This window comes from Leeuwenhoekiella sp. NPDC079379 (assembly GCF_044542075.1).
In the GTDB taxonomy this organism is placed as follows: Bacteria; Bacteroidota; Bacteroidia; order Flavobacteriales; family Flavobacteriaceae; genus Leeuwenhoekiella.
In genome coordinates this window covers 1-115,343 of record NZ_JBITTU010000005.1, presented here as the reverse complement: position 1 = coordinate 115,343, position 115,343 = coordinate 1, and the positions used below count along the sequence as shown (strand labels likewise).

Annotated in this window: 99 protein-coding genes, 3 tRNA genes and 2 pseudogenes (1 of these 104 running past the window's edge); 51 read left to right on the top strand and 53 right to left on the bottom strand. The window is 35.6% G+C overall.

Features of this window, described 5'->3' with window-relative positions; genetic code table 11:
- Positions 1-247 carry the end of an FMN-binding negative transcriptional regulator gene (locus ACIGAM_RS10680; RefSeq protein ID WP_396511445.1) on the top strand. It extends 389 nt beyond the left edge of the window, so only the last 247 of its 636 coding nucleotides appear in the window; its start codon lies off the left edge, out of view; its stop codon occupies positions 245-247.
- Positions 248-518: 271 nt separating this feature from the next.
- Entirely contained in the window at positions 519-1,430 is a 912-nt protein-coding gene (locus ACIGAM_RS10675; protein ID WP_396511444.1) for a sensor histidine kinase, read from the top strand.
- A 31-nt stretch (positions 1,431-1,461) separates the two neighbouring features.
- Here the strand turns inward: ACIGAM_RS10675 and murC are convergent, their stop codons facing one another.
- The 5 genes from murC to ACIGAM_RS10650 all read right to left on the bottom strand — a co-directional run bounded on the left by murC (position 1,462) and on the right by ACIGAM_RS10650 (position 6,718).
- Entirely contained in the window at positions 1,462-2,814 is a 1,353-nt protein-coding gene (murC, locus tag ACIGAM_RS10670) for a UDP-N-acetylmuramate--L-alanine ligase (RefSeq protein WP_396511443.1), read from the bottom strand.
- Between the two features lie 74 nt (positions 2,815-2,888).
- On the bottom strand, positions 2,889-3,857 hold the full coding sequence (locus tag ACIGAM_RS10665) for a tetratricopeptide repeat protein (protein ID WP_396511442.1): 969 nt from the start codon (positions 3,855-3,857) through the stop codon (positions 2,889-2,891).
- Positions 3,858-3,933: 76 nt separating this feature from the next.
- Positions 3,934-4,458, bottom strand: coding sequence for a DUF4136 domain-containing protein (locus ACIGAM_RS10660; RefSeq protein WP_396511441.1), 525 nt, complete (start codon positions 4,456-4,458; stop codon positions 3,934-3,936).
- Positions 4,459-4,535: 77 nt separating this feature from the next.
- On the bottom strand, positions 4,536-5,546 hold the full coding sequence (gene obgE / locus ACIGAM_RS10655) for a GTPase ObgE (protein ID WP_396511440.1): 1,011 nt from the start codon (positions 5,544-5,546) through the stop codon (positions 4,536-4,538).
- Positions 5,547-5,611: 65 nt separating this feature from the next.
- Positions 5,612-6,718 (bottom strand): adenylate kinase, encoded by a 1,107-nt coding sequence (locus ACIGAM_RS10650; RefSeq protein ID WP_396511439.1) that lies wholly within the window; start codon positions 6,716-6,718, stop codon positions 5,612-5,614.
- A 209-nt stretch (positions 6,719-6,927) separates the two neighbouring features.
- Between ACIGAM_RS10650 and ACIGAM_RS10645 the strand changes: the two genes are divergently transcribed.
- The 4 genes from ACIGAM_RS10645 (at position 6,928) to ACIGAM_RS10630 (ending at position 11,139) form a co-directional block, all read left to right on the top strand.
- Positions 6,928-8,088: a 5-(carboxyamino)imidazole ribonucleotide synthase gene (locus tag ACIGAM_RS10645; protein ID WP_396511438.1), complete on the top strand. Its 1,161-nt coding sequence runs from the start codon at positions 6,928-6,930 to the stop codon at positions 8,086-8,088.
- 15 nt (positions 8,089-8,103) lie between these two features.
- Positions 8,104-8,583, top strand: a complete 480-nt coding sequence (gene purE, locus ACIGAM_RS10640; protein ID WP_396511437.1) for a 5-(carboxyamino)imidazole ribonucleotide mutase — start codon at positions 8,104-8,106, stop codon at positions 8,581-8,583.
- A 215-nt stretch (positions 8,584-8,798) separates the two neighbouring features.
- A complete protein-coding gene (locus ACIGAM_RS10635) occupies positions 8,799-10,829 on the top strand; it encodes a M3 family metallopeptidase (RefSeq protein WP_396511436.1) in 2,031 nt (676 codons plus the stop codon).
- Between the two features lie 7 nt (positions 10,830-10,836).
- Entirely contained in the window at positions 10,837-11,139 is a 303-nt protein-coding gene (locus ACIGAM_RS10630) for a TIGR04104 family putative zinc finger protein (RefSeq protein WP_396511435.1), read from the top strand.
- A gap of 67 nt (positions 11,140-11,206) precedes the next feature.
- Here ACIGAM_RS10630 and ACIGAM_RS10625 read toward each other — a convergent pair whose 3' ends face one another.
- Positions 11,207-12,433: a glycosyltransferase family 4 protein gene (locus tag ACIGAM_RS10625; RefSeq protein ID WP_396511434.1), complete on the bottom strand. Its 1,227-nt coding sequence runs from the start codon at positions 12,431-12,433 to the stop codon at positions 11,207-11,209.
- 80 nt (positions 12,434-12,513) lie between these two features.
- On the opposite strand from ACIGAM_RS10625, the gene ACIGAM_RS10620 reads away from it, so the two are divergent.
- The 5 genes from ACIGAM_RS10620 to ACIGAM_RS10600 all read left to right on the top strand — a co-directional run bounded on the left by ACIGAM_RS10620 (position 12,514) and on the right by ACIGAM_RS10600 (position 15,351).
- Positions 12,514-13,017, top strand: a complete 504-nt coding sequence (locus ACIGAM_RS10620; RefSeq protein WP_396511433.1) for a GbsR/MarR family transcriptional regulator — start codon at positions 12,514-12,516, stop codon at positions 13,015-13,017.
- Positions 13,018-13,078: 61 nt separating this feature from the next.
- Positions 13,079-13,459 (top strand): DoxX-like family protein, encoded by a 381-nt coding sequence (locus tag ACIGAM_RS10615; RefSeq protein ID WP_396511432.1) that lies wholly within the window; start codon positions 13,079-13,081, stop codon positions 13,457-13,459.
- Between the two features lie 4 nt (positions 13,460-13,463).
- Positions 13,464-14,204: a DUF2071 domain-containing protein gene (locus tag ACIGAM_RS10610; RefSeq protein ID WP_396511431.1), complete on the top strand. Its 741-nt coding sequence runs from the start codon at positions 13,464-13,466 to the stop codon at positions 14,202-14,204.
- Positions 14,195-14,947 carry a class I SAM-dependent methyltransferase gene (locus tag ACIGAM_RS10605; protein WP_396511430.1) on the top strand — a complete coding sequence of 251 codons (753 nt, stop codon included), beginning with the start codon at positions 14,195-14,197 and terminating at the stop codon, positions 14,945-14,947. Before ACIGAM_RS10610 ends, ACIGAM_RS10605 begins: the two co-directional genes overlap by 10 nt.
- Before the next feature lie 8 nt (positions 14,948-14,955).
- Positions 14,956-15,351, top strand: coding sequence for a hypothetical protein (locus tag ACIGAM_RS10600; protein ID WP_396511429.1), 396 nt, complete (start codon positions 14,956-14,958; stop codon positions 15,349-15,351).
- A 53-nt stretch (positions 15,352-15,404) separates the two neighbouring features.
- Here ACIGAM_RS10600 and gcvP read toward each other — a convergent pair whose 3' ends face one another.
- On the bottom strand, positions 15,405-18,257 hold the full coding sequence (gcvP, locus tag ACIGAM_RS10595; RefSeq protein WP_396511428.1) for an aminomethyl-transferring glycine dehydrogenase: 2,853 nt from the start codon (positions 18,255-18,257) through the stop codon (positions 15,405-15,407).
- A gap of 123 nt (positions 18,258-18,380) precedes the next feature.
- Here gcvP and ACIGAM_RS10590 point away from each other — a divergent pair, with 123 nt between their 5' ends.
- On the top strand, positions 18,381-19,196 hold the full coding sequence (locus tag ACIGAM_RS10590) for a hypothetical protein (protein WP_396511427.1): 816 nt from the start codon (positions 18,381-18,383) through the stop codon (positions 19,194-19,196).
- Here ACIGAM_RS10590 and ACIGAM_RS10585 read toward each other — a convergent pair.
- Entirely contained in the window at positions 19,173-19,340 is a 168-nt protein-coding gene (locus ACIGAM_RS10585) for a hypothetical protein (protein WP_396511426.1), read from the bottom strand. The genes ACIGAM_RS10590 and ACIGAM_RS10585 overlap by 24 nt on opposite strands.
- A gap of 90 nt (positions 19,341-19,430) precedes the next feature.
- Positions 19,431-19,982 carry a sigma-70 family RNA polymerase sigma factor gene (locus tag ACIGAM_RS10580; protein ID WP_396511425.1) on the bottom strand — a complete coding sequence of 184 codons (552 nt, stop codon included), beginning with the start codon at positions 19,980-19,982 and terminating at the stop codon, positions 19,431-19,433.
- Between the two features lie 207 nt (positions 19,983-20,189).
- On the opposite strand from ACIGAM_RS10580, the gene ACIGAM_RS10575 reads away from it, so the two are divergent.
- Together ACIGAM_RS10575 and ACIGAM_RS10570 are read left to right on the top strand one after the other, a co-directional pair.
- Complete coding sequence (locus ACIGAM_RS10575) at positions 20,190-20,711, top strand: methyltransferase (protein WP_396511424.1); 522 nt, start codon at positions 20,190-20,192, stop codon at positions 20,709-20,711.
- Entirely contained in the window at positions 20,708-21,556 is an 849-nt protein-coding gene (locus ACIGAM_RS10570) for a glycosyltransferase (RefSeq protein WP_396511423.1), read from the top strand. Before ACIGAM_RS10575 ends, ACIGAM_RS10570 begins: the two co-directional genes overlap by 4 nt.
- Here ACIGAM_RS10570 and pafA read toward each other — a convergent pair.
- Positions 21,548-23,191, bottom strand: coding sequence for an alkaline phosphatase PafA (gene pafA, locus ACIGAM_RS10565; RefSeq protein ID WP_396511422.1), 1,644 nt, complete (start codon positions 23,189-23,191; stop codon positions 21,548-21,550). The two genes, ACIGAM_RS10570 and pafA, sit on opposite strands and share 9 nt — an antisense overlap.
- Before the next feature lie 113 nt (positions 23,192-23,304).
- On the opposite strand from pafA, the gene ACIGAM_RS10560 reads away from it, so the two are divergent.
- On the top strand, positions 23,305-24,042 hold the full coding sequence (locus ACIGAM_RS10560) for an MlaE family ABC transporter permease (protein WP_396511421.1): 738 nt from the start codon (positions 23,305-23,307) through the stop codon (positions 24,040-24,042).
- On the top strand, positions 24,042-24,818 hold the full coding sequence (locus tag ACIGAM_RS10555) for an ABC transporter ATP-binding protein (RefSeq protein ID WP_396511420.1): 777 nt from the start codon (positions 24,042-24,044) through the stop codon (positions 24,816-24,818). The genes ACIGAM_RS10560 and ACIGAM_RS10555 overlap by 1 nt, the downstream gene beginning before the upstream one ends.
- 44 nt (positions 24,819-24,862) lie before the next feature.
- On the opposite strand, the gene ACIGAM_RS10550 is transcribed toward ACIGAM_RS10555, so the two are convergent.
- The 10 genes from ACIGAM_RS10550 to porU all read right to left on the bottom strand — a co-directional run bounded on the left by ACIGAM_RS10550 (position 24,863) and on the right by porU (position 38,301).
- Positions 24,863-26,296 carry a DUF389 domain-containing protein gene (locus ACIGAM_RS10550; protein ID WP_396511419.1) on the bottom strand — a complete coding sequence of 478 codons (1,434 nt, stop codon included), beginning with the start codon at positions 26,294-26,296 and terminating at the stop codon, positions 24,863-24,865.
- A 6-nt stretch (positions 26,297-26,302) separates the two neighbouring features.
- On the bottom strand, positions 26,303-27,391 hold the full coding sequence (locus ACIGAM_RS10545; protein ID WP_396511418.1) for a mannose-1-phosphate guanylyltransferase: 1,089 nt from the start codon (positions 27,389-27,391) through the stop codon (positions 26,303-26,305).
- A gap of 6 nt (positions 27,392-27,397) precedes the next feature.
- Positions 27,398-27,994, bottom strand: a complete 597-nt coding sequence (locus tag ACIGAM_RS10540; protein WP_396511417.1) for a SprT-like domain-containing protein — start codon at positions 27,992-27,994, stop codon at positions 27,398-27,400.
- Between the two features lie 3 nt (positions 27,995-27,997).
- On the bottom strand, positions 27,998-28,678 hold the full coding sequence (locus ACIGAM_RS10535; protein WP_396511416.1) for an SDR family NAD(P)-dependent oxidoreductase: 681 nt from the start codon (positions 28,676-28,678) through the stop codon (positions 27,998-28,000).
- 1 nt (position 28,679) lies between these two features.
- A complete protein-coding gene (locus ACIGAM_RS10530) occupies positions 28,680-29,720 on the bottom strand; it encodes a M28 family metallopeptidase (protein WP_396511415.1) in 1,041 nt (346 codons plus the stop codon).
- Between the two features lie 75 nt (positions 29,721-29,795).
- Positions 29,796-31,499 (bottom strand): pyruvate dehydrogenase complex dihydrolipoamide acetyltransferase, encoded by a 1,704-nt coding sequence (locus ACIGAM_RS10525; RefSeq protein ID WP_396511414.1) that lies wholly within the window; start codon positions 31,497-31,499, stop codon positions 29,796-29,798.
- Between the two features lie 4 nt (positions 31,500-31,503).
- The gene (gene pdhA, locus ACIGAM_RS10520; RefSeq protein ID WP_396511413.1) at positions 31,504-32,505 is read right to left on the bottom strand and encodes a pyruvate dehydrogenase (acetyl-transferring) E1 component subunit alpha; all 1,002 of its coding nucleotides are present in this window, start codon (positions 32,503-32,505) and stop codon (positions 31,504-31,506) included.
- Between the two features lie 163 nt (positions 32,506-32,668).
- Positions 32,669-33,151: a cytidine deaminase gene (gene cdd / locus ACIGAM_RS10515; RefSeq protein WP_396511412.1), complete on the bottom strand. Its 483-nt coding sequence runs from the start codon at positions 33,149-33,151 to the stop codon at positions 32,669-32,671.
- A gap of 74 nt (positions 33,152-33,225) precedes the next feature.
- Positions 33,226-34,383 carry a type IX secretion system outer membrane channel protein PorV gene (porV, locus tag ACIGAM_RS10510; RefSeq protein ID WP_396511411.1) on the bottom strand — a complete coding sequence of 386 codons (1,158 nt, stop codon included), beginning with the start codon at positions 34,381-34,383 and terminating at the stop codon, positions 33,226-33,228.
- A gap of 36 nt (positions 34,384-34,419) precedes the next feature.
- On the bottom strand, positions 34,420-38,301 hold the full coding sequence (porU, locus tag ACIGAM_RS10505; protein ID WP_396511410.1) for a type IX secretion system sortase PorU: 3,882 nt from the start codon (positions 38,299-38,301) through the stop codon (positions 34,420-34,422).
- 213 nt (positions 38,302-38,514) lie between these two features.
- Between porU and gldJ the strand changes: the two genes are divergently transcribed.
- Both gldJ and murF read left to right on the top strand, forming a co-directional pair.
- Entirely contained in the window at positions 38,515-40,212 is a 1,698-nt protein-coding gene (gldJ, locus tag ACIGAM_RS10500; protein ID WP_396511409.1) for a gliding motility lipoprotein GldJ, read from the top strand.
- Positions 40,213-40,294: 82 nt separating this feature from the next.
- Entirely contained in the window at positions 40,295-41,587 is a 1,293-nt protein-coding gene (gene murF / locus ACIGAM_RS10495; protein WP_396511408.1) for a UDP-N-acetylmuramoyl-tripeptide--D-alanyl-D-alanine ligase, read from the top strand.
- A 61-nt stretch (positions 41,588-41,648) separates the two neighbouring features.
- Here the strand turns inward: murF and ACIGAM_RS10490 are convergent.
- Positions 41,649-41,723: transfer RNA gene (locus ACIGAM_RS10490), tRNA-Val, on the bottom strand.
- 305 nt (positions 41,724-42,028) lie between these two features.
- On the opposite strand from ACIGAM_RS10490, the gene ACIGAM_RS10485 reads away from it, so the two are divergent.
- The 4 genes and pseudogenes from ACIGAM_RS10485 (at position 42,029) to ACIGAM_RS10470 (ending at position 44,547) form a co-directional block, all read left to right on the top strand.
- Complete coding sequence (locus ACIGAM_RS10485) at positions 42,029-42,841, top strand: sugar phosphate isomerase/epimerase family protein (protein ID WP_396511640.1); 813 nt, start codon at positions 42,029-42,031, stop codon at positions 42,839-42,841.
- A 165-nt stretch (positions 42,842-43,006) separates the two neighbouring features.
- Positions 43,007-43,662, top strand: a pseudogene (locus ACIGAM_RS10480) (response regulator transcription factor); the annotation flags it as partial.
- On the top strand, positions 43,649-43,927 hold the full coding sequence (locus ACIGAM_RS10475) for a hypothetical protein (RefSeq protein WP_396511643.1): 279 nt from the start codon (positions 43,649-43,651) through the stop codon (positions 43,925-43,927). The pseudogene ACIGAM_RS10480 and the gene ACIGAM_RS10475, both read left to right, overlap by 14 nt.
- Before the next feature lie 23 nt (positions 43,928-43,950).
- Positions 43,951-44,547, top strand: a complete 597-nt coding sequence (locus ACIGAM_RS10470) for a hydrolase (protein ID WP_396511407.1) — start codon at positions 43,951-43,953, stop codon at positions 44,545-44,547.
- Between the two features lie 115 nt (positions 44,548-44,662).
- Here ACIGAM_RS10470 and ACIGAM_RS10465 read toward each other — a convergent pair.
- Positions 44,663-44,735: transfer RNA gene (locus ACIGAM_RS10465), tRNA-Met, on the bottom strand.
- A gap of 128 nt (positions 44,736-44,863) precedes the next feature.
- Between ACIGAM_RS10465 and ACIGAM_RS10460 the strand changes: the two genes are divergently transcribed.
- Positions 44,864-46,426, top strand: a complete 1,563-nt coding sequence (locus ACIGAM_RS10460) for a hypothetical protein (protein ID WP_396511406.1) — start codon at positions 44,864-44,866, stop codon at positions 46,424-46,426.
- Here the strand turns inward: ACIGAM_RS10460 and ACIGAM_RS10455 are convergent.
- From ACIGAM_RS10455 to ACIGAM_RS10430, 6 genes are all read right to left on the bottom strand, one after another.
- A complete protein-coding gene (locus ACIGAM_RS10455; protein ID WP_396511405.1) occupies positions 46,423-46,779 on the bottom strand; it encodes an STAS/SEC14 domain-containing protein in 357 nt (118 codons plus the stop codon). The two genes, ACIGAM_RS10460 and ACIGAM_RS10455, sit on opposite strands and share 4 nt — an antisense overlap.
- A gap of 202 nt (positions 46,780-46,981) precedes the next feature.
- Positions 46,982-47,164 (bottom strand): CPXCG motif-containing cysteine-rich protein, encoded by a 183-nt coding sequence (locus tag ACIGAM_RS10450; protein ID WP_028376413.1) that lies wholly within the window; start codon positions 47,162-47,164, stop codon positions 46,982-46,984.
- Positions 47,164-48,501 (bottom strand): TolC family protein, encoded by a 1,338-nt coding sequence (locus ACIGAM_RS10445; protein WP_396511404.1) that lies wholly within the window; start codon positions 48,499-48,501, stop codon positions 47,164-47,166. Before ACIGAM_RS10445 ends, ACIGAM_RS10450 begins: the two co-directional genes overlap by 1 nt.
- A complete protein-coding gene (locus ACIGAM_RS10440) occupies positions 48,488-51,685 on the bottom strand; it encodes an efflux RND transporter permease subunit (protein WP_396511403.1) in 3,198 nt (1,065 codons plus the stop codon). The genes ACIGAM_RS10445 and ACIGAM_RS10440 overlap by 14 nt, the downstream gene beginning before the upstream one ends.
- Before the next feature lie 5 nt (positions 51,686-51,690).
- The gene (locus tag ACIGAM_RS10435; RefSeq protein WP_396511402.1) at positions 51,691-52,827 is read right to left on the bottom strand and encodes an efflux RND transporter periplasmic adaptor subunit; all 1,137 of its coding nucleotides are present in this window, start codon (positions 52,825-52,827) and stop codon (positions 51,691-51,693) included.
- 85 nt (positions 52,828-52,912) lie between these two features.
- Positions 52,913-54,820 carry an ABC-F family ATP-binding cassette domain-containing protein gene (locus tag ACIGAM_RS10430; RefSeq protein ID WP_396511401.1) on the bottom strand — a complete coding sequence of 636 codons (1,908 nt, stop codon included), beginning with the start codon at positions 54,818-54,820 and terminating at the stop codon, positions 52,913-52,915.
- Positions 54,821-54,938: 118 nt separating this feature from the next.
- Between ACIGAM_RS10430 and ACIGAM_RS10425 the strand changes: the two genes are divergently transcribed.
- Entirely contained in the window at positions 54,939-55,343 is a 405-nt protein-coding gene (locus ACIGAM_RS10425; protein ID WP_396511400.1) for a DUF983 domain-containing protein, read from the top strand.
- Here ACIGAM_RS10425 and ACIGAM_RS10420 read toward each other — a convergent pair.
- From ACIGAM_RS10420 to topA, 8 genes are all read right to left on the bottom strand, one after another.
- Complete coding sequence (locus ACIGAM_RS10420) at positions 55,330-55,653, bottom strand: NAD(P)/FAD-dependent oxidoreductase (protein ID WP_396511639.1); 324 nt, start codon at positions 55,651-55,653, stop codon at positions 55,330-55,332. The two genes, ACIGAM_RS10425 and ACIGAM_RS10420, sit on opposite strands and share 14 nt — an antisense overlap.
- A gap of 6 nt (positions 55,654-55,659) precedes the next feature.
- The gene (locus ACIGAM_RS10415; RefSeq protein WP_396511399.1) at positions 55,660-56,403 is read right to left on the bottom strand and encodes a hypothetical protein; all 744 of its coding nucleotides are present in this window, start codon (positions 56,401-56,403) and stop codon (positions 55,660-55,662) included.
- Positions 56,404-56,455: 52 nt separating this feature from the next.
- Positions 56,456-57,343, bottom strand: a complete 888-nt coding sequence (gene gldN / locus ACIGAM_RS10410) for a gliding motility protein GldN (RefSeq protein WP_396511398.1) — start codon at positions 57,341-57,343, stop codon at positions 56,456-56,458.
- A 12-nt stretch (positions 57,344-57,355) separates the two neighbouring features.
- A complete protein-coding gene (gldM, locus tag ACIGAM_RS10405; RefSeq protein ID WP_396511397.1) occupies positions 57,356-58,888 on the bottom strand; it encodes a gliding motility protein GldM in 1,533 nt (510 codons plus the stop codon).
- 46 nt (positions 58,889-58,934) lie between these two features.
- The gene (gldL, locus tag ACIGAM_RS10400; RefSeq protein ID WP_396511396.1) at positions 58,935-59,570 is read right to left on the bottom strand and encodes a gliding motility protein GldL; all 636 of its coding nucleotides are present in this window, start codon (positions 59,568-59,570) and stop codon (positions 58,935-58,937) included.
- A gap of 67 nt (positions 59,571-59,637) precedes the next feature.
- Complete coding sequence (gene gldK, locus ACIGAM_RS10395; RefSeq protein WP_396511395.1) at positions 59,638-61,011, bottom strand: gliding motility lipoprotein GldK; 1,374 nt, start codon at positions 61,009-61,011, stop codon at positions 59,638-59,640.
- A gap of 106 nt (positions 61,012-61,117) precedes the next feature.
- Positions 61,118-62,284 (bottom strand): formimidoylglutamase, encoded by a 1,167-nt coding sequence (locus tag ACIGAM_RS10390; RefSeq protein WP_396511394.1) that lies wholly within the window; start codon positions 62,282-62,284, stop codon positions 61,118-61,120.
- Complete coding sequence (topA, locus tag ACIGAM_RS10385) at positions 62,285-64,834, bottom strand: type I DNA topoisomerase (RefSeq protein ID WP_396511393.1); 2,550 nt, start codon at positions 64,832-64,834, stop codon at positions 62,285-62,287. It lies immediately after the preceding gene.
- Positions 64,835-65,108: 274 nt separating this feature from the next.
- Here topA and miaB point away from each other — a divergent pair, with 274 nt between their 5' ends.
- The 7 genes from miaB (at position 65,109) to groL (ending at position 71,831) form a co-directional block, all read left to right on the top strand.
- Positions 65,109-66,554: a tRNA (N6-isopentenyl adenosine(37)-C2)-methylthiotransferase MiaB gene (gene miaB, locus ACIGAM_RS10380; RefSeq protein WP_396511392.1), complete on the top strand. Its 1,446-nt coding sequence runs from the start codon at positions 65,109-65,111 to the stop codon at positions 66,552-66,554.
- 10 nt (positions 66,555-66,564) lie between these two features.
- Complete coding sequence (locus tag ACIGAM_RS10375; protein WP_396511391.1) at positions 66,565-67,818, top strand: sigma-54 interaction domain-containing protein; 1,254 nt, start codon at positions 66,565-66,567, stop codon at positions 67,816-67,818.
- A gap of 21 nt (positions 67,819-67,839) precedes the next feature.
- Entirely contained in the window at positions 67,840-68,358 is a 519-nt protein-coding gene (locus ACIGAM_RS10370; protein ID WP_396511390.1) for an LptE family protein, read from the top strand.
- On the top strand, positions 68,359-69,294 hold the full coding sequence (locus ACIGAM_RS10365) for a hypothetical protein (RefSeq protein WP_396511389.1): 936 nt from the start codon (positions 68,359-68,361) through the stop codon (positions 69,292-69,294). It begins immediately after the preceding gene.
- A 52-nt stretch (positions 69,295-69,346) separates the two neighbouring features.
- A complete protein-coding gene (secG, locus tag ACIGAM_RS10360) occupies positions 69,347-69,694 on the top strand; it encodes a preprotein translocase subunit SecG (protein ID WP_396511388.1) in 348 nt (115 codons plus the stop codon).
- A gap of 145 nt (positions 69,695-69,839) precedes the next feature.
- On the top strand, positions 69,840-70,115 hold the full coding sequence (gene groES / locus ACIGAM_RS10355) for a co-chaperone GroES (RefSeq protein ID WP_028376431.1): 276 nt from the start codon (positions 69,840-69,842) through the stop codon (positions 70,113-70,115).
- Positions 70,116-70,193: 78 nt separating this feature from the next.
- Complete coding sequence (gene groL / locus ACIGAM_RS10350; RefSeq protein WP_396511387.1) at positions 70,194-71,831, top strand: chaperonin GroEL; 1,638 nt, start codon at positions 70,194-70,196, stop codon at positions 71,829-71,831.
- Between the two features lie 80 nt (positions 71,832-71,911).
- Here the strand turns inward: groL and ACIGAM_RS10345 are convergent, their stop codons facing one another.
- From ACIGAM_RS10345 to xrtF, 3 genes are read right to left on the bottom strand one after another with little or no spacing between them, the layout of a single operon-like run.
- On the bottom strand, positions 71,912-72,451 hold the full coding sequence (locus ACIGAM_RS10345) for a DUF3347 domain-containing protein (RefSeq protein ID WP_396511386.1): 540 nt from the start codon (positions 72,449-72,451) through the stop codon (positions 71,912-71,914).
- Positions 72,452-72,488: 37 nt separating this feature from the next.
- Positions 72,489-72,899: an exosortase F system-associated membrane protein gene (locus tag ACIGAM_RS10340; RefSeq protein ID WP_396511638.1), complete on the bottom strand. Its 411-nt coding sequence runs from the start codon at positions 72,897-72,899 to the stop codon at positions 72,489-72,491.
- A gap of 20 nt (positions 72,900-72,919) precedes the next feature.
- Entirely contained in the window at positions 72,920-73,462 is a 543-nt protein-coding gene (gene xrtF, locus ACIGAM_RS10335) for an exosortase family protein XrtF (RefSeq protein WP_396511385.1), read from the bottom strand.
- Positions 73,463-73,501: 39 nt separating this feature from the next.
- Between xrtF and ACIGAM_RS10330 the strand changes: the two genes are divergently transcribed.
- On the top strand, positions 73,502-73,963 hold the full coding sequence (locus tag ACIGAM_RS10330) for a GAF domain-containing protein (protein ID WP_396511384.1): 462 nt from the start codon (positions 73,502-73,504) through the stop codon (positions 73,961-73,963).
- A 76-nt stretch (positions 73,964-74,039) separates the two neighbouring features.
- Here ACIGAM_RS10330 and ACIGAM_RS10325 read toward each other — a convergent pair whose 3' ends face one another.
- Positions 74,040-75,293 (bottom strand): ABC transporter permease, encoded by a 1,254-nt coding sequence (locus ACIGAM_RS10325; RefSeq protein ID WP_396511383.1) that lies wholly within the window; start codon positions 75,291-75,293, stop codon positions 74,040-74,042.
- A 138-nt stretch (positions 75,294-75,431) separates the two neighbouring features.
- Between ACIGAM_RS10325 and purH the strand changes: the two genes are divergently transcribed.
- From purH to rodA, 6 genes are all read left to right on the top strand, one after another.
- On the top strand, positions 75,432-76,958 hold the full coding sequence (gene purH, locus ACIGAM_RS10320) for a bifunctional phosphoribosylaminoimidazolecarboxamide formyltransferase/IMP cyclohydrolase (protein ID WP_396511382.1): 1,527 nt from the start codon (positions 75,432-75,434) through the stop codon (positions 76,956-76,958).
- 69 nt (positions 76,959-77,027) lie between these two features.
- A complete protein-coding gene (locus ACIGAM_RS10315) occupies positions 77,028-78,056 on the top strand; it encodes a rod shape-determining protein (RefSeq protein WP_028376438.1) in 1,029 nt (342 codons plus the stop codon).
- Between the two features lie 15 nt (positions 78,057-78,071).
- Positions 78,072-78,896, top strand: coding sequence for a rod shape-determining protein MreC (gene mreC, locus ACIGAM_RS10310; RefSeq protein ID WP_396511381.1), 825 nt, complete (start codon positions 78,072-78,074; stop codon positions 78,894-78,896).
- Positions 78,886-79,392 carry a rod shape-determining protein MreD gene (locus ACIGAM_RS10305; RefSeq protein WP_396511380.1) on the top strand — a complete coding sequence of 169 codons (507 nt, stop codon included), beginning with the start codon at positions 78,886-78,888 and terminating at the stop codon, positions 79,390-79,392. Before mreC ends, ACIGAM_RS10305 begins: the two co-directional genes overlap by 11 nt.
- Positions 79,389-81,302, top strand: coding sequence for a penicillin-binding protein 2 (gene mrdA / locus ACIGAM_RS10300; RefSeq protein ID WP_396511379.1), 1,914 nt, complete (start codon positions 79,389-79,391; stop codon positions 81,300-81,302). Before ACIGAM_RS10305 ends, mrdA begins: the two co-directional genes overlap by 4 nt.
- Positions 81,302-82,564 carry a rod shape-determining protein RodA gene (rodA, locus tag ACIGAM_RS10295; RefSeq protein ID WP_396511378.1) on the top strand — a complete coding sequence of 421 codons (1,263 nt, stop codon included), beginning with the start codon at positions 81,302-81,304 and terminating at the stop codon, positions 82,562-82,564. Before mrdA ends, rodA begins: the two co-directional genes overlap by 1 nt.
- 9 nt (positions 82,565-82,573) lie before the next feature.
- Here the strand turns inward: rodA and ACIGAM_RS10290 are convergent, their stop codons facing one another.
- The 3 genes from ACIGAM_RS10290 to ACIGAM_RS10280 are packed head-to-tail and all read right to left on the bottom strand — an operon-like array spanning position 82,574 to position 86,650.
- Positions 82,574-83,380, bottom strand: coding sequence for a DNA/RNA non-specific endonuclease (locus ACIGAM_RS10290; protein ID WP_396511377.1), 807 nt, complete (start codon positions 83,378-83,380; stop codon positions 82,574-82,576).
- A 6-nt stretch (positions 83,381-83,386) separates the two neighbouring features.
- Entirely contained in the window at positions 83,387-84,505 is a 1,119-nt protein-coding gene (locus ACIGAM_RS10285) for an ABC transporter permease (protein ID WP_396511376.1), read from the bottom strand.
- A 3-nt stretch (positions 84,506-84,508) separates the two neighbouring features.
- The gene (locus ACIGAM_RS10280) at positions 84,509-86,650 is read right to left on the bottom strand and encodes a carboxy terminal-processing peptidase (protein ID WP_396511375.1); all 2,142 of its coding nucleotides are present in this window, start codon (positions 86,648-86,650) and stop codon (positions 84,509-84,511) included.
- A gap of 132 nt (positions 86,651-86,782) precedes the next feature.
- Here ACIGAM_RS10280 and surE point away from each other — a divergent pair, with 132 nt between their 5' ends.
- The 4 genes from surE (at position 86,783) to ACIGAM_RS10260 (ending at position 91,393) form a co-directional block, all read left to right on the top strand.
- Positions 86,783-87,565, top strand: a complete 783-nt coding sequence (surE, locus tag ACIGAM_RS10275) for a 5'/3'-nucleotidase SurE (protein WP_396511374.1) — start codon at positions 86,783-86,785, stop codon at positions 87,563-87,565.
- A 36-nt stretch (positions 87,566-87,601) separates the two neighbouring features.
- Positions 87,602-88,714 carry a lipid-A-disaccharide synthase gene (lpxB, locus tag ACIGAM_RS10270; RefSeq protein ID WP_396511373.1) on the top strand — a complete coding sequence of 371 codons (1,113 nt, stop codon included), beginning with the start codon at positions 87,602-87,604 and terminating at the stop codon, positions 88,712-88,714.
- A gap of 5 nt (positions 88,715-88,719) precedes the next feature.
- Positions 88,720-89,301 carry a C40 family peptidase gene (locus ACIGAM_RS10265; RefSeq protein WP_396511372.1) on the top strand — a complete coding sequence of 194 codons (582 nt, stop codon included), beginning with the start codon at positions 88,720-88,722 and terminating at the stop codon, positions 89,299-89,301.
- A 61-nt stretch (positions 89,302-89,362) separates the two neighbouring features.
- Entirely contained in the window at positions 89,363-91,393 is a 2,031-nt protein-coding gene (locus ACIGAM_RS10260; RefSeq protein ID WP_396511371.1) for a ComEC/Rec2 family competence protein, read from the top strand.
- Positions 91,394-91,401: 8 nt separating this feature from the next.
- On the opposite strand, the gene ACIGAM_RS10255 is transcribed toward ACIGAM_RS10260, so the two are convergent.
- From ACIGAM_RS10255 to ACIGAM_RS10240, 4 genes are read right to left on the bottom strand one after another with little or no spacing between them, the layout of a single operon-like run.
- Complete coding sequence (locus tag ACIGAM_RS10255) at positions 91,402-91,950, bottom strand: thioredoxin family protein (protein ID WP_396511370.1); 549 nt, start codon at positions 91,948-91,950, stop codon at positions 91,402-91,404.
- Positions 91,951-91,989: 39 nt separating this feature from the next.
- Positions 91,990-93,732, bottom strand: a complete 1,743-nt coding sequence (locus ACIGAM_RS10250) for a peptide MFS transporter (RefSeq protein WP_396511369.1) — start codon at positions 93,730-93,732, stop codon at positions 91,990-91,992.
- 16 nt (positions 93,733-93,748) lie between these two features.
- Positions 93,749-95,314 carry a peptide MFS transporter gene (locus tag ACIGAM_RS10245; protein WP_396511368.1) on the bottom strand — a complete coding sequence of 522 codons (1,566 nt, stop codon included), beginning with the start codon at positions 95,312-95,314 and terminating at the stop codon, positions 93,749-93,751.
- A gap of 9 nt (positions 95,315-95,323) precedes the next feature.
- Positions 95,324-97,495, bottom strand: a complete 2,172-nt coding sequence (locus ACIGAM_RS10240; RefSeq protein ID WP_396511367.1) for a S9 family peptidase — start codon at positions 97,493-97,495, stop codon at positions 95,324-95,326.
- A 238-nt stretch (positions 97,496-97,733) separates the two neighbouring features.
- On the opposite strand from ACIGAM_RS10240, the gene ACIGAM_RS10235 reads away from it, so the two are divergent.
- The 3 genes from ACIGAM_RS10235 to ACIGAM_RS10225 are packed head-to-tail and all read left to right on the top strand — an operon-like array spanning position 97,734 to position 101,061.
- Complete coding sequence (locus tag ACIGAM_RS10235; RefSeq protein WP_396511366.1) at positions 97,734-99,050, top strand: hydroxymethylglutaryl-CoA reductase, degradative; 1,317 nt, start codon at positions 97,734-97,736, stop codon at positions 99,048-99,050.
- Positions 99,051-99,056: 6 nt separating this feature from the next.
- Complete coding sequence (locus ACIGAM_RS10230; RefSeq protein ID WP_396511365.1) at positions 99,057-100,145, top strand: serine hydrolase domain-containing protein; 1,089 nt, start codon at positions 99,057-99,059, stop codon at positions 100,143-100,145.
- 1 nt (position 100,146) lies between these two features.
- Positions 100,147-101,061 (top strand): GYDIA family GHMP kinase, encoded by a 915-nt coding sequence (locus ACIGAM_RS10225; protein WP_396511364.1) that lies wholly within the window; start codon positions 100,147-100,149, stop codon positions 101,059-101,061.
- A 73-nt stretch (positions 101,062-101,134) separates the two neighbouring features.
- Here the strand turns inward: ACIGAM_RS10225 and ACIGAM_RS10220 are convergent, their stop codons facing one another.
- The 6 genes from ACIGAM_RS10220 to ACIGAM_RS10195 all read right to left on the bottom strand — a co-directional run bounded on the left by ACIGAM_RS10220 (position 101,135) and on the right by ACIGAM_RS10195 (position 108,821).
- Positions 101,135-103,255 carry a peptidylprolyl isomerase gene (locus ACIGAM_RS10220; protein WP_396511363.1) on the bottom strand — a complete coding sequence of 707 codons (2,121 nt, stop codon included), beginning with the start codon at positions 103,253-103,255 and terminating at the stop codon, positions 101,135-101,137.
- Between the two features lie 97 nt (positions 103,256-103,352).
- A complete protein-coding gene (locus ACIGAM_RS10215) occupies positions 103,353-104,639 on the bottom strand; it encodes a hemolysin family protein (protein ID WP_396511362.1) in 1,287 nt (428 codons plus the stop codon).
- Between the two features lie 197 nt (positions 104,640-104,836).
- Complete coding sequence (gene lptC / locus ACIGAM_RS10210) at positions 104,837-105,427, bottom strand: LPS export ABC transporter periplasmic protein LptC (protein WP_396511361.1); 591 nt, start codon at positions 105,425-105,427, stop codon at positions 104,837-104,839.
- Positions 105,428-106,804, bottom strand: coding sequence for a tetratricopeptide repeat protein (locus ACIGAM_RS10205; RefSeq protein WP_396511360.1), 1,377 nt, complete (start codon positions 106,802-106,804; stop codon positions 105,428-105,430).
- Between the two features lie 29 nt (positions 106,805-106,833).
- Positions 106,834-108,090, bottom strand: a complete 1,257-nt coding sequence (locus ACIGAM_RS10200; protein WP_396511359.1) for a hypothetical protein — start codon at positions 108,088-108,090, stop codon at positions 106,834-106,836.
- Positions 108,090-108,821 carry a type III pantothenate kinase gene (locus ACIGAM_RS10195; protein ID WP_396511358.1) on the bottom strand — a complete coding sequence of 244 codons (732 nt, stop codon included), beginning with the start codon at positions 108,819-108,821 and terminating at the stop codon, positions 108,090-108,092. Before ACIGAM_RS10195 ends, ACIGAM_RS10200 begins: the two co-directional genes overlap by 1 nt.
- A 145-nt stretch (positions 108,822-108,966) precedes the next feature.
- Here ACIGAM_RS10195 and ACIGAM_RS10190 point away from each other — a divergent pair.
- From ACIGAM_RS10190 to ACIGAM_RS10165, 6 genes and pseudogenes are all read left to right on the top strand, one after another.
- Positions 108,967-109,039: transfer RNA gene (locus ACIGAM_RS10190), tRNA-Phe, on the top strand.
- A 310-nt stretch (positions 109,040-109,349) separates the two neighbouring features.
- Positions 109,350-109,538, top strand: a complete 189-nt coding sequence (locus tag ACIGAM_RS10185; protein ID WP_396511637.1) for a malate:quinone oxidoreductase — start codon at positions 109,350-109,352, stop codon at positions 109,536-109,538.
- Positions 109,539-109,679: 141 nt separating this feature from the next.
- Positions 109,680-109,856 (top strand): annotated as a pseudogene (locus ACIGAM_RS10180) (malate:quinone oxidoreductase); the annotation flags it as partial.
- Between the two features lie 34 nt (positions 109,857-109,890).
- The gene (locus tag ACIGAM_RS10175; RefSeq protein WP_396511357.1) at positions 109,891-110,742 is read left to right on the top strand and encodes an EcsC family protein; all 852 of its coding nucleotides are present in this window, start codon (positions 109,891-109,893) and stop codon (positions 110,740-110,742) included.
- Positions 110,743-110,848: 106 nt separating this feature from the next.
- Positions 110,849-112,069, top strand: a complete 1,221-nt coding sequence (dinB, locus tag ACIGAM_RS10170) for a DNA polymerase IV (RefSeq protein WP_396511356.1) — start codon at positions 110,849-110,851, stop codon at positions 112,067-112,069.
- A gap of 32 nt (positions 112,070-112,101) precedes the next feature.
- Positions 112,102-115,134 carry a DNA polymerase III subunit alpha gene (locus ACIGAM_RS10165; protein WP_396511355.1) on the top strand — a complete coding sequence of 1,011 codons (3,033 nt, stop codon included), beginning with the start codon at positions 112,102-112,104 and terminating at the stop codon, positions 115,132-115,134.
- Positions 115,135-115,343: the final 209 nt, after the last annotated feature.

The following is a 115,343-nucleotide window of genomic DNA, read 5'->3' as shown; positions in this document are numbered from 1 at the left end:
TGAAGGAGATCAACAACAATTTACCTTAAATAAGGATGATTCAAGAATGGAAGCCTTTGTAAACTATGTCACGGGTTTTGAAATAGAAATAACAAGTTGGGAAGGAAAATTTAAACTTTCGCAAGACAAATTAAAAAAAGATCAAGAGAAAGCAAAGTCTGCCTTAAAAAGTAATTACTCTGCCATTATGAATGATTATGTTGATTTAATATATAAAAAGCATATTACAAAATCCTCACTTAAATAGATTAAATCATTGCAGACAAAAATCGCACTTTATCGGCAATTCTAGCCTTTTAGAGTATTATCCTAGTGTTAAAATGAAAATAAGCTTAAGAAAATAAAACTGATAAATGATTTCGCTAACCGCTTATCGATAGTAAAACGCAATTCAACTTTAGTAAGTAACAACTAGACTAACTGTATATTATTTCCTACAAGTTATTAATATTTTTACATCAGAAATGAGATCTACTAATTCTCAGAAAATAAGAATTTTAATGCGAAAACTGGGAATTATGCGAATATCTAAAGAAAGTTTATACAATCCTTTTTTTTTAGTTTTTACCTCAGTTTTCTTATCTACACTCACATTTACATTAGTCTTCTCATATACAGCCTGGGAGGACTTTTGGATAGGTTTTTGGATGAGCGCTATTATACCTTTTATAGTTTCTTGCCCAATAGCGATCATAATGGATCGCTATTTTAAACGACTTGACCTTCAAAAGCAAAAATTAGAAAAGTTAGATTCTACTAATAAAAAACTGTTTGCGCTAATCTCGCACGATGTACGCACGCCATTAAATAATCTTAAAACTGTTATAGATCTTTTTAATAATGACAATATAAGTATCGAAGAAAGTAAATCACTATTAAAAGATCTCTCTGGCAGATTAGATAATGTTACCCTATTTCTTGACGGATTATTAGACTGGTCAAAAAAACAAACCCAAGACAAACAGATTGAGAAAACACCGTTTCAAACTGCAGATTTAATAAAGTCTATATTAAAATTAATGCAACCTCAGGCTCTGGATAAAAATATTGAGATTGTAACTCAAAACATAAATGCTAAAATTTATGCAGATATTGATAGTTACGCATTTGTACTTAGAAATCTAATTCACAATGCAATAAAATTTACAGCCTTAAATGGGGTTATCACTATAAACACCTATGAAGAAGATAATTTTGTTTATACCACTATTAAAGATACCGGTATAGGAATCACACCGAGTGTGATGGATAAAATTATAAATGGTGAAAACTGGTTCTCAACTCCGGGAACTTTTAATGAATTGGGTTCAGGCTTTGGTATAAAAACCTGTATGTTTTATTTAGAAAAAAACAAAGGATCATTAAGCATCCAAAGTGAAGTAGGTGCTGGTAGCACACTTACTTTTAAACTTCCCAAAGCAAGAGATTAATTACATTTTAGACAACTAAAAATCAGTATTTCTAAAGCAATTCTTGAATTTTATCAAAGTCTAAACCTCCATAATTACCACTACTCATTAAAAGTAACACACTATCGTTAAATTTTGAATTAATAAGAAAATCGTTAAATGCTTTGGCATCTGTAAATATGGTTAAATCATCCCGCTCAAATGCATTAGCAATTTGTTCTTTACTAATAATTTCTAATTTTTTTATAGCGACCGCCTCGGGAGAATAAAAAACTACAGCATCTTCGGCAGCATCTAAAGCTCCTTTATAACCTTTAATAAATTCTGCATTTAAGCTACTATATGTATGTAGTTCTAAACAAGCAACTAAGCGCTTATCAGGAAATTGATTCTTAACCGCTTCTGTAGTTGCTCTAACTTTTGAGGGTGAATGTGCAAAATCTTTAAAAGCAATATTGGTAGCAGTTTCACCTATTTTTTCTAAACGTTTTGCGGCACCTTCAAAACTGGTTATCGCTTCATAAAAATCATCTTCATCAACACCCATATGTTGACAGATCCATTTTGCGCCGGCAAGATTATTTAAGTTATGTTTCCCAAATACCGAAATAGGCATTGGCCCTTCAGGAGTTTCTAAAAGTGTCTCTCCGTTTTCTATAGTATATTCTGGTGTTGAATAAGGGTGTTTACGCGTAGGTGCTTCAGCGGCTTCAGCTATTCGCTTTACCTCAACATCTTCTTCATTATAGACAAGAATACCTCCTCGTGAGATTGACTCAGCAAAAATGGCAAACTGCTCTACATAATTCTCATACGTAGGAAATACGTTAACATGGTCCCAGGCAATACCACTAATCAATGCAATATTAGGCTTGTATAAATGAAATTTTGATCTTCGATCTATAGGGGATGATAAATACTCATCTCCTTCAAGAAGAATAAAATCATTCTCCTCGGTTAGGTGCACCATGGTTTCAAAACCGGGTAACTGTGCTCCCACCATAAAATCTACCTCTTTGTTCTGATAATGTAAAACGTGCAAAATCATAGCGGTTATGGTAGTCTTTCCATGCGAACCACCAATAACTACACGAGTTTTTTCTTTTGATTGCTCGTATAAAAATTCTGGATAGCTGTATATTTTTAATCCGTCTGCCTGTGCTTTGACTAATTCAGGATTATCTGCTTTTGCATGCATCCCTAAAATTACGGCATCTAAATCTGATGTGATTTTCTCTGGAAACCAACCCAATTCAATAGGAAGTAAGTTGTATTTGGCTAAACGTGTTTTAGAGGGTTCAAAGATGGCGTCATCACTACCAGTAATTGTATATCCTTTATGATGAAGGGCTAGGGCTAGATTATGCATTGCACTACCACCTATTGCTATAAAATGTACTTTCATAATTGCCTTTATAATGTACCTGCAAGTTAAGAAATCAGAAGTTCCTCACTCTAAATAAGTTTGAGATTCTAAAATTACATCTCAAGTATTTTTTTCTTCTCGTCTCTTGCTTTATCAAAATCTGGTAGATCTGCCAGACACAAATTTATATAATGCAGTGCACGAGTCTTATCCCCCTGGTTTTTATAAATCTGAGCCATTCTATATTGCGCCCAACCCACAGGAACACCATCTTTATAGGAGTAGTTTGCAATGTATTGCTTAAGACTTGCCAGGCCTAAAACAGGCTCGAGATTAAATTCTGCAGCAATTTTACCTATCTGGTAATTAATTTGATTACGCTTGTGAATTTTAAAACTTGTTGTAGCTGCATCTATAGCTTTTTGTGGCTCATTATCCTTTTCATAAAGGGCAATTAGCTTAGCGTAAGTAGTTGGAGAACCACCCACCTTAATTGCATTTTTGTAAAGTTGCTCAGCTTCCTTTAAGTTATTTTGATTTTCTTCTACATAACCTAAAGCAAGGTAACCGTCTACAGGAGATATCTTCTGAAGTTCTAAAGCATAATCACGTGCTTTACTAGTGCTACCTCCTATAATACCCGGTAATTGCAGATACAATTCTACTAGAGCCCAGCGCGTTTCAATATGTTTAGGATCTAACTCTGCAGCCTTATTAAAATGCTCCTTAATATCATCTATATAGGTTAACGCTCTAATTCGACTTATACTTAATGCTTTCATTCCTAAAGCACCACCATATTTAAAGTGGTAATTAGCACTAGAAGGTTGCTCCTTAACTAATTCTTCATAATACCCCAGAGCTGTATCCCACTTCTTATCATAAGAAGCGATATCACCTAAATACTCACGTGTGAGTTTGTCTTTAGGATGTTTTTTTAAATAGGATGATAAAAGAGGCTTGGCTTTCTCAAATTTTTCAGCTTTATAATAGTTTTCAGCCATCACAAATTCGCTACTTTGAGAATAACTGGAAAATGAAAATTTAAGTATAAAAATAAAAAGTACTAAACAAATGCGCATACCTGGTTGTTTTGACCAAAGCTAAACAAAAAGCAGACCAGATTTTGAAATTGCAAAATAATTACGAACTACTTTTTTATTTCTCCGGTGGAAAATTTTTAAATATTTTCTGACTCACTTTTGTGTAATAAGAGACCCGATCTTGAGGATTTGTATTAAGCACTATATTACTATCACTCACCGCTTGCCAGATCAGCATATCTTGTTTACTATCTACTAGGTCTACAGTTATGGTCTGATGGTCTTTGCTACCACCTAAAGGAATACCTGCTCCAATGCTCAAACCCCCACCATAGCTACCACCTCCTACACCCACTCCTACTGAATTTTGAGAGTTTTCACGGTATTGATCAGAAATAATATTTATTAATAAATCTGGAGTTTCAGATTTAACAAAGCCTTTTTGTTGCATCACTATATCTATTGCATCAATGAGGCGGTTTGCATCTAACTGACTCAAACCTGTTTGCATATCTGGGAGGAAATTATAGGTTTTGTATTCTGAAAAATTTATTTGCTCATCGTAATCATAGTTAACTTGAGTAGAGCCACAAGAAATTATAAAAAACGAAACCACTAAAACTAAAAAATACTTCATCATTCTGCTTTTCTTTAAAAATAAGCAAAACGATGAAGTATATTAGTCAAGAAAATCCTAAAAAGAGAAACTCGATTTAGTTACTTAGTTTCAGGTTTATTAAGCATTGCCCAAAGCTTATCTTTTAACTCAACAAGTCCCTGCTGCGCTACTGAAGATATAAATAGATATTCTACCGGTAGACTTTTATCAAGTTCGTTCTTTAATTCAGATTTAAGCTCTGCATCAAGCATATCACACTTAGTAATCGCTATCAACTTGTCTTTATCTAAAAGTTCTGGATTGTATTTCTCTAATTCGTTTAATAAAATCTCATACTGCTCGCCTACATCAGGAGCATCTGCAGGTATCATAAAAAGCAATGTAGAATTACGTTCTATATGCCTTAAAAAACGATATCCCAGCCCTTTGCCTTCTGCAGCACCTTCTATAATACCAGGTATATCTGCAATTACAAAAGTCTGAAAATCGCGATACTGCACAATTCCTAGATTCGGTTTTAGCGTAGTAAATTCATAGTTGGCTATTTTAGGCTTCGCCGCAGTAATTACTGAAAGCAAAGTAGATTTACCTGCATTCGGAAATCCTACAAGACCTACATCTGCAAGTACTTTAAGCTCTAAAGTAACGTTTACCTCTACGCCATCCATACCGGGTTGTGCGTAGCGTGGAGTTTGGTTTGTTGCAGTTTTAAAATGGGCGTTTCCTAGACCACCCATACCTCCTTTAGCGATGATGAATTCTTCATCTGCTTCGGTAAGTTCTTTGAGTATTTCCTGCGTTTCAGTATCTCGTACTACAGTACCCAGAGGCACCTCGATGTACATGTCTTCACCATCTGCACCGGTACTGGTTTGCTTACTACCATTAGAACCGTGACCGGCTCTGGTATGCCTTTTAAATTTTAAATGTAATAATGTCCACAAATTAGGATTTGTGCGCAAGATTACATGGCCTCCACGACCACCATCACCACCATCAGGACCTCCTTTTGTAACAAATTTTTCACGGCGTAAATGAGCCGAGCCGCCACCACCTTTACCAGATGTCACGTGCATCTTTACATAGTCAACAAAATTTCCTTCGGTCATAAATAGTTAAAAGTTTAAATAAAAAACGAGAGCTGTAAGCAACTCTCAATTTTGACATTTTTAATTTATAATGCGTCTATAGTTTTACTTAAACGCTCTGTAATCTCAGGTACATTTCCTACCCCGTCTACTCCAAAATATTTATCCTGCTTCTGGTAGTATTCTTTTAAGATAGCAGTCTCCCCATAGTATACTTTTATACGATTGCGTATAACGCTCTCATCTGCATCATCTTTTCTACCGCTGGTTTTACCACGCTCTAAAAGACGCTGTACTAAGATCTCATCATCTACTTCTAAAGCAATCATAGCAGAAACTTCGGTATCCTTTTCTTTTAAAAGCAGATCTAATGCTTGAGCCTGAGCAGTAGTTCTGGGAAAACCGTCAAAGATAAAACCATTTGCATCTGCATTTTTATCAACTTCGGCACTCAGCATATCTATAGTAACCGTATCTGGTACTAGTTGCCCTTTATCCATAAAAGACTTTGCAAGCATACCCAGCTCTGTCGCATTTTTAATATTATATCTAAAAACATCTCCTGTCGAAATATGAATCAGGTTATATTTTTCTTTTAGAAAAGAGGCTTGTGTTCCCTTCCCGGCACCAGGAGGGCCAAACAATACCAAATTTGTCATTTTTGTGGTTTTAAGTTTATAAATAGCATTGAGGTTACGCCCCAAACCGTTATAATCAAGGCCATAGCCCACTATAAAATCGTTAGGAATCTCAAGCCCTACATAATGTATTTTGTATTCTTTTGTGTAAGCTTCAGGCTTGAAAAACAAGCTTGCAAAACGGTAATTTTTAACGCCACCACTCACCATCATCTCAGTAAGCTTCGCTATAGTGTTACCACTATCTACGATGTCTTCAATGATAATCACCTCACGATCTTCAAGATCTGCATCAATTGGGATATGAGTCATAACCTGGCCGGTACTCGAAGTACCATCATAAGAACTCAATTTCAAAAATTCAATCTCACAATTACCGTTGAATCTGCTCAACAACTCTGTGGCAAATTTAAAAGCACCATTAAGCACAACAAGAAACAAAGGCTCTTTGCCTTCATAATCGTGGTTAATTCTAGCTGCTACTTTATCAATTGCTTTTAGAAGTTCATCTTCTGAAATAAACTCGTTAAAATGGAGACCGCGTAGTTTGATCATGGTTAGTTTGGCAGTGGTTTAAACTAAACGGCAAAGATACATATTGTTAGTTAATATAAACCTGTAGATAACTCATTAACAAAAGAGGTCTTTAAATTAAGAATAAGCGGTTTTCATACTGAAGGTTTTAAGAACTTAACTTCTGCATTCTTCCTCTAAAAACTTACTTTTACAATCACTAATTTTAGACGCTAAAAGACATCCTTTTAATGAACTCTTATTTCTCTTCAGATTTTAAACTTGCTATTTTAGGTGGCGGTCAATTAGGCAAAATGCTGCTCTATGAGACGCGTAAATTTGATATACAGACTGCCGTTTTAGACCCCAGCAATGAAGCTCCTTCCCGTATCGCAGCAAACTATTTTGAACAGGGAAATCTTATGGATTTTGATACGGTTTATAACTTCGGAAAAAAGGCCGATGTGGTAACTTTTGAGATCGAAGCTGTAAATATTGAAGCTCTAGAAAAACTTCAATCTGAAGGAATCACCGTTTACCCTAGCCCGCAGACGTTGCGAAAAATTCAGGATAAAGGGATTCAAAAAGACTTTTATACAGAAAAAAATATACCTACAGCACCTTATAAACGATATCCTAATTTAGAAGCTTTAAAACTTGCCATTACCGCGCGTCAAACCAGTTTACCTTTTGTATGGAAAAGTACGCAAGGCGGTTATGATGGTAAAGGTGTACAGGTAGTGCGGTCTATTGATGATCTTACTAAGCTTATTGATGTGCCCTGTATTGCTGAAGAAATGATTGCTTTCAAAAATGAGCTGGCGGTAATTGTAGTGCGCAATCCTAATGGGGAAGTAAGATCTTATCCTGTTGTAGAAATGGAGTTTCACCCAGAAGCTAATCAGGTTGAATATGTGATTTGTCCTGCTCGTATTGATGAAGCTGTAGCTCAGAAAGCACGAGATATTGCTACTAAAGTTTCCAAGGCATTTGAACACGTAGGTTTACTTGCTGTAGAATTATTTCAAACTCAGGATGACCAGATCATTGTAAATGAAGTAGCGCCCAGACCCCACAACAGTGGTCACTACAGTATAGAAGGTAGCTATACCAATCAATTTGAGCAACACCTGCGTGCTATTTTAAATCTCCCATTAGGAGAGACCGAAAGCAAAACGGGCGCCGTTATGGTTAACCTTGTAGGAGAAGAAGGCTATACCGGTGATGTTTTTTATGATAAGATGGAAAACATTTTGACTTTAAAAGGTGTAACACCACACATTTATGGAAAACGGCAAACCAGACCTTTTAGAAAAATGGGGCACGTTACTATCGTAAATAGCGATCTAAGTGAAGCCCGTAAAATTGCTGAAGAAGTTAAAAAAACGATCAAAGTCATCACAAAAATATAAGCTAAAACACATCTTATGGTAGGAATTATAATGGGAAGTACCAGCGATATGCCGGTAATGCAAGCAGCTATAGATATACTTAAACAGTTTAATATAGATACAGAAGTTGACATTGTTTCTGCTCATCGTACTCCAGACAAGTTATTTGATTATGGTAAAAATGCTCACGAGCGCGGTATACAAGTAATCATTGCAGGAGCCGGTGGCGCTGCTCATTTACCGGGTATGATTGCATCCCTATCACCACTGCCAGTTATAGGTGTACCCGTAAAATCACGTAATTCTATAGATGGGTGGGATTCTGTTCTTTCCATTTTACAAATGCCTGGTGGCGTACCGGTAGCTACTGTAGCTCTTGACGGAGCACAGAATGCAGGAATTTTAGCCGCTCAAATCTTAGGCGCTTCTAATGAATCAATACGTAATAAAATTCTTCAGTATAAGGATGAGCTGAAGCAGAAGGTTATAGATGGGGCTGCAGAAGTTAAGAAATAAAAAAGAGCCGTTAAAAAACGGCTCCTATAGAAATGCTTCGGTAAATTAAAAGTTATTTATTAACCATTCTAAATATTATTAATCAAAACCAGCTACAGATCTATGTTAATGTCTTCATTTTGAATTAACAAATTTAAATAAAATACACTATAAATTCGTTAAAATAATTACAATACTAGACAAAATACTTATTTCTTAAAAAAAATCATTGAAAATTGAAAAATTCAGAAAATATACTACATAAAACTTTTGATATAACTCCCTTTGATCGTATTCAAGATTCTGATTATCAAAAAGCTATAGAGTTCGCCATAGAAGAAGCACGTTTAGAGATTGATCAAATTACTAATTCTACGGAGCCACCCACATTTACAAACACAATCGCTGCATTAGATTATGCGGGTTATAAATTAGACCGGGTAAGCAGTGTTTTTTTTAATATCAATAGTGCAGAAACTAATGATACAATTCAGAAAATAGCGCAGGAAGTTTCCCCGCTACTATCTGAATTCTCAAATGATATTACACTTAACGAGACACTATTTAAACGTGTAAAACAAGTTTTTGATACACGTGAAACTTTAGAGCTCACACGAGAAGAACAGGTTTTATTAGAAAAAAAATACAAAGGTTTTGCACGTAATGGAGCGAATTTACCAGAAGAAAAAAAAGCGCGCCTTCGGGAAATTGACACTAAACTTTCTAAACTTGCTTTAACCTTTGGAGAGAATATTCTTGCCGAGACTAACAAGCACGAACTTCACATTACCAACGAAGCTGATCTTGCGGGATTACCCGAAAGCACAAAAGAAGCTGCTGCACAAACAGCTGAAGAAAAAGATAAAAAAGGATGGGTTTTCACACTTGAATATCCCAGTTACATACCTTTTATGAAGTATGCCGAAAATAGAGAATTGCGTAAAGAAATGGCAATCGCATTTGGTGCAAAAGGTTTTCATAATGATGATTTAGACAATCAGGATAACGTACTTGATATTGTAAACTTGCGTCACGAGCGCGCTAATCTTTTAGGTTATAAAACCCATGCCCATTTTGTTCTTGAAGAACGTATGGCAAAAAGCCCAGAAAATGTAACACGTTTTCTTGAAGATTTGCTAGAAAAGGCAAAACCGGCTGCAGATCTTGAGTTTAAACAACTTGAGAATTTTGCTAAAGAACGTGATGGGATAGACCAATTACAAAAGTGGGATAGTGCTTTCTATTCTGAAAAATTAAAGCAACAACTTTTTGAGCTTGATGACGAACTTCTAAAACCTTATTTCAAATTAGAGAACGTTATTGAAGGTGTCTTTACTATAGCCAATAAATTATACAACTTAAGATTTGTCGAAGTTTTTGACATTCCTACCTACCATAAAGACGTAAAAACGTATCAGGTATTTGACGAGAAAGATAACTTTATTGCGTTGTTTTATTCAGATTTTCATCCTAGAGCAGGAAAACGTGGCGGCGCGTGGATGACTCAGTTTAAAGGACAGTTTATAAAAGACGGTATTAATGAACGCCCACATGTATCTAATGTATGCAACTTCACAAAACCTACCGCTTCAAAACCATCTTTACTCACTTTTAATGAGGTAACGACGTTATTCCACGAGTTTGGTCACGGTCTTCACGGTATGCTAGCCAATACAACCTATCCTAGCTTGTCTGGCCCTTCCGTATTTTGGGATTTTGTAGAACTACCCAGCCAGATTTTAGAAAACTGGTGTTATGAACCGGAAGCATTAGCGCTTTTTGCTAAACACTATGAAACCGGCGAGACCATACCCATGGTTTTAATTGATAAAATTAAGAATGCAGCAAACTTTCAGGAAGGGATGCAAACTTTACGTCAATTGAGTTTTGGTATTCTTGATATGTCGTGGCATGGCGCAGACCCAAGCGGAATAACCAGCGTAAAAGCACACGAAGATGCTGCTTTCGAAAACACCAAGCTATACCCAGATGTTGCCGAAAATTGTATGAGTGTCGCATTCTCTCACATCTTTCAAGGCGGTTACTCCAGTGGTTATTATTCCTATAAATGGGCAGAAGTTCTCGACGCAGATGCATTTGCTTATTTTCAAGAAAATGGTATATTTAATAAAGAAGTAGCTCAAAAATTTAAAGATCACGTACTCTCACAAGGTGGTACCGAAGATCCTATGGTTTTATATAAACGTTTCCGCGGAAAAGAACCGAATCCTGAAGCTTTACTAAAAAGAGCGGGATTAATAAACTAAATCACAAATGGCAAATTGCCCTAACTGCAAGTCTAAATTATCAACTCTAAAAGTTTTAAAAAGCTTTTGGAGTTTAAGAAGATATCCACCATTTAGCTGCCCTATTTGCGAAACTGAATTAAATCACACTACTTCTAACCGAATGTTAGGAGGTCTAGTAGTTGGGATTGCAATATTTGTCTCAATGAATTACACAAGTAATCGTGATTTTGCTATTAATAAAACATTGGTTACAATTCTACTCATGCTTTGTATAGCATTATTACTATCTGTTGTAGCAGTACAGTTCTTTAAAATTGAAAAATACTGATTAAAATGAGAAAGCTTATTGGTTTAAAAAAATAGATCAATAAGCTTTTTTTTTAGTTTAGGCCTATCTACCTATTCTTCTCCTCGATCCATTTACTCATAAACTTAGAAGCCTGTAGCGATTGATGCCAAAGCATAGCTCCTGTAAAATTTGCCAGACGGTGGTGTTCTAAATTCAGCTTTAATTCATTTAATCGGTCTGTAAATTGTGCTTGCCAGTGATTGGCTAGAAAACGCTTATTTATAATTTCAATCCCATTAGATTGAGCTTGTTGCCATTTATCTTTATTTACATATAATTCAATTGCTGCTTTCGAAAAAATCTTAGGATCATTAGTTATACTTCCGGCAAAGGGCAAATCTCCGTGCATCCCTTCAGCCCCCACTGTGCTAGTTATAGCAGGAGTTCCGCATTGCATAGCTTCTAATAATTTCCCTTTTAACCCTGCTCCAGTTAATAACGGCGCCAGTAATACGCGCGCATTTTCAATAACTTCAAAAGCACTTTCGGCTCTACCTAAAACATAAAAATTCTCTTTAGGATTATGCAATTGCGTATGTTTTTCGGCAGGATACGAACCATAAACACGCATTTGAGCATCAGGTAGCTCTTTACAAATCAAAGGCCAGATTTCCGTTTTTAATTGGCGCACCGAAAGCCAATTAGGTTCGTGTCTAAAATTACCTATCGTAACAAAATGAGCACGATCTTCATAACTCTTCAAAGACTTGCTAATAGCTTCACTTATTTTATCTACCATAAATGGCAGATAAAACAACTGTTGTTTAGGCACTTTAAAAAAGTTTTGTAAAAGCTGCATTTCTACTTCAGAGATTATTAAAGACAAATCGCAACGATATATACTTGCTATTTCCCGTTTAGCAAAATCAGTAGTCAAAAATTGCTCTGAGAATACTTCACCGGCCTTTAAAGCCGCTTCTCTACCTTTTCGCAGTCCGTGTAGGTCTATGGTCTCTAAAACCCGAACAGCATTGGGACACTGTTCTTTTACACGCCAACCAAATTGCTCCTCAATGACAAATTTGTCAAAAAGAACCAGAGCGGGATCAAGGTCTTTTATATAGTCATCAAAAGAAGTATCATTTAACTGTATCACCTGAGTAATTACCTGCTGATCTTCAAGATTCTCGGCGAAAGCAGTTTTACCCGCTGCACAGGCAAAATGTATTTCATAATTCTGCGTTTTCAATGCTGTTAATAACTGAAGAATGCGCGCTCCTGCAGCAGAAGAAACCGGTTCTGGCCAAACATTGCCTATAATTAATGCTCTCATTCTGCAAATATACTTTTAGCTATTCAATAAATAAGTTTCATTTATTATTGAAACTTTAAAAAATATAATTATATTTGAGTATGGAATTTAAAGAAGCCAAAGATCAATTTTTACAAACCTGGGGAGCACTGGGTTCTCAATGGGGAATTAATAAAACGATGGCGCAGATACATGCCCTTTTAATGATATCGCCAGATTCGCTATCTATGGAGGATATTATGGAAGAATTACAGATTTCCCGCGGAAATGCTAGTATGAATTTACGTGGCCTTATAGATTGGGGAATTGTTTATAAAGAATATAAGCCTGGTGAGCGACGTGAATATTTTGTTGCTGATCAGGACGTAGATTCATTAGCCCGAAAAATTGCTATTGAGCGTAGCAAACGTGAAGTGAAACCAGCGCTAAGAGTACTTGCAGGAGTTAAAAACTTTGATGACGATAACAGTAAAGAAGCACAAAAGTTTAAGATGAAGACTCAAGAATTGCACGACTTTGTTGAAAAGGCTGATACAATGCTTGAAAAAATAATAAATCAAAAAGAAAATTGGATCACCAAAACAATAATGAAGCTTATGACCTAAGCTTTTTTATTTAGATGGTAGTTTCAGTATTTTCTGAAAGTTTAAGAACCTAATTTCGATCGTGGTAAAAAATAAATTACAATATCTTGTCTTAAATTATCTTATAGTTGTTGTTTGGTTTGTAAATGGTTTAGTCTGTAAAGTCCTAAACCTAGTTCCTAGACATCAAGAAATAGTAGGTGAAATTCTGGGAAATAAATATGCTCCCCAATTGACTGTTTTAATAGGTTTTTCTGAAATTATAATGTCTATTTGGATTTTATCTCGTCATAAACAGCAATTAAATGCATGGTTACAAATAGGAATAATTTTATTAATGAATTGTATTGAGTTTATCTGTGTTCCTAATTTATTAATGTGGGGTAGATTTAATATTGTATTTGCTCTACTATTCTGTGGATTGATATACTACACAAACTTTTTCCTTAAAAAACAATTATAGGGATATGGCTATCACTTTAAAAAATCATCCTTTTGCAGTTGAAGCATTCTTTCAAAATTCAACTGTACTAACATTTGCTGTAGCTAAAGAAGAATTAGCACCACTAATACCTCCTTGTTTAGAGTTAGACACTTTTGATGACAAATGGGGTTTTGTAGCTGTCGCAATGGTCAATACAAAAAACTTACGTCCTAAAGGATTACCCAAATTTATGGGAAATGATTTCTTTTTAATCGGCTACCGCATATTTGTGCGCTATACAGATCAAAGAGGTAAAAGGCTTCGCGGTTTGTATATTATAAAATCTGAAACTAATAAAAAGCTGATGCAGTTGATGGGCAACTTATTCACGCATTACAACTATTCCTCAACAGATATCAAACATCAAACAACTACTAAAGGCATTGAGATAAAATCTATAAAATCTGATTTTAACCTTCGTATTGTCACAACTAAGAATACCGAAATTACGCTTCCTGATAGTTCTCCTTTCACTAATTGGAAAGAAGCGCGACGATTTGCAGGTCCCTTGCCATATACTTTTACTTACAATACTGAAACGAAAGAGGTTTTAATAATCGAAGGGGTACGGCAGAACTGGAAACCCAAAGCTGTTGAAGTTTTAGATTATAGGTTCTCGTTTATAAACTCTTTAAAGTTTGAAGAAATACATCTTGCAAATGCTTTTTCTATTACTAATGTTCCTTATTACTGGAAAAAAGGAAAAATTGAATTATGGAATTAAAACGCGGCAAATTTCAAGGAGTACTTAATATATTAAGTTTCAACAGGCATTTTTATATCATTGGTATATCTATACTCTTAGTATTCGGCCTTAGTCTTTATATAATTAACTGGAACATCACGATATTTTGGATTGTAATCATTGCATTTATATATGGTTTAATAGCCCCACTAATTGTTTCAGCTTATGTGTATGACTTCTCGGGATATTACAAGATGTCGTGGTTAAATAACTTAAAACTGAACTCATCAAAAATTACGCAGATCGTAAATATTAATGCTGGCTTTGATGAAACTAGCTTTATTCTGAACAAAAAATTTGAGACAGCTCAAATACGTGTTTTTGACTTTTATGATAGTAGAAGACATACAGAGCCAGCAATCGTGAGGGCTCGTAAGGTGAGCTCGGTATTTCCTAATACACAACAAATAAATTCACGACAAATCCCTATGAATAATAAATCTGCAGATATAATATTTTTACTTTCTGCCTTGCATGAAATAAGATCAAACTCAGAAAAAATAGATTTTTTAAAAGAGTGTAAAAGGATTCTTAAACCAGAAGGACATTTAATTATTGTAGAACACTTAAGAGATTTACCTAATTTGCTAGCCTTCTCATTCGGTTTTACACATTTCTTTTCTAAAAAAAACTGGCTAGATGTTTTAAAAAAAGCTCGTTTTGTTGAAACAAGAGAATCTAAATTCACACCATTTATGTCAATTTTTGTAAGCAAAATATGATAATTTATATGCAAACTCAACTACAAATTATTGGTTTTATTTTAATTGTATTAGCATTAGTACATATTGCATTCCCAAAATATTTTGACTGGCAAAATGGTTTGAAATCACTTTCGCTTATTAATAAGCAAATCTTTCAAGTGCATACATTCTTTATTGCATTTACCGTTTTTTTAATGGGACTGCTCTGCATAACTTCTGCAGAACAATTAATTACAACATCTTTGGGCAAGACAATTTCTTTAGGATTGGGTATATTTTGGTCTGTACGATTGCTTTTTCAATTTTTTGTTTATTCTCCAAAACTTTGGAAAGGCAAGACATTTGAAACAAGCGTTCATATTGTATTTACACTACTGTGGATCTACCTCAGCACATTATTTCTATTTATTTATTTTCAATAAAAAACCCATCTGTAGAATACAGATGGGTTTAAATTTTTAGAAATGCAATTCACCTACGCTTCTTCCATATACTCTTCTATAGGAGCACATGTACATATTAAGTTACGATCACCATAAGCATCATCTACACGACGTACAGTAGGCCAGAATTTATTGTCTGCCACATATTCAAGCGGATACGCTGCCTGCTCTCTTGTGTACGGTAAATCCCAGGAATCTGCTGTAAGCATCATTAGCGTGTGTGGTGCGTTTTTAAGCACATTGTTCTCGTTTTCTGCAGTTGCAGCGTCAATCTCTTTTCTAATACTCTTCATTGCATCGCAAAAACGATCTAGTTCAGATTTACTTTCACTTTCGGTTGGCTCGATCATCATTGTTCCTGCAACCGGAAACGATACTGTAGGTGCGTGAAAACCATAATCAATAAGACGTTTTGCGATATCTACTACTTCTATACCATTGTCTTTAAATGGGCGACAATCTATTATCATCTCGTGTGCTGCTCTACCCATTTCTCCAGAATACAAAACTTCAAAAGAACCTTTTAAACGTTCTTTAATATAGTTAGCATTTAGAATAGCTGCTTCTGTAGATTCTCTTAGACCGTCTGCACCTAACATTTTTATATAAGCATAGCTAATCAAACATACTAAAGAAGAACCCCAGGGAGCTGCTGAAATAGCTGTTATCGCCTGCTCACCTCCAGTTTTAATTACAGGGTTAGTAGGTAAAAAAGGAACAAGCTGTTTTGCAACACAAATAGGACCTACACCAGGACCACCACCACCGTGAGGTATCGCAAATGTCTTATGTAAATTAAGGTGACAAACATCTGCGCCAATAGCTCCAGGATTAGTTAAACCTACTTGTGCATTCATATTTGCACCATCCATATAAACCTGACCTCCATTTTCATGAATAATACCGGTGATTTCTTGAATAGCGCTCTCATACACTCCGTGGGTAGACGGGTAGGTAACCATTATAGCAGCAAGATTATCTTTATATTTTTCTGCTTTTTCACGTAAATCATCTACGTCAATGTTACCAGATTCATTTGCTTTAGTAACTACAACCTGCATCCCTGCCATTACAGCACTCGCAGGATTTGTACCGTGGGCAGATGATGGTATTAAGCAAATATTACGGTGGCTATCTCCTCTGCTCTCATGATACGCTCTAATAACCATTAGACCTGCATACTCACCCTGTGCACCAGAGTTAGGCTGTAATGAAGTACCTGCAAAACCGGTGATTTCATTTAATTGACTTTCTAATTTAGTAAGAACTTCTTGATATCCCTGTGCCTGTTCTACAGGTACAAAAGGGTGAATCCCTCCCCATCTTGGGTCGCTTAAGGGTAACATTTCTGACGCTGCATTAAGCTTCATCGTACACGATCCCAGAGAAATCATACTGTGATTTAAGGATAAATCTTTACGCTCTAATTTTTTAATGTAGCGCATCAATTCAGTTTCTGAATGGTAGCTATTAAAAACAGGATTAGTCATAAATTCTGTTTTACGACGTAAAGTTTCAGGGAATTCTTCAGCCTCAATTAATTGTTCTAAATGCGTGAATTCTTTACCTAAAGCTTCCGCAAAAACAGCTATAATTTTATTTAAATCTGCAAGGCTTGTTGTTTCATTAATAGATACTGAAACCGTGTCAGCGTCCGGGTAGTAAAAATTGATTTCATTTGCTTCTGCTAAACTTCGAACTGCATTTGCATCTGTTTTCACACGTATGGTATCAAAGTAAGCTGAATTTAATTGATACAATCCTAAATTTTCTAGGGCATCAGCTAAGGTTGTTGTGGTACGGTGAATTTTTGTTGCTATATATTTTAGTCCTTTTGGACCGTGATATACAGTGTACATACCCGCCATTACAGCAAGTAAAACCTGAGCTGTACATATATTTGAAGTTGCCTTATCTCGTTTAATATGTTGTTCACGAGTTTGTAAAGCCATACGTAATGCACGGTTGCCATTACGATCTTTAGTAACCCCTATGATACGCCCGGGAATATTTCTTTTATATTCTTCACGTGTGGCAAAATACGCTGCGTGTGGACCTCCGTAACCCAACGGAATACCAAAACGCTGCGTGGTACCTACCACAACATCTGCTCCTAAATGACCAGGTGATTCTAATAATACCAGACTCATGATGTCTGCAGCTACCGCAATCTTAATATCTGCATCTTTTGCTTTAGCTATAAATCCTGCATAATCGTGTACCTCACCACTTGCAGAAGGATATTGTAATAAAGCTCCGAAAAAGTCTGTCCCAAATTCAAATTCCTGAGGATTACCAACTACTAATTCTACTCCAACAGGAATAGCTCGTGTTTGAAGTACAGAAAGCGTTTGTGGCAAAACTTCTTTATCTACAAAAAACTTGACTACATTATTTTTCTTCTGGTCACGGGTGCGCACCGCGGCTAATAAGGTCATTGCTTCTGCTGCTGCTGTAGACTCATCAAGTAAGGATGCATTTGCCAGCTCCATACCGGTAAGATCTGCAATCATGGTTTGAAAGTTTAGCAACGCTTCTAAACGTCCCTGAGCAATTTCTGCCTGATAGGGAGTGTAAGCAGTGTACCAACCCGGGTTTTCTAAAATATTGCGCTGAATTACCGCCGGTATTTTCGCTTCGTGATACCCTAAGCCTATATAAGTTTTAAACAATTTATTTTTACTTGCAAGCGTATTTATATGAGTTGCGTACTCATATTCGCTCAAAGCAGGTTCTAAGTCTAATGGCTTTTTTAATTTAATACCATCAGGCAAAGTCTCATAAATAAGTTGATCTATAGAATCAACCCCTATCGCCTTTAACATCTCCTCCTTCTCTTCCGGTCTTGATCCTATATGCCTTAAAGCAAAAACATCTGTTCTCATATGCAATTTATGTGTGTTTAGAATTCCGCAAAATTACGATTTCAGTTATGAATAAAAGTCTATCAAACAGTGACTTTTTCAACGACCTCAAGCACTTATTAACAGTTATGCTATATTTGCGAAATGAAGTCGCTAAAAGGCATTTTTGATTTTTACATTAATAGCAGTATTCACGTGGCTTTAGCTGTACTTTGCATAGCCCTAATCACACAACATGAATTGCATCTCGAAAACGAAATAGCATTTAATTATTTTATTTTTTTTGGTACAATTACCGGGTATAATTTTGTCAAATATGCAACCCTCGCAGGACTACATCACCGCAACCTTACAGACAAGCTAAAAATCATTCAGTTATTTTCTTTTTTTTGCTTCGTAGCGCTGCTTGTTATAGCTTCTGGTTTTGAACCTCGATTCTGGATTTCATGTATCCCGCTGGCAGTCTTAACCGTGCTATATGCATTACCCTTTTTACCTCACAAAAAAAATCTAAGGATGGTGCCCACACTCAAAATTTTTATAATTGCAGCTGTTTGGGCTGGTGTTACAGCTTATCTGCCGGTTATCTATATTGATGCCCCCTGGTCCTGGGATATGAGTATTATTATAACCCAACGCTTTCTATTAGTTTTAGCGCTAATTGTACCCTTTGAAATACGCGATGCAAAATACGACTCACCTAATCTAGGGACACTCCCTCAATTAGTAGGCATAAAAAAAACTAAACTTTTTGGTTTAGTTATGATAATTATCGCTGTGGTTTTAGAATTCTTTAAAGATTCACTAAACACTTCAAATAGTATAATTCACTATCTAATCATTGCAATAACAGCAATTGCTATTTTAAGATCTTTAAAAAATCAAAATGAGTACTACTCCTCATTTTTTGTAGAAGGTATTCCTATACTTTGGTTTTTACTCCTGTTGCTTTTTAGCTAATTCTAGCTCCAGCTGCTCCTTTATACGCTCTTTACACTCTTCTGGCATCTTTAAGCATTTAGGATCATTAATAAGCTTTGTAAGTTTTACATTACGCTCAGAATATTCTGAACATTGTTTACAGATCATGTTATGTAAAATCATACTTATCTTTTCAAATAAGGAAGCATCCTTATATTGACCTTTATCACATATGTGACCTGCTTTTTTACAATCTACAAATAATTTCATCTCTTATAACCAGTTTTCTTGTAAGCAACTTGCTAGAGCTGTACGAGCCCTGTGAATGATTACCCATAAATTAGACGGTGTAATATCAAATTCTTTACAAATAGTTTCTGTATCCTGTCCTTCAATTGTTTTTTTTCTGAATATAGTGGCTTGCTTCTCTGGTAATTTATCAATACATGCATAAATGGCAACTCCTAATTCTGTGTTCTCTAAGTCATCTTCTGCCGTTTTATCAAAAGGGTCTGCAACGCGTTCCTCTAACCAATCACCGGCATCTTCATCATTTGCATAATTCATACGCACCTCTGCCTTCCCCTTATTAGAGTTTATTTTGCGATAATGGTCTATAATTTTACGTTTAAGAATTGAGATAAGCCAAGTGCGCTCGCTGGCTTCCCCTTTAAAATTTTTCATAGATTTTAACCCGGCTAAAAAGGTTTCTGAAATTATATCTTCAGCAATCTCTTTATCATTAACCTTTACAATTGTATAATTGTAGAGATAATCAGAATATTTATCAACCCATTTATGGGGATTGAGTTGGTGGTCTGCCATAATTGTTAAATCTGTCGTATCAACACCTTGCAAATCTACACAATTATAGGTTCTGAACTTCTGCGAATTTAAGTTTCCCTAGTAGCTTTTTAACAAGCGAACAAAACTTTTAATCTAAATGCCAGCAAACACCTACTTTTGTATTTGTTTAAAAATTTTGAGAGACATCAAATTTTAATCCACAGCAGTGGGAAAATACTATATTCTGTGTACGAAAAAACTTTTCCGAATAAGCGGTTTGCTAGAACTTCAAAATTCTTGAATGAAGTGCTTCCGGCAGGAAGTTCTATACTTGACTTAGGAGTAGAAAATCCGTTTTCAGAAATTATGAAAACTGAAGGTTTTAATGTTCAAAACACCAGTGGAGAAGATCTTGATACAAATACAAAAGCAGTAATACATACAGATGTTGATGCGGTTACCGCTTTTGAAATTTTTGAACATCTACTAGCCCCTTTTAATGTTTTAAGCGACATAAATGCTACTAAATTAGTAGCCAGTATACCTTTAAAACTATGGTTTTCTCCTGCTTACCAGAGTAAAACCGACAAGTGGGACCGGCATTATCACGAGTTTGAAGACTGGCAGTTTGACTGGCTTCTAGAAAAATCAGGGTGGATCATCAAAAAACGTGAAAAATTTACACATCCCGTCAAGAAAATAGGTTTCAGACCTTTATTACGCCTTTTTACACCTAGATATTATTTGATTTACGCAGAGCGAAAATGAAAATTGTAATCATCATACCTGCATACAACGAGGCAAATCTCATTAACTTAACCCTAGATTCTTTATTAAAGCAGCGTTTTTCTGCCGAAAAGATAATTGTGGTTGATGATGGCAGTACAGACCATACACCTGCTGTCGTTGCTAAATATGCTGCTTTGCATCCTACTATTAAATTAATTCAAAAAAAATCTGAAGCCGCTCATTTGCCCGGGAGCAAGGTTGTTCAAGCCTTTAATTATGGTTTAGAACGCTTAACAACTAACTACGATTTGCTGTGCAAGTTTGATGCAGATTTAATTTTTCCTGAAGATTATTTAGAAACTTTAGTGACACATTTTAAAAGCAGGCCAAATCTTGGTATGTACGGCGGCTTTTGTTACGTAGACAAAAACGGGGTTTGGGAGCTTGAAAATCTTACTAATAAAGATCATATACGTGGCGCTTTAAAGTGCTACCGTAAAGAATGTTTTAAGGCTATAAATGGTTTAAAAACAGCGATGGGTTGGGACACCCTTGATGAATTACTTGCGCAGTACCACGGCTGGGAGGTTGACACTAACGAGCATTTGCAAGTTAAACACCTTAAACCTACCGGATATACCTATTCGGCAAAAGCAAAATATAAACAAGGTGAAGCATTTTATGGTATGCGTTATGGCCTTTTACTTACTCTGGTCGCTTCCGCTAAATTAGCTTTACGAAAAAAGAACTTTCAACTATTCAACGATTATATAAGAGGCTTTTATAAGGCACAAAAAAAACACCTTCCCTACTTAGTTACTCAAGAGGAAGGTGCTTTTATAAGAAATCTTCGGTGGAAGAAGATTAAACAAAAGTTATTTTAAAACTTCTGAAATCACATCACCAGTTACCGCATTAGGAAATTCTATACCTAACAAAGCAGAAATAGTAGCTGCAATATCTGGTATCACCGTTTTTTGTGTGGTCTTACCCTTATTAATACCATTTCCGTAGAAAAGCAAAGGTACGTGTGTATCGTAACTAAACGCAGAGCCGTGAGATGAGCCAGTACCTCCACCACTTAAATAACCGGGATCTAAAACTATAAACACGTCACCACTACGCTTTTGATTAAATCCTTTTTGAACTAAAGAAGCTATACCACTTTCATAAGCCCCTTGTTCCATTTGAGCACGTGTATAAACCTTATCTACTGCATTATATTGCAATGCAAAATGCTTAATATCCTTTTGTAAATTTTCTGCATTAATATTCTCATTTGCCAGCACTTCATAACTAAAGAAAACCTGATAGTTTGATATGTTTTCAATCAAATCATCTCTCCCGTATTTTTGAGCTACAAAAGCGCTCAGTTCTTTATTAAATTCTGAACCTTTGAAGTATCCTGATGGGATTTTTAAACTTGTTAAGTACGCAGGTACGTTTACTGCTGCGTGATCTGCTGTTAAGAAAACAGTATAATTACCCTTCCCTACTTTCTGATCTAAAGCTTTAAAGAGACGTGCCAATTCTAGATCTAATCGTATATAAGTGTCTTGAATTTCTTTAGAATTTACTCCAAAATTATGCCCTACATAATCTGTACAACTGTAACTTACCGCAAGAAAATCTGTATCTGCATCCTTACCTAAATCCTCTCCATCAATTGCTGCAATTGCAAAATCTGTAGTAAGTGAATTTCCGTATGGTGTTGTTTTTAAAATATCATAGCCGCCATTTGTAGCTCCTAATTCTTTTAAATCATAAGGAAAAGTTGCTGTTTCTTTTCCTCTAAATCCACCTTCAAAATCATTAAGATCACTACCACTCTCGATATATTCTTTTATAGGCTTATAGGTGTCCCAAACTTTCATGTATGATTCTGGCTTCTTTTTATTATTGAATTCATTTACCCAATTAGGAAGATTTTCCATATAGTATGTACTCGTAACAAAACGCCCTTCATTTGCACCATAAAACCAGTAAGCTCCATTTGCTGTATGCCCTGCCGGTAGAATAGACCCTCTATCTTTTATAGCAACACCTATTGTTTTTCCGCGCATTTGCGTATGCATTCTGTTTTGATCTGTTACAGTTGTAGTCTTCATACGTCTAGGAGACATTTGTCCTACAGAATTATTTGCAGTTCCTACTGATGCTACAGTGGTATCTTCTGCACAATAGACATCCTTCTTCTCAAACTTATTATACCAGTTGTTAGATATTATACCGTGGTTTTGCGGTGTAGTTCCTGTATAAACTGAAGCGTGACCTGGGCCTGTATAGGTAGGCACATAATTAAAGTGATTATTCTGGCAGTCAAAACCTTCATTTTCTAAACGTTTAAAACCTTCACTACCATAATGCTTATCAAACCGGGTTAAATAATCATAGCGCATTTGATCTACTACGATACCTACAACAAGTTTAGGTTTTTGAGACTCTGCCTGACCAAAACTGTAAACACTCATTATTAGAAAAATACCTAATGAGTATGACTTAAAAAGTGTAAAATTCATCGATTAATTAATTTGTTTCACAAAGCTAAGGCTTTGTTTTATTAATAAGATTAAGTTAATCTTAAATAGGCGTCACACCTATTTTTGCTATTTTTAAGCCTGAATAAAAGAATATGGGATACCTAAAAGAGATTGGTCTTTATTTTATGATGATTAAGGGCGTATTTATAAAGCCCACAAAGACCTCTGTACTACGCAATCTTGTTTTGAAAGAAATAGATGATCTAATCATAGGATCACTAGGTATCGTATGTTTTATCTCCTTTTTTGTGGGTGGTGTAGTTGCTATACAGACTGCTTTGAATATGGATAACCCCATACTACCCAAGTCATTAATAGGATTTGCATCAAGACAATCTATTATTTTAGAATTTGCCCCAACCTTTATTTCTATAATAATGGCTGGTAAGGTAGGTTCTTTTATTACATCGAGCATAGGTACTATGAGAGTAACAGAGCAAATAGATGCTCTGGAGGTTATGGGGATAAATTCTTTAAACTATTTAGTTTTCCCTAAAATTATAGCAATGTTATTTTATCCTTTCGTAATTGCTATCGCAATGTTTCTTGGTATTTTAGGAGGCTACTCTGCAGCAGTATTAGGTGGTTTTTCTACCGGTGATCAATTTATACAAGGGCTTCAAGAAGATTTTATACCGTTTCAACTCGTGTATGCTTTCTTAAAAACTTTTGTCTTTGCATTGTTACTTGCCACCATCCCATCATTTTTTGGATATTATATGAAAGGTGGTGCGCTTGAAGTTGGTAAAGCCAGTACAACCTCATTTGTTTGGACCAGTGTATTTATCATTTTATCTAATTACGTTATCACTCAATTACTTTTAAGCTAATGATCGAAGTTAAAGATTTAAAGAAAGGATTTGGTGGAGATGAATTAGTCTTAAAAGGAATTTCCACAACTTTTGAAAAAGGAAAGACTAACCTGATTATAGGTCAAAGTGGGTCTGGTAAAACTGTTTTTTTGAAATGTTTGTTAGGTCTTTTTAGACCTACGGAAGGTCGTATACTTTATGATGGTGAAGCCTACTCAGAACTTTCTTCAGAAAATCAACGCACGTTGCGTGAGCAAATGGGAATGGTATTTCAAGGTAGTGCGTTGTTTGATTCTATGACGGTAGAAGAAAATATAATGTTTCCGTTGAGAATGTTTACTAAGCAGCGTAAAGCAGAACGATTAGAACGCGCTAATGAAGTTATAAAACGTGTAAATCTTATTGATGCAAATAAAAAATTACCTTCAGAAATCTCAGGAGGTATGCAAAAAAGGGTGGCTATCGCTCGAGCGATAGTTAATAATCCTAAATATTTATTCTGCGATGAGCCTAACTCAGGTTTAGATCCTCGTACGGCTACACTTATTGATAATCTTATACAAGAAATAACTCACGAATATGGCATTACTACGATCATAAATACGCACGATATGAACTCTGTGATGGAAATAGGCGAAAAGATCGTATTTCTACAAAAGGGGCATCTAGCCTGGGAAGGTTCTAAAGACACTATTTTTAAAACAGACAACAAAGATGTAACTGACTTTGTTTACTCTTCAGATCTATTTAAAAAGGTACGTGAGGCTGTATTAAAGGATCAAGCGGGAGAATAATACGCATATTTCCCATTTACTCTCTTTATCTTAGCAAAAATCAATTAATAGCGAGCAATATCTAAAGTATCTAGATTATACTTAATCTTAATCCAGTTTCTTAATTTTATTTCTTCTTTTTTCTTAGTTACTTCATTCAAATTAGAATTCCATTTTACAAAAAATACAGGGATTGTATCTGCCTTTTTAAAATCGGTATTAATTGTATTCGAGAACCCAAAACGCTCAATACTTTCATAGTTTACGTGAACTTCTTCACTTAATCCCTGAAAAGGAATACCTGAAGATCGTAATCGTGCTACTTCGTTCTCAAGTAATTCTATCTGACTATTTTTATCGGTCAATGCTTGCTGATTATTCACATAAAGATCTTCAAGAATTCCAGACCTTACAGCACTAGAAAGTTGTTCTGCCATTTCTGATGATTGATCTGAGCCCTGGTGAATTTTTAAATCTACCTCTTTCAAATTTTCATTTTCACGAAGGCCGTCATACCATTCTGCAATTTTCTGCTTAGGAACTAGAGCACCTATTAAATAAACATCTATACGCTTACTTTTATAATCCTGAGATAATTTTACAACTTCTGCCCCTTCATATTTAATTACTGTTTTTACATACTCATCTGTAGCACTATTAAAAACCTGTGTTTTATACAGATTATAAAACAAGAACATACTAGGAATCATCACAATTAAAGCCACTAACGACGCCATTTGAGCAACAAATCTACGACGCTTGCTATTTGCATATTTAACCATAGGAAATCCTAATAGCTTAGATACTAAAAAGGTAGAAAGAGCAATAAACACGGCATTGATAGAAAATAAGTAAAAGGCTCCTGTATAGTAGGAGGGTTCACCCATTGCAATACCATAACCCACAGTACACAATGGAGGCATTAATGCAGTAGCAATTGCAACACCAAAGATTACGCTTGCCATTGTGCCCTTTTTAGTTTTACCTACAATAAGAGCAAGCCCACCAAATATAGCTACCAGAACATCTAATATGGTAGGATAGGTACGTGCTTCAAGTTCTGGAGTTAATTCAGTAATAGGAGAAATCAAAAAGTAAATAGTTGCGGTAAGTACACTAAGAACTATCATAACCGCTAAGTTGATCAATGATCTTCGTAGTGTCTCAATATCATTAATTGCTAATGAAAGACCTATACCTACGATAGGTCCCATTAAAGGAGATATTAACATCGCTCCTATTACTACAGCAGTACTACTAACATTTAAACCTATAGAGGCAACAAATATTGAAAATATAAGAATCCACGCGTTATGCCCTTTAAAGGAAATATCTTTCTTTACAGCTTCAATAGTTGAATCTCTATCTGTATCGTCACGTATATCTAATAATTCAGACATAAATTGACGGATATTTCTTAAAAGGCTTTTAGCATCTTTTTTTACTGCCTCGTTGGAAACAATTTTCTCTTCTCCTGCTTGTTTACTTTCTTCTACCATAAATTGTTACACGAGATCACTCCCAAACTTTTCTTTAACTTCATTTCTCATAATCTTGACATCCTGTTCTTTTGCCTTTGGCATAATTACAAGCACATCCTGACTATCAACAACAATAAAATCTTTCAAACCATCTACTACAATTACTTTACCTGGCTGTGTACGTATTAAATTACCTGTAGACTCCTTAGAAACTACTTTAGCGTTTACAATTACATTGTCATCTTTATCCTTATCAAGCTTATCGTATAGAGATCCCCAGGCACCTAAATCACTCCAGTCAAATGTTGCCGGAATAACCCCTACGTGTTTACTTTTTTCAAGTATTCCGTAATCAATACTTATATCTTCTGCTTTAGCATAATTCTCTAATATAAACTGAGCTTCGCTTTGAGTATTTAAAGCGTCATATCCGCTATTAAATAGGGAAAACATTTCAGGTAAATATTTCTCAAATGCTTCTATAATTCCTTTGGCACTCCATATAAAAATCCCTGCATTCCAAGAGTAATTACCTTCAGCCAGGAATGATTTAGCTGTATTATAATCAGGTTTTTCCTTAAATGCTTTTACGGTTTTAACATCAGAATCTGCTGCGGCATATTGAATATAGCCATAACCTGTATGTGGGAAAGTAGGTTCAATCCCCAGTGTTACTAATAGTTTTTCTTCAGAACTATCTGTTGCGCAAGCCTGAAACGCGGTCTCTAAATCTCGTAGAAATGAAGCTTCATCCTCTATCCAGTGATCACTAGGTGCAACGATCATAACTGCATCAGGATTTGACTTGTAGATTTTTAAAGCAGCTAATAAAATACACGGTGCCGTATTACGCATTGCAGGCTCAAGCACTATATTCTCATCCTTAACTTTAGGCAATTGCTCATTTACAAGTGCTTTATACCGTTCATTTGTTAAAACCAGCACATTATCTGCGGGTACGGTCTGAGACAAACGACCAAAGGTGCGTTCTATCAAGGTTTCTCCCGCACCAAGAATGTCATGAAATTGCTTAGGATAACTTGCCTTACTAAGTGGCCAAAAACGAGATCCTACTCCACCAGCCATTATAATTGCGTAATAATTTTTATTCATAAGTGATTATTTTAACAGCTCTATTTCTGCGTTAGGCTGAAATAAATAAATTCGTCCAGTTGCGGTCTCTAAGCATTCATAGCGCTTAATACGCCTTACACCTTTCTTAAAAATTTTACCGTTGTAAATTCTAAAAAGACTGCCCTCCGGAATTTCAAATATATAGTTTTTATCATTGGGAGGGTCAAATTCCTTAAGAGCAAGCGACAACTTAGCATCAGTATCACTACTGGCCTTAGGATTTTTAAAATGATGTGCTAGAACCGGTAAAATTTGTTTTGGAAAAATTTCGGGACGTATAAAGGGAAGCATAAGGTTTTGAAAGGTATATTTCCATTCCCTACCGTGAGGTTTTATACGCGCTCCATATTTCTGAAAAGCAACTAAATGTGCAATTTCGTGAATCAAGGTTATTAAAAAACGATAGGTATTCAGATTTGTATTTACAGTAATTTGATGTCCACCATCTGACAATCTTCTATAATCCCCGTGTCTTGTAACACGCTCATCTACGATTTTAAGATGTACACCAAAGTTTTTGATTAATTCAAAAACGGGCATTACAGCCTGCTCAGGTATATATTTACCTAAAATCTCTTTCATAAATTAAGGCGTAGTTGCCGATACCTGTAATACTTTACCGTTATAAAATTTTTGAGCAGTAAGAGCAAAATTAGCGATATAAGAAGCCATTTCCTGAGCGGAAAGTGGCGCTATATAACCCGGAAACGCTTCTTCAAGCATTTCGGTCTGCACGGCTCCTAAGGCTAACACATTAAAAGCAATACCTTGCTCTTTATATTCCTCCGCTAGCAATTCACTTAAGGTAATTACCGCTCCTTTACTAGAACTGTATGCTGCAAGACCCGGAAATTTTGAACTCCCCTGAATACCACCCATACTGCTTACGGTAACCACATGTGCTCCTTTAACCATAAATGGAAGAATTGTCTGAGTTAAAGCAGCAACTCCGAACACATTAACCTCGTAAACGCTGCGGAATGATGCTGCAGAAATTTCTTCAAAAGGCTTATTCACTAAAGCTCCTGCGTTGTGAATTAAGACATCAACGGAATTCCAGTGGTTACTCACAAAATCTGAAACTTTCTTCAAGTCTGATGCGTTTGTAATATCAAAAGAGAAAGTATGTATTCTTTCTAAATTTAACTCCTTTAAAGGCTTCTCATTACGTGATAAAGCTAATACGTTGTGACCTTGAGCAGCTAAAAGTTGTGCCATTTCAAAGCCTATCCCTCTACTCGTACCTGTAAGAATTATGTTTTTCATATTACTCATTCCAGATAATTTCGTGATTCAAACTATTAGTCATCCCCTCAACTCCCGGAATTAATTGATTAACAACAGATGCTATATGATCAAAATTCATAACTGCAGCCTCATCATCTACGTGATGGTAATAATCAAAATTTGTAAAATCAAATGTTGACACAGTTTGCGCCGGTATTTTAAAAACTTCATAAAACGCATAGTTATCACTACGTTTAAACAAATTATATTCTTTCGCCTGAGGCAAGAATCCCATTACTTTTGCTCCTGAATAACTATTAAACTTTTCAGCCATATTGCTATTTTCAAATCCTGTAAGATATACGCTATAATCCTTACCAATCATTGGTACGCCTATCATCTCAATATTAAACATTACATACGGCTTAATCTCTGTAGTTTTTAAACGAGCTGCTAAATGTGCAGAGCCCAAAAGACCTAATTCTTCAGCAGAAAAAAGAGCAAAGATAATACTGCGCTTATTTGACTTTGATTTTGCAAAATATTTAGCTAATTCAATAACTGCAGAAGTTCCGGAAGCATTATCATTTGCCCCATTTGCAAGTACATCTCCATTAACAGCTTTTGCAGTTCCTATATGATCATAATGCGCTCCTATTACTACATATTCATTTTTCAATTTAGGATCTGTACCTTCTAGCATACCTACAATATTGTACCCAGAAACTCCTTTAGCATCAAATTTATCTCTATATGAGCTGAAATATGATTTTACACCTGCATCTTGAAATTGTTTGATGATATAGGTCGCTGCCTCGTCTATACCTTCACTACCGGTTTTTCTACCCTGCAAATCATCTGATGCTAAAAATTCTATATGTTTTTTAATCGCGTCAGCACTTACATTAGCATTGGCATTTGCAGATTCTTTCGCTTCAACAATTGCTGTCTTAGTATCTGTTTGAGAGGAATACCCCTTAGATGCATCAGCGGCTGCCGTTGCGTCAACTTCGCGTACATCAGAATGGCTTCCACATGCCATAAAAGTAAATGCACTTAGTGTAACTAAAATTTTTCTCATAGGTTCAAGATAAAAAAATCCCATCAGGTTTTGACGGGATTTTAAATTATAATCTATTTGTAAACTGTCAACATATTAGGTCAACATTAAAATAGGATTTTCTATATACATTTTTAAAGTCTGTAAAAACTGTGCTCCTGTAGCACCATCTACAGTACGGTGATCGCAAGCCATAGATAATGTCATCGTGTTACCCACTACAATTTTACCATCCTTAACTACTGGCTTTTCAATAATTGCACCTACAGAAAGTATTGCTGAATTAGGCTGATTTATAATCGAAGTAAAGTTTGTAATACCAAACATTCCTAAGTTAGAAATCGTAAACGTACTACCCTGCATTTCTTCAGGCTTCAATTTTTTATTGCGTGCTTTGCCGGCAAGTTCTTTAACTTCTGCATTTATTTGCTGTAATGATTTTTCATTAGCAAATTCTACTACAGGAACTACGAGACCGTCTGGTACTGCAACTGCAACACCTATATGTACGTGTTTATTTAAACGCATCTTATCGTCAAACCACTGCGAGTTTACTTGAGGATGCTGCTTTAAAGCGATAGAAACCGCTTTAATGATCATATCGTTATAAGAAACTTTTGTGTCTGGCAATTGATTGAACTGACCGCGAAAAGCAATCATATTCTCCATATTAAACTCTACGTTTAAATAGTAATGCGGTGCCGTAAATTTAGATTTACCAAGAGATTTTGCAATCGCTTTACGCATTTGAGAATTACTTACATCCTCATAACTTTCTTCTCCAGTCGCAACAAATTGTTGAATGTTACCTCCTGAAGCTGCCGGAGAATAATTTTCTATATCCTTACGTACGATTCTTCCGTTTTCACCACTCCCTGATACTTTAGAAATATCTACACCTTTTTCCTCTGCTAATTTTTTAGCTAAAGGAGATGCAAAAACACGACCATCTGCAGATGATGAATTTTGAGGTTTTGAAGCTTCTTTTTTAGATTCCTCTTTCTTAGGAGTTTCTTTTTTAGATTCTTCTTGTTTAGGTGCTTCTTTCTTAGATTCTTCCTTCTTAGGCGCCTCTTTTTTAGAATTTTCTTTTTTAGCTGATCCGCTTTTATTTCCGCTTATAATACCGGAAACATCTGTACCCTCTTCACCTATTATAGCAAGTAAGGCATCAACTTTTGCTGTTTCTCCTTCTTGAATACCTATATGCAGTAATGTGCCATTATAAAAAGACTCAAACTCCATAGTTGCTTTATCAGTTTCAATTTCTGCAAGTATATCGCCTTCTTCTACCTTATCTCCTACTTTTTTCAACCACGAGGCAACAGTACCTTCCTCCATTGTATCACTCAATCGAGGCATAGAAATTACCTCAACGCCTTCTGGAATATCAGAACTTTCAGCATTATCAGATGATTCTTCTTCAGAAGAATCTTTTTCTGAATCTCCCTCATTTTCTGCTTCCTCCTTTTTAGAGTCGTCGGCTTTTTCTTCTTTTATATCAGATTTTGATGCTGAATCAGATTCAGAGCTTCCGTCAATTAAACCTGAAATATCTTCTCCTTCTTCTCCTAAAATCGCTAAAAGAGCATCTACATTAGCAGTCTCTCCTTCTTGAATACCTATATGAAGTAGTGTGCCATCGTAAAAAGACTCGAACTCCATAGTAGCCTTATCGGTCTCAATTTCTGCAAGTATATCGCCTTCTTCTACTTTATCACCTACTTTCTTAAGCCAAGATGCAACGGTTCCTTCTTCCATTGTATCACTAAGGCGAGGCATTTTTATTACTTCTGCCATATTATTATACTGGTTTATGTGCTAAAAATGGATAATCTTCCTGCTCGTAAACAACATCATACATAATTGATTTGTCTGGGAATTCACTTTCTTCAGCAAATTTCTCACACTCAGCAACTCGTTTCTTTACGCGCTTATCTATTTCTTTTAATTCTTCTTCAGTTGAATATTTCTTCTCTAACAAAATATCTTTAACCTGAGTAATCGGGTCAATTTTTTGATATTCTGCTACCTCATCTTTAGTTCTATATTTCTGAGCATCACTCATAGAGTGACCTCTGTAACGATAGGTCTTCAGCTCTAAAAATGTAGGACCATCACCACGACGTGCTCGTGCTATCGCCTCGTCAAAAGCTTCTGCAACAGCAACAGGGTTCATCGCGTCAACAGGACCACAAGGCATCTCATAACCCAATCCCAACTTCCAGATATCTTCGTGATTCGCAGTACGCTTTACTGAAGTTCCCATTGCGTATCCGTTATTTTCAACACAGAATACAACTGGAAGTTTCCAGTTCATCGCCATATTAAACGTCTCATGTAAAGAACCTTGTCGCGCAGCACCATCACCAAAAAAAGTTAATGTTACCGCTTCGCGCTTAAAGTATTTATCTCCAAAAGCAAGACCAGCTCCTAATGGAATTTGACCACCTACGATACCGTGACCTCCGTAAAAACGAAACTCTTTAGAAAATATATGCATAGAACCACCTAGCCCCATAGAGGTACCGGTTTTTTTACCGTAAAGCTCTGCCATTACACGTTTAGGATCTTCTCCCATACCTATAGGCTGCACGTGATTACGATATGCAGTAATCATTTTATCTTTTGTAAGATCCATAGCATGCAATGCACCTGCAAGAATAGCTTCCTGACCATTATATAAGTGCAAGAACCCTCTAACCTTTTGTTGAATATAGACTTGAGCTAATTTATCTTCAAACTTGCGCCAGAAGGACATCTCTTCATACCAATTTAGGTATACTTCTTTTGTGATTTCTTTCATTAAATATGGGTTTATCTATACACCAGCTCGTCTTAATTTGACGAATAACAAAAATAGTATATTCATAAGGAAGAGAGAAAGTCTTTCCTTAAAAAAAACAATACTCTTTAAAGATTGAAAAATAGACCAGATTATGACTACTTAAGTACTATTTAATAATGTATTACAGGTATTCTTGTGTAAATAATAATGGCAGAAGATTTTGTAGCGATTCACTTTTAAAAACAGTTCCGCGTTCTCCCATAAAATATATATTAATAGGCTGTTTTTGCTTAACTTCATATTCAGCCATCGCCTGTCTGCAAGAACCACAGGGAGGAATAGGCGTTAATGTTTCTTTATTTTTCGCCTTTGCTGAGATTGCCATCATTTTAATTACAGCATTTGGGAAATTAGCTCCTGCGTAGTAAATCGCCGTACGTTCTGCACAAAGACCCGAAGGATAGGCTGCATTTTCTTGATTATTCCCTTTTATAATCTCACCATTGTCTAATAAAATTGCTGCACCTACGTGAAATTGAGAATAAGGTGCGTATGCCGCTTCCCGGGCTTCAAAGGCCGCCAGCATTAGGTTGTGTACATCTTCCGGTAATTCTGAAAGATCATCATATACATCAAGTTCAGATTGAATCTGTATTTTTTTCATCTATAAATTTAAAATAGGCTATACTATTACTGATCTCAAATACTAATTAGAGAAAGCTTATTAGAGAATACAAATTAATACTCCGGATATTCATCCCCAAAGCTGAAGGTAATACCAAAACGTAATGTATTTTCTAAAGGATTGCGCACCTGAGTTGTAGAAAAGAGATAGGAAACATCAATATCAACTGCTGTATATCTAAAACCTAAACCTAAGGTCGCAAATTTACGTGCTCCTTTTAAATCGCTTTCGTTAAAATAACCTGCCCTAAAAGCAAATACATTATCATAATTGTATTCTGCCCCAAGTGACCAAGTTACCTCTTTAATCTCTTCGCTTATTCCGTTAGGAGCATCTCCAAAAGATTGAAAAACACCTTCAAAAAAGCCTATAGATTGATAATCTGAATTATCTGTACCATCTATAACGCCGTCACCATTAAAATCCTGAGGAGAAGGAACGAGTAATTTATTAAATTCTAAACCTATTGCTACAGTATTATAGGGGTCTAATATAAAATCAAAACCACCTCCTAATCTTAGATTTGTAGGTATAAAATTTTCTTGCCCTGCATCATCATATTTAATTTTAGGACCTATGTTAGAGATATTAAATCCACCTCGCCATCTCCCATCAAAATCGTTGTAGGATATTTGTTCAGATTGATAATATCCTGCGATATCAACACCTATAGACCCTGCTGCACTTGCATCTTCATCCTGTACCTGCAGTTTTAAATTACTTCGTAAGTAGCGGCCTGCAACTGCCATCGAAAAACGATCACCTAAACGTAGCGCATAAGAAACGTCAAGTGTAAATTCGTTAGGACTTAATATTAAGGGATTGTCTATTTGCGCCTCGTTATCTACAGCCTCTATTTCTCCAAGACTAAAATAACGTAAACTACCTGCAAACGCGCTACGATCGCTAAACCTGTTATAATAGGTAATTTGCCCTAAAAATATATCATTTACTAACTGACTCAAGTAAGGTGTATAATTAAACCCAACACCCTGTTGCGATTCAATAAAGGCATATTTAGCAGGATTCCATTGTTGTGAGTAGGCATCAGGACTAGAAGCCACGCCCTGATCTCCCATACCAGCAGATCGCGCATCTGCTGCAATAGCTAGAAAAGGAACTCCTGTGGTAATAGGGCGACCTTCAACATCTTGAGCTGCTGCAGGCAATACACTTACTAGAACAAGAAAGAAAGGTAGAAGTTTATTCATTAAAGTAGCGCTTTTTGACAAATATATATTAAATGCTTATAGGATGACTAATTTCTCAAATTTTTCAACCTTCTTATTCGTTAACGTAGATTTAACGGTAATCTTATACACATAAACGCCTTTTCCGATTTTTTGTCCAAAATCATCAAGACCATCCCAAGTAATCTCTCTAGATAAAAATCCCGAAGTGCTCACCATTTGATTTATTGTCTTAACAACCTTGCCCGAAATTGTAAAAATCTGAACCTGTACTTCTAATGGTTCATAAGGTCTGTTATGATTAAACCAGAACTCTGTATAATTTACAAAGGGATTGGGATAGTTGAGTACGTTTTCTAATTTTAGTTCATCATCTCCCGCTACGATAAATTGTAAATCTGCAGTTGACGAATTATTATAAGTATCCCAGGCGACAACAGTTACTGTATGCAACCCCGGTTCTAAATCCCTAAGTTTACGCAACGCTCTGCCTAAATTAAAGTTATCTGTATCACTCTCGTAAAAATCATTAAGAATAATAGGGTTCTCTTCATCCCCATCTAAAATTGCTATTAAATCGTGACCTATTCCGCTTGCCGTATTTATACCATTTACATCTTCTAATTTAACCAGAAGTGTGGGTGAGGTATTTGTAATTCCGCCATTTACAAAACCCTCATCATTCATATATAGGTTAATCAAAGGCCCCTCATTATCTTCGGGTGCATTCTCATTTAAGCCCCCTACAAGTATTCCTTGATCTACTCCCGCTTGATCTTCTAGAACTCCATCTCGTTTGCTGTAAAAATTAACCCTTCCATTTCCTAATGGTATTGCAGCGTCTTTTGGAACTACAAAATTAAAAGTAAACGCTCCGTTCTCTACACTCGCCTGGCCCCTGTACAAAATAGCCCCTAGTGATTTAAAATCTAGAATTAATAAGTTTCCGGCTGCATCTGTAGTGCCGTCATTCCCCAGTGTTTGTCTGTTTATATACTTATCATATATGGTAGTTGCAAGATCACCCGTGTAATCTTCTATACGATTACCCGAAACGTCAACCACTTCCCCACTCATTCTTATACAACTCAAGGCTTTCAACGTATCTGTTTGTTGCGATACCGGAATATCATTTATAGTCGTAAGTCTAATATTTGGTTTAGCAAAAGCTAATTTCATTGCAGGATCACCTATATAAAAAATTACCCGGCGGTTATCATCATTTATTTGGTTTTTAGTCTCCCGCAGGTTTTCAGCAACACTTTTTATTTCATTGGTACCAAAGGAAAATAGGTCTGAAGTAAGTTGCCTGTTGAATGCAACGCCCAGCCTCACCGAAATTTCTCGGGTAGTAGCAACAAGACCCACTGCACCACCACCAGAGTTCCAAAATAATTCTTCTCCGGCCGCCGTACGATTGGGATTATCAAAGCGAGTAAACTCACAAGTTACCGTGACAATCACCGGAAGCTTATCTGTATTATTTAAATTCTTAGCATTGTCACGTGTAAAAATAAATTCTGAAGCCAGCGTATTTTCGCCACCATGCCCCAAATACGCCATAACCAATGCACCTACCTCTAGTTCGTTTGAGATCGCCTCATTTACCTCGGGATACCTATTACCACCAGCAGAAGATTGCTGCTGATAACTATCACTATGTATTTTCTTTACGTTTATAAATGGTTTCTCAATCTGAATCTGATCTCCAAGAGCATCAATTGTAGATTCTAATTCTGCAAACTCCCAGGGTAAATCAACATCATCACTTACTAACACAAAATTATTGCGCCACCTCCCTAAAGCAGCCTGTGAATCGTATCGGATTATTTTATCTACAACAGCATTTGCGAGTTGAGGCGTATCTGCTAAAATTCTACCTACAGCCACATCAAGACGGTCTGCCCCACCATTACCAGAAGGACTTCCATTCTCAATAACTCCCTCATTAAGATCTAGAGAGCCAAAATAATCATCGCTCATATACGACTGAGACTGTGAGAAGCTGTAATATGTATTAAATGTGGGTACGATGTTGTTATTATTTGCGATACGATCTTTGTAATCAAAAGAAGTATCCCCAAAAAGACATAAATATTTAAGCCGGGCATCTGGTGATGAAGCATTATCATAAACATAGCGCACCAGATTACGTATCGCTCCTATATCTGCATTTCCAGAATTAAATTCATTATAAATAGCATTAAGCGTAACCACTTTTACATTTAAATTTCGATAGTTTCTGTTGTGATTTGCTAAACGCTCTGCCTGCGACCTTAAGAGTTCTGATGTTACTATTAAATAATCTACGTTTTGAAAACCAGCAGCACTCTGAAAAATACTTCCTTTAATATTTTGATTTTGCACTAAAGAATTTCCGTTTTCGCGTTGCGGAAGATAAAAATCCTGAGGATTAAGTGCTATATAATTACGCTGTAAACCTAACTGCGCCTTAAAACTAAAATCTGAAGCACTCTCAGCATTTACTACTGAAGTTATGGCTGTTTTATTAGTTACATCCCAAACTTCAGAAAATTCAGAAGCATTACTCAAATCATAACGAACTACTCCTAAAGTATTTGCCGTACTATTCTTTGAAAAAGCCAGTTGAACTCCTGTTCCAACTAATCTTCGCTCTGCTCCTATCGCTATAAAATCTAAAAATCCCGCTCCCGAAGGATTTCCGTTGTTATTATAACTAAGCGTTAGATTTAATTGATCGCCACTTATAGTTATAGGAGGATTTGATATAGGAGTAAAAAAACTATCATAGGCGGCATCACGCGCTAAAATAGATTCATTTATAGGTAAAATATTTAATGTAGAAACTAAATTTCCGTTTAAGTTAACCGTAAAAGACGTAGGCGATTCTGAAATTGCTGCCGTATAAACCCGAAGACTCACAGGAGTTGATGCAACTCTATTTGGAAAGCTAAACTCAAAAGTTTGTTCATTTTCAATATCAAAACGCTCTCCAAACCAGCGTCTACCAAGATTAAGTAAGTTTTGATCGTCTAACTCGTGATATTGATAATCATCAAATGTATTAATCACCATATCTGCGCTCGCAGTAGGTTGTTGTAACTCTCTAACGCGTAAGCCAGGCCCTCCAGAAGCGGTAATAAGATAAGAAGTCCTATCTGTATAGGCATTAATATGCGTCAAACTTTCAGCATTGAATCCCTGTGAACCTTCGGCATAAAATAAGATGTAATCTGTGTCGTCAAAACGGGAATCTGCTTCTCCCACGACTTTAATTGTATTTTCCTGCGGGTCAAATAACGAATTATCTGCATTTCGCAAGGGTAGCATAGCACCACCGTTTCCATATATTTTTAAATTCTGCGGATTGATTGCATTAACATTCATTCCCAATGACTCCAGAAAACTTTTATCGAGTTTATAAATTCCGGTTTTCTCTACATAGAATTTATAAATAGCTCCAGAAGCAAGCACAGAATTTTTAGTTTCTTGTAGAACTGCAGAACGATTTGATTTAGAACGCTGCTCTATATATTCTATTCTAAAAGACTCCACACGTTTTAAAATCTTATTCTCGTAAAATAAAGGTGAAAAATCAAACTCAAAATATGTTTCTCCCCGAGCAGCAGAGATGCCTGACTTAAACTGAAAATCTTCAGTGATCGTATTTATATCTAAATCCTTTAAATCTTGCACGTTTATAGCCTTAATGGAGAGCGGTATGAACTTAACAGAAGATATAGCCATACTAGCGCTTACCTTCCACCTATTGTGGTATTTGATTCCTGTAACTGCAGAATAGCTAAAAAATTCAGATTCAAAACCAGGCACAAACCTCGGTGTTGAATTAGTAGAAATATTTGCAGGCTCACTCCAATTTATAACAAACTCTTTATTCTGCGCAGACATCGTGCAAAAGGTAATAAGGCCAATAAAAAGACGTATAAATGTTCTCATTATGTATTTAAGAATGCTTTGCAAAATAAGTAAGAAATCTAATATAATTACCCATACGGTATAAGTTATACTAAAGAGTGTCCTTTTTCGTTAAGTAGAAGCTAACTCTCTGTATTAATTGACTTAGTAATTTGCATAACTTATAATTTTATTGCAATTTGACTGCTTTATAGTATATTGCAGTCCCAAATTTTGCTTAAAGAATTTACACCTATGAATAGGAATCTTGTGCTTAAATCGCTTAGCTTCAGCCTTGTTGCAGTACTTCTAACAAGCTGCGGAGGCAAAGGCAAAGACTACAAAAACAGCTCTAGAGCTACAGGCTGGAGTATTAATGACAGAGATGGCGGTTTTCAAGCCAATACAGATTATAAGGAGCAGGAAGCCGCTCCCGGTTTAGTCTTCATTGAGGGTGGTACCTTTACAATGGGACAGGTTCAGGACGACGTTATGCACGACTGGAATAATACTCCAAACCAACAGCACGTACAATCGTTCTATATGGATGAGACCGAGGTGACTAATCTTATGTATCTTGAATATTTAGACTACTTAAAAAAGGTTTTTCCCCCAGAGGAAGCAAACTATCGCAATATCTATTACGGTGCTTTGCCAGATACGCTAGTATGGCGTAACCGTCTTGGCTTTAATGAGACTATGACCGAGAATTACCTGCGTCACCCTGCTTATGCAAGATATCCTGTAGTAGGCGTTAGCTGGATACAAGCCGTAGAGTTTGGAAACTGGAGAACAAACCGTTACAATGAATTTGTTTTAGAACAGGAAGGCTATACTCAAAAAGGAGCAAAATATAATGTAGATGCAGAGTCTACATTTGATACATATACCTACTTACAATCACCTAGCTTGACTTATGGTGGGCAGGATGATGTAATTAGAGGAGGAAGAGCTTCTGCTCAACGTGAAAAAGCAAATACCCCAAAAGCAAACCCAAATAATCCCGGAGGAAGCCCTGAGGCAAAAGATATTTACGTGCAAATGAAAGATGGTATTATCTCTACAACAAAATACCGTCTCCCTACCGAAGCAGAATGGGAATATGCTGCTTTAGGACTTGTAGGAATTAGAGAATATAACGTCTACCGTGGTAGAAAAAAATACCCTTGGGATGGTGCTTATACACGATCTGGCAATCGTAAAACACGTGGTGATCAATTAGCAAACTTCAAACAAGGAGATGGTGATTATGGCGGTATTGCGGGCTGGTCAGATGATAATGCAGATATTACTGCAGAGATTAAATCGTATGCTCCTAACGATTATGGCTTGTATGATATGGCAGGTAATGTATCAGAATGGGTAGCTGATGTATACAGACCTATTGTTGACGATGAGTACAATGATTTTAACTACTACCGTGGTAACGTTTACACTAAAAATGCTATAAACGAAGATGGTACCGTTAAAGTTCTTACTACCGCAGATATCGTTTTTGACACTCTTGATAACGGTAAAATAATTGCGCGTAATTTACCTGGAGAAATTTTACAGGTTCCTGTAGATGATGATGAGACGTATTTAAGAACTCAGTTTTCTGAAAGTGATAACCGTAATTTTAGAGATGGTGACAAGCAATCATCAAGATATTACCAAAGCTTCTCAGATACGGAATCTACAAACGATAGAATGTATGACTCTCCTATAAATAAAATATCTAGAGGTGAGGATGGTTTAAATAAAGAATACGACAAAGCAAATGACCGTACTACTTTAATAGATGATGAGGTTCGTGTTTATAAAGGAGGCTCTTGGAGAGACAGAGAATACTGGTTAGATCCCGCTCAACGCAGATACTTACCACAATCTATGGCTACAGATGATATAGGATTTAGAAATGCTATGTCAAGAGTAGGATCAAAAGCTACTAAAAATAAAACACCTAGAAACTAATTTAGATCTACGGTAACAAACATAAATTTTCAATAAAATGCCCTCAGCTTCTTGCTTTGGGCATTTTTTTTAACTGATTAATATGGAAATAAATGATATTCACTCACTTTTCTTAGAAAGTAAAGGAGTTACCACAGACACTCGTAAAATAGAGAAAGACACTATATTCTTTGCACTGAAAGGTGACAATTTTAATGGAAACTCATACGCAGTAGAAGCTCTAGAGCACGGAGCATCCTATGCAATTATCGACGATAAAGATTATGCATCAGACGATAGCCGCATAATTTTAGTTAAAGATGCACTTAAGACACTTCAAGATCTTGCACACACACATAGAAAGTTTTTAGACATTCCTATATTAGCCTTAACAGGAAGTAATGGTAAAACCACAACCAAAGAACTTATTAATACTGTTCTTTCTAAAAAATTTAAAACAGTTGCTACCCGAGGCAATTTAAACAATCACATAGGCGTGCCACTAACGCTGCTATCTATGACTTCAGGAACAGAATTGGGGATTATAGAAATGGGAGCTAATCACATTGGCGAGATTGAACAACTAACAGAAATTGCAGCTCCAGATTTTGGATATATAACAAATTTTGGCAAAGCCCACTTAGAAGGCTTCGGAAGCGTTGCTGGCGTTGTCAAAGGTAAAAGCGAACTTTACACCTATCTTATAGGACATAAAGGAACCTTATTTTTAAATCTTGATGACCCGATACAAAAGAGTAAAGCAGGTCAAACACATAACTATACATTTAGTCATTCTAAAGATTCTGACGTTCATTTTACCTATGAGGCTGCAAACCCATTTGCTTCCTTAATTATACACGATCAAAATCTCAAAAGTAATTTAATAGGCCAGTATAACACGATAAATATTGCTGCTGCTGCTGCAATAGGCTGCTACTTTAAAATAGATACCGAAGATATTATAAGTGCTCTCGAATCGTATATACCGTCTAATAACAGATCTCAAATAATTGAAAGCGAAGAGCAAACTATCATTCTTGATGCCTACAATGCAAATCCTTCAAGTATGGAAGCCGCATTAAACAATTTTGCCGGCTTAGAAGCAAAATCTAAAATTGCGTTCTTAGGAGACATGTTTGAACTTGGAGAAAGTGCAGTTGCCGAACACCAATATATTGCTGATTTAGCACATAATTTGGGGTTAGAAAATCTTATTTTTCTTGGTGAAAATTTTAAAAAGACCAGCACTAAAAATCACCAATACAAAAATATACAAGATCTTGAAGAAAAAGGACTTCCTGCTGAAATTACCTATTTGCTTCCGCAGGCAACTATATTAATTAAAGGCTCTAGAGGGATGAAGCTAGAAGGAATTTTAGATCTTTTAAATAGCTGATGAGCCACATATTAAAAATTAAAAGAGGGTTTTATCTAAAGATAAAACCCTCTTTTTCTTGTGGGATATATTGGATTCGAACCAATGACTTCCACGTTGTCGACGTGACACTCTGAACCAACTGAGTTAATATCCCTATAAAAAGTAAATCTAATTAAGTATTTCAAATCATACAATGTATTTGCAGCTTTAAATTGAATCACAATTTCAGGATACTCGTTTGTATAATAAAAAAGTCAATACGTATTAAAGTAGGTGATTTATCATCTATAGTAATTAGAAAAACTTAATTTTAAAATGTAAACAAAATAGATATTTATGAAAATACAACCTTTTCAATTTAAAAATGTAAAACTCGCGGGACTCGCTCTGGCTTCGCTTTTGTTATTTTCTTGTGGTGATCAAAAGAAAAAAGACAGCAGCAACGAAGCAGATGTAGTAATGCAAGATTCAACCGAGACAGCACAATTTGGCGGTCTTGCACTTTATACTCTGCGTGATGCTATGGCCGAGAATGCAGAAACCACCTTGCAAACAGTCTCAGGTGACGGTTATGCTTATATTGAAGCAGCAGGATATGAAGAAGGAAAATTTTACAATATGACTCCACAAGATTTTAAATCATTTTGTGAGAGTATTAATTTAAAGCCGGTAAGTACACACCAAGGTTCTGTAACTTTAGAAAATGCAGAACAGATGATTGCAGATGTAAAAGCAGCAGGTTTTCAATATTTTGTTATTCCTGTACCACCTATGGGCATGTTTACTTTTGATCAGGAAACAATGACCATGGGAATGGAAGGAACTGTAGAAGAACTGGCTAATATTCTAAATACGCTCGGGGAGCAATGTAATGCTGCCGGTTTAAAATTGTTATATCACAATCATGATTTTGAATTTAAGAAAAATGCAAATGGAGTTGTTCCTATTGAGTACTTATTGGAGAACACAGATGCAAATACGGTAAACTTTCAGATGGATCTGTATTGGGTAACTAAAGCAGGAGCAGATCCTATTGCTTATTTTGAAAAGTATCCGGGAAGATTTAAACTATGGCACGTTAAGGATATGGATGACGAAGGAAAATTTGCTCCTGTAGGTGAAGGTAAAATTGACTTTAAACGTATTCTTGCTGAAAAAGAAAAATCTGGAATGCAGTATTACTTTGTGGAACAAGATCAAACTTTTAACCACACTCCTCTAGAGGCTATCAAAATTAGCCATCAAGGCTTAGAAACTATAGGATTTCAATAATACTAAAATAATACTGTCTATTTTATAAGCCGGCTGCCTTCAAGAGGCAGCCGGCTTTTTTGTTTTATCTAAAAAATTGAGAATTAGTTAATCAAAAGAAGCTTCTACCAATCTTTAGTTTCTCTTTAGAATTACAGAGTATATTTATTCTGTTATTTTTAAAGTATGAAATATCTAACCGCTGAAGACGAATTTGATTTGCAACAAGCTATTGCAAACTATTTAAGCTGGGAAGCAAATATCTGCGAAACGGCATCAGATTTTATTGAAGCTTCAGAAAAATTAAATCTTTATGAGTATGATATAATTATACTTGACATAAATTTAATTTCAGGAAACGGGCTTGAGCTGCTTAAAACACTGAAAGCGCACAACAAAAAATCAGGTGTTATTATAATTTCGGCAAATAATCTTTAGAAAATAAGCTGGAAGGTTTAGATCTGGGAGCAGATGATTACATTACAAAACCCTTTCACCTAGCTGAACTTAATTCACGCATTAAAGCAGTTTTAAGACGCGGAAAGTTTGGAGGCGACGACTTTATACTATTTGAAGAAATACGCTTAGACACACAAGCTAGAACCGCTTACGTAAATATTAGCCCCATCTCACTTACCCGTAAAGAATATGACCTCTTACTCTTTTTTATAACCAATCAAGACCGGGTTTTATCTAAAGCAATTATTGCAGAACACTTATGGGGAGATGATAGCGATATGCTAGATAATTTTGATTTTATCTACGTGCATATTAACAACCTTAGAAAAAAACTAACTTCAGAAACTGCGAAATATATACAAACAGCATATGGGTCAGGTCATACCTCAACAGCCTTTCATAGCGCAGGTTTTATACATATGCGCTACGGTTTTAAATACAGTATCCCCGCATATGCTCTTGGCAGGATTTACAGCAGCCAGCAGAATAGATTCAAAAAAACACGATATACTTGATGTTGTTGCTGGTGCAGCAATTGGTTTAGGAATTAATTTATTATTCACTACAGAATATCAACAACAACATATGAAACTCTCCTATTCTAATTTTGAAGGAAATCACCAGGAAGGATTCACTTATAAATTTTAGCTTGATGATTTCTAAAAATTTGATTGAAAAAACTTAGCTACTGCAAATCGCTCATAAAAAACAGTATTTGCAGCTCCTACCCCTTTCACAACTGGAAACATACTAAAGAAGTTGTCATAAACTCAAAATGTATAGCCGAGGGTGAAAACTTGAGTAATGAAGAAAAAACTATCCTAATAATTGCATCTTACTTTCAAGATACAGGTCATATTTTTGGAACTTGCGATCACGAAAAAAAGAGCGCTACTTTAGCCGAAGAATTTCTTAAACAGCAAACCGTTAAAGAAAAATTTATTGATGAGGTTACTGAAACTATACACGCCACAACCTTAAATACAATACCGCTTAACAAACTTCAAATGGTAATACGCGATGCCGATCTCGCGCATCTAGGTAAGAAATCCTCTGATAAGAAAAACAGAAATTTAAGAAAAAAATGGGTCGTAAATGAGCGCATTAACTATTCTGAAAAAGAGTGGTTAGAAGCTAATATCGCTTTTCTACAAACACATAAGTATTTCACAGATTTTGCAAACCTGCAGTTTGAAGAACAGAAACAGCTCAATTTTAAAAGCTTAAAAGATAAATTAAGTCATTTAATCTCACTAAACCTCAACTAACAGATTGATTTACAATTAATTTATCTAAAATGACCATTTAAAATAAATTAAGTATGTTGAAGATATGAGAAATAAAAAAAGGCTTCACATTTCTGTGAAGCCTTGTCTTTACTAGTAGCGGGAACTGGACTCGAACCAGTGACCTTCGGGTTATGAGCCCGACGAGCTACCTACTGCTCTATCCCGCGATATTGGACGGCAAATATAGAACACTTCTTTGGTTCTCACAAGGGGTTTTTGAAATTATTTTCATTCTGTATTAAAATTATAATTTCACTAACATTAATAGCCTGAAATATAGATACCTTTAATCTTCATGAAAAAACTACTAATTTCTCTTTTTGTCTTTTTTAGCCTTTTAGGCGTGGCCGCAATTTTTCTAAATAGCTATTTAAAGAATCAGCTTCAGCAGATTATTAAAAAAGATTTGCCCTCTTCAATAAATCTCACCTATGAAGATTTAAATATAGATAGTTGGGGCGGCAATGCTAGTATGAAAAACGCTACAGTAAGTATAAAAGCTAATGATTCTATGCCGCGTAGTGAAGTTAATAACGCAACGGTAACATTAAAAGGATTAGATCACTGGGATTATTTTAGAAACAAGAATATTCATTTTAAAAAAATTACGATTCACGCAGATAGCCTTTCTCATTATCAGCAAGTAAAGAAAGAAACAAAAAAGCCATCTAAAGACAGTACAAACAAAAACCCAATTAAGGCTGAGAATATAAATGGCTCCTTTAATATTGAGGAGTTTGAGCTGGTGACTAATTACATCCAGATTTTCAAACCAAAAACAAAAGAGATACTTCTTAAAACGGCCCACTTTAATTTAAATCTACAAAATATTACCCCTACTATAACAGAAACCATCACAAGGCCTTTTAACTACGAGCGCATTAGCCTTAGTTACGACTCGCTATATTATCAAATAAATGATTTTGATGAGCTTACTGTACAAAATGTGCACTGGGATGGCTCCTCATTACAAATGACCAATACACTACTAAAAACAGCGGTTTCACGCACGCAATTAAGTAATAGTATTTCTATAGAACGAGATCACGTAAATCTATTAATTAAAAAAATTACTATAGATTCTCTAAGATATGGAGAACGCTCTGGCAAGTTCTATATAAATACGCCATTAATTCAGCTAGAAGAGCCCTCCCTAAATCTATATAGAGATAAACTTATTGCAGATGATTTAAGTACAAAACCCTTGTACTCAAAAATGCTACGTGATCTTAAGTTTGATCTGATGGTTAATTCTTTAAAAATTAAAAACGGATCTATAATTTATACTGAAAAAGTGAATCAAGGTTCAGAATCAGGATCTATAAACTTTAAAAATCTGCAAGCTAATCTTACAAACGTTGGTAATACCTATAAAGAGAATGAGAAAAAAACTAAAATAGCTATAAAAGCTATTTTTATGAAACAAAGTCCTATGACTATTGACTGGGAATTTGATGTACAAAACAAGCAGGATAAATTTTATCTGGTGGGTAGTTTGAGTAAGCTTCCTGTAACAAATCTAGATGGCTTTACCTCACCTAACCTTGGCGTTGAGATGCAGGGAAATATTGCGCATACTTATTTTACAATTACTGGTAATGACTACAATTCTCATATAGACATGCAAATGACTTACGACGATTTCAAAGTAAATATCCTAAACCAAGAAAAGAAAAAGAAAAAATGGTTAGCATCAACCATCGCTAATATTTTTATTTCTAACACAAGTAAGCGGGAAGATAAAGGATTTAAGGAAGGCTCAGGTGATGTTACCCGAAATCAAAATAAATCTTTTTTTAATTACCTCTGGATTAATTTAAAAGATGGAATGCTAAAAACAGTTACTGCATTAGATTAGTTTGAAGCAATCCATTCTATTGCTTCTAATCGACGATCTATAGTAAAATTTTTAAAATCTTTACCTAGTATAGACTTATTAACATTAGTTATTGCGTGTATCCATTTACGGTTTGTTACCATCGCAACTTTGTTTAACCTGTGGCTATGCTGCATTGGAAATATACTTGCAATAAAAACCGCATCAAGTGTAAAACGATTAATATTATTGTCTTCTAAGTAGAGATTAATAGTTTCGTGCTCTTCAAACATTTTTAGAATCGCTTGCTTCAATTCACGAATCGCATCGTAATTCATGGTACCTTCTACAATGTAACCAATTGCATTATCAGAAAAACTAAAATTTAAAAGCACTGAGGGGAAATTTTATGCAAATATAATAATAAAGAGATAGTAATATCTACCTAATTTTCAGGTTAGAAAGAACTTAGAGAATAGCTCATTTTAGAACAATAAGCTTAGCTTTCCTCCGAATAAAGGCACTATTCTTAAATTTTGGGATTGAATTGTATTAAAAATACAAAATCATATCCACTATTAACCTACGCAATCACAACTACTGCTCAATACTCTGCGCAGAAAATGTCACAAGCTCACCATCTTCATAACCAACCGTTAGCTCTATAGGGTTGCAGCATACTTCACAGTCTTCAACATAAACCTGATGTCTCACTGAAACGTCTAATAACATAGAAATTTCTTCCCAACAATAGGGACATTGAAAAAAATGCTCTTCCATTAAAATTCAATATTTAAAAGCTGACCTACTTGTTGCAACAACTGAAGCTCAGCAAGCTTGGCTTCATACTTTGCGAGGTTTTTATTAGTTTCAGCATTTATAAGATTTATTTGTGCCTGTCTAAATTCTATTGAAGTGATTTGTCCTAAATTAAAACGTTCTCGAGAACGTTCAAAATTATTTTTGTTGGTTATCACGTTCTGCTCTTGAATCTCGTAAATTGCGATTAGATTTTCATAATTACCCAGTGCATTAGCTACATCTCGCTGAACTTCTAATTCTATTTGTTCTTTTAAAAGTAGTTGGTTATCCTTAACAATCTTAGCGTTACGAACTTGTGTTAAGGTAGAACCACCGTCAAAAAGATTCCATCTTAAATTAAGACCACCTTGAAAACCTGTATTCTGGCGCGTGCTACCTGTAAAAAAAGCAGATGCAGGACTTATAGACTCATTCCACCCATAAGAGCCTGTAAGACCTACCGTAGGTAAAAATTGGGCCTTAGAAACACTAATATCGTATTGGCTAATGGCTATATTAGATTCGCTCTGCAATATGCGCACGTTATTTTGCTTAGCCATTTCTAAAAATGGATCAAGTTCCATTTTAGGTATAAAAGTGACTAAAGTATCTACATTAAAACTAACTTTTAAATCACGGGCTAAAACTACATTAAGATCACGTTTTGTATTTAATAACTGCTGCCTTGTATTCATTAAATTAATGCTGTCATTAGTGACATCAACTTCAGCATTTAAAACTTCAAGCTTTGTATTTTGTCCGTAATCAAATTGATAATCCGCACGTTTAACCCGATTTCTAGAAATCGCTAACGTTTGTTCTAAAATCTCAACATTCTCAGTAAGTCTAGCTACTTCAAAATATACAGAAAACAACTGAAGCATCGTATTCTCAATAGTTTCCCGCGCTTCAAGTTTAGAAAGATTATAGCTTTCTTTTAACCGCTTAAAATTATACAGCCTCCCTAAACCATCAAATAATGTATATTCAAGATTTATTGATGCATTATAGCTTTCTGATTTTGCACCTTCTAAAACAAAAGACTGACCATCATCTCTATCTGTACGTTGATCTTCAAGCGTGTAATTTAAACCTGCATTTCCAAAGACAGTGGGTAAATAGCCTGAATTGAGAATATCTGCGTTATTTTCAGAAATAAGAATGTTGTTATCTGCAACTGCAATACCATAGTTATTTTCTAGAGTCAATGCGATTGCTTCAGCTCTGGAAAGAAAAGACTCCTGCCCATAACTCATAAAGCTAGAAGCAAAAATTAAGCAACTTAGGATAACTACTTTTAAATTAATGCTCTTCATCTTCCTCTTTTAATTCTTTAATTGCACGCTCAACATCTTCTCTACTAGGCTCCTCACCCGTTTTTACCCAAACTGATTTCGTTTTGATCCAGTTAGAAATAGACAATAATAACGGAAGCATTAATAACGTAAGTAATGTTGCTATTGCGATACCATAAGATATAGAGATCGCCATAGGCTTTAAAAATTGTGCCTGGCGGCTCTTCTCAAGAAGTAATGGAGCAAGACCTGCAATAGTAGTTATACTGGTTAAGAAGATCGCTCTAAAACGTGAACGACCAGCTTCAAAAATAGCATCTTCAAATTTCATCCCTTCTTTTAGAAATCCGTTGAGTTTGCCTATAAGCACCAGACCATCGTTTACCATAATACCTATTAAAGCAATAATACCTAACGCCGAAAGTACATTTATTGGGAAACCATGAATATAATGCCCCCAGGCGACTCCAATAATGCTAAAAGGAATCATGAATAACAGTAAAAATGGCTGACTATAGCTACGGAAGGTGAATGCGATGGTCGCATAAATAAGAAATAAAATTATCCAAATAACCTCATTTGCAGAATTGCTCAGTTTTTCTGCCTCTCTGTTTTGACCCTCGTAAGAAACTGATAAGGTTGGATATTTTGATAAAATATCAGGAATCACAGTGGCTTTAATTTCTGCAAGTATATCTGTTGTACTTCCATTAGGATCTGCCATATCTGCATTGACCTGTATTTCGCGTTGTCCTTCTAAATGGCTAATAGATTCATCACCTCTAGAAATGGTATATGTCGCAATCTCGCTCAACGGGATACGCTCTCCAGTAGGCGTGACAATACGCATATCGTCAAGATCATTTAAACTGCTACGATCACTACGATCATATCGCACCCAAACACGTATCTCATCTTGCCCGCGCTGAAAACGTTGCGCTTGTGTACCAAAGAAACCACTACGTACCTGCGTCATTACACTGCTTAAATTAAGTCCTAATGTATAAGCTGTTTCTTTTAAAACTATTTGTATTTCTTTAATCCCTTCAGGGTCTGTATCAACTACGTCACGCAGTAATGCATTATTCTCTAAATTAGCTCGTAATTCGTCTTTAGCTGCTTCTAGTTCCTCTGTATTATTACCTAAAAGAGAAATAGAAATAGGGCTTCCGCCAAAATTACCACCAGAACCAAAAGTTAAACGCTCTACGCCAAATACCTCTCCTACTTCATCTCGAATGGAGTTTGTAATATCTGGAGAAGAAAAGTCTCTAAACTCCCCGGGTAATAAGTTTATACGTAGAGAAGCCTTATTGTTTCCGGGACCTACCCTTTTAATAATATTCTCAACAACCTGTAAATTATCAGTTTGCTTATTTGTATAATCCTCATTAACACGCCAGGCAGCTTTCTCTACCATTGTGATAATACTATCTGTACGCTGTGGGTTTGTACCTTCAGGCATTAACAACTCTATAGAAACCGTATCACTCGCAATACTTGGAAAAATTGTAACTCCTATTACGCTTCCCATTATTGACCCCACAGTCACAATAAGTAATGCGGCAATTATACAAAATGAAATAAGCTGGTTTGTAAGTGTAAATCGAAGAGCGGGCGTGTAAATTTTATCACGCATATAAGTCATAAACTGATCGCCTTTTCTATTGAAATAACGCAGTTTATACATAAACTTCTGAACGCCGGTTTTTTTGGCAATATCTAATTCTGACTCTCGCACTAAGGCTTTACTGTGCGCGATATGTGCCGGTAAAATAATTAATGCTTCTACTAAAGATACTACGAGCGTAAGAATCACAACTGTAGACACCTCCCCAAAGAACTCCCCTATTCTACTGTCTAAGAATAAAAACGTAGAAAATGCTAAAACTGTAGTAATGATTGCTGAAATAATAGGTGGAATAACCTCTACTGTACCATCAATTGCAGCTCGTATAGGTGTTTTACCCATCTCATAATGTTGATAGATATTTTCTGAAATAACAATACCATCATCAACCAGAATACCTATCACGATAATCATCCCAAATAGAGACAATACATTAATAGTTACCCCAAAACCAGCTGCAAAAATAAACATCCCTAAGAATGCAACCGGAATACCAGCTGCTACCCAAAATGCCAAGCGTGTATTGAGAAAGAAAGATAGAAAAAGCATTACTAGTAAAATACCTTCAGCACCATTGACCACAAGTAAATCTGTACGCTGTTTTAGCCGTATTGAAGAGTCTGACGTAATATCTATATGTACTGCATCGTATTTTGCATTAAAATCTTCAATATAAACTTTTACCTGTTCTGCAGTAGTAAGCAAATCTTCATTATTAGTATTACTTATCTCAATATTAACTGCAAGATTTCCATTAAAATAAGAAGCATTGGGCGTCTCTGAGAAACGATCTCTTATTACAGCAACATCACTTAGTCTTACTACTGAACCATCAGTATTTGCGCGTACAATAAGGTTACTAAGATCATCACCATAGTACGATCTGTTATTTGCGCGTATAAGATAGTCTTCCTTTTCAGTTTTAATATTTCCGCCAGTGGTAAGAATATTTGCTCTGGATACCGCTTGTGCAACTTCAGTAAACGTAAGACCATAAGCTAGCAAGTCATTTTCGCGCACAGCGATTTCAATCTCTTCTTCAGGATAGCCGGTTATTTCAATTTGTGAAATACCATCCATAGCCCGTAAATCATATTCAATAGTTCTGGCAATTTGCTTTAAAGTAGCCAGATCTATAGTTTCACCACTCACCGCAAAACCTATAGTTTGTCGTATAGCTTCTTGCTTAGCAACAACCAGTGGTTCCATCCCGGTAGGAAAACTGGGCACACGATCTACAGCATTTTTTACTTCAGCAAGAATGACATTTATATCTTCATCCTGTTCAATTTCTATGGTCACATTACCTCCATTTTCTCTAGATGTAGACGTAACCCTGTCTATACCCACGAGGCCTTTTAAATTATCTTCTATTTTAAGAATAATTCCTTCTTCAATTTCCTGCGGAGATGCTCCAGGATAGGTAACACTTATGGTAATTATTTGAGAGTCTATTAAAGGGAAAAATGAAGATTTCATCCTCAAAACACCTATAATTCCGAAAATCACAAAAGCCATGATAACCACATTGACGGCTACACTGTATTTTATGAAATAACTAATTAATTTTTTCATGAAAATTATTCCGTGTTTCCAGTAGTTTGATTATCCTCGTAAATTTTCACGCGCATACCGGCATATGCACCGGGCACGCTCTTAGACAGATATTGAGTCCCATCTGGAACTCCTTTAATAATAACTTCTTTATCTGAAAAATATACAGGATTTACATCAATTAAATCTAGCAGACCGTCGCGTATTATATAAATCTGTGAGTTATCTACTAAGAGTTGACGCGGAATACTTATTGCATTAGGTTCGTCTCTGGCTTCTAAATTTGCCTGAAGAAACATACCCTCTTTAAGAGAATCTGCACCTGCAATCTCTATAAAAACCTTTATCGTTTGCGTCGTTTGATCTACTCTACCATTTACACGTACTACGTTACCGGTGTATTCTTTAGTACCATCAACCGTAGTTAGGCTCACATTCTCTCCTATACTCAAGAGATCACTAAACTTTTTACCTATTGAAACTTCAAGTTCATAAACTGAAGTATCTATAAATTCACCCAGTTTTTGACCAGAACGTACCAGTGTACCTTTATTTACTGGTGCTTCTGTCAAAATCCCTGAAAACGGCGCTGTTATACGATATTTACCTAAACGCTGCTCAAGATTCTTTACATTATAGTATGAAGAGTAAAGACCTCTACCTGTAATAAAATAGCGCTCTTTTTGTGAATCTGTCTCGGGTAACTGGGGTGTTGACTTATTAATATCAAAACCATTAAGATAAGTTTGCCATTTCTGAAAGATCTCTGGATAATCTAATCGTAAATCTGGCATTATTGAAGTTACCAAATTGTACAATTCGCTTTTAGCAGCTTGTACCGAAGCATAGTATTCTGAGGAATCAAGATTTAAAAGGGTCTCACCTCTAGTATACGACTGGCCCACCTTAAAATCGTGAGCACTTGATCTAAAAATCCCCTGAACTTCAGCATAAAGCTCAAGTCGATTTTTTGCAACTAAATTTCCGTTAGCCGGTATAACTATAGGAACGGTATCATTTTTAACTTCTTCAACAAAAACCGTTTTAACAACTTTGTCAACTTTAACAGGAATGTCTTTATCCCTGTTAGCAATTGAATACCCAATCGCAATTGCGATACCAAGTATTACTAAACCTATAATCAGACGTACAGCTTTAAGCATTAAGTATTTTTTAAGAAACAACCATAAGCTGCAAAAATACCTGTACTTACTCTTCTAGTTTGTTAAATTTAATATAAATAAAGTGCTAATTATAAAGCTCTAATTCTTCGGTCACTTCACCCCATTTTGAAGTAAGCTCTTCAATCTTTTTCTTCTTAGCTTCGTATTTATCAAAAAAGTCTGGCTTAGAGCTGGTTTTTGCATAATCTGCAGCAAGCTCTTGATCCATCTTTTTAACCTCGCGCTCCAACTTATTCACTTCAGACTCAATATTGCTAAGCTGGTTGTTGAGTGACTTTAATTTTTTTTGATCTTTATATTCTACTTTAGGAGCTACTTCTTTTACTTTGACCTTAGGATCTTTTTTCTCTAAATCTCTTAAGTTTTCTACAGCACGTTTCTCTAAGTAATAATCAATATCTCCTAAATATTCTTTTATCTTATGGTCTTTAAATTCATACACTGTAGATGTTAGACCTTGTAAAAAATCTCTATCGTGAGAAACCAATAATAATGTTCCTTGAAAACTTTTGAGCGCTTCTTTTAAAACGTTTTTAGATTTTATATCAAGGTGGTTTGTAGGCTCATCCATCACTAAGACATTAAAGGGCTGTAACATTAATTTAGCCAGTGCTAAACGGTTACGCTCTCCTCCAGAAAGTACACGCACATATTTTTCTGCCTCCTCACCCCTAAAAAGAAATGAACCCAGAATATCACGTACTTTGCTTCTGTTTTTTTCATTTGCGGCATCAATCATCGTGTCGAGTACAGTTTTGCTTCCGTCAAGATGATCTGCTTGGTTTTGTGCAAAATATCCTATTTGTACATTATGCCCCAGTTTTAATCTTCCTTCATATTTGATCTCATCAACAATAATCTTTGCAAGAGTTGATTTTCCCTGACCGTTTTGACCTACAAATGCCGTTTTACTGTCGCGTTCTATTAAAAGATCTATTCCCTGTAAAACATGTTTATCTCCGTAACTTTTCTTTATACCCTCTGCTTCAACAACCACTTTACCAGGAACTACAGATACCGGGAAATTTAGTGTCATCACACTATTATCATCCTCATCTACTTCAATAACATCCATACGGTTAAGCTTCTTAACTAATGACTGCGCCATCGTTGCTTTAGAAGCTTTTGCCTTGAATTTAGATATTAGTTTCTCTGTATGTTCTATTTCCTTTTGTTGATTTTTCTGAGCAGCCATTTGCTGTTCACGCATCTCCTGACGTAAAACTAAATACTGCGAATACGGTTTAGGGTAATCGTAGATTTTACCTAACGAAATTTCAATCGTACGATTTGTCACATTATCTAGAAACATTTTATCGTGAGATACGATTACAACAGCCCCCTGATAGTTACGTAGAAAACTTTCAAGCCAAATAATAGATTCAATATCTAAGTGGTTTGTAGGCTCATCAAGTAATAAGACATCATTATTTTGAAGTAATAATTTGGCTAGCTCAATTCGCATACGCCATCCTCCAGAAAACGTATCTGTGATTTTATTAAAATCTTCTCTACTAAAACCAAGCCCCATTAAGATACGCTCTGTCTCTCCCTGATAGCTATAACCGCCGTGAATTTCATATTGATGCTGAACTTCATTAAGTTCAACCATTAAATCGTGGTAATAATTACTCTCGTAATCTGTACGCTCTGCTAATTCAATATTAATTTCTTCCAGGCGCGCCTCAAGCTTTTTAATGAGCTCAAATGCCTCGTAAGATTCTTCAAGAACGGTACGTCCTTCAACAAAATCTATATCCTGCTTTAAGAAACCTATCTGAATATCTTTATCTGTAGCAATCTGGCCAGTGTCGTATTCTTGCTCTCGTGAAATTATACGCAGCATTGTAGATTTACCGGCTCCATTTTTACCCACTAATCCTACCCGATCTCCTTCACCCAGTCTAAACGTAACTTCCTCAAATAGATATTCTCCCTGAAAGGAAACAGAGAGGTTGTGAATATTTAACATGCTCTAAATTTTAAGGCGCAAAGTTATTATTAAATGCCGGATTTTCGGCATTTAAAGATTATCGATTTTTGTAACTTTAGATACCTTAAATTATCTAGGAAACCAGTAAAATTACACTATGAAAAAACTTCTCCAAGGAAACCCGTTATATAGCATATTTACTGGCACTTGCCCGGTTTGTCAACAAAAAAATATGTATGAGAATCCTAACCCATATATACTTACAGACACGCTCAAAATGCACGAACGCTGTTTGCACTGTAATACAAAATTTAAGATAGAACCTTCTTTTTTCTATGGTGCTATGTACGTAAGTTATGGTGTAGGTATAGCATTTGCTGTAGCTGCATTTGTGATTACTCACTTTTTTATTGGCGCGGGTCTGGTAGCAGGTTTTATTTCAATAATTATAACATTACTCGTGTTTGCTCCTTTAATCATGCGCTTAAGTCGTAACATCTGGATTAATTTTTTCTTTAATTATGATGAAGAAAAAGCCAAAGGAACCACTAAAACTTCTTAGGAAACCTAGATATTGAGATCTCCTCATCAAGAGGATTACCTAGTTCAAGGTGCTCAAACAATACTTTAGCGAGGTAAGGTGACATCATTGTCCCACGTGTTCCTAAACCATTTAACAGAACCAATTGATTGTGATTAGGATGAGCACCCACTAATGGTCTTCTATCTCCGGTTGTGGGTCGTATTCCTGCTTGTTGCGCTTCAAGCGTATATTCACAGGCAATCACTTTATTTAATTTCTGCAGTAGTTCTTCTAGAGCTTCAGTAGTAGGAAGTGTATCTTTTTCTTTCCAATTAAATGTGGCTCCTATTTTATACTAATCATCTCCTAACGGAATAATAAAGAATGATGATTTAAGGGCTTTAGAAAGTCGTAAATTAGGAGCTTTTATGGTTATATATTCCCCCTTATTACCCATTAAAGGAAGCCTATTGAAAAACGGGTTTTGCTTAATACCATAGCCTTCAGCGAAAACTACACGCTTTGCTCTTATATCTCTATAACTAATTGAATTATCATTTTCTAGAATAAGTTCGTCATAATTAAACTGATCAAAATTTAAGCACTCACTACCTATTAACGATTGAGCATATGCATCTAATAAAGCAGGAATATCTATACGCAGGGTTTCTTTTACTTCCCCGAGTTGTAAAGGAGCTTCAACAAAAAGAGAGCTATTTTTAACTAATGATGCATTTAAAAACCGATTTAATACAGGCTTATCTGTAGCTTCAAACCAATTATTTTGATCTTCAATTGAGGATAAGATTTTTAAAACCGGCAATTCCTTCATAAACGGAAAGCCAAATTTTTCATTCAAACGCGTAAAATAGACTTTCGCTAGGTCAAATTGCTCTTCCCCTCTATAAGGCATCGTATAGCGCTTTAGCGTCACCGGGTTAATAAGTCCGGCCGCTACTCTACTAGCTGCGTCATTTTTAGTGTCAAAAACAAAAAATGATTTATTGTGTTGCTCTAACTGATCACAAAATGCCATACCGGCAAGACCAAAACCAACTATGAGATAATCTACGTGCTTCATAATGTAAAAATAGATCATAAAAAAACGCCTTTGAAAAAGGCGTTTTATAATTTTTAATTGAGAGACGTTATTAGTAATTCCACATATCACTCTCAAAATTACGTATCTGTTCTTTAATACGTTGAGATTCTAAGAGCTGCATCATTGCATTGTCTGCTATATACTCTTTAACTTCTCGATCACCTTGTATGTTATCTACTTGATAAATAACTCCATTAAATCTTCTAGAATTTAGTAAGTGATCAAATGATAATGGTTGCGCAGAGTTTTGAGGATTAAAAACTTTTGCCTCGTGTAATATCTCACGAGCTGTAGGATACCACACCCAAAATAAAGGAACCATAATAGGATCTTCATCATCAATAAAGTTAACGTCTGGAGCTACTGGAGCAATACCTATTAAACGGTATTTTAATTCTCCCTGACGCTTGTCAAAATACCAGTATCCACGTATCCAATATTGCTCAATATCTGCAGAACTAATATCACGTCTATCTATATATTGGGCATCTACTTCATAACCGGCATTAATCTGCTCAATACCTAAATCTGTAGTATCTACCCGAGACATTGCAGCTGCAATATCATTTAATTCTATTTTTTGATTAAAGTAAGAATCTGCATAAATATCTAGATTACCTGCTTTAATATTTTTAACTAAAACATCATAAAGAGACCTTCTGTCTGAACCTATATTATTAGTATCAACAGGATAGTATAACGGGAAGTTTATACGCTCATCAAGATCTACAATCTCCCAGGTATTTTTACCCCAAAGCACATCTCTGCTATCTACATAACCGTATGGCAAAGGCTTATCGTTATCTAACTGAATCTGCCCTTCAGTCTTTTCAAACATCTGAGCAGGCATTTTTGCGTTCAAAATATTAGTCTGCGCAAGAGAAGCAAAACCAATCATCAAACAAAAAACACTAAAAGCTTGCTTTTGGGTGATCATAATTTTTAATTTTTAATTTGTAAGTTCAATTAGAACCGGAGCAACTTTTTTAAGTCTGTAGCTACTATTACCAGAAATCTGAGCTGTGATATCAAATATCTGAACTGTAGATCCTCGTTGAGCTCTTCTCAAAACGTCAATTGCTCTAGAATCTAATCTACTGCCATTTACCTGAACTGTAGGTTGACCGGGTACATTAAATTTAAAGCCGGTTACACTTAGATTAAGATCAAAGTCAAAATCCATAAGCTTAGCTCCTACTGTTGATATCTCTAACGCATTACGCTGCATTTTTAGTATACCATCTTCACCACGCAAAGTACCTGTAGGACTTGGAATGTCTTTAATACGAAATTTTTTAGAGTCACTTACTTTGGTACCGTCTGCCATAGTTCCAGAAACGTTTATTGTCACTTCGTTTCCACCACCTGGATTCATAATATAATTACTTCCAGATTGTTTTGACAAACCGGCTGCACTGGCGTTAACACTATTATCAGGCACACCAGCAAAACTTATTGTCATTGGGTTTGCTACACCACGGTAGACAACATTCATCTTATCTGCAGAGATTGTTGCAGAGTTAGGCCTGTTAATTACAGCATACTCACTATTAATAGGTATTGATTTAGGTTCACCATCTTCAGTGTAAACTAACTCACCTGTAATTTTTCGGGTTCCTACACTACCTGCAGGAAAGTCTAAAACCACTTGTCCTGACTGTAAATTTTTAACTTCACTACCATTAATGATAACCTTGTCAAAATTTAATGAATTATCAAAACGACCTAAAACAACTTTACCTTTAAAACTTTCACCAGAAAAGAATGCTGTTTTTTCAGCAATTACAATTGCTTCATAGTTGCTTAATGAAACATCTTTACTTAACTGCCCTTGTAATAAAGAAGAGTATACTTCAGACTCAGCGGCACGGATATCATTTTGCATTTGTGTAAAACGCGTAATTGACGCAGCTAGGGGATAGCCTTCAAAATTATACTTTAACCAGGCAATCTCTTTACCATCTTTGTTAGTCTGTGGTTCAACAGCAAATGTATTTTGCACGATTTTATTTACATCTGAAAACTCCTCTCCGAGTACAGTTGCCATTTGGCTTTTATAGCTTTCAATTTTAGCCAAAAAAGCATCACCTTCTTTTGTATATCTATCACCCGTAAACCAACGCTCATCTAGAACAGCTGTTTTATCAAGATTTGCATAACTACTGGTATCTATTCCATCTGTAAGCGTATCTTTTATATTCGCTAGATAAGCATAGAAATCATCTGATATTTTCTTAATATCACGAGCCTTACCTAATAATGGTTGATATTTAGCGGGCTGTTCTACTGCCTTCGCTTCAAGACCCGCCATAGCTAATTGATTATCTTCAGCTAATCTAGAATTTGAACTCGTAAATTTTACGTCAAATATTTTGAACGCATTTAAAATCTCTTTATCTACATTCATTGCAATCATTGCAATAAACACCAGATACATAAGATTTATCATTTTTTGTCTTGGGGACTGTGTTCCTCCTGCCATAATGGTATATTTTCTACTGAATTAATAGTTTATATTAGTAATTCAGTTATCTTTTATTCATAGCAGAAAGCATTCCACCGTAAACACCATTAAGCGAAGAAAGGTTAGTCGCTAGACTTTCCATCTGCTCCTTTAATTTTCCTGCGTTATTTGCAACCTCATTGTTAATCTCTGCCTGACGGCCTGCTGTCTCAACCTGAACTTTATATAAGCTATTTAAAGATTCCATTTGCGCTGCAGCAAGAGCCATTTCTTGACTATATTTTTTAGTCGAATTCATTGCTTCAGCGGTAGGAGCCATACCTTTAGCTGCACCTTCAAAACTACGTATGCTTGTACTTAGACTATTCATTAGTTCAGAATCTATACGAGCATCTTTAAGCATCGCATCAAGTTTTTGAGACAATAAACCTTTCTCTTCAACAACTTCTACTGTTTTCTTTGGGCGTACTGCGGGTGCATCTCCAGATAATTCTGGGTAAACTAATGACCAATCTAAATCTTGATTAGGTCTCTCAAATGCTGAATATGCAAATACTAAAGCTTCTACCACCATCCCAAGTGTCAGAATTTCTGAACCATAAGGCCAGTGCTGAATTTTAAATAATGCTCCTACAATAACTATAGCAGCTCCCAAACCATATATCATGTTTGTAACGGAAAGACTTCCTTTTTTTGCCATCTTTTTCTGAGATTTTAAATTTTAAATTAGGTTAAAGTGTATTCGGGGAAAAATTAATCTTAATGATTTAGCGACTTGAAGGTCCTTTTCTGGTATTTACATCCTGATCAACACCCAAGTAATCTTGAACAGTTCTAAAACCTATGTAGCTGCGCGCAGAATCTGCATACTCATAATCACGAGTACTCACTTGAATGATGTAAGCAACATCTTTCCAAGATCCTCCTCTAACCACTTTACGTTGGTTTTTTGAGTCACTAACGTTAGGGTTCATTGTAGAAATATATTCATATGCGTTAGGATCGTAAGAAGACCCTACCCATTCAGAAACATTACCTGCCATATTATAAAGATCATAATCATTAGGCTCATAGGAGTCTGCCTCAACAGTATACAATGCCTGATCTGCAGCGTAGTCCCCTCTTAATGGCTTAAAGTTAGCCATAAAACAACCTCTGTCATTTTTTGTATAAGGACCACCCCACGGGTATGTAGCACTTTCTAAACCTCCACGAGCAGCATATTCCCATTCTGCCTCACTTGGCAAACGAAATCTATTAACCAACTCCTGACCTCTCTGTTTCTTATATGAGTTTTTATTATCTGTACGCCATTGACAAAAAGCTTTAGCTTGTTGCCAAGTAACTCCTACAACAGGATAATCGTCATAAGCGCTGTGCCAGAAGTAATCATTGTGCATAGGCTCATTATAAGAATATGCGAAATCTTTAATCCAAACTGTAGTATCTGGATAAATTTTAGTTTCTTCAGTTCTAATGAAATCTTTACGCTTTCCGCCTTTTTGACGGGCGGCAGCTTCCATATCAAGATACCTGTATTTATAAACTAGTTTATTTACGTCTATTGTACGCTGACCATTATATGATTCTTCTAATGGAATATACATTGTATCCATCACCTCAACATAATACTCATCAGGATAGTCCATAGGATCTGTAATCAAATCTATGTCCCAGTTAAGTTTACGATCACTATAATCATCACTTAAACTGTAATAATTATCATACATATACTGCTCGTATGGTGTCATATCATCTGGATCGTAATCAACAAATGCATACTCACCTATACCATCGTTTCCGGGAGTTTCCCCAAGCTCATCTGCTAAAATAGCAAGACGCGCCCTTGTAACTGAGTCACGTACCCATTTTACAAATTGGCGATACTCTGTGTTAGTGATTTCAGTTTCATCCATGTAGAATGAACGAACTGTAACTGTTTTAGTAGGAGCATTCTTAATGGCAGCGATATCATCATCACTTTTACCCATTATAAAAGCACCACCAGAGACTAGTGTCATCCCATATGGTTTTTCGGGATTCCACTTTTTCCCTTTGACTCCCACAAGTTCACCACGATCATTACGACCACAACTAACTAATAAGCTTACAATCGCAATAAATGCAATAAACTTCTTCATAGGTAAATTAGGTTAAATCTAGATTTGAGACGGTAAACCTATCTATAAAATTGCTAAAAAACAATTTTTTGATAAAAATTACATTCAAAACTAAAAGTTTTGTTAATTAAACTTCATTCTTACGCTTTGCTTTATACCAGCGTTCCGGTATTTCCTGATTGCAGGCATTGATATAATCGTCTTCAGTGCAAGGTAATAACGTGTTCCTTTTTAATTTATTATTAACACCTTTCATAAATGGAATTTCTATCCACCAGCGTTCTGAAACAGTACTCTTGTAAAAGCTAAGTAACTCATCATCAACAGGAACACTATAATGTAAGAAATTAACATCCCTATCTTGCAAACGTTCATTTATTCTAAAATTGACTCCTTCTATGAAATACCATAGTAGTTGCGCAATAAGTGAGGCACCTGTATCATTGTATTTCTGCAAGTTATACTCAAAAATTCCAAAAACACTCACACGATCACTAAGTCCCGCATACCTTGCTATTGCACAAATCTCTCTACCATTAAAACCATTGACATTATGAGGGTGCATATAGCCCAAAACCTCAGATTGTATTGAAGATAAATCTAAACTTACGATATCTGCATCGCGCATAACTGGCTCTACAGCACTTAATTCTGAAGTTAAACTTCCTAATCTAAAAGAATCGAAGTATAACTTCTCCATCAGATCAATTTCCTCTTGAGAATTGTAATAAGTCTGATAGCCTATGTTTGAATAATTAAATAAATTATAAGGTTGATCTACAATAATTCTACCTACATAAGATTTGTTTGTAATGGGCAAACTACTATTACCTAAATCAAAATGACCATCTACATTTACCAGATTAACCATTTGATCAAGACCGTCAAATGCTCTATACAATGCATAAGTAAGATCCTGACTACCCCCAAGAATTAAAGGTATTATGTTATTTTTTACGAGTTGAGTTATAATTTCCTTTAATGCGTAAAACGTATCTAATGAACTTTCCCCCGGTTCTAAATCCCCAAGATCTCCTATTTTAGTATGCCAGTTTCCCGGAAAAAGTGCGTATAAGGCTTTGCGAATAGCCGTAAAATCTAATGTTGACTCTATAGAATCTACAGCTCCCCTACTTTCACGAACACCTATTATCGTAATATTTAAATTTTCCATTTCGGGTAAACCACCCTGCCGTGAATGCACTTTAATCACTGAGGCTAAACTCTGCTCATTAAGTAAAGCTGCGTGTGCAATAACCGAGTCTGAAACGGGAGACAAATTTTCAAAAGCCATTTATTTCTTCTTTTTTGCAGGTGCTTTTTTTGCTGTACTTTTCTTTGCTACTGTTTTCTTAGCTGCTGTTTTTTTGGCAGCAGGTTTTTTAGCAGCTTTTTTCTTAGGCCCCTGTTTCTCTAAAATTGCTTTAACTTCTTCAAGAGTTAATGCTGCGGCGTCGACCGTTTTAGGCAATTCTATTTTTACCTTACCCTTAATTATATTAGACCTTCCCCATCTTGCCTTTTCAACACGAATCCCTTCATCTTTAAAATCATGTAGAACTTTATCTTTCTCTTTTTGTTTTTTATCCTCAATTAACTCTACAATATCTTTATCTGTTAGATTATCAAAATCATACTTCTTATTTACATTTATAAAGATGCTATTCCACTTTAAGTAGGGTCCAAAACGGCCAACGCCTTTTTGAACAGGCTTATCTTCATACGTATAAATAGGCGCATCTGCTTTTTGTTTTTCTTTAATATACTCGACTGCCTCATCATACTCAACTTCTAAAGGATCTATCCCTTTAGGGAGTGATACAAAAGCTTTACCAAATTTAACATAGGGACCAAAACGACCGTTATTAACTTCTACCGGTTCTCCTTCAAACTCTCCTAACTCACGAGGAAGTTTAAAAAGATCCATCGCTTCTTCAAAAGTTATACTCTCTAGCTGCTGATCTGGTAAAAGACCTGCAAAAAGTGGCTTTTCTTCATCTTCGACAGAACCTATTTGTACCATCGCTCCGTATTTACCAAGACGTACACTTACCGGCTTACCAGACTTTGGATCTTTACCTAAAACGCGCTCACCTACCTCACGTTCTGCATTTTCGGCAACGTGTTTAACCTGAGGATGAAAGTCTTTATAAAAATCTCTCATCATTTTTGTCCACTCCTCATTACCTTCAGCAATCTCATCAAAATCCTGTTCTACTTTTGCTGTAAAATTGTAATCCAGAATATTTTCAAAATGCATCACAAGGAAATCATTTACAACCATTCCCACATCTGTAGGAACTAATTTTCCTTTATCTGAGCCTACTTTTTCAGAAAGCTTAGTGGCTTTAACGATCCCTTTCTTAAGCGTGATTAAATCGTACTCACGCTCTACACCATCAACATTACCTTTCTCAATATATTTTCTATTTTGAATTGTTGTAATTGTTGGCGCATATGTAGATGGTCTACCTATACCTAATTCTTCTAGCTTTTTTACCAACGAAGCTTCAGTATAACGGTAGGGAGCTCTGGTAAAACGCTCTGTAGCAGTAATCCATTTATTATCAAGAACCTCACCCTCTTTTAATGGAGGCAGAATTCCACTTTCTTCCTGGTCTTCATCATCTGTGCCTTCCAGGTAAACTTTTAAGAATCCGTCAAACTTTATAACCTCACCGTTTGCTGTGAAATTTGAAGGATGATTTGAAGATGCGATTTGCACATTTGTACGTTCAAGCTTGGCTTCACTCATTTGTGAGGCGATTGCTCGTTTCCATATAAGCTCATATAAACGCGCCTGATCTCTTTCTATGTTTACAGAATGCTTACTAAAATCTGTAGGTCTAATCGCTTCGTGAGCTTCCTGAGCTCCTTTGCTTTTACCTTTATAATTGCGTTCTTTATGATATTTAGTACCATAAGCTGAGTTAATCTCGTTACCTGCAGCCTCCTTAGCATCTTGAGATAGATTCACACTATCTGTCCTCATATAGGTAATAAGACCGGCTTCATATAAACGTTGCGCCATATTCATCGTTTTACTAACCGAAAAATATAACTTACGCGCTGCTTCCTGTTGTAAAGTGGAAGTCGTAAATGGTGGCGCCGGAGATTTACTGGCAGGTTTAGTAGTTAAAGCATCTACTTTAAAGGTGGCATCTGCATTTGCTGCTAAAAACTCTTCAGCTTCTTTTTTTGTATCTAAATTCTTAGGCAGTTTTGCTTTTAAAGTGCGCCCGTCTGCATTTGCAAACTCTGCATCAACTCTAAAATAATCCTCAGTATTAAAGGCTTGTATTTCTCTTTCGCGCTCAACAATTAGTCGTACTGACACAGATTGCACACGCCCTGCAGACAAACCACCTTTAACTTTTCGCCATAATACCGGCGAGATCTCATACCCTACTAAACGATCAAGTACACGTCTCGCTTGCTGTGCGTTTACTAGATTATAATCAATATCTCTTGGATTATCAATTGCTTTTAGAATTGCTTTTTTAGTGATTTCAGAAAAAACAATTCGTTTTGTCTTTGCCTTATCAAGCTTTAGTTCTTCTGCAAGATGCCACGCTATAGCTTCTCCCTCGCGATCCTCATCACTCGCTAGCCAAACCATTTCTGATTTATCTGCTAAGTCCCTCAGTTTCTTAACTACCGCTTTCTTGTCTTTATTTACAGTATATTTTGGCGTAAAATCACCCTCTACATCTACTCCTAGTTCCTTTGTTGGCAGATCTGCGATATGACCAAAACTACTTTCTACTTTATAATCTGAACCCAGAAATTTTTCAATAGTTTTAGCCTTTGCAGGTGACTCAACAATTACAAGATTTTTTGCCATAACGCTTTTTTCAAAATTTGTCAATCAAAATTAAAAACTAAAAGGAGCTCAATTTAATTTTGATTTTAGAATCGCAAAAGTAGTAGAAAATTTATTATTGAAGCCACAAACCTCAATTAGACACTAAATACCTTTAAACTTGAAGTATTTTATCTACTTCAGCCCACAAACTAAATCACTTTGGTAATGATTTTAAATTTCACACTAATGACACTTTGTCACAAGTTGAGTTAATCGTATCTTTGCCCACTATTTTTAGGAAGCAGACCGCAATATGGAGAAAGTTATAGACGAAAATAAACAAGGAGAAACACTGGTTTTAGAACCACAAATAACAAACACTAAAAAGCTTTTTATAGAAAGCTACGGTTGCCAAATGAATTTTAGCGACAGTGAGATTGTTGCTTCTATACTTGCAGATCAGGGCTACAATACCACTTCAAATCTTGAAGATGCAGATCTCGTGTTAGTAAATACCTGCTCAATACGTGATAAAGCAGAGCAGACCGTACGCAAACGTCTTGAAAAATACAATGCCGTAAAAAAGATAAACCCGGCTATGAAAGTAGGCGTGTTAGGCTGTATGGCAGAACGTTTAAAGAGCAAATTCTTAGAAGAAGAAAAAATTGTTGATCTTGTTGTAGGCCCTGATGCCTACAAAGACTTACCTAACCTTCTAAGCGAAGTTGAAGAAGGTCGTGATGCAATAAATGTTATTCTTTCTAAAGAAGAAACATATGGAGACATAGCTCCCGTGAGATTGCAAAGTAACGGGGTAACGGCCTTTGTAAGTATTACCAGAGGTTGTGATAATATGTGTACCTTTTGCGTAGTACCTTTTACACGAGGTCGTGAACGCAGCCGTGATCCTCAAAGTATTATTGAAGAAGTAAATGATCTTGCCTCTAGAGGTTTTAAGGAGGTTACTTTGTTAGGACAAAACGTTGACAGCTTCTTATGGTATGGTGGCGGTCTCAAAAAAGATTTTGACAAAGCGAGCGAGATGGCGCAGGCAACTGCAGTTGATTTTTCTGGCTTATTAGCTCTTGTTGCAGAAGCTCAACCTAAAATGCGTATAAGGTTCTCAACTTCAAATCCACAGGATATGACGTTAGACGTTATACGTACAATGGCAAAGTATGACAACATTTGCAACTATATACACCTGCCAGTACAAAGCGGTAGTGATCGTATTTTAAAAGAAATGAACCGCTTGCACACAAGACAGGAATATTTTGACCTTATAGATAATGTTCGTGAGATCATGCCAGATTGTGGTATATCACAAGATATGATAACCGGCTTTCCTACGGAAACTGAAGAAGATCACCAAGACACATTGAGCTTAATGCGCTATGTGAAATATGACTTTGGTTTTATGTTTGCATATAGTGAACGCCCGGGAACAATGGCTGCTCGTAAACTTGAAGACGATATCCCACTGGAGGTAAAAAAACGACGCCTTGCTGAAGTTATCGCATTGCAATTAGAACACTCACATCACAATACTAAAAAACAGGTAGGCCGAGTTGTTGAAGTTCTTATAGAAAAAGAGTCTAAGAAAAGTGACGCAGAATGGTCTGGTCGCAATTCTCAAAATACAGTAGTTGTGTTTCCTAAAGAACATTATAAAATAGGAGACTTTGTAAACGTAGAAATTCTTTCGTGCACAACTTCTACACTTTTAGGTAAAGCAGTAGATTATTCTTCAAACAATTAATTAGCAGTTAATGGAATCAGTTCACGCTATAAAACAACGCTTTGGGATTATTGGAGACGACCCAAAACTCAATCGCGCAATTGAAAAAGCGATACAAGTAGCACCTACAGATATTTCGGTTTTAGTTACCGGTGAAAGTGGTGTAGGTAAAGAAAGTATTCCGCGTATAATACACTCGCTATCTCACCGCAAGCATAATAAATATATCGCTGTAAACTGTGGTGCTATTCCTGAAGGAACCATAGACAGCGAGCTTTTTGGTCACGAGAAAGGGGCATTTACAGGGGCTACATCTACACGTAGTGGTTATTTTGAAGAAGCTGACGGCGGTACCATTTTTCTTGATGAAGTAGGTGAACTACCACTACCTACGCAGGTACGCCTTCTTAGGGTTTTAGAAAATGGCGAATTTTTAAAAGTAGGTTCTTCTAAAACGCAAAAAACCGATGTACGTATAGTAGCGGCTACAAATGTAAAAATGTTTGACGCGATTAAACAAGAAAGATTTAGGGAAGATCTCTATTACAGATTAAGCACAGTAGACATTAATCTTCCTCCATTACGAGATCGCAAGGAAGACATTCATTTACTATTTAGAAAATTCGCTTCAGATTTCGCTAATAAATATAAAATGCCGACTATTCGTCTAGAAGACGATGCGGTAAATGCACTTTTAAAATATAGATGGAGTGGTAACATAAGACAACTTCGCAATGTTGCCGAGCAAATTTCGGTATTAGAACAAAACCGAAGTATAACTTTAGAAAAATTACGTCATTACTTACCAGATACCGGCTCAAATTTACCTGCTGTAGTAGGTGCTAAAAAGAGTGAGAGTGATTTTAGCAGTGAGCGTGAGATTTTATACAAAGTTCTTTTTGATATGAAAAGCGACTTAAATGACCTTAAAAAATTAACCCTTGAGTTAATGGAAAAGGGAAACAATGCGAGCGTTCAGGAAGAAAATAAATCCCTTATTAAAAAGATTTACAGCGAGGACGAGACAGATGCCTACGAGAGCGCAGAAGATATCACCGAAGTGCTACAACTTCCGCAAGAGTCTGTTGCCAAACCATCGCTTGCAGATAAGTATCATTTTGCAGAAGATGTAGAAGAAGAAGAAACGCTATCGTTACAGGAAAAAGAATTAGAGCTCATAGAAAAATCGCTAGAACGCCATAGCGGCAAACGCAAAGCAGCCGCAAAAGAATTAGGAATAAGCGAGCGTACTCTATATAGAAAAATCAAACAATACGATCTTTAAAAGAGGTTATTAAAACAACTTATGAGAAAACTTCAAATAACACTTCTTTTATTAAGCTGCCTCTGTTTTAACAGTTGTGGGTTTTATTCTTTTACCGGCATTTCTATTCAACCGGGTACCGAGAGTTTTTACGTGAGCTTCTTTCAAAATAATGCCCCTATCATAGAGCCGGGAATAGATCGAGATTTCACCTTTGCACTTTCTGATTTGATTCAAAACCAAACCAGTCTAAACCTGGCTACAAATGCTGCAAATGCAGACTTAATATATGAAGGTGAGATTGTAGATTATTATATAGCTCCTCAAACAGCTACATCAGACAACCTTGCCGCTCAAAACAGATTGACTATAGTTGTATTGTGTAGATTTACAAATACCAAAAAAGAAGATGGCAGTGATGATTTTGAAAAGCGATTCTCATTTTTCGTAGATACACCCGGTAATTCACAACTAGTAGGCAGTGCTTTAGATAGCGCAATCGCAGAAATTTTTGAACGTATTACTCAGGACATTTTTAATGAATCGCTTGCAAACTGGTAAATGAATACCTTAGATTTTACATATCTTTTAGAAAACCCGGATGCAATTACACCGGAGCAAACCTCAGCATTAAATGAAGTTGTAAAAGAATACCCTTATTTTCAGGCAGCACGGGCTCTTTACTTAAAAGGCTTAAAAAATCAGGATAGTTTTTTATACAACAATCAACTAAAAAAAACAGCTGCTTATACTCAGGATCGCACTGTATTATTTGATTACATCACGTCAGAAAATTTTAATCAAACAGCGATAAGTGAGCAAATAAAAGCTCAGGAACAGCAGCTGCGCGATATGCAAGTTCACGATATTATCGATGTTTCAGCAGATTTAGATGCAGAAGAACTAGAGAAAGCTAACCAAGTATTATCAAGTGATTTTTTTATTCGGAAGGATCAACCTCAAGAAACCGAAGATATAGATGCAGTTCAAACTGCGGAAGAAAAATTACAAGTTGGAAAACCGTTAGAATTTACGAAGAGCGAAACGCACTCTTTTACGCAATGGCTAAAAATAACTTCTTTTGATAAAATTGATAGAACTGAAAGCTCTAGTGATCCTGTTGAAGAATCAAACCTTCCGGAAGAATTAATATCAGAAACAAAGCCATCAACATTAGTTTCTTTTACAGAATCTGATGAAGATAATGAAGACCCTGATCGTACTCGAAGATTAGAATTAATAGACAAATTTATTGAGTCAAACCCTAAGATAAAGGTAAGAACTCCCGAGGAAGGCTTCAAAAAGCAAGATCTGCAAAGCGATTTTCAGCCTAATGAAAGCTTAATGACAGAGACTTTGGCGCGGGTTTATGTTGAACAAAAGAATTATCAAAAAGCAAAGCAAGCATATAAAATTTTATGTTTGAAATATCCGGAAAAAAGTGGTTTCTTTGCAGACCAAATTCGGGCAATAGTTAAATTGCAAGAAAATAAATAATAAACTGCGGCACTTTTAAATTTTGAAATCCGCCTTTGTAAAGCCTTAAACTATGTTTTTAATATTTTTAGTTTTAATTGTAATTGTAGCATTCCTACTTATTGTAGTTATAATGGTGCAAAACCCTAAAGGTGGTGGTTTATCTTCTTCGTTTGGAGGTGGCGGAACACAACAAATAGGTGGTGTTAAGAAAACAGGTGACTTTTTAGATAAAAGTACCTGGGGACTTGCAACTATTTTACTTGTTCTTATTTTAATTTCCAATGTTACTATTTTTGGCGGAGGTAATTCTTCTGAGTCTAAAGTAATACAGGGAGAAGATGTTGAGAATATAATGCCTGTACCAGATGCTACGGCTCCTGCAGCTACAGCTCCTTCAGAAAATACAGAATCTAATTAAATGACATTTTAGTCATACAGTAAATATAAAGACCGCAATTATGCGGTCTTTTTTTTGCCTTTTTGTCAGCCATAGTCTGGTGGCATAATTTCTGCCTTACAGGCAACATCATTACGAACTTTATTAACTAAAAAATTATATTAAAATGGGAGTAAACATTAAACCACTTTCAGACCGTGTTTTAGTAGAGCCTACAGCCGCTGAAACAAAAACAGCATCTGGACTTTATATTCCGGATACAGCTAAAGAAAAACCACAACAAGGTAAAGTTATAGCGGTAGGGAATGGAAAAAAAGATCACGATATGACCGTTAAGGTAGGTGACACTGTTCTTTATGGTAAATATTCTGGTACCGAATTAAAATTAGACGGTACAGATTATTTAATTATGCGTGAAGATGATATTCTTGCGGTTATTTAATAATCTGCATTTCTTCTATTAAATAAATAACAAACTTATATTTTTTCGCAATTGCGAAAACTTTAAATAAAATTTACAATGGCAAAAGAGATAACATTTGACATCTCAGCAAGAGATGGTATTAAGCGCGGTGTTGACGCATTAGCAAACGCAGTAAAAGTAACTTTAGGACCTAAAGGTCGTAACGTAATTATAAGTAAATCTTTTGGCGCTCCTCAAGTGACTAAAGATGGTGTTACGGTAGCAAAAGAAATTGAGCTTAAAGATCCTTTAGAAAATATGGGAGCTCAGATGGTTAAAGAAGTTGCTTCTAAAACTAACGATCTAGCTGGTGACGGTACTACAACTGCAACCGTATTAGCTCAAGCAATCGTACAGGAAGGCCTTAAGAACGTAGCTGCAGGTGCAAACCCAATGGATTTAAAACGTGGGATTGACAAAGCTGTTGAGGCAATTACAAAAGATCTTGCTTCTCAAACTAAAGAAGTAGGTAACTCTTCAGAAAAAATAAAGCAAATCGCGGCTATATCTGCAAATAACGATGATGTTATAGGTGAACTTATTGCTGAGGCTTTTGGCAAAGTAGGTAAAGAAGGTGTAATTACCGTTGAAGAGGCTAAAGGTACAGAGACTTATGTTGATGTAGTTGAAGGTATGCAGTTTGACCGTGGTTATTTATCACCATATTTTGTTACAGATAGCGAAAAAATGCAAACTGAATTAGAGAATCCTTATATCTTATTATTTGATAAAAAGATCTCTTCAATGAAAGATTTATTACCAGTGCTTGAGCCGGTAGCTCAGTCAGGTAAGCCTTTATTAATTATTGCAGAAGATGTAGACGGTGAGGCACTTGCTACTTTAGTTGTAAATAAATTAAGAGGAGCACTTAAAATAGCAGCTGTTAAAGCTCCTGGTTTTGGTGATCGTCGTAAAGCTATGCTAGAAGATATTGCAATTTTAACTGGAGGTACAGTTATAAGCGAAGAGCGTGGGTTTACTTTAGAGAATGCTACTATAGATATGCTTGGTACTGCTGAAAACGTAACTATAGATAAAGACAATACGACAATAGTTAACGGTTCTGGTGATAAAGACGGCATTAAAGGTCGTATCAACCAAATTAAAGCTCAAATTGAGTCTACGACTAGCGACTATGATAAAGAAAAACTACAGGAACGTCTGGCTAAATTAGCTGGTGGTGTTGCTGTACTTTACGTGGGTGCCGCTTCTGAAGTAGAAATGAAAGAGAAAAAAGACCGTGTAGATGATGCACTTCACGCAACTCGTGCCGCTGTAGAAGAAGGTATCGTAGCCGGTGGTGGTGTTGCTCTTGTACGCGCAAAACGCGCTTTAGACAACCTTGAAGCTATTAATGCTGATGAGGCTACAGGTATCAAAATTGTAGCTAAGGCTATTGAGGCACCTTTACGTACTATTGTTGCCAATGCAGGTGGTGAAGGCTCTGTCGTTATCGCTAAAGTAATCGAAGGTGATGAAGATTTTGGTTATGATGCTAAAACAGATACTTACGTAAATATGCTTTCTGCTGGTATTATAGATCCTAAGAAAGTAACACGTGTAGCTCTTGAAAACGCGGCTTCTGTTTCTGGAATGATCTTAACTACTGAATGCGCATTAACTGACATCCCTGAAGAAAATGCCGGAGGCGGAATGCCAGGTGGTATGGGTGGCGGTATGCCGGGAATGATGTAAGCATCAATTTCTTTAAATACTAAAAAAGCCCTTCAGTTAATTCTGAAGGGCTTTTTCTTTATATAAATGAATCAAAAAAATTAATTTATTTCTTCACTCACTGTCCCGCAATTCAACATTACATCTCCAAAATAAGGATTAAATATTTTCTTCTCATTAGAAATCCAGTATGCACCTTTACCGTCAAATGCCATTGGGCAGTATTGATAATAAAGCGTTCCGCCAGAAATATTCTCTTCTACAAAAGTTTTTATTCCTGCAGTTAATTTTTCAAAGTTTGCTCGTTGCTTGTTAATATCTTTAGTACTCGCAATTGACTGAGCCACCTGTTTTAAATCTGCCTCCACTTCCACTGCTTCCATTTTTGAGATCATATCTTCAGCGACATCTTGAGCAGCTTCAGCATCGGTATTCACAAGAGCAATTTTAAGTTTGTTATAAGCATCATAAACACTGGTTACCTCCTCATTTTTAAATTTAGCATCTCGTTTTGCTCCGTTATAAACCAGTTCGTGTTTACCTGAATCACCTTCTGAAACAGTTACAGTTTTCTCTCCAGATTTATTTTCGCCACAGGCTAATAAAAGTGCCGAAATAAAAATTATAGTAATATTTCTCATACGTTAATCTTAAGTTTCAATCAAATATACAAATAGACTAATTGCTGCGGAGCTTTTGATAATAAAAAGCAGGCAATAAAAGCAAAAGTAACATAGGCTGCATTAAAAATCTTCTCACATAAAATAAGGGTAATTCAAACGATTCTCGATATTGAGCGATTATAAAATAGAAAACTATAATTAGTAACCCAAATAAAGTACCGTAGATAAGAATTAAGATTTTGAGTAGTTGGCGTTCGCTGAAAAGCAACTTTAATATCCAGATTGAAATTATGGCATTACACCAAAAACGAATACTAATAGAAACAACCAACTTAAATATATCTAGTAGTGGTAATGATTTAGAATTTAAATAATCACCTTTAAAAAAAAACAATAAAGGATCATAAAATAGGTGTTCTTGAAAATACCGTATAGCGGCAAGTGCTAAAAACAGAAGAGCTACCACCAGTATAAAGACTACTTTTTTCAAGATGGTAATTTTTTAAATCGCTTAATCCATACCAGCCAGAGTAACACTACAGCTCCATAAATAATTGCCGGAAATACCACATCGTGAAGTACTTTACTGTATTCAGGAATTTTGTATAAGCCTATACTTATAATAACAATACGCAGCACATTAATCCCGTAAATAAGCAGACTACCAAAAATTAAAAACACTAATGTTTTTCTAGATCCCTGATAAAAAGAAAACACAAAAGCGGTAAACAGAATTATTACGCTCACCCCATTACACCCCTCTACCACACGTACTACAAAATAATCTTCTACAAAAAGCTTCATAGATGCTTCCTCAGAATGCGGCTCTATAAAACTTGAGTAGTCAGTTTTATTAATAAGCCAGTTACTCTGTACAGCTACCTGATGGGTGACATAATCAGGATAATACGCTGCAGAAAACTCTTGTTTTAAGTAAATTGCGTAGCCAACACTAAGCACCACATACACTCCTAAAAATGTAAGGATAAATAGAAGTACCGACTTATATTTGCGAATTAAATCTAACAATCTGATAACGGTTATTGACCGGTCTAAAATACAAGAAAAATGACTTTTGAAACTCTAAAACCTCAAGTATCGCAAATATTAGATAGCTCAAGCTTATCTGTTGAACAACGACTGCAAGAAGTATGCGACCTTCTTAAAGAAACCATAGCTCATTATGACTGGGTGGGCTTCTACTTTAAGAATGGTGATAAAGATGAACTCAAATTAAGCTCGTATGCTGGAGCTGAAACTGATCACACGATTATACCTTTTGGGAAAGGAATTTGCGGGCAGGTAGCCGTTTCTAACCAAAATTTTGTGGTGCCCGATGTTAGCGCTCAGGACAATTATATTGCGTGTAGTATCACGGTAAAAGCAGAAATTGTTGTTCCGTTATTTGTAAACGGAAAAAATATAGGTCAGATTGATATTGACTCCAACACTCCAGATCCTTTTACTGAAGCAGACGAGCGCTTTTTAGAATGGGTAAATGTGCAGGTTGCTAATATATTAGAAGTTTAAGACTAAAAGAATTTATAAAAAAAAGCCTGCTTTATCAGTTGATAAAGCAGGCTTTTTTTTGTGTTAGTACTCCTATTTACATACCGGTACGTATTGCTTCTACAGGATCTAATCGTGAAGCCATTAATGCAGGAACAATACCGGCAATAAGACCAATTATGACAGAACTAAACAAACCCGCAAAGATATTTCCGGCAGAAAGGATAAACTCGAAGTCCCCGGTAAACTGTGATGCTATAACTGTAATAATCCAAACTAAGCCAAGACCTATAAGACCACCTATAGTTGCTAAAATTATAGACTCAAATAAAAACTGAAGCAGTATAAACCTATTCTTTGCTCCCAATGCTTTTTGAATACCTATGAGATTTGTGCGCTCTTTTACACTCACAAACATAATATTAGCGATCCCAAAACCGCCTACAAGCAGAGAGAACAAACCTATAAAACCACCTATAGTCGACATAGTGCCGGTTATATTATCTATAAGATCTGTGAACCCAGACAATTGATTGATGAAAAAATTATTTACATCATCTGGTTTCAAACCACGCAGCTGTCTGAGCCGTTGTGCAAGTACTGCATTAAACTCAGGTATATCTACACCAGAAGCCGGCTTAATAACTATAGAAGGAAAAGCAGATTTATTATTACTACCATAAATACGACGCACTACGTTTACCGGTAAGATTGCAGAACCATCTTTTGACGGACCAAAAAGACTCGTCCCTTCTTTCTCAAGAACGCCAATTACTGTAAAGCGTTGACCATAAAGACGCACTTCTTTTCCTATAGGGTTTAGATTACCAAATAATCCATCAGCGATTTCATCTCCTAAAACAATTACCGGAGAACCGCTATTAGACTCAGATTCATTAAAAAACCGACCCTCTTTCAGCTTAAGAGATTCAATATTATAATAACCCTCGGTAACAGGAGCGATACCAACACCTGTCACTAATTTATCACCATATTTAATAGATTCTGCCCGTACATTTAAACTGTACGAAACAGCCTCTACATCAGGCACATTTCGTTTAATATATTGATATTCCTCATAACTTACATCAGGAAATTGCTCCCGTTTCCACTGGGGAATTTCCGAAGGACCAAAAGAAAAGCGCATTAAGATAATAGTACTATTATCTAGTGAAGACAAACTGCCTTTAATCTCCTGTTTTAACGAATCTACCGCAGCTAAAACGCCAATAATTGAAAAGATACCTATCGTCACTCCTAATAGTGATAGCAACGTACGCAACTTGTTATTGCGCAGTGCATTAATCGCAAATGCGAGACTTTCTTTTAATACCCTAAGATAAATGAGCATAGATGTGTGTTAACATGAACGACCATAGGACGTAAAAGTGTCTTGAACGTTACAAATTTATGCTAAGAAAATACAACAATTATCAACTCCTCTTAAGGGTTTAATTCATACTTTTGCAGCCAAATAAAAAATTTCTTCATGAGTACTGCTATAAAAGCTAAAGCTGCGTTAATTTCAGTTTTTAGTAAAGAAGGTCTAGAACCACTTATAAAAAAGTTTAATGAATTAGGTATCACCCTTTATTCTACGGGAGGTACCGAAAAATTTATTCAGGATCTAGGTGTTCCGGTAGTACCTGTAGAAGAGGTTACTTCATATCCTTCAATTCTAGGTGGGAGAGTTAAAACTTTACACCCTAAAATATTTGGCGGTATTCTTAATCGCCAGGATCACGAAGGTGATATTTCAGAAATGGCAGAATACAGTATTCCGCAATTAGATATTGTTATTGTTGACTTATACCCATTTGAAAAAACAGTAGCTTCAGGAGCTTCAGAACAGGACATTGTTGAAAAGATTGACATAGGTGGTATTTCATTAATACGTGCCGCTGCTAAAAACTTTAAAGACACGTTGTGTGTTTCTTCTGTAGACGACTATCAGGAAGTTCTTGAACTTGTAAGTGCAAATGAAGGCACTACTACACTTTCAGACCGTAAGCGTTTTGCTGCTAAAGCCTTTAATGTTTCCTCACACTATGACACTGCAATATTTAATTACTTTAATGAAGAAGAAGTAGTTTACAAAGCAAGTTATACCGAAGGAAAAACATTACGATATGGTGAAAACCCACATCAAAAAGGAACATTCTTTGGAGATTTTAATGCAATGTTTGATCAACTTCACGGGAAAGAGCTTTCTTATAACAACCTGTTAGATGTTGACGCCGCTGTAAATCTTATGGCAGAATTTAAAGGTGAGAATCCTACGTTTGCAATTTTAAAACACAATAACGCGTGTGGTTTAGCTCAACGAGAAACTATTCACCAGGCATATGTTGATGCTTTAGCGGGAGATCCTGTTTCAGCCTTTGGCGGAATTTTAATATCAAATACCGAAATCGACAAAGCAACAGCAGAAGAAATTCATTCTTTATTTTGTGAGGTTGTAATCGCTCCCGGTTTTTCTGAAGAAGCTTTTCAAATTTTAAAAGGAAAGAAAAATAGAGTCCTTTTAGTTCAGAAACCTGTAGCGCTACCTAACGATCAGGTAAGAAGTTGTTTAAATGGTATTTTAGTTCAAGATAAAGATGCTATTACAGATAGTCTCTCAGATCTTTCTACAGCAACAGACAATAAACCTACAGATCAAGAGTTAAGTGATCTAATATTTGCTTCAAAAATCTGTAAGCACACAAAATCAAATACCATTGTATTTGCAAAAGGAAACCAGCTTTACGCAAGCGGTACTGGTCAAACTTCTCGTGTAGATGCATTACGCCAGGCAATAGACAAGGCGGTTGCATTTGGTTTTGATCTAAACGGAGCGGTTATGGCAAGTGATGCTTTTTTCCCATTTCCTGATTGTGTTGAAATAGCAGATAAAGCAGGTATCACAGCGGTTATTCAACCCGGCGGATCTATAAAAGATCAGTTGAGCATAGATTATTGCAATGCTAATAATATTGCAATGGTAATGACCGGAACAAGACACTTTAAACACTAATTAAGACGAAATTTTTCAGTACATTTAAGATTAACCTGATTATCATATTTCACTCTCACTTTACATCCTATGGGCTTTTTTGATTTTCTAACTGAAGAGATAGCGATTGACCTCGGTACCGCAAACACTCTTATAATACATAATGACAAGGTTGTTGTAGACAGCCCCTCTATTGTTGCCAGAGATCGCGTTACTAATAAAATTATCGCTGCCGGAAAAGAAGCTGCAATGATGCAGGGTAAAACGCATGAAAATATTAAAACAATACGCCCTCTTAAAGACGGTGTAATTGCAGATTTTGATGCTAGTGAGCAAATGATAAGCATGTTTATTAAAGAAATACCCGCGCTAAAGAAAAGGCTTTTTGCTCCTGCTCTACGTATGGTAGTTTGTATACCTTCAGGAATCACAGAAGTTGAAATGCGCGCGGTAAAAGAGAGTTGTGAGCGTGTAAACGGTAAAGAAGTATTTCTTATACACGAGCCTATGGCAGCTGCTATAGGTATTGGTGTAGATATTATGCAACCTAAAGGAAACATGATTGTTGATATAGGTGGCGGTACTACAGAAATTGCAGTTATTGCTTTAGGAGGTATTGTTTGTGATAAATCTGTAAAAATTGCAGGTGATGTGTTTACAAATGATATCATTTATTATATGCGTACGCAACATAACCTATATGTAGGAGAACGTAGTGCAGAAAAAATTAAGATTCAAATAGGTGCAGCGACCGAAGATTTGGAAGTTCCACCAGAAGATATGAGTGTACAGGGTCGTGACCTTCTTACAGGTAAACCTAAACAGGTTTCTATATCCTACAGAGAGATTGCTAAAGCTTTAGATAAATCTATTTTACGTATCGAAGACGCCGTTATGGAAACGCTATCGCAAACGCCTCCAGAGCTTGCTGCAGATATTTACAATACCGGTATCTATTTAGCAGGTGGTGGTAGTATGTTGCGCGGGTTAGACAAACGTTTATCTCAAAAAACAGACTTACCGGTCTATATCGCTGAAGATCCTTTACGTGCTGTTGTGCGCGGTACAGGTATTACGCTAAAAAACCTGGCTAAGTTCAAGAGTATTTTTGTAAAATAATTAGGGTATTGATTCATGCAGCAAATTGTAAATTTTCTAATAAAGCATAGAAACTTTCTATTATTTGCTTTTTTGCTGTTCTTATCTCTCGTTTTTACCATACAGTCACACTCATATCACCGCAGTAAATTTGTGAATTCGGCAAATTTTTTAAGTGGTGGTATTTATGGTGGCCTTGATGATATTTATGAATATTTTGATTTAAAGATTCATAATACACAACTTGTAGAAGAAAATAACAGGCTGCGCTCAAGGCTTTATAATCTTACAGATAAGAATGTACAAAATCTAGATACCTTAGCGTTTAATTCTTTATACCGATTCACTACAGCCAAGGTAATTAATAACAATTACAATTTAAAAGACAACTTTCTTACGCTACGCGGGGGTTCAAAAAAAGGAATTAAACAGGATCTTGGCGTTATTACGAGTAAAGGACTGGTAGGTATTGTTGACCGTGTTTCAAATAAATATGCAACTGTCTTAAGCATCTTAAATAGTAATTCTCAAATAAACGCTAAACTAAAAAAGAGCAACCATTTTGGCATTTTAGTATGGAAAGGTGGAAATCCTAATATTGTTGACCTTGTAGATGTACAATCTAAAGCCCCGGTCGCTCTTGGGGATACCATTGTTACAGGAGGTAAATCAACAATTTTTCCTGAAGGAATAGGTATAGGCACAATAGATAACTTTGAACTTGATCCCAGCGAGAATTTTTATACGATAAAAATCAAACTCTTTAACGACATGACAAATGTGGGTTATGTGTATGTTATTGAGAACCTAGATGGTGAAGAAATAAAAACCTTAGAACAACAGACCGTAGATGAGCAGTAGCATATTCACAAATATTCTGCGATTTGTATTACTAATTCTTCTACAGGTTGCCATTTTTAATAACATAAATTTTTTAGGATATATAAATCCCTATCCATATGTGTTATTCATTTTATTGTTTCCTATAGGTGATAATAGAGCGCTACTTATTTTTCTAAGTTTTATACTAGGACTCACGCTAGACATGTTTAGCAATAGCGGCGGTATGCACGCGGCATCCTGTGTTACAATTGCCTATTTGAGACCGTGGATTTTACAATCTATTTTTGGAATAGCTTATGAGTATAATGCTATAAAAGTAACTAAAGCAGATTTTGGAGAACGATTACTTTATGTAAGTATTTTGGTATTTACACATCACTTAATATTATTTTTTGTCGAAAGTTTTAACTTCTCAGACATAATCTATATACTTAAGAAGACGTTGTTCAGTGGTGTATTTAGTGTATTACTTTGTATGATATTTATATCCCTCTTTAGCTTTAAGCGAAAATGAGAAAGATTTTACTTTTTTCAATTGTACTTATATCTGGTTTTTTACTCACCGGAAGGCTATTTTATTTACAAATTTTAGACACATCATACGCTAGTCTTTCAGAGAACAATGCCATTAAACGATTTTTTGATTACCCACAGCGTGGCCATATTTATGATCGTAGTGGTAACCTTTTAGTAAGTAATCAACCGTCTTATGATGTGATGGTGATTCCTCGTGAGGTTAAACCTTTTGACACCTTAGAGTTTTGCGGACTTTTAAAAATGGATAAAGAGATGCTTATAAACCGGCTTAAAAAAGCCCGCGTTTATTCTCCACGCTTACCATCTATTGTAATCCCTCAACTTACTAAATCTGAATACGCATATCTGCAAGAAAAAATGCGTAAGTATGAAGGCTTTTTTATTCAAAAAAGATCACTAAGAGATTATCAAATAGATTACGGAGCTAATTTTTTAGGTTATATCGCTGAGGTTAATTATAAAGATATAGAAGACAACCCCTACTATCAATCTGGAGATTTAAAAGGAAGAACTGGAGTTGAAAAACAATATGAAGAGGTACTACGTGGTGTAAAAGGAGTTAAATATATACAGAAAGATCGTTTTAACAGAGACATTGGCCCTTATAAAAATGGAAGTCTAGACACCCTACCTTCACCGGGTAAAGATTTAACGCTTACTATAGATTCAGAGCTACAGAGGTATGGCGAAGAATTAATGATAAATAAACGCGGTGGAATCGTAGCTATCGAGCCTTCTTCTGGCGAAATACTAGCACTTATTTCTGCTCCTAACTTCGATCCAGCTTTACTTGTAGGTCGAGAGCGATCAAGAAATTTTACAAAATTATACTACGACTCTATAGCAAAACCTCTTTTTGACAGAGGCTTGCAAGCACAATATCCCCCGGGATCACCCTTTAAGACACTAAACGCATTAATAGCTCTTCAGGAAAATGTCGTAAATTCTGAAGAAGCATTCTCTTGTCACGGAGGTTATTATTATGGTTCCCACGGTAGAAAATTAGGATGCCACCACCACCCTAGTCCGTTGAGCATGATACCTGGTATTGCAAATTCGTGTAATGCGTATTTTGCAAATGTGTATCGCAGAACTATTGAAAAGTACAACACACCTCAGGAGGGTATGGATGTATGGAAAAATCACTTAGAGAGTTTTGGCCTTGGTGGTTATATGGGAACAGATTTACCTACGGGGCAGCCCGGCTTTATACCTGATAGTAAGTATTATAATAAAGCATACGATTTCCCGAAATATAAATGGTTTAGCACAGCAACGATTTCTAACTCAATAGGTCAGGGTGAGGTGAGTCTAACTCCTATACAATTAGCAAATGTAACTGCGGCGATAGCGAATAGAGGTTGGTTTTACACTCCACATATTTTAAAAAGTATAGAACATCAAACCGAGCTAATACCTGAGGAATATCGTACAAAAAATGTAACTACTATTGACGCATCTAATTTTGAACCGGTAGTTGAAGGTATGTTTGGTGCTTATAATTACGGTACAGCTGCAGGTATTAAAATACCGGGAATAGACATTTGCGGTAAAACAGGTACAGCTGAAAATTATACACGTATAGACGGGCACAGAGCTCAATTAACAGACCACTCCATATTTGTAGCATTTGCACCAAAAGATAATCCTAAAATTGCAATTGCTGTTTTTGTAGAAAATGGATACTGGGGTTCTCGATACGCCGGTAAAATTGCCAGTTTAATGATCGAAAAATATATCAAAGGTGAGGTAACACGTAAAGATATTGAGGATTATGTGCTATCTAACAGCCTTGAAGATGAATACGCAAAACCATTGAGTGGTAAACCATTCCCAATTAATGATGGTAAGAAAATAAGTGGCGTACCCAAAAAAGTAGAGCTTTAATGAATAGTTTTTCTAAAGCCTATGGCAATTTTGATTGGGTAATCATCGCATTATTTCTAGCTCTTGTCACTATAGGTTGGTTCAATATATACTCTGCATCTGTAGATTCTACAGGTGTCAAAGAGTTTTTTAGCTTTGACAATTTATTTACAAGACAACTTCTGTTTATAGGTTTAAGCCTTCTAATAATTGTATTTATTCTTTCGCTCGATGCTAAATTCTTTGAGCGATTTGCGAGTATAATCTACGTAGTATCCATAGTTTCCCTGCTGGGGCTTTTTGTATTCGGTAAAAACATTTCAGGAGCTACAAGTTGGTATTCTTTTGGAAGTTTTGGTATTCAACCCAGTGAATTTGCTAAAGCGGCTACGGCTCTGGCTCTGGCAAAATATTTAAGTGATATTCAAACCGATGTTAAGTCATTTATGCATCAATTACGCGCGTTTGTAATTATTGCTTTACCTGCTATTTGTATTATACCTCAACCAGATCCCGGTAGTGCATTGGTTTATGCTGCCTTTTTCTTTCCACTTTACAGAGAAGGTTTATCTGGGGTTTATCTAATTATTGGTTCAGTTACTATAGCTTTATTTGTACTTACGCTGGCATTTGGTCCCTTATGGGTAATTTTAGGTATCGTTTTAATAGCCCTTGCCTTACTATTTAAGAATCGCAAAAAACGCTTTGGCAAACGTCTTTTTTATATACTTCCCATTGTATCAATTCTCTTTGTTTTTTCAGTAAACTATATATTTGAAAATGTTTTTGAGCAGCGTCACCGAGATCGTTTCAATGTGGTTCTTGGTAAAGATGTTGATATGAAAAGCATAGGTTACAACACCTATCAATCTGAAATTGCAATTGGTAATGGTGGTCTAACCGGAAAAGGCTTTTTAAAAGGAACTCAAACAAAAGGTGATTTTGTACCAGAACAACACACAGACTACATTTTTAGCACTGTAGGTGAAGAATGGGGGTTTTTAGGAAGTACATTAGTAATTGCATTATTTGTAAGCTTAATGCTACGCGTAATCATTTTAGCAGAACGGCAAAAGAGTCAGTTTAGTCGTATTTATGGTTACAGTATTGCCGGTATATTATTTATTCACTTTATTATTAATATAGGTATGGTTACCGGGGTTTTCCCTACCGTAGGAATCCCATTACCATTCTTTAGTTATGGAGGTTCGGGGCTTTGGGGATTCACCATTTTGCTATTTATTTTCGTGAAACTCGATTCAGATAGAATCAATCAGTGGTAGTTTAAGCGTTTAAAATTGCCAGTCACTGAGATTAGTTTTTTGTTCCATCGCTTTTTCGATTGAGTCGTCTAACTTCGGAAAGAAATCAATTCCTGTACTAGCTTCTAAAGCATCAAGTGTAATTACAAATTCGTTTAAGTTTTTTGTGCTTTCGCTATGCGGAATTAAAAAAGCTACACACGTATACCCAGAATTCGTTTTGCGCAAAACCACTTTATAAAACGCTCTGGGGACGAAAACACTTTCACTGCCTATTGTTTTTAGCGGATTATTTAAAACTCCTGCGGTAACCACAGTAATTGTATCATATTCCCTAGCCCAATCACGTACTTGATTCTCTAAACGATTCCAGATGCCGCTATTAAACTCGTGCAATTGCGGACTAATATTACTCGTTAAAAACGTTTCATTATACGCCTGCGTACTGAATTTACGATCACCTGCAGGACACAAATGCCCCCTATCGTAACCACTGTTCTTATAGTTTCGCCAGTTTGCAGCTCCTGTGCTCACAGCAGGATCTATATCAAAATAAGGTCTTGACTGGTCTTCTCCACGAAGCTGATCTTTAGTAAGTGTATAAGCAACCCAGGCTGCCTGTTCAGCTTCTTCATTATAGCTTAAACTGTAATAGTTGTGATGAACTATAGTGTTTGCTTCAGATTGTGGTAAAAAATAAGATAATTCTGCCGCCTTAATAACTCTGCCAGTAGCTACAAACTCTGTATTCTCTTGTTTCTCTAAGTATTTTTCACCTATATAAATCGCAGCAATAGCGAGCATCATGACAAGGGGATAGGTGTACTTTCTATTCATAATTTTTTAATTAACGCCTTTTACATCAAGTGCATCACGCAGAGCATTACCCATTAACATAAATGCCATTACTAAACTCATAATAGCAAGACCAGGAATTATAGCAAGATAAGCTTTACCTAAAATGATGTAGCTATAGTGATCTTTTATCATTGCACCCCAACTTGGGATAGGTGGCTGTGCTCCTATACCCAGAAAACTTAAACCGCTTTCAATCAAAATAGCTCCTGCAAAATTTGCAGCACTTATAACAATTACTGGAGCAAGAATATTCGGTAGTATATGTTTAAAAAGAATACGCATATTTTTATATCCCAAAGCTCTTGCTGCGGTGACATATTGTGCTTCTTTAACACTCAAAACCTGCCCTCTCACCACACGAGCTACCTCGACCCACATTGTGAGTCCTACAGCAATAAAAACCTGCCAAAAACCTTTTCCAAGGGCTAATGTTATTGCAATAACTAGAAGCAATGTTGGTATTGACCAGGTTACATTAATAATCCACATTATAAATGCATCTAGTTTACCACCATAGTATCCACCAATTGCTCCTAAGAAAATACCAATTATTAAGGAAATTAAAACAGCAACAAAACCTATACTAAAAGAGATACGCGTACCTATAAGCATTCTACTCAAAAGATCTCTCCCATATTTATCTGTACCTAATAAATACGTCTTTTTTTTGATAAACTGATCTTCAAAATCAAACTTACTAATAGACTGTAAATTAAAATCTGATAAGGGAATGGCTTTAGTCAACTCGGTAACACCATCTTCTGTATAAGGTATATATTCGACTTCTTTATCTAAAATTTTATAACTAAAAATAGGTATTTCTGTATCTGTATTTGACTTACCATTTAAACCTGTTTTCACAAAACTCTCCTCAACACTTTTAGGTCCGGGTATAGTTAATATAGTAACTGTAAAGCCGGGCTTTTTAGAATGAATTGAAAGATGCATTTGATTTGCATTCTGAGTATCATCTGGAGCTAATAAGTAGGCAAAAACAGCCACTAAACCACAAAGCGTAATATATATTAAACTCAAAACGCCCCAGAAATTTTTTAAAAATTTCTGGAGCGCTAATTGAGATAAAGAACTTGAATGATCTGCCATAGGTTAATCCCTAACGTCAGCCAGTTTGCTTCTTCTAATATTATTTACTTTTAAGTCTTCTAACACGTTAATAGCTTCTTCCATATAAACGTCCTTAGCTAATTCTGTATGCCAGCGCTCTCTCTTCTGAGCAAGGGTTGAATCTGATTTAAATAATTGAGTCTCGTAAGGCAGTGATTTAAAAGTAAGATTAGAGTTATACTCTCTTAAACCATCAAAACGTTTTGCTTCAGCTACGTTAATTTCCATCTTAGATTTATAAGCTTCAAAATTAAGTGGCCATACTGAATCATCTTGCTTGCTTTTAATCCATTTAGCGTTCTCTTCTACAAGTTTTAAGTACTCGTTTTGAGCCATTCTCTTTTTACTGCTGTTTATAGTTTGATCGTAATCTATATAACCCTCCCATACTTTATAATCTGCCGCGGCAATTTTATCCCACGGTAACGGATTCTCAAGATCTTTCTCCCCTATATCAATATAGCTATACTTGTCTGGCACAACTACATCACTCTTTACTCCCTCAAGTTGAGTAGAACCTCCATTAATACGATAGAATTTCTGAGTAGTTATCTTTAAGGCACCCATATCTCCTAAATCATTCTGGCGCAACCAGCGATTAAGGTCATATACATTTTGTACGGTTCCCTTACCATAAGTTTGCTTACTACCTAAAATAACAGCTCTCTTATAATCTTGCATTGCTGCAGCAAGAATCTCACTAGCCGAAGCAGAAATCTCATTTACTAAAATTACTAAAGGCTTATCCCAGATAATTTCTGGATCTTTATCTTGTAAAATTTCACTTTCAGCACCATTAGATTTTACCTGTACTACAGGTCCTTCTTTTATAAATAAACCGGCGATATCAACAACTGTAGAAAGTGAACCCCCACCGTTATTACGCAAATCTATTACAAGACCATCTGCTCCTTCTTCATTAAGTCTAATGATTTCTTTTTTCACATCTGTGGCTGCATTACGCTCTTCGGCGTTTTGCATATCAAAATAGAACTTAGGCAAATTGATTACCCCGTAAGTGCGATCATTTTTCTCAACTGTAGTTGATTTTGCGTAAGTTTCTTCTAACTCCACAACATCTCGAGTAATCGCAATATTTTTTATCGTACCATCTTTTTTCTTTACGTTTAAAGTAACCACAGTACCTTTAGGGCCTTTAATAAGTTCTACCGCATCATCAAGTCTCATACCCACAACGCTGGTAGCAACCTCTTCCTTCTCTTGTTTTACTTTTAGAATAATATCGCCTTCTTCAAGCTCTTCGGCTCTCCAGGCAGGACCTCCCGAAATAACTTCAGTAATACTTATTTCGTTACTTTTTTTCTGAAGACGCGCACCTATACCTTGAAACTGGCCACTCATCTGCATGTCAAAACGATCTTTGTCTACAGGTGCGAAATAAGCGGTGTGAGGATCAAATTCTTCAACTATAGAATTTATATAAACCGAAAAATAATCTTCACGATCAAAATCATCTGTAAACTCAAAATATTCGATATATGATTTTTTTGTACTCTCGCGAGATTCTTTTTCAAGTTCTGTATTGCTAAGTGCTTTATATCCTGTTGAATCTTTTTCTTTTTTAGTTTCTTCTTCAATACGATCGTAATAAACACCTATCGTACTAAATTTCAACTGGCTTCTCCAACGATCCTTAAGCTCTTTCCTATTTTTAGCATACTCAAGATTTTCATAGTCTGTATCTATAGTCTCGTTATCTGTGTAGTCAAACGGCTTATCGAGAATATCTACATAAATCTCTTTAGATTCTTCCATACGTTGTCTTAAACGCGTGTAAGCTAAATCAAAAAAAGTAATATCTTCTTTTCGAATCTGATCATCTATCTGAAATTTATAAGCCTCAAACTCTTTAATATCGCTTTGTAGAAAGTAGCGTTTTAAAGGATCAAGTGCTGTCACAAAATCTTTAAAAACCTGTTCAGAAAACTCATCATTAAATTCTTTAGCATCATAATGGCCCTTTTCCAGAACATACGATATCAAGCTAATGAGAACTTTATCTTTTCCCGGATCTTCATTATTTGTTGTAAAACTGCAAGACGCAGCTCCCAACAATAATGCTAAAACCAGAACCTTCACATTTTTTATCATAATTCGTTGCATTTTCTTCTTTTTACTAGCAAGCTACATTAAAAACCGTGCCACGACCCTAAGTTTACGCTAATAATTTGTTAAACGTTAGCCCTAGCAATGGCTTGGTAATTTAGTATTTTAGCGCTAGAAAGCAAAACTTATATGGCTCAGCAAAAACCCTTAATATTAATTACCAACGACGATGGCATTACCGCCCCTGGCATTCGCAAACTTATTAACATCATGCAAGAAATAGGCGATGTCGTTGTAGTAGCCCCTGACAGTCCGCAAAGCGGAATGGGTCACGCTATAACAGTAAATGACACTATTTATTGTGATCCTGTAAAGGAATTTCAAGACGAAAACCATAAAGAATACAGTTGCTCGGGTACTCCTGCAGACTGTGTAAAGATCGCTGTACAGGAAATTATGCACCGCAAACCAGATATTTGTGTTAGCGGTATTAATCACGGTTCAAACTCCTCGATTAATGTGATTTATTCTGGTACAATGAGTGCCGCGGTAGAAGCCGGCGTAGAAGGCATTCCTGCGATTGGCTTTTCATTACTCGACTATTCTATAGATGCAGATTTTTCGCATTGCGATACCTTTGTAAAAAGCATAACCTTACAAGTCCTTAAAAACGGATTACCTAAAGGTGTAGTGCTCAATGTAAATATTCCAAAACTTAAAGCCAGTGAAATTTGCGGAATTAAAGTAGGAAGACAAGCAAAAGCACAGTGGAAAGAGAAGTTTGACAAGCGTACAAATCCTATGGGCCGAGATTATTACTGGCTTAGCGGCGAGTTTGTAAATGAAGATAAAGGAGAAGATACAGATGAGTGGGCTTTAGCTAATGGTTATGTTTCGGTGGTACCAGTACAGTTTGACCTTACAGCTCACGATTTTGTAGCAACATTAAAAAAATGGAGTTTTAACTCTTAAGTTTCCGATAGGCATAACTAATTAAACTAAAATCTCGTGAAATATTATATTATAGCCGGTGAAGCAAGTGGTGATTTGCACGCTGCAAACCTGATGAAATCACTTTTAGTTGAAGACACTAATGCTAATTTTAGATTTTGGGGTGGTGATCTTATGCAAAAAGTAGGTGGCACACTCGTTAAGCACTACCGAGATTTAGCCTTTATGGGGTTTCTGGAAGTAATTATGAACCTGCGCACTATTACTAAAAACCTCGCATTTTGTAAAAAAGATATCGCCAGCTATAATCCTGACGTTATTATCTATGTTGATTATCCTGGTTTTAATCTGCGCATTGCCCAATGGGCTCGTGTAAAAGGCTATAAAAATCATTATTACATTTCGCCACAAATCTGGGCCTGGAAGGAAAACAGAATAAAAGCTATTAAAAGAGATGTTGATGCGATGTATGTCATACTTCCTTTTGAAAAAGAATTCTATGAGGAAAAACATAATTTCCCAGTTCATTTTGTAGGACATCCTTTAATAGATGAGATAATATCTAGAAACCCTATTTCACCACAAGACTTTAGAACACAAAATAATTTAGATGATAGACCTATAATCGCCCTTTTACCGGGCAGCCGAAAACAGGAAATTCAAAAAATGCTCGAGATTATGCTTAGTGTAACTCCAGATTTTAAAGAGTATCAGTTTGTAATAGGCGGTGCACCAAGTCAGGATCAAGAGTTTTACGAACCTTTTTTACAGAAAAATAGGGTTCATCTATTAATGAATCAAACCTATAATCTACTTGATGTTTCTTATGCAGCACTGGTAACATCAGGAACTGCAACTTTAGAAACTGCTCTTTTTAAAGTTCCGGAAGTGGTTTGTTATAAGGGAGGTAAAATTTCTTACGAAATTGCGAAGCGAGTTATTAAACTCAATTACATATCTTTAGTTAATTTAATTATGAATAAAGAGGTAGTAAAAGAGCTTATTCAATCTGAGTTCAATACTAAAACTTTAAAAACGGCGTTGACCTCTATCTTGCAGGAAGAAAACCGCAAAACTCTTTTCAATTCTTATTATGAATTAGAGAAGAATTTAGGCGGAAGAGGAGCCAGCGACAAGACAGCCAAATTAATTTTTAACAGTATTTCTTAAGCTTTATGATCAGAGTCTTTTTTGCCCTATTGTTAAGTCTAGCACTTATTAGCTGCGGAAGCAGTCACAAAAGTATTACTACAACTGCAAAACCTACTAAAAAAACACGGTACGTTCAGCAGGATACAAAACCTATAATAAGTAAACCGGCAACTAAACGAGACTTTATTTACCTCTCTGAAATTGAAGTAGCAGACGAAAACAGATTACGCTACAACATCATAAACAATGCACGGCAATTTGAAGGTACTCCTTATAAATATGGAGGCACTTCGGAAAAGGGTATGGACTGTAGCGGTTTAATTTACACTGCATTTTTACAGGAATCTGTAGCAATCCCAAGAGTAAGCCGTTCAATGGCTGAAGAAGGAGAACGTGTTGCCGCAGATAATGTAACCCCCGGTGACTTACTCTTTTTTGTTACAGGTCGTAAAAGCAAACATATAAACCACGTAGGTCTTGTTGTTGATGTTTTACCCGGGCAAGTTTTATTTATACACTCTTCTACTTCGCAAGGCGTAATTGTATCTTCTCTTAACGAAGGTTATTGGAACAATGCTTTTAAAGAAGCCCGAAAATACATGTAACTAATTGATTTTTTGAGTAGTATTGCAAATAATCTCTTATAAAATTGGGATTATTTAATCTGTGAAAGGAATAAATACTACCATCCTAATTCTTCTTGCCGGACTTTTAGCCAGCATTTTGTGTGAGCCCTATTTCCCATTATCTGCTAAAACGCTTTTTTTATTTTTTGCAGCAGTAGCACTTCTATTTACAACCGTACATTTTATTCTGAAACTCAAAAAAGCACGCCATACTATATCAGGTGTTTTGGCTTTTGTACTTTTTATGTGTTTGGGGGTTTTGACCACTCAGCTCAATGATCCACTTAAAGAGAACACTCATTATACTCAAGAATCTACAGCAACTAACTCTAACAATCTCATTCTTACCATTACCGAAGAACTCAACCCGGGCTTCTATGACGGAAAATATGTAGCACGCCTAAATCAGTCTGATTCTGTTTATACTTCAGGGCTGGTACTTTTAAACGTCACAAAAGATAGTACAGTAAAACATTCAAAATTACAGGTAGATGATAGGATTTATATAAATCAAAAGCTAGAAAAACTTACTCCTGCGCGCAATCCCTATCAATTTGATTATTCAGCATACCTTAATAGAAAACATATTTACGCACAGATTACCACTTCTTCAAAAGAAGTGGTATGTCTCAAAAACCAGAAAATAACACTAAAGGGTTATGCGGCTAAAAGCCGATCTTATCTGCAACAAAAATTAGCTAAGTATAAATTCCATAAAGATTCTAGAGCTGTACTTAATGCACTTCTTCTGGGGCAGCGTCAGGAGCTTTCAAGCGATTTGCAAGAAAGTTACAGCAATGTTGGAGTAATTCATATTCTCGCTGTCTCGGGATTACACGTAGGCATTCTTATGCTTATAATACAATTCTTACTGAAGCCACTAGGCAATTACAAATCAAGCCGAATTTTACGCTGTATATTAATTATCACTCTCATCTGGGCTTTTGCTTTATTTACCGGCCTATCTCCATCTGTATTGCGCGCAGCAACTATGTTTAGCTTTATACAAATAGGCCTATTACTAAACCAGCGACAAGCTTCATTAAATGCTTTAATAATCTCCGCATTTCTATTAATTCTAATTAACCCGGTTTTAATTTATGAAGTGGGATTTCAGCTGAGTTATGCAGCGGTATTTTTTATCATCTGGTTGTATCCCAAGTTCGAAAAGCTGTGGCAGCCTAAAAATAAATTTCTAAAATACTACTGGCAGCTTATTGTAGTAAGCATCACTGCCCAAATAGGCGTTTTACCCCTTAGCCTCTTTTATTTTCATCAGTTTCCGGGACTGTTTTTAGTGGCAAATATGATAATACTGCCTGTTCTGGGTGTACTGCTGATTTTTGGTATTATAATACTCCTTCTTGCTGGTTTAAATATGCTCCCTGGCTCTTTAGCTTCAGCGTATGATTTTTTGCTAACCGTATTGAATTCGGTAATACGTTACCTTGCTCAGTTTGATTCCTTTCTAATTACTAATATATATTTTTCAATACTCCTTATATTTATAGGATATACACTTATTTTTTCCTTCGGAAGACTTGTAGATAATATCAACTATTCACGCATTTGTTTATTTTTAGTTACACTCCTAATACTTCCTGTTTGCCTTATAATTTTAAAGCAACAACAATCTACCTCCTTCTATGTATTACATCAATACAATTCGAGTCTTTTAGCAATACAAGATTTAAATAAAAACCTTGTGTTTTATTTACCTAAAGACCAAAATTTATCAGAGTATATTGTTAAAAATTTTCAAGAAAATCAGTTTGTAAATAACATTCAAAATGAACAAATTAAAGATTTCTACGTGGTAAACTCCAAGAAAATTTTACGCATTGATAGTCTTGGCATTTATAATATTCAAGGTTTAAAACCAGATTACATTCTCCTAAGCCAATCTCCCAAAATCAATCTTGACCGATTGATACAGCAGTTTCCTAAAATTAAAATTATTTCTGACGGTAGTAATTATAGAAGTTATGTGCAACGCTGGGAAGCTACGTGTAGAAAAAAGAAAATCCCATTTCACAATACCTATGAGATGGGATTTTATAAAATAAATTAATAGCATTACTAGCCTTTAAATTTACTTTCAAATTTAGATTGATATTCTTGCCATGCTTCAGCAGTTGTGATGCGTTTATAAGCATCAGTCTTAATCATTTTTAAAAAAATCTCTAATTGCTGCGGTGTTTTATAACCAGGAAGTGGTTGAATTAAATTTCCTTTTTCATCAAAAAAGACTACACTAGGATAAGCGTTTATTTTTAAGGCATGAGCAAATAAATGTTGACTGTTACGCCCTTTTCTATTAGGATCATAATTAGGATTTGTATAAGTAAAATCCTGATATTTTATAGATTCTGTTCCTTCAGCATTAAATTTTACTGCATAATAATTTGCATTTACATATGCTGCTACATCTTTGTTCTGGAACGTGTTCTGATCTAATAATTTACACGGTCCGCACCAGTCTGTGTAAACATCCATGAAAATTTTACGAGGTTCATTTTTCTGAGCTTTGAGTGCTTCGTTGAAAGACATCCATTTAATTGCTTTTTGAGCAGTTACAGCTGTTGAACCTAAAACTATAAGTAATGCAGCTATTAGTAATTTTTGCATAATATCATTTTAAAAGAGAATTTCAAAAAGCAGACCGTTTTAGTGAATTCCGTGCATTAATTTTTTCAATAAAGGGTGTAAGAGTATAATAAGTACACCCGCCCCACCCGGAATAAAGAAAAATAATAAGAAGAATGTAGATAGCGAGTACTCTGCCGTAATTTGATCTATCATCCCGCCACTGCTTCCTGCAAGTTTATTACCTATCGCAATTGCAAGATACCACACTCCATACATCATCGCAATCATTCTTCCGGGAACCAGCTTACTCACATAAGATAATCCTACCGGCGATAGACAAAGCTCTCCCATAGTATGAAAAAAATAGGCCAGTACAAGCCATATAATGCTAACTGCTGCAACTTTTGCACCTTGTGGAATATCACTTGCACCATAAGCTAAAGCAGCAAAACCTACTCCTAAAAGGATAAGACCTATGCCATATTTAACCGCAACACTTGGGTTGTATTTGCTCTCCCATAATTTTGAAAATAATGGTGCAAATATTATTATAAAAAGTGAATTTAAAACGCTAAACCATGAAGCTGGTACTTCTGGTGCTTCAGCAGTATATTGCTCATAAAGCATTGTAATTACTAACGCCCATATAATGACAAAGCTTCCTCCAAGTATAAGGTTTGCAAGTTTATATTTTCCGAAGGTTTGTTTAAAAAGCATCCATAAAACCCAGGTTATTACACACAATGGAACTATTGTAATTAGCGTATTTGCTATTCTGAATATAGTACCCGCACTACCTTCTAAAACACGATCTGTATAATCATTAGCAAAAATGGTCATCGATCCTCCAGCCTGCTCAAAAGCAGCCCAGAAAAATATGGTGAAAAAGGCAAATATCGAAACCGCAATCATACGATCACGTACTACAGGTGCATATCTAGTGATTCTGGAAACCAATAATATTAAAAATATGACCAGAGCAAATAAGATCATAAAATTGCTTCCGGATAATGGCCCTACTTCAAAATCAAAAACATTAGTCCCTCCTATTTTAGACATTGGGTCATTAATAATCCAAACCAGACCTATGATAGCGCTTATTGCAATAAATACTTTATCAATAGTCGAAAATGGATTTAATTTTATGGAAGCATCAAGACTTACCTCATCCTCATCGTTTTTCACAGGCTTCTTTCCTACTTCACCAAAAATGTTTTGTGCAAAATAAAATTGAAGCATACCGGCAAACATAAAAACACCAGCAAGACCGAAGCCCCAATGCCACCCCCATTGTTCACCGGTATAACCGCATAATAAAATACCTAGAAACGCTCCGGCATTTACACCCATATAATAAATGGTATAAGCACCATCTTTTTTGTGCTCGTGGTTCTCATACATCTGAGAAATGATAGAAGTCATTGTAGGTTTAAAAAAGCCGTTACCCACTACTAAGAAAAATAAACCCAGGTATAATGCAAAATGTGTATCTACCGTCATTGCAGCGTGACCCAGGGTCATCAACAAAGCTCCTATTACAACCGCTCGCCTATAACCAATTATTTTATCTGCTATATAACCTCCTAAAATAGGAGTTAGATAAACTAATGACGTGTAGGTACCATACAACGCCAGTGCGTGCTCTCGAGGCCAGGCCCAACCCTCGTCAAAAAGAGAAGCTGTTAAAAATAAAACTAGAAGTGCACGCATTCCGTAATAGGAAAAACGCTCCCACATTTCAGTAAAGAATAAAACAAATAATCCGGCGGGATGACCCAACACCGGATTTTTGAAAAATTGTTCTGTAGATGATGTAGCCATCGTAATCTAAATCTAATTAATTGTTGATTTTAGGATTTGCAAGTTCATAATCTTCTTGCTCTAAAATCTCTCGCTCATTATCTTCTGCGCCGTGGGTAAGTCTCTTTAATGGTTTTAAAGCCAAAATAAATACAATCCCTATTGCGCTTGTAAATATTAAAATACCCAGGAATACAGAGTATTCACCAAATTCACTTGCTGATTCTCCAATAAGACCTGCAACTTTATTACCAAGACCTGTGGCTGCAAAATATACACCCATAAGTAGCGAAGCATATTTAACCGGTGCGAGTTTTGTAATAAAAGAAAGCGTTACCGGCGAGATACAAAGTTCTCCTATAGTATGAAACAGATATGCAAACACTAACCAAAGCATACTAGACGTACCGGACTTTTCAAATTCCATAACAGCAAAAACCATAAATAAGAAGCCAAAGCCCATTATAATAATACCCATTGCCATTTTTAAAATTGAGCTAGCTTCTTTTCCTTTAAGTTTTCGCTTAGCCCAATAGTTAGCTACTATCGTAGCAAAAATGATGATGAAACCGGCATTTAAACTTTGAAACATTACGGTAGGCACTTCCCATCCAAATAACATTCGGTCTGTTTTAGAGTCTGTGTATAAATTCATCAAACCACCGGCTTGCTCAAATGCGCCCCAGAATATGATTGTCATAATAAAAGAAAGCAACAAGACCATAAAACGATCTTTGAAAATGCGTGATGGAAGATCTTTATAAATCATCATCATCAAAGCGGCTATTGCTGTTATAAATAAAAATAAAAGACCAAATCCCCAGTCCATAAAATACCAGCCTACAATTGAAAGAATTATTAAAATACCTGTAACTGCAAGTTGCATTGGAGATCTAAATAGTTCTCCATAAAGTTTTCCGTAGGAAATCTCGTCCTCTTTACTTTCAGCTTTTAATAAGCTACCTACATTTTTTAAATACTTTTGACCATACAAATACACAATTAACCCTAGTACCATAGCAATACCCGCAAGACCAAACCCTGCGTGCCATCCATATTCCGCTACTACAAAGCCAATGACTAAAGTTGCAATAAGTGAACCTGTATTTATACCTATATAAAAAATGCTAAATCCTTTATCTCTTCTAATATCTCCTTCTCTGTATAGGCCACCTACCATTGTAGAGATATTAGGTTTTAACAAACCTACTCCAGCAATTACAAGACCCAGACCGGTATAAAAAGCCCAGACATCTGTAAGTACCAGAACGCCGTGACCTATACATAAAATCACAGCACCTAAGAGAACAGCCTTTTTCTGACCTATTAATTTATCTGCAATCATACCTCCCGGTATTGAAGCTACGTAAACTAGCATGGTGTACCAGCCGTATAAAGCTAAAGCTTCCTGATCTGTCCACCCTAACCCTGTTCCTCTAGCATCTGTTCCCTGAATAGTTGAAGCAGTCATATAAAGTACCAACAATGCACGCATCCCGTAATAGGAAAAACGCTCCCACATTTCTGTGAAAAATAAAATGTATAGTCCTACCGGATGTCCAAACAATTCTTTCTGCTTGGTAAACTGTGCTGATTGTGCCATTAGGTTGTTTTATAAATTTTCTTTAATAAAATTAGTCATCTTTGTATACAGGTGTAAACGTGTATTTCCACCATAAATACCGTGATTTTTATCTGGATAAATAGCCCAATCAAATTGCTTATTTGCCTGAACTAATGCTTCAATTAAGCGCATTGTATTCTGTACATGTACATTATCATCTGCACTACCGTGTACCAGTAAAAATTTACCTTTTAACTTATCTACGTGAGATAATGGTGAATTCATATCATAACCACTAGCGTTGTCCTGAGGCGTTGTCATGTAACGTTCTGTGTAGATAGAATCGTAAAATCTCCAGCTGGTAACCGGTGCTACGGCTATTGCCATTTTAAACGTATCGGCTCCCTGAAAAATACAATTAGAAGCCATAAAGCCGCCATAACTCCATCCCCAGATTCCTATGCGATTTGCATCAACGTAGTCGCGCTTACCTAATGCCTTTGCGGCAGCAATCTGATCTTCTACCTCATATTTACCCAATTCGTTTTGAGTCATTTTCTTAAAATCTCTCCCTTTAAGACCGGTACCGCGAGGGTCAACACACACCACAATATAACCTTCCTGAGCCAGCATTTGAAACCAGTAGCCATTACCACCATCCCAACTATTAGCCACACTTTGAGAACCAGGCCCAGAGTATTGTGTCATAAAAACAGGATATTTTTTAGATGCATCAAAATCTTTCGGTTTAATCATGTATGCATTAAGCTCTTCACCATTTATAGCTAATGTGAAGAATTCTTTTTCAGAAATCACATAGTCAGAAAATTGATCTTTAAGCTCTTGATTGTCTTTTATCTTACGTATTAGCTTTCCGTCTTTTGCATCGTGTAATGTAAAAACGTACGGAGTTGAAGCATCTGAAAAACTATTTATATAGTACGTAAAATTTGTACTAAAATCTGCAGAATTAGTACCTGCTTTAGTTGAAAGTGATTTTTTATCCTTTCCATTTATTTTTACAGAATATACACCACGATTTATAGAACCGTTTTCTGAACTTTGGTAAAAAACACGTTTACTTTTTGCATCGTAACCATAATAACTGGTTACTTCCCAATTTCCTTTTGTAACCTGACTCTTTAATTTTCCGTTTTTGTCATAGTGATAAATGTGGTTCCAGCCATCTTTTTCACTCGTCCATAAAAAATCATTATCATCTAAAAAAGTAAGATTATCTGTTACATCAACATAAGCGTCATCTTTATCTGAAAGTATCAGTTTTGCTTTCCCTGACGCACCATCTACAAAAATTAAATTTATATCGTTTTGCTTACGACTTGTAGTTTGCACTGCCAAAACGTTAGCGTCTGGCGTCCACTCTAGTCTGGGAATGTAATAATTTTGAAAACCGCTTAAGTCAATAGTTTTAGTTTCGGCGGTAGCCAAATCATAAATATGAAGACTTACTACAGCGTTGTTTTCTCCTGCTTTAGGATATTTAAAGGTATCCTTTGAAGGATATAATTCACTCCCAAAAACATCCATACTAAATTCAGGAACTTCGGCCTCATCAAAACGAATGAAAGCAATCTTATTTCCATCTGCATTCCAGTCAAAAGCTCTTACAAAAGAAAATTCCTCTTCATAAACCCAGTCTGTAACACCATTAATAATTTTATTCTTTACACCATCTGTAGTTAACTGCGTAGTTGCTCCCGTAGCTATATCTTTTACATATAAATTATTGTCGAGACCATAAGCCACTTTAGAAGCATCTGGTGAGAATGTAGGCTCCTGTATAGGTTGATCTGAAACCTGTGTCAATTTTTTTGACTCCAGATCATATACATAATAAACACCTAAACTAGAACGACGGTATATAGAACGAAGGTTTGTGCTTAGCAATACTTTAGTTTCATCATTACTTAGGGTATAACCTATAAAATAATCTAAACCTTCAATCTCACTTGAATTAATAATTGTGTTTACCTTTTCTCCGGTTTCATAACTGTAAACATCTAGTGTTTTAATACCTGATTTTCGGTCTGTATTTAAAACTGCATATTCTTTACCATTTTGCATAGGATGCAACCTATCAAGGTATTGCATTCTAAAGGTGCCGTTATAAATTTCTTCAACGCTAATATTTTTCTGTTGTGCTTGAGTTGCTGCGGTAGCAATTAATACAAACAAAAGCAGTACTTTTTTTATATTCATAGTGGAATTTAACTTAAAAATAGACCGCCAATTTTACTAAAAATTAATCAAAAAACCCTGCTTATCGTTGTTAAATACGCAGTCTTTTAGCTAAATACACTAGTATCATTATAATAACTTCAAGTATTAAATCTCGCTTCATAAAATAATTAAACATTACTAAAGCATAACAAAAGGTATAAAAGGCTCAAACATGAGCCAAAATAGTATCTTTACTCATCAATAGTTTTACTTGATTATGCCTCAAACAATACAAGGATTTTCCCGTCTAAGCAAAGAAGAAAAAATAAACTGGCTTGTAGATAATTTTTTACCAGACGCTACTAATGCGGCAGCTACGCTTAAACAGTACTGGAATTCTAATAACCAGTTGCAGCAATTGCACGATGAATTTATAGAAAACACAATTTCAAACTACTATTTACCATTAGGTGTTGCACCTAATTTTGTTATTAATAACAAAACCTTTGCTATACCTATGGCAATTGAAGAAAGTTCTGTTGTTGCAGCGGCAAGTAAAGCAGCAAAATTCTGGATGTCTCGAGGTGGCTTTAAAGCTGAAATACTAGGCACTCAAAAAATAGGACAGGTTCACTTCACTTATACAGGAGAAAACCTACTACTAAATGAATTTTTTGACGATATAGAATCTATTTTATTAGCAGACCTTAAAGAGTTAACGGCCTCTATGGAAAGTCGCGGCGGTGGCGTTACCAGTATTGATCTTGTAAATAAGACAGATTATTTAGAAAATTACTATCAGTTGTATGTAACGTTTGAAACCCTGGATGCAATGGGAGCAAACTTTATCAATTCGTGCCTTGAGCAACTTGCAGAAAGCTGGCAGCGGGAGTTTAATAATCATTTAGCATTTACCGAAAGTAAAGCGGAAATGGTTGTAATTATGAGCATTCTTTCTAATTATGTACCGGGATGTGTGGTACGTGCTGAAGTTTGTTGTGCAGTTAGTGAACTTACTGAAGCAGACGGAATAGATCCTGAAGTATTTGCCTCAAAATTTATACAGGCGGTACGTATCGCAGAGGTAGAAACCTACCGTGCTGTTACCCATAACAAAGGTATTATGAATGGTATTGACGCTGTTGTTCTTGCTACCGGAAATGATTTTAGAGCAATTGAAGCCGGTGCTCACGCCTATGCAGCGAGAAACGGGAGCTACTCAAGCCTTACTCACGCTACGGTTGAAAATGGAATATTTAGATTCTGGATAGAAATACCTCTGGCTCTAGGAACAGTAGGTGGCCTTACAAAATTGCATCCGCTTGTAAAACTGAATCTTGAAATGCTGGGCAACCCGAGTGCACCTCAGCTTATGGAAATTATCGCAGTGGCAGGTCTGGCTCAAAATTTTGGAGCGATAAAATCACTCACCACAACCGGCATTCAAAAAGGACATATGAAGATGCACCTTATGAATATGTTAAATCAAGTTGGAGCTACAAATTCAGAAAAAGCGAAGGCAGTAAATCACTTTAAAACTCACAAAGTAACCCATAGCGCAGTTGATTTGTTTATCAAAAATGCTCGTACCTAATAGATTATGAAATTAACTTTCAGCCTGTTATTTTTTATTTTTTTAGTTAGCCTGTGTCCCGCTCAAGAGCTTTCTAATGATTTAAAAACCAAAATTAAGCAAGCGCAGCAGGCTCATCAAATACCGGCAATTGCAGTTAGTTTAATTACACCAGACTCAATATTTAGTTATGTAAATGGCAAAGCAAGATTCTCAAAAAAGGAGCAAATTTCTAAAAACGCTAAATTCCATTTAGGGTCTAATACAAAAGCAATAACCTCTTTTATTGCAATGCGCCTTACTGAGCAAGGAGAAATAAATTGGGGTACACCTTTCTTTAAATTATTCCCAGAATTAGAATCAAGCAGTAAATCTGTATATTCTGATATTACTTTAGGTGACTTATTATCACATAATGCTCAAATACGACCGTATACTAAAGGCTCTGAGCTAACAAAATTTACAAACTTTAAGGGGTCTATTAGTGAAAATAGATATTCATTTTCAAAAAGTGTATTATCAGAAAAAGCCATTAAGAAAGGAACTTATTCTAATGCCGGCTATGTGTTAGCAGCTCTAATGCTAGAACGAGCTTCAGGTAAAACCTACCGGGAATTAGTAGATCAAACTATGCAGGAATTAGATTTAGAGTACTTCATAGGATTTCCCAATAAAGAAAACGCTACATATCCCTGGGGACATTGGGATCAAAAGGGAGTATTTGAAGCTCTCTCACCAGAGCACGATTATAAATTACCAGATTATATGTCTAGTGCCGGAGACATTTCTATGAATATACTCGATTACAGCAGATTTATACAGCTACATCTAAAAGGGCTTTTAGGAATGAGTAATTATCTCAATGCAGACGATTATAAATGGTTACATTTTGGTCTGAGTCCGTACGCATATGGCTGGGGAAATGTTATCAAAGATGCTGAAAAAATGAGTTTTCATGATGGTAGCGCAGGTACTTACTACAGCCATACCGTAATCTTACCAAATGAAAAAATAGCCGTTGTAATACTTATGAATACAGCCTCTGCTGAGGCTGTGGAAGCTATTTATAATTTACAGCAACTCATATCTTCACAACCTCAAAAATCTAAGAAATAATATGACCCAGCGATTCTATGGCCACGGAAAACTTCTTATAACCGGAGAGTATCTCGTTTTAGATGGAGCCTTGGCACTGGCTATACCTACTCAAAAAGGACAAATTCTGGTTGTAGAAGACGCTACTACAGAAGGAATAACCTGGGTAAGTCTTAAGTCTTCTGGTGAACTCTGGTTTACTACGCATCTAACCTATGATGATTTAAAAAAATCACTACCCGAACAACCAGCAGATCCTAAAGATCGATTGATTCAACTACTTGCAGCAGCACAGAGTTTGAATTCGCAATTTTTGAAAGACGCAAAAAATATAAAAGTAACCACAACCTTAGAGTTTGAAAGCAATTGGGGACTGGGCTCTTCTTCTACACTCATTTATACACTTGCAGAATGGGCAGAAGTAGACGCATACGCTTTGTTAGATCTAACATTTGGAGGTAGTGGTTATGACATTGCCTGCGCAAGTAATCACACTCCTATTTTGTATCAACTTAAAGATCAAAAACCACGTGTTTTACAAACTCAATTTAATCCTCCATTTGGGGATCAATTGTATTTTATACATCTTAATAAGAAACAAAATAGCAGAGACGCTATCTCAAATTACAGAAAACAACCCAAAGAAAGCCTGGAGAGCGCGATTAACAAGGTTTCCGGTATTAGCGAGACATTACTTAGCTGTGAAGAGCTACTGAGTTTTAGAGCTCTTATAGACGCTCACGAGCGCATCATAGCTTCTGTTTTAAACACACCAACTATAAAGCAACAACTATTTGCAGATTACCACGGAAGCATAAAAAGTTTAGGCGGCTGGGGCGGTGATTTTATTCTAGTGACTGCAAGCCCAGAAGATCTTAATTACTTTAGAAATAAGGGCTATCATACTATAATTTCTTACGGCGATATGGTATTCTAGGATTTAGAAATTTATGTATAAAAAAAGAGCCGCTTAAAAAGCGGCTCTTTTTTTATACAATATGATATACTGATTAATAAAAATCAGCTCTTTTATCTTCAATCTTAGCTGCATCTTTTAATGCTTGTAGAACAGTGAAATTTACATTAGCTCTATCTGCATTATCTTTTTGCATTGCAAAACTAGCATAGTTATCAAGCTTACGAGCAGGAGTAACATTTACTACCTTCACTACATAAACACCTTTATCACCAGCAACAGGGTTTGAAACGCCACCTTTGTCAAGACCAAAAGCAACACCCATAACCTTTGGCTCTGTACCTGCTCCTGCTAATGTAGGATTTTTAAGGTTTACTCCATTTGAAGTTTGAACACTTACATTATTTGCAGATGCAATCGTATTAAGATCTTTACCTGTAATTTTTTTCTTAATCAGTTCAGCTTTTTTCTCATTACGAATAATTGGAGTTACTCGAGGAGAAGCTTGATCTACAGCCATTAATCCTTTTTCAGTTTTAGCAGTAAGTTGTACTACAAGGTAGCCACCTTCTACATTAAAACGCTGTACATCTCCCGTTTTAGTTTCCTCATTAAAAGCCCAACGTATAATCTCACGCTGACTACCCTGACCTGGCAATGTCTCGTCTAAGGCTTTAATACTATTTACAGGTCTTACTGTATAGTTTTCAGCTTTAGCTGCTTCTTCAAAAGAATTTTTATCATCAGACACAGCCATTTGAAATTTTGTAGTTGCATTAAAAACTTCATTAATTGTCTCTTGAGATGGCTCTATTTCTTTAGCAACCGTCGCTAATTTAATAGCGCGTTGCTTATTTTTCTGGTCATCTATTTTGATAACATGATAGCCATATTGAGATTCTACTACCCCTACCTCGCCAGTACTACCATTAAAGATAAAGTCATTAAAAGGCTTTACATATCTTCCTTTAGTCGCGTAACCTAAATCACCGCCTTTTTCTTTACTGCCGTCCGCAGAAAACTCAGGAGCTAATTCTGCAAGTTTTGATGGCGTTGCTTTTATTACTGAAGCAAGACTGTCTGCTAAATTCTTAGCTTCTGCCTTAGATCGTGTTTGGCTAGCTGCATTTGCAAGTCCTTCATAGGTAAGAAGTATGTGAGATGCTTTTACAGAATCAGGTATTTGACTTACGCCAACAACTTTTGATATTTTGTAATACCCATTGTCTTTGTAAGGACCATAAACAGAACCTTCATTTAGACCAAAAAGAGTATCTCCTACAGAACCCGGCAACTCATTTTTAAATAAATAAGCATCAGAATAACGCAAGTCTGAATATTCATTTACAAATTCTTCAGGATTTGTTGTTGCAGCCAGACCACTAACCGTGTCATTAGTTTTTGTTGCAGCTGTATATTCTACACGCTTATTTAAAAGTGAAGAAACACTCCCCTTTAACGCATCTTCGTCAGAAAGAGAAGGAGCTTCAGAAAACATTACATAACGCAAGTTTCTGGTAGCTTCAGATTTAAATTCTGATTTATGATCTTCAAGATAAGCAGCAATATCTTCTTTAGAAACTGTTACCTGATCGTCTGCTATAGAAGCATAAGGGACCTGAACATATTCTAAGTCTCTAAGATTATTTTCTAACTCATAAGCCATTTGACCTTCTTTAAAACTTGTATTTAAACCAGCTTTAATAAGGCTAAAATATATTTGTTGCTGTTCGTTATTTGCTAATTGCTTCTCATAATCTACCCACTGTGCATACATAGTAGGATTTGTAGATTTTAAAGTTGCTACATATTCACGTAACTTTTGCTCACTAAAAACACCGTCATTCTGAAAGTTAGGATCGTTTTGTAAAGCTTCTTTCAATAAATTGTTAATACGATCTTGCTCTACAGTAATACCTAAATCTTCGTACTGCTCATCAAGCAAAATACGACGTACTTCTTGTTCCCAAGCAGCATTTACAGCCTGAGTTGTAGTAATGCCCGCCCCGTAACGTGCAGTCTGGCTTTCAACCAGTCCGGCAAATTCTTGCTGCTCTATATCCTCATCATTTACCGAACCTAGGATACGTTGTGATTTTTGAGTAGAAAAACCACCGTTTTTTAGCACATCTGCCAGTACAAATGCAAATAAAGCCAGTGCTATAATTGCAATTAAAAATACCGAGCGTTGTCTAATCTTGTTTAAAACTGCCATTGTTTATGTGTTTGTCAAATAGTGGGCGAAAATACCATTTTAAATGAAAAAATGAAATGTAAAATCAGCAAAATAAAAAGAGTTAGTAATCTAGGTATTAATCGTTTTCAACGACACGCACCTTTACCAATTCAATTTTAGTATTTGAAGTTTGAATAATATGGAACTGGTACCCCTCAATATCCACAATATCACCTTCTTCAGGAATTCCTTCAGTATGATTTACTATAAGTCCTCCAAGGGTCTCATAATTCTCATCTTCAGGCAATTCTAGCTTATAGGTTTCATTTAAATAATCAACTTCAAGTCGTGCTGAAAATTTATAAGTATCTTCTTCTAATTTTTCTTCAATAAGAACCACACTATCGTGCTCGTCTTCTATCTCCCCAAAAAGTTCTTCTACAATATCTTCAACCGTCATCATGCCGCTAGTTCCACCGTATTCATCTATAACCACGGCCATACTTTTACGCTTTTTTATCAAGATGCTTAGAACATCTTTTACAAGCATAGTCTCAGGCACAAATATTACGGGCATAAGAATATCAGTAATAGTTACCGGTTTTTTAAAGAGTTCAAAAGAGTGTACATACCCTATAATATCATCTATAGAATCTTGATAAACGAGGATTTTTGAAAGACCTGTTTCTGTGAATTGCCTATTTAAATCTGAAGGAGATTGATTTTTTTCTACCGCAACAATTTCTGTACGGGGTATCATTACTTCGCGTGATTTTACTTCTGAAAATTCTAAAGCATTCTGAAAAATTTGTATTTCAGAATCAAGTTCTTCATTTGTTTCAAAAGAATCTATTTGCTCGTTTATATAATTTCCTAATTCTACTTTAGTAAAAGCCAATTGGACTTCGTCGCCTTCAGTTTTAAAAAATTTCTTTAGCAGTAAATCTGAAATCCAAATGATAAAGGTTGACAAGAAACTAAAAACAACATAGAATAGATATGCAGGAACCGCAAAAATCTTTAGCAGCGAGTTTGCATAAATCTGAAAGAATACTTTAGGTAAAAACTCGGCAGTAAATAATACAAGTAGTGTAGAAATAATTGTTTGTGTAAGCAAACTAAATTCTACAAAGAAGTTAGTAAGCCAGGCATAGCCAAAATCTGCACCCTCTAACCAACCCTGTAAAAGATCGCCCATAAAATAGGCGTAAATTACCAGAGCAAGATTGTTTCCAACCAGCATAGTGGCAATGAACTTAGATGGTTTTTCGGTTAAGCGGGTAAGAACTTTAGCAATAAGATCATTTTGTTTTTTTTCTATTTCGATATGAATCTTATTAGAAGAAACATATGCTATCTCCATCCCGGAGAAAAATGCGGAAAGAATTAAGGAAACTACAATGATCAGAATTTCTGTTTCCATAAATTACTTCTGGCTGCCTTGTTCATATTTCTTCCTAAAGCGACGCTTAAAGAAGTACATGCCTATAGCAATTACAACAAAAAACAAGTAAAGATATGCCTTACTAGGCTCAACAGACCATACTCTTACGGCTTCAAATAAAAACAGTGCCGCAAAGATTAAATAAGCGTATTCGAAATATTTAAAGTACTTAGACATTATAATAAACTATCGTTTTTAGTAGAATTAGGTTTTTCTTTAACATACATTCTACTTTGGTTATCTAAAGATATAAAATTTTTGAAGTCCTCACTGCTGTCAAATAAATCTCCACTATTGTAGGAGTCATCAGGAAACTTAATTGTATAGGGCTTATCTGTAAAAACCCATTTATTTCGTTGATCCCAAAACAACTGAGATGCATCTAATCGTGTAGAATCGCTAGTTATAAGAACCACATTTTTACGCATATCAATTAGGTTTGTTCTAGTGTATCTAATTGCGTAATCTGCAGTTATATAATTCTCTTTCTTAGTATCATCTATAAAAGTAACTTCAACACCATTAGGAAACTCTTGATACGGAAAATTTAATAAGCCATAATCTATAAGCAATGGGGTTTTTAGCGTAGCTACAACTTTACCAGAATCTGTATATTTTAAAACAACGCCTTCTCCTTCTGCCGAAGGCCCGTCTGTACGTTGATTAAACTTTTGAAGATCTTCTGAGCTATTACCACAACTAAAAAACAAAGTCACAGCTAATGCTGTGACTAAGTTTAAGATTATATGTTTATGTGATGTACTCACTTATAAATTAGGAACGGTAACTCCGCCACCTACCCAGCAGCTAAAATTAATACGTTGACCTGCATTACCTGCATTAAAAATCATAGTACGGTCTGGAGCTAATCCTCTATAAGCAGCAGCCGTTTTTTGAGCAACACTAGATAAAGAAGGATCAATTGCTCCTGCACGTGCAGCCATATCTGCAGCTAACCAATAGATTGCTCTTTTGTTAAATACGCTATCTCCACAGCTATTTGCACTGCCTGCATACATATCTGCAATTTTAAGATAAACAATACCCATAGAAGGTTTTGCAGCAACAGCCTTTAGGTAATAGCTACGTGCATTACTCATACTTCCTTTCTTCCTAAAGTTCTCAGCTAACTGATAGAAAACTTTGGCTTTCTTAGAAGGATCTGTTTGACGATTTGCAGACTCTTCGTAATATTTTAATGCGTTAGCATTTTCACCACGTTGTTCAGCAAGACGACCTAAGTAATATGACGTTTCTGCAGATGGCTCTAATGTATTTAATTGCTCAACTAACTTTACGAATAATGGACTATCTGTACATTCTTTAGAAACTAAACGACCTGCGGCATTTTTAACCCAAGTTACATCGCCTTTCTTCTCATCCCAAGCAGCCTCGTAAAAAGGAACTAGACGATCGCAATCTGCCAATACACCTAATTTCTGATTGATACCTGCAGAAACTTTAGAGTAGTTATCTAAGTTTACTTCTGCAACTTGTTCTAATTTTTTCTCTTGAGCAGAAAGTGCAGTACCTGCCTCTTTTTTCTCTAAGATTGTTTCCATACGCTTAGCATAACCATCTTGCTCTTCAGTGATTTTCTCCTGTACTTTATCATACATATCAAAAACCTCCTGTAACTCAATAGAACCCGCTTCTTGTAATTCAACAGCTAATACAAAATACTCATATAAACCTTTTGCGTTAGTAAATGTCGCTTTATCTGTTTCCCAGGATTTGTTAAACTGTGCATATTGCTCTTGAGCAGTACCTATTTTACTATCGTACATAACAATAGCTACGTCAGATATATCCTCCCCTTCGCTAGTTTTTGCAGCAAAATGAGTTTTTTTCTCTTGGTACATTTTCTTCAAATCTTCAAGAAAAGCCATTTGCTCAGCCCCGGAAGAATTCTCGATTTTATATTTTAAGATACGCTCCCCATATTGATACAACGCAAAAGAAGTAGTAGGACATTCTTTACGCAATTTCATAAATGGTTCATAAGCCGCATCGTAATTTTTTACTTTTGCGTGCTCTGAAAAAATAGACATTGTTGTAACGCATTCTTCAGTAGCTTGTGCGCTAACGAAATTTACTGCTCCTACAAGGGCTATAAATAGTAGTGTTAATTTAGTTTTCATCATTAAATGGTTTAAAAGCAATATTAATAATTTTAGTTGTATTTGTTAGGCACAAACCACGGTCTAAGTGGATTTAATGACAAACTAAGGCCTACTTTGAAAAAATCTTCTTTAACTAAGCCTACGTTTGTCGTTCCGCGTTGACCGTATTCAAAAGTTAAGTTGGCATTACTAAATCCTCGTCCTAACGGTAATCCAAGACCAAAAGATATGCCAAACTCATCAATAGACTCATTTTGTATTATTAAACCTGACTCCTCATACCGAGCACCTAACCTATAAGTAACTCTACTCCAGTAACTTGTGATAGAATTATAATCTGGAACAAAATATCCTCCTAAGCGATATTTAAAAGAATCATCGTAAGTTGCTTCAGGAGTAATAAAAGATCTGTTAGTTAATTTACTGCTTTCTAAAAATTCTACCTGGCCCCCAGCGAACCACTTGTTAGTCTCTCCAAATCCTAGTCCAAAAGAATACATATTAGGCACAATACTTTCTGTATCTGCTAAATTAGTATCCTGAGAGTCAATAACGCTAACAACAGCTTTATCAGTTTGTGAATAAACAACAGACTGTAACGATCTATCATTATTTAGTGTCAAATTTGTTTCTGGTTGAAAATTTGCTGAAGAATAAACTTTATATTTTTTTGCAAATGTAGCCTCATATTGAGCCCCAAAATTATAAGTTAATCCCTTAATGTCAGATCTATCAATCTCTCGCACGCTATATTGTTGACCTGCATCTACCTGAATAATCTCATTACGAATGTTTCCAAAGTTATAACTTCCCTCTGCTCCTAATCTAAACCCTTTAAGAAGTTCTACTCCGGCGGCTAAAAAAGCACGATTTACGCCACCTCTACCAGAATATTGAGTTAGGCTTGTTTCTCCCGCATTTAATATTTGATAATCAACAGAAGTCTCTGGAACTAAACCGAAACCTACACCCACTTTTTTAGAAACCGGAAATGCTAGAGCTAAATAATCTATAGTAGTAGAAGTAGTATGGCCATTTTCACCATTACTGGTTAAATCTGTCTCCCTGTGATTTGCTCCAATTGTAAAATTTGTCAACTTTAAAGCACCATAACCAGCAGCATTTCTAAAATTTATGTGTGTGCTATCTCCTAAAATACTCAAACCTCCCATTGCTTGATTCTCTACCGAACCTTTAAAGTTCGAAATTCCCAATCCGTAAAAAGAATACGGTGAAGAATTACCTTCCTGAGCTAACGCAGAAGCCGAAATACAAACCAAAACAACTACTAAAAATCTTTTTATCATTAACTTTTATTAAATACTGTTATATAATTCAGTCCTTTCAGGAGAAAATTTGAGTTGGCAAAGATGCCATTTTTTAGCCTACCAGACAAAAATTGCCCGTCTCCTCCTGTTAAAATAATCTTTAAATCTCCAAATTTTCCTTTATACCAGTCTATTAGACCGTCTATTTCTGCTATTAAACCATTCACAACACCAGACTGCATTGCCTCATTTGTGTCTTTTCCTATAACATCAATTTTTGTTTCTACAGGTGTTAAATACGGCAACCGTGCCGTAAACTCATGCATTGCATTAAAACGCATTTGTAAACCTGGAGAGATTGAACCTCCCTGATATATATCACTAGCATCTTTAAAATCATATGTTACACACGTGCCGGCATCAATAATCAACACATTTTCACCAGAAAAATCTTCGTGTGCACTTGCTACTAAAATCATTCTATCTATACCTAACGTATGTGGCGTTTTATATCCATTTATAAAAGGCATAGGTGTGAATGATGATATCAATTCAAAAGAAAGACCCCTATTTTCTACAAACGTGACAAAATCTTTTGAATTGCCCGTAGCACAAATCATAATATGATCTACTTTAAATTCTTTTAAGATTTGTTCAAATTTTATTTTTGCTGCGTCACTATTACCTGCCCAATTGTTTTTTAGGATATTCTGATCAAATACTCCAAATTTTATGCGTGTATTACCTAAATCGATAGCCAGATTTATCATTGCTGATTTTTTTTTGCAATAATACAAATACTCAATGCCTCGTGCTCACACATTTAGCAAAAGCTCTCAAAAAAAATTAATTAATTTTATCAAATTAGGTTGTGCAATCTAAAATTTGATTTTATATTTGCAGCCGCTTAGGCGAGGTACCTTAGCTCAGTTGGTAGAGCAACGGACTGAAAATCCGTGTGTCCCTGGTTCGATTCCTGGAGGTACCACAACAAAACCCTGAAACTTACGTTTCGGGGTTTTTTGTTTTATAGTATTTTCTTCCTTAATTATTAACAATGACTTGCTATAAAATTAACTCGACCTCTCTAATTTTAATTAAAATACAAATTAGATGAGCGAAGACATTACTAATATAGCTTAGGTGTTAGGGTAATTAGTGCTACTATCGCCCTAATTGACAGACTTCTAAAGCCAGATCTTAAAATTCTCATTTTAGAGCGTCTTGAAGGTTTCGCTTTTAGCAACGCCATTTCTATTTCTAATCAGTTTGAAATTTTTAAATAATTCTGGTCCTTTCTGGTAATAGAAAACCATATTAAAGACCCCTCAACTTTTATTTCGAATGTCCCACATCCCAGCTTGATTACCGGTTCTAATGATGTCGCCTATCTCAAAAAGCGTTTTGAAACTATGAAGTCACATTTTATGTTTGATAACATAGATTTTACACAAGATGAGAATAAGATGAAAGAATGGTTTCCGTAAATGATGCACGATCGCAATACTAATGAGAAAATGGCTGCTTCACGTATTGAACGAGGCACTGAAGTTAATTAAGAATTTAGAACCGAAGTAATAAGTAGTAAAGACGGCAGAATCACCTGCTTGTTGTGAGCCTCACCGGGAGCTACTACATCTGTAAAAATTATCTTAGATGTTTTAGAAAAAGCCTTTCCAGAACTCCTAAGTTCTGCTGAAACAAAACAAAAGCTTCAAAAAATCGTTCCCGGTTATATAAATAAGTTTACTAAAGAATCCTTTAAAGAAAATTTAAGCTACGTAGAAAAAACTTTAAACTTGTAATTCTTCAGTAGTAAATTAACTAGAATTTAAAACAATGACGCATTTAGCCCAAATAGATAAAATAAGCTTAGAAGATCTGGTTCTTATCAAAAAATCTAAAAAAGATCTTGATGAAGTTTCCTTTTTGATGCGTGCTTTAAATACCATAGGTACACCTATAGACTCTGGTTTAACATTGCTTCCAGAAAAATATCAGGACAAAATAAGTAGTACCATTCAAAAAGCCTTGCAGCTATCTGTAAAAGCAAATTTAAAAACGCTCAATAAAGGAAGACAATTCACACCTTCTTCAAATATTACCTACAAAGTGGTAACCGGGCTTTCAGGAGCTACAGGTGGCTTCTTTGGTGTAGCTGGTTTTACTGCAGACTTATTGATTTCTACAAAATTTATGATGCGATCTATTATGGATATCGCACGAAGTCAGGGAGAAGATGTACACGATATAAATACACAACTCGCATGCCTGCAGGTTTTCGCATTAGGGGGAACTTCAGAAGATGATGATGAGCTAGACACAAGTTATTATGCAACTCGAGCAGCACTTCATACTGCTATGAATCAAACCAGTGTATATATAGCAGAGAATGGAACAAAAAATATAATTGAAACATTAGCTTCTCAAACCGCCGCACCATTAGCAAAACTCATTAATCAAGTAGCAGCACGCTTTAGCGTTCAGGTGAGTGAGAAATTTGCAGCTCAGGCAATTCCTGTATTAGGTGCTGCTGCCGGAGCATCTATTAATGTTTTGTTTATTTCTCATTTTCAAAAAATGGCAACTGCACATTTTACTTTGAGACGTTTAGAACGTAAATATTCTAAAGCACTCATTCAGGAAACTTATGAACACATTACACCTAAACAACTTCCTATTTCTGAATAACTTAAAAATTATTTAGCTATTTAAAACTGAATAATTAACTATTCAGAAATTAGATTGTTTCTTAGAGTTAGGAATATTTCCATATTTTTGTAATAATTCCAATTATATGAATCGAAATATTTTACATCTTGATCTTGATACTTTTTTTGTCTCTTGTGAACGTTTAGCGAATAGTAAACTCATAGGAAAACCTGTAATAGTGGGTGGCACAGGTGATCGCGGTGTAGTTAGCGCAGCAAGTTATGAATCAAGAAAATACGGTGTTCACTCAGGTATGCCTATTAAAATGGCAAAGCAACTTTTACCACAAGCATTCTACATAAGGGGTAATGCCGGCATGTACACTAAGTACTCAAAAATGGTTACCGATATTCTTCAGCAAGAAGTACCTATTTTGGAGAAAGCTAGTGTTGATGAATTTTATGCAGACCTCACTGGTATGGATCGTTTTTTTGGTTGCTACAAATTTGCTAAAGAACTACGTTCAAAAGTAATTAGAGAAACAGGATTGCCTATTTCTTTTGGCCTTTCAATTAATAAAACAGTTTCTAAGGTTGCTACTAATGAAGCAAAGCCAGACAGTCAGCTTAAAGTAGATGCTGGTTATGAAAAACTATTTCTCGAACCGCTTTCTATAAAAAAAATACCTATGGTAGGTGAGAAAACCTTCCGTACATTTTGCAATCTTGGAGTAAAGAACATAGGTCTTGTTCAGCAAATGCCGGTCGAAATGATGATTTCCGTTTTTGGTAAAAATGGCAGAGTAATTTGGGAACGCGCAAATGGCATAGACCGCTCTCCTATTATTCAATATCACGAGCGTAAATCTATATCAAGTGAGCGTACGTACGGGCAGGATACTACAGATATAAATAAATTGAAAACAACTATTCACGCAATGGCAGAAAACCTTGCATTTCAGCTGCGTCGTGGTAATAAATTAACTTCTTGTATTATGGTTAAAGTTCGGTATTCAGATTTTCAAACTTTTTCTAAGCAACTAAAAATACCATACACAGCTGCAGATCATAATTTAATACCACAAGTATTAGAGATTTTTGAAAAACTATATAATAGAAGATTACTTATTAGGCTGGTGGGTGTTCGCTTTAGCGGTCTTACTGAAGGTCATTATCAAATAGATTTATTTGAAAACACAAACCGTACGGTCAACTTATATAAAGCTATGGATGAGATACGTATTCGCTACGGCGATCGCAGTATTATGAGAGCTGGCACAATGGGAGAAGGCTCAAGAACTATAGGTGGTCAGGGAAATCCCTTTAATGGGCAGCCTCCTATAGTTTTAGCACATAGGCATCAATAAGACACATCTCTAATTAAGCAAATAATTTAATTATGTTTTTAAACTGTCATACGTATTTCAGTCTACGATATGGTACGCTTTCAGAAGAAGAGTTAATTGATCTTGCTATTCAAAATAAGCTAAGCTGTATTGCACTCACAGATATTAATAACACTTCTGCCTGCTTAAAGTTTATTAGTAAGGCTAAAGAAAAAAAAATAAAGCCTGTAGTAGGTGTAGATTTTAGAAATGGTATGCGACAGTGCTACATTATGCTTGCACAAAATAATAATGGATTTTTAAATATTAACAGTTTCTTATCTAAGCATTTACACGATAAAACTAAATTCCCGGATCATTCTCCTCAAATTTCAGATGCAATTATTATCTACCCCTTTGAAAAGGTACTCGAACTCGATAAATTCAATTTTTTAGAAAATGAGTATATAGGAGTCGCTTTTAAAGAACTAAATAAGCTTCGATTTTCAAGTTATAGTAGTTTTAAAAGTAAACTCGTTCTGCTTCAACCGGTAACTTTTCGCCATAAAAAAGACTTCAATATTCATCGCCTTTTAAGAGCAATAGACACCAATTCATTACTTAGTAAACTTATAAAAGAAGAGCAAGCCTCTCCAGATGAGAAAATACTTTCTTCAGAAATAATTAATCAGATTAATCAAGAATATCCACATATCATAAAGAATACTACTTCAATTTTAAATTTATGTACCATTCATTTTGACTTTTCAAAAAAAAGAAAACCTCAAAATTTAAAAACAGTTTTAAGTTCTGAAGAACAAGATTTCATAAAACTCAATGAACTTTGTCAACTAGGTTTACCACAGCGCTATGATAAAATTACAGTACAAATAAAACAGCGTGTAGAAAAAGAACTCTCACTTATTAAAAGTCAAAACTTTGTTTCATTTTTTTTAATAAACTGGAAAATTATAGAATATGCTCGTAGTAAAAATTATTTCTATGTAGGCAGAGGTAGTGGTGCTAATAGTATTGTCGCTTATTTATTGCGCATTACAGATGTAGATCCCATTGAGTTAGACTTATATTTTGAGCGATTCATGAATGAGTTTAGAAGTAGTCCTCCAGACTTTGATATCGATTTTTCAACCTGGGATCGGGAAGATGTAACATCATTTATTTTTAAAGAATTTGGGCAAAACGACCAGGCTGCTCTATTAGGGTCGTATGTAACATTTAAACATAGTGGGGCTGTACGTGAATTAGGTAAAGTTTTTGGTTTACCAAAACATGAGATAGATAAACTTAGTGAAGGCCGTTATAGTTTGAATCAACTTGATGATATATCTAAATTAATTTTAAAATACAGTACATATTTAAATGATAAACCTAATTATCTAAGTATTCACGCTGCAGGTATTTTAATTGCAGACAAACCCATTCATTATTTTTCTGCAACACATTTACCTCCTAAAAATTTTCCGACCGTACAATTTGATATGCATATCGCAGAAGATGTTGGCTTATATAAGTTTGATATTCTAGGACAACGGGGATTAGGAAAAATAAAAGATACTATAGAAATTATCATAAAGAATCATCCAGAAGCTAAACTCCCAGATATACACAATGCACGATTATTTTTTAGTGATCCAAAAATAAATGAAATGATTTCACGGGCAGACTGCGTTGGATGTTTTTATGTAGAATCACCTGCAATGCGTATGCTTTTAAAAAAATTAAAAGTTGACAATTATCTTACACTAGTAGCTGCAAGCTCTATTATTAGACCAGGCGTAGCTAAAAGCGGCATGATGCGAGAATATATTTTAAGACATAGACATATAGAGCGTCGTAAAGAGGCACATCCAGTATTATACGAGATTATGCCAGATACCTATGGTATTATGGTGTATCAAGAAGATGTAATTAAAGTAGCTCACCATTATGCTAAATTAGATTTAGGAGAAGCAGATGTATTGAGAAGAGGAATGAGTGGAAAGTATAGATCAAGAAAAGAATTTCAAGATGTAAAAGATAAATTTAAATCTAATTGCATTCAAAATGGCGAAGAAGAAGAAATAGTAGATGAAGTATGGCGCCAGATAGAAAGTTTTGCAGGATATGCATTTGCTAAAGGGCACTCTGCCTCATACGCGGTAGAAAGTTATCAGAGCCTATATTTAAAATGCTATTATCCCTTAGAATATATGGTAGCAACCATAAATAATGGTGGAGGTTTTTATAGAACTGAAACTTATATTCATGAAGCCCGTATGAAAGGAGCTATTATTGAAGCGCCCTGCATTAATACCAGTAATATTGAAACAATCATACAGAATAAAACTATTTATTTAGGTCTTCAGCATCTAGACTGTCTTGAAAAAAAATCTATGATTAAAATTATTAATGCTCGTGCATTTAGCTCGTTTAAATCGTTTACAGATTTCATTCAGCGCGTGCCATTAAGTATTGAGCAGCTTGATATTCTTATACGTATAGATGCCCTTAGAAGCTTAGGGAAAGATAAAAGAACCTTATTATGGGAAGCTTATTATAAAGAAAATAATAGTCCAAAAATTGAAAACCAAAAACAATTCTTTAATATATCAATGCAAGACTTTAAGTTACCTAGATTTAAAATAACAAAACTAGAAAATGCATTTGATCAATTAGAACTACTTACTTATACACTAGAAACACCATATCAACTACTTAAGATAGAACCAGAAAACACTGTATCAAGTAATGATTTACAACAATATCTAAATAACATAATTAACATTTATGGATATTTAGTTACTGTTAAAAAAGCCATTACATCAAGAAAAGAGTATATGTATTTTGGCACATTCTTAGATCAGCAAGGGGACTGGTTAGATACAGTACACTTTCCTACTATTGCCAGAAAATATCAATTTAGTGGAAAAGGTATTTATAAAATTACCGGTAAAGTAGTTGAAGAATTTGACTTCTTATCTATAGAAGTTCTCAAACTTGAGCGAATGGCTTACGTTGCTGACCCAAGATTTGATGCAACTTATAATCGAAAAGATAGTATTAAAACTAATAATAGCGTTACTAATAATATAAAACTTTTAAATTAAGTTGTGTCGTTCCCTTTCGGGTCGGGCTATAGTCTTCAATCTTTTTGAAGCTATTGCTTTAAGGATTTCCACTACTATCCCTAACGTAGTGTATAGTAATTTTCTACTTTCTACTTTCTACTTTCTACTTTCTACGATTTGACTTTTAGGCAAAAAAAAATCCGCATCAACTAAATGATGCGGATTTCTAAAACAAGGCGGCGACCTAC

Bases quoted from the DNA above. Each gene is read 5' to 3' on its own strand.
- ACIGAM_RS10675 (WP_396511444.1), top strand. From the start codon at position 519: ATGCGAATATCTAAAGAAAGTTTATACAATCCTTTTTTTTTAGTTTTT.
- murC (WP_396511443.1), bottom strand. From the start codon at position 2,814: ATGAAAGTACATTTTATAGCAATAGGTGGTAGTGCAATGCATAATCTA.
- ACIGAM_RS10665 (WP_396511442.1), bottom strand. From the start codon at position 3,857: ATGCGCATTTGTTTAGTACTTTTTATTTTTATACTTAAATTTTCATTT.
- ACIGAM_RS10660 (WP_396511441.1), bottom strand. From the start codon at position 4,458: ATGATGAAGTATTTTTTAGTTTTAGTGGTTTCGTTTTTTATAATTTCT.
- obgE (WP_396511440.1), bottom strand. From the start codon at position 5,546: ATGACCGAAGGAAATTTTGTTGACTATGTAAAGATGCACGTGACATCT.
- ACIGAM_RS10650 (WP_396511439.1), bottom strand. From the start codon at position 6,718: ATGATCAAACTACGCGGTCTCCATTTTAACGAGTTTATTTCAGAAGAT.
- ACIGAM_RS10645 (WP_396511438.1), top strand. From the start codon at position 6,928: ATGAACTCTTATTTCTCTTCAGATTTTAAACTTGCTATTTTAGGTGGC.
- purE (WP_396511437.1), top strand. From the start codon at position 8,104: ATGGTAGGAATTATAATGGGAAGTACCAGCGATATGCCGGTAATGCAA.
- ACIGAM_RS10630 (WP_396511435.1), top strand. From the start codon at position 10,837: ATGGCAAATTGCCCTAACTGCAAGTCTAAATTATCAACTCTAAAAGTT.
- ACIGAM_RS10625 (WP_396511434.1), bottom strand. From the start codon at position 12,433: ATGAGAGCATTAATTATAGGCAATGTTTGGCCAGAACCGGTTTCTTCT.
- ACIGAM_RS10620 (WP_396511433.1), top strand. From the start codon at position 12,514: ATGGAATTTAAAGAAGCCAAAGATCAATTTTTACAAACCTGGGGAGCA.
- ACIGAM_RS10610 (WP_396511431.1), top strand. From the start codon at position 13,464: ATGGCTATCACTTTAAAAAATCATCCTTTTGCAGTTGAAGCATTCTTT.
- ACIGAM_RS10605 (WP_396511430.1), top strand. From the start codon at position 14,195: ATGGAATTAAAACGCGGCAAATTTCAAGGAGTACTTAATATATTAAGT.
- ACIGAM_RS10600 (WP_396511429.1), top strand. From the start codon at position 14,956: ATGCAAACTCAACTACAAATTATTGGTTTTATTTTAATTGTATTAGCA.
- gcvP (WP_396511428.1), bottom strand. From the start codon at position 18,257: ATGAGAACAGATGTTTTTGCTTTAAGGCATATAGGATCAAGACCGGAA.
- ACIGAM_RS10590 (WP_396511427.1), top strand. From the start codon at position 18,381: ATGAAGTCGCTAAAAGGCATTTTTGATTTTTACATTAATAGCAGTATT.
- ACIGAM_RS10585 (WP_396511426.1), bottom strand. From the start codon at position 19,340: ATGATTTTACATAACATGATCTGTAAACAATGTTCAGAATATTCTGAG.
- ACIGAM_RS10580 (WP_396511425.1), bottom strand. From the start codon at position 19,982: ATGGCAGACCACCAACTCAATCCCCATAAATGGGTTGATAAATATTCT.
- ACIGAM_RS10570 (WP_396511423.1), top strand. From the start codon at position 20,708: ATGAAAATTGTAATCATCATACCTGCATACAACGAGGCAAATCTCATT.
- pafA (WP_396511422.1), bottom strand. From the start codon at position 23,191: ATGAATTTTACACTTTTTAAGTCATACTCATTAGGTATTTTTCTAATA.
- ACIGAM_RS10560 (WP_396511421.1), top strand. From the start codon at position 23,305: ATGGGATACCTAAAAGAGATTGGTCTTTATTTTATGATGATTAAGGGC.
- ACIGAM_RS10555 (WP_396511420.1), top strand. From the start codon at position 24,042: ATGATCGAAGTTAAAGATTTAAAGAAAGGATTTGGTGGAGATGAATTA.
- ACIGAM_RS10550 (WP_396511419.1), bottom strand. From the start codon at position 26,296: ATGGTAGAAGAAAGTAAACAAGCAGGAGAAGAGAAAATTGTTTCCAAC.
- ACIGAM_RS10545 (WP_396511418.1), bottom strand. From the start codon at position 27,391: ATGAATAAAAATTATTACGCAATTATAATGGCTGGTGGAGTAGGATCT.
- ACIGAM_RS10540 (WP_396511417.1), bottom strand. From the start codon at position 27,994: ATGAAAGAGATTTTAGGTAAATATATACCTGAGCAGGCTGTAATGCCC.
- ACIGAM_RS10535 (WP_396511416.1), bottom strand. From the start codon at position 28,678: ATGAAAAACATAATTCTTACAGGTACGAGTAGAGGGATAGGCTTTGAA.
- ACIGAM_RS10530 (WP_396511415.1), bottom strand. From the start codon at position 29,720: ATGAGAAAAATTTTAGTTACACTAAGTGCATTTACTTTTATGGCATGT.
- ACIGAM_RS10525 (WP_396511414.1), bottom strand. From the start codon at position 31,499: ATGGCAGAAGTAATAAAAATGCCTCGCCTTAGTGATACAATGGAAGAA.
- pdhA (WP_396511413.1), bottom strand. From the start codon at position 32,505: ATGAAAGAAATCACAAAAGAAGTATACCTAAATTGGTATGAAGAGATG.
- cdd (WP_396511412.1), bottom strand. From the start codon at position 33,151: ATGAAAAAAATACAGATTCAATCTGAACTTGATGTATATGATGATCTT.
- porV (WP_396511411.1), bottom strand. From the start codon at position 34,383: ATGAATAAACTTCTACCTTTCTTTCTTGTTCTAGTAAGTGTATTGCCT.
- porU (WP_396511410.1), bottom strand. From the start codon at position 38,301: ATGAGAACATTTATACGTCTTTTTATTGGCCTTATTACCTTTTGCACG.
- gldJ (WP_396511409.1), top strand. From the start codon at position 38,515: ATGAATAGGAATCTTGTGCTTAAATCGCTTAGCTTCAGCCTTGTTGCA.
- murF (WP_396511408.1), top strand. From the start codon at position 40,295: ATGGAAATAAATGATATTCACTCACTTTTCTTAGAAAGTAAAGGAGTT.
- ACIGAM_RS10485 (WP_396511640.1), top strand. From the start codon at position 42,029: ATGCAAGATTCAACCGAGACAGCACAATTTGGCGGTCTTGCACTTTAT.
- ACIGAM_RS10475 (WP_396511643.1), top strand. From the start codon at position 43,649: ATGGGTCAGGTCATACCTCAACAGCCTTTCATAGCGCAGGTTTTATAC.
- ACIGAM_RS10460 (WP_396511406.1), top strand. From the start codon at position 44,864: ATGAAAAAACTACTAATTTCTCTTTTTGTCTTTTTTAGCCTTTTAGGC.
- ACIGAM_RS10450 (WP_028376413.1), bottom strand. From the start codon at position 47,164: ATGGAAGAGCATTTTTTTCAATGTCCCTATTGTTGGGAAGAAATTTCT.
- ACIGAM_RS10445 (WP_396511404.1), bottom strand. From the start codon at position 48,501: ATGAAGAGCATTAATTTAAAAGTAGTTATCCTAAGTTGCTTAATTTTT.
- ACIGAM_RS10440 (WP_396511403.1), bottom strand. From the start codon at position 51,685: ATGAAAAAATTAATTAGTTATTTCATAAAATACAGTGTAGCCGTCAAT.
- ACIGAM_RS10435 (WP_396511402.1), bottom strand. From the start codon at position 52,827: ATGCTTAAAGCTGTACGTCTGATTATAGGTTTAGTAATACTTGGTATC.
- ACIGAM_RS10430 (WP_396511401.1), bottom strand. From the start codon at position 54,820: ATGTTAAATATTCACAACCTCTCTGTTTCCTTTCAGGGAGAATATCTA.
- ACIGAM_RS10425 (WP_396511400.1), top strand. From the start codon at position 54,939: ATGAAAAAACTTCTCCAAGGAAACCCGTTATATAGCATATTTACTGGC.
- ACIGAM_RS10415 (WP_396511399.1), bottom strand. From the start codon at position 56,403: ATGATCTATTTTTACATTATGAAGCACGTAGATTATCTCATAGTTGGT.
- gldN (WP_396511398.1), bottom strand. From the start codon at position 57,343: ATGATCACCCAAAAGCAAGCTTTTAGTGTTTTTTGTTTGATGATTGGT.
- gldM (WP_396511397.1), bottom strand. From the start codon at position 58,888: ATGGCAGGAGGAACACAGTCCCCAAGACAAAAAATGATAAATCTTATG.
- gldL (WP_396511396.1), bottom strand. From the start codon at position 59,570: ATGGCAAAAAAAGGAAGTCTTTCCGTTACAAACATGATATATGGTTTG.
- gldK (WP_396511395.1), bottom strand. From the start codon at position 61,011: ATGAAGAAGTTTATTGCATTTATTGCGATTGTAAGCTTATTAGTTAGT.
- ACIGAM_RS10390 (WP_396511394.1), bottom strand. From the start codon at position 62,284: ATGGCTTTTGAAAATTTGTCTCCCGTTTCAGACTCGGTTATTGCACAC.
- topA (WP_396511393.1), bottom strand. From the start codon at position 64,834: ATGGCAAAAAATCTTGTAATTGTTGAGTCACCTGCAAAGGCTAAAACT.
- miaB (WP_396511392.1), top strand. From the start codon at position 65,109: ATGGAGAAAGTTATAGACGAAAATAAACAAGGAGAAACACTGGTTTTA.
- ACIGAM_RS10375 (WP_396511391.1), top strand. From the start codon at position 66,565: ATGGAATCAGTTCACGCTATAAAACAACGCTTTGGGATTATTGGAGAC.
- ACIGAM_RS10370 (WP_396511390.1), top strand. From the start codon at position 67,840: ATGAGAAAACTTCAAATAACACTTCTTTTATTAAGCTGCCTCTGTTTT.
- ACIGAM_RS10365 (WP_396511389.1), top strand. From the start codon at position 68,359: ATGAATACCTTAGATTTTACATATCTTTTAGAAAACCCGGATGCAATT.
- secG (WP_396511388.1), top strand. From the start codon at position 69,347: ATGTTTTTAATATTTTTAGTTTTAATTGTAATTGTAGCATTCCTACTT.
- groES (WP_028376431.1), top strand. From the start codon at position 69,840: ATGGGAGTAAACATTAAACCACTTTCAGACCGTGTTTTAGTAGAGCCT.
- groL (WP_396511387.1), top strand. From the start codon at position 70,194: ATGGCAAAAGAGATAACATTTGACATCTCAGCAAGAGATGGTATTAAG.
- ACIGAM_RS10345 (WP_396511386.1), bottom strand. From the start codon at position 72,451: ATGAGAAATATTACTATAATTTTTATTTCGGCACTTTTATTAGCCTGT.
- ACIGAM_RS10330 (WP_396511384.1), top strand. From the start codon at position 73,502: ATGACTTTTGAAACTCTAAAACCTCAAGTATCGCAAATATTAGATAGC.
- ACIGAM_RS10325 (WP_396511383.1), bottom strand. From the start codon at position 75,293: ATGCTCATTTATCTTAGGGTATTAAAAGAAAGTCTCGCATTTGCGATT.
- purH (WP_396511382.1), top strand. From the start codon at position 75,432: ATGAGTACTGCTATAAAAGCTAAAGCTGCGTTAATTTCAGTTTTTAGT.
- ACIGAM_RS10315 (WP_028376438.1), top strand. From the start codon at position 77,028: ATGGGCTTTTTTGATTTTCTAACTGAAGAGATAGCGATTGACCTCGGT.
- mreC (WP_396511381.1), top strand. From the start codon at position 78,072: ATGCAGCAAATTGTAAATTTTCTAATAAAGCATAGAAACTTTCTATTA.
- ACIGAM_RS10305 (WP_396511380.1), top strand. From the start codon at position 78,886: ATGAGCAGTAGCATATTCACAAATATTCTGCGATTTGTATTACTAATT.
- mrdA (WP_396511379.1), top strand. From the start codon at position 79,389: ATGAGAAAGATTTTACTTTTTTCAATTGTACTTATATCTGGTTTTTTA.
- rodA (WP_396511378.1), top strand. From the start codon at position 81,302: ATGAATAGTTTTTCTAAAGCCTATGGCAATTTTGATTGGGTAATCATC.
- ACIGAM_RS10290 (WP_396511377.1), bottom strand. From the start codon at position 83,380: ATGAATAGAAAGTACACCTATCCCCTTGTCATGATGCTCGCTATTGCT.
- ACIGAM_RS10285 (WP_396511376.1), bottom strand. From the start codon at position 84,505: ATGGCAGATCATTCAAGTTCTTTATCTCAATTAGCGCTCCAGAAATTT.
- ACIGAM_RS10280 (WP_396511375.1), bottom strand. From the start codon at position 86,650: ATGCAACGAATTATGATAAAAAATGTGAAGGTTCTGGTTTTAGCATTA.
- surE (WP_396511374.1), top strand. From the start codon at position 86,783: ATGGCTCAGCAAAAACCCTTAATATTAATTACCAACGACGATGGCATT.
- ACIGAM_RS10265 (WP_396511372.1), top strand. From the start codon at position 88,720: ATGATCAGAGTCTTTTTTGCCCTATTGTTAAGTCTAGCACTTATTAGC.
- ACIGAM_RS10255 (WP_396511370.1), bottom strand. From the start codon at position 91,950: ATGCAAAAATTACTAATAGCTGCATTACTTATAGTTTTAGGTTCAACA.
- ACIGAM_RS10250 (WP_396511369.1), bottom strand. From the start codon at position 93,732: ATGGCTACATCATCTACAGAACAATTTTTCAAAAATCCGGTGTTGGGT.
- ACIGAM_RS10245 (WP_396511368.1), bottom strand. From the start codon at position 95,314: ATGGCACAATCAGCACAGTTTACCAAGCAGAAAGAATTGTTTGGACAT.
- ACIGAM_RS10240 (WP_396511367.1), bottom strand. From the start codon at position 97,495: ATGAATATAAAAAAAGTACTGCTTTTGTTTGTATTAATTGCTACCGCA.
- ACIGAM_RS10235 (WP_396511366.1), top strand. From the start codon at position 97,734: ATGCCTCAAACAATACAAGGATTTTCCCGTCTAAGCAAAGAAGAAAAA.
- ACIGAM_RS10230 (WP_396511365.1), top strand. From the start codon at position 99,057: ATGAAATTAACTTTCAGCCTGTTATTTTTTATTTTTTTAGTTAGCCTG.
- ACIGAM_RS10225 (WP_396511364.1), top strand. From the start codon at position 100,147: ATGACCCAGCGATTCTATGGCCACGGAAAACTTCTTATAACCGGAGAG.
- ACIGAM_RS10220 (WP_396511363.1), bottom strand. From the start codon at position 103,255: ATGGCAGTTTTAAACAAGATTAGACAACGCTCGGTATTTTTAATTGCA.
- ACIGAM_RS10215 (WP_396511362.1), bottom strand. From the start codon at position 104,639: ATGGAAACAGAAATTCTGATCATTGTAGTTTCCTTAATTCTTTCCGCA.
- ACIGAM_RS10205 (WP_396511360.1), bottom strand. From the start codon at position 106,804: ATGATGAAAACTAAATTAACACTACTATTTATAGCCCTTGTAGGAGCA.
- ACIGAM_RS10200 (WP_396511359.1), bottom strand. From the start codon at position 108,090: ATGATAAAAAGATTTTTAGTAGTTGTTTTGGTTTGTATTTCGGCTTCT.
- ACIGAM_RS10195 (WP_396511358.1), bottom strand. From the start codon at position 108,821: ATGATAAATCTGGCTATCGATTTAGGTAATACACGCATAAAATTTGGA.
- ACIGAM_RS10175 (WP_396511357.1), top strand. From the start codon at position 109,891: ATGACGCATTTAGCCCAAATAGATAAAATAAGCTTAGAAGATCTGGTT.
- dinB (WP_396511356.1), top strand. From the start codon at position 110,849: ATGAATCGAAATATTTTACATCTTGATCTTGATACTTTTTTTGTCTCT.
- ACIGAM_RS10165 (WP_396511355.1), top strand. From the start codon at position 112,102: ATGTTTTTAAACTGTCATACGTATTTCAGTCTACGATATGGTACGCTT.